The organism is Corynebacterium sp. HMSC05C01, assembly GCF_001807155.1.
Classification (GTDB): domain Bacteria; phylum Actinomycetota; class Actinomycetes; order Mycobacteriales; family Mycobacteriaceae; genus Corynebacterium; species Corynebacterium coyleae.
Genome location: NZ_KV787954.1, coordinates 235049 through 315826, shown reverse-complemented (window position 1 = coordinate 315826; position 80778 = coordinate 235049). Strand labels below are relative to the sequence as shown.

Here is an 80778-nt window from a genome sequence, read left to right as displayed (position 1 = left end):
TCGCGAGTTCGAGTCTCGTCATCCGCTCCAAGTACTTCGGAGTTCCCGAATACTTTGGAGGTAACTCCACGGTGGATTGGTCGAGTGGTTAGGCAACGGTCTGCAAAACCGTGTACACGGGTTCGATTCCCGTATCCACCTCCAAGCTGTCACCAGCCAAGCGCGATTAGCTCAGCGGTAGAGCACTACCTCGACACGGTAGGGGTCACTGGTTCGATCCCAGTATTGCGCACAGAGGGTCTCCCCCTCGTCAACTGAATACAAGATGCGGATGTAGCGCAGTTGGTAGCGCATCACCTTGCCAAGGTGAGGGTCGCGAGTTCGAGTCTCGTCATCCGCTCCAAAAAAGACTGTCTATCGTTTCGGTAGGCAGTCTTTCTTTTATCCCCTTTTCTATAGGCGCTGCAATTGCCAAGCCCCGAAACGTACCGCGCAAATGCTCCAGTGCACAAGAAGCAGAATCAACAGCGCAAAGGATAATTGGGACCACCCCTGGTACCAAGCGCCTAAGCACAGCGTTCCCACCGGGAATGTGGCACCCCACCACCCCGGACCGTAGGGCGAAATTGTCACTACCGCCTGGTAGAAGCAGTACATTGCGAACAAGGAACACGGCACTCCGATCACGAACATGACAATGCCGTAGAGGTGGGCGTCGAAAAGCACTGTAGATGCGGCCGTCGATTGCCCGACGACGCCTAGTGGGATCCAGGCTGTACCTGCGGCTGCGCCACTTGGGTGGTAACGGTGGCGCATGAATGACCAAAAGCAATAGGCAAACAGCGGAATTGCCGTTGTCAACGTGAGCCAGAAACACACCACACCGACATAGTGGTAGAGCGCTCCATGCTCATCGGATAGCTGCCCTCCAGACGTTGCGGCCACCATTGGCGTGACCAACGCAAGGCCCCAGGGAAACGCAGGTTTTCCATAGAGGCTCGGTCGCTTCCAAAACGCCCAAAGCTGCCACAAACACACTAGTGCGGAAAGCGGTGCACCGATCCACCAACTGGCCAACTGGAATCCATCGTTACCGGTCAGCGCGGTCCACGCTGAGCCGCAAGACAGTAGCCCCATCGTGTACATGCCCCACGCCGCCATATTTTGGTGGCGAGGAGGCTCATGTCGAGCGCCCACCGTAAAAACCGCAAGCAACACAGCGGCACACAGGGCGAACGCGATCTGGCAGAGACGAAAGCCATGCAAACCAGACAAGGTGGAGGCAATTGAAGTGCCCATCAAGGCACCAGCCCACGCCGGACCGTACTTTGGCAACTGCATGACAACCACGCTATGCCTGTTCCCAACCTATTAGCGAATCTGTGTGTGCAGCTCCCCCGATTGTTGCCTCTGCTGTTCTCGCTCACTGCAATGGTCATGAGACTTCAATAGGCATCGCTTCACCAAAATCCGGAGCGGCTATCCTACCGGCGTGCAGAAACTTTCTGGTGGCCTCCTCGCCGCGCTGGCTTTGTTTACCGCCTCTGGCCCCCTGGGCATCGACATGTACCTCCCGGGCATGCCAGAACTAGCTACGAGTTTGTCGACGACCCACTCATTTGCCCAGATGACCATTACCGGGTTCATGCTCGGTATGGCCCTTGGCAATCTCTTGTTTGGGGCGATTTCCGACGGGACTGGACGAAAGCCTGTCATTATTGTGGCTTCCGCCGTTGCCCTTGTTGCCTCGGTGGCTTGCGCGCTAGCCGATTCCATCGCATTTCTCATTTGCGCCCGCTTCTTCCAAGGCCTCGCAGGTGGATGCGCGATCGTTGTTGCTCGTGCTGTCGTCCCCGACATTGCTCACGGAAAACAAGCCGCGCGCGGGCTTTCAGCGCTCATGGCGATCTCCGGGTTTATGCCTGCAATCGCCCCGGTGCTTGGTGGCCTCATCATTCCCGCATTCACCTGGCGCGGCGTTTTTTGGACAATCGCTGCAGTCAATCTTGCGCAGCTCGTTGTCGCTTTGTGGCTCGTTCCCGAGACGCTGCCCTCCCACAAGCGGACAAGTGGCACCTTGCGCCAGATGTTTCCGCGGATGGGGCGCTGTCTACAACGTCCCGCGTTCACTGGATACATGGTGGCTGCAGGTTTGGGCTTTGGCACGCTCTTTTCCTACATCGCGGCTTCTCCCCTAGTCCTCCAATTACAGCTCGGTCTGAGCCCAACCACATTCTCTCTCGTCTTCGGGAGCATCGCGTTGCTCATTCCACTGAGCAACACGCTCAACATGCGGCTGCTCAAGCGGCACCAGCCGCGCACGCTCCTTACCGTCGCACTCGGAGTTGATCTCACAGTAGGTGCGATACTCCTCGCATTTTCCATTTTGGGTCCAAGCAACGCAATGATTCCTTTTATCGCAATCCTCTCCGCGATGGCGGGATTCATCATGGCGAATGCTTCCGCTCTCGCTATCGAGGAAGTGCGAGATATCGGCACCGGGGCCGGAACCGGTGTCATGGGGTTCTTCCAATTCATTATCGGGGGACTCGTTCCACCACTTGTTGCGCTCGGTCCAAACCCGGCCACTGCGATGGCGCTCGGCGTGCTCACCTGCGCTGGTTTGGCGCTTACGGGAGCACGTATCAGCTCACGCTTTCACCGAAGCTGATCAGCTTCAACCCACCACGTTCCAAAACCACGAGGCCAGAAACAAAACCTCTTTACAATTAACGACGATGCTTACCACCAACACCTCAGGCCAGCTTCCCGACTCAATCGACCCACAGGTATTGATTGGGCCGGTTCTTCCACCTGGGGAGTGCGAGACACGCTTGATTGGTATTGCTTCGCTCACCGGGGTTGCCGCAATCGAGGGAGCATCTGCCGGCTTGGGAAATGCGACCGATTTCGCATTGCTCAACGCCCTTCGCGTGTGGTCTGATGCAGTGCTCGTTGGCGCGGAAACGGTACGAAAGGAAGACTACTTCGGTGCGCGAGTCTCGCCAGAGCAACAACGAGAACGGAAGGAAAACGGGCAGTCTGCTGCGCCTCCAATTGTGGTGTTAAGCCGCAGCCTCGATTTTGATACCTCAACCCAGCTCTTCGCCAATAGTCTCGCAGCACCGATATTCGCCGTCCCCCAGGATATGCTCGATACCCCTGAGGTTGCTGCTCGCGCACATGACATCACCGAGGCTGGTGGCAGCATCCTCCCGCTCGTAGATGACTCCATGCGAACAGCAATTGAAGCGCTGCACATGCACGGTATGTCCCGCATCGTTTGCGAGGGAGGTCCACAGCTCAACACCCAGATGCTGAATGAAGACGCGGTAGACGTATTTCATTACACCATCAGCCCTCACGCAGTGCTGCAGCCTTCTGAAGTGAGGTTGTTCGGGCACAGTGACGACGATCGCAACATCCCCTTTGTTCTCGAGTCGGTTAAAGCAACAAGCGATTCCCTGCTGTTTTGCCGTTACCGAAGGGTGCGGGACCGAAAAGGCTAATCGAGCCGGTACGGTATCACCCGTGATGTTGCAAACTCGCCTCCATGATTTTTGGGTCGCCCCAGCGCCCGTCGCGACGCGTTCCCACGCGGAGGTACCAACCTCCACGCTTCGAGGTGCAGGTGCTTTGGCTTGGCCACTGGCAGTCATCTTGATCGTGCACAGGCTTTTTGTCCTCGCACGCACCGGATCGGTGACCGACGACTTCACTACGGTCTGGTCGGCGGCACGCCGCTTCGTCGACCGAGTACCTGTGTACAACGAGATTTACGAGCACGTTGACCCGCACTACCTCTATAACCCGGGTGCTACGCTGCTACTTTCTCCTCTTGGGATGCTTCCAAGTATGGAAAGCGCGAGGCCATTTTTCATCCTGTTCAACGCGCTTTGCATTATTGCTGCAGTCACATGGCTTACGCGGCTAGCGGGCTTCCGCATGTCTCACCCGGTGCTTCCAATCGCATTAGCCCTTGCATTTATGACGGAAGCCGTGACAAATACCTTGGTGTTTTCGAACATCAACGGCGTACTGCTTCTCGCCCTGACTGCGTTTATCGCGTTGTTTCTCGCTAGGCGTGATGTCGGTGCGGGTATCGTGCTCGGGCTGGCGGTCGTCGTCAAGCCAATGTTCGCTCCGCTTCTCGTACTGCCACTGATGAAAATGCGGTGGAAGGTCGTTGCTTGCGGTGTCGCCGTACCTGTATTCCTCAACGTCATTGCCTGGCCGCTGACTCCAGGTGCTCGCGACTACATCGACGTTGTTGTGCCGTATCTAGGCATCACACGCGACTATGCCAACTCTTCGCTCGCAGGTTTTACCGTCTATTTCGGTATGCCTGCCTGGGCGCACACCATCCTCTTTGTCGTCGCTGCATCTGCTGTTGCGGCGGCGATCATTGGTTTAGCCCGCTGGCGTTATAGCGACGAATGGCTTTGGCTGACCTTGAGCACCGGCGTCCTGCTCGCAGGCGTATGCCTACTGTCCTCACTCGGACAGGCGTACTACTCGATGATGCTCTTCCCCGCCCTGTTTACTGTGTTTCACCGCGCCAGCCCCCTGCACACTTGGCCAACGTGGCTGGGCGCCGTTTTATGTCTCGCGCCACTGAGTTGGGTTACGCCTGACGCGATACTGCTTGGACGGTGGCTGAACACTTTTCTTCCCACATTTGGATGGGCCGTGTTTATTGTCGCGGTGGCATCGTGGGTATGGTCTACTCAAATCACATCGGCGCCACAAAAGGAGAGGACGCGACAATGAGCGAATCCAAACCAAATTACAAGGACTTCACCGAAGCACAGTGGCGAGAAAAACTTAGCCCTGAAGAGTTTCGGGTCCTGCGGGAGGCCGGCACCGAGGCACCCGGTGTGGGCGAATACACCAACACCACCACTGAAGGTGTCTACCGCTGTAGAGCATGTGGTGAGCAACTGTTTCGGTCCTCAGAAAAGTTCGACGCACACTGCGGGTGGCCAGCATTCTTTTCCCCACTGGCGGGCGATCGGATTATTGAGCGCGAAGACCGCTCTCACGGAATGATCCGTACGGAAGTACTCTGCGCGAACTGTGGCTCTCATCTCGGCCACGTGTTTGCCGGCGAGGGTTTTGACACCCCCACCGACCTGCGTTACTGCATCAACTCCATTAGCCTGACGCTGAAAGAGGCCTAGGGCCTCATCCGGCCTACGGCAGGATGTTGATGATCTCCGCGATGTCGCTGACGCGACGTCCGGTCTGGAACGGAACCTCCTCGCGCACGTGCAGGCGGGCCTCGGTGTAGCGCATCGTCTTCATCAGGGCCTCAATGCGCTCGAGCGTTGGCGCCTCAAATGCCAGCATCCACTCGTAGTCGCCGAGCGTAAACGCCTCGACGGTGTTCGCGCGCACGTCCGCAAAGTCGCGGGCGGCTTGGCCGTGTTCAGAAAGAATTCGGCGACGCTTCTGGGGGTCCATGATGTACCAGTCATACGAGCGAACGAAGGGGTAGACCGTGATCCAGTCACCCGGTTCCTCCCCCATAATGAAACTCGGCAGGTGGGACTTGTTGAACTCTGCAGGACGGTGCAAACCGTTGCCAAGCCAGCTCACCTCAACGAGCTGACCGAACGCAGTCTCACGTCGGAAATCAGCCAGTGCCTTTTGTAGGTCGGAAAACTCTTCTGCGTGCCACCAGATCATGAAGTCTGCATCAGCACGAATGCCGGTGTTGTCGTAGATGCCACGAACAACAACGACGCCCTCTTCTTCAAGCTTGCGGAAGAAAGCCTGCGCTTCTTCGATGATACGAGTACGTTCCGTCCCAAGAGCACCGGGAATTGCACGGAACACTGCAAACTGCAGATAACGCTGCGTGGCGTTGAGTTTCGCAAAGTCAAGCTTGGCCATGATGACGCTCCTTCCCTGCCGATACGGCAGATCAAACTAAAGTCGTAATGAGTCTACGCTGTCGCACATTGCGTCTCGACGATATGTCGGCGCGCCTCCCCCACCACACGCAACGGGTCGATACCTTTATGCGTGTGATGAATCCGGACACCACCCCCCAGACCTCCACACATAGTGCGGATACGCTCGGGGAAGGCGCGAACGAGAACTGGCCGGCGGATTTTTCTAAGGCCGTCGAGTCAATGCATGCAGCCCAGCTGCGTCCTGAGATTTCCCTCGGGACTATCCGACCGCCGCAGCGACCTGCACCGTTTAGCCATGCTGTGGGGCTCGAAGTCGTTCACCCGAACGAGGACGGTGACAACATCCCGGTCGATTCAGAAGGCGATGCTTTCGGCCGACTAATCCTGCTGCACTCCCCTGCCGCCGAGGAGGCCTGGGAGGGCACCATGCGGCTGGTGGCCTATATCCAAGCGGACATGGATGATGCTGTGGCGTCAGACCCGTTGCTACCTGACGTCGCTTGGCAGTGGCTCAATGAATCGCTCGCGGAGACCAGTGCTGGGTTCACCAATCTTGGCGGCACGGTTACTTCGACCGCATCAGTACGCTTCGGTGAGATCGGTGGACCTCCCCGCGCATACCAGTTGGAGATGCGCGCCTCCTGGACTGCTGAGGGGATCGACTTGAAGAGCCACGTCGAGGCTTTTTCCAAGGTTTTGGCACATGTTGCCGGGCTTCCACCAGAGGGTGTGACACAGCTCAACGCACGCTAGGGCATACTTACGCAACATGACATCCCAGGTGCAGTACCACCTCGTAGAAACTCCCGAGCAATTCTCTCGCGCAGCGGCGGCATTGGCAGAAGGTCGAGGCGCTTACGCCATCGATACCGAGCGCGCAGCGTCATTTCGTTATGACGACCGAGCGTTTCTCGTGCAGATTTATCGACGAGATACCGATACGTACCTGTTCGCCCCGGAAGGCAACCGAGACGCGCTTCATGATGCCCTCGCTCCCGTCATCAACGGTGAGGACTGGATTATCCACGCTGCCGTCGATGATCTTAAGTCGCTCGCAATGCTCGGTCTCTACCCAGGCACAATCTTTGATACAGAACTCGCATCCCGCTTCGCAGGGTTTAATAGGCCAAATTTGGCGGCGATGGTGCAGCACTTCGTAGGAGTAGAACTTAAGAAAGGTCACGGCCACGAAGACTGGTCCACCACACCTCTGCCACCGACGTGGCAAGAATACGCAGCGCTAGATGTGGCACACCTCCACGATCTCGCAGAGGCTCTCGCCGAGCAATTGGACAACGAAGGCAAGCTTTCGTTCGCCGAGCAGGAGTTTGAGCGGATTGTCAACGAGCTCGGACCGGACAACGCACCCTTTAATGAGACATGGCGTGACATGAAGGGAGTGTCAGGGCTACGCTCCGCCAGGAGCCTGCAGCTCGCTAAAACGCTGTGGACCGCCCGCGACGAACATTGCCGAAAAGAAGACATCTCTCCCGGTCACATGCTCTCGAGCGAATCAATCGTCACCATCGCTCGTACTGTGCCATCTTCCCCATGGGAACTGCGAAACTGCCTGCGCTACCGCTCGCTCAACACAACGAAAGCCAAATTCTGGTTTAGTCTCGTCGAACAGGCGCTCGCTGAGAACCCCGAACAATGGCCAACCCCCGCGCAGCCTGCACCGACTGACCCTCCCGCAAAAATTGTGTGGGAACGCGACTACCCACGTTCCTGGCACGCATTGCAGTCGGCGCGAAAGTACGTCTCTGAAGTGGCGACGCAACAAAATATCCGTCCAGATATGCTGCTCTCTTCTGCAGTGCTGCGACAAGTTATGTGGACTGCCCCAGACTCCGACGCCGTATGGAGCACTGACGCTGCTGCTATGCAACTGAAGCGTGCTGGGGCACGCCCATGGCAGATCGCCCTTACGGCACCGCTGCTCGCACGGGCCCAAGCTGAAGCGAAAGCAGCAGGAATCCCGCAGGGCAAAACCCCGTCATCTGGGCGAGCTGCAGCACGTCGCCGTCGCAGGAAGCGCGCTCAATAGCGCCTTACTCGCTGTCAGCGAGTCGCTGTGCCCACTCTCTAATCTGCAGGGCGGCAGACTCCGCATCGAGTCCATACTCCTCGAGGATTTCGTCGCGGGACCCGTGCAGGGGGAACACATCCGGAAACGCGAGTTGGCGTAGCGGTGTGTCCACCTCTGCTGCCGAAAACGCCTCAGCGATAGCAGATCCGACGCCGCCTCGAATGATGCCGTCTTCATAGACCACAACCATGTCAGCTTCGACAGCCAGGTCACACAGCGCGGCGTTGACCGGAATGATCCAACGGGGATCGACAACAGTTACGCGGATACCGTCGTCGACAAGCGCATCTGCAATCTCGAGCGCGGCCTGACCAAATGCGCCGACGGCAACGAGTAGCACGTCGATTTCTGAATCGCTGCCATCACCTGTGGGTTCGGCGAGGATATCTATACCGCCGACGTTTCGCAGTGCCGGGATCGTCGGGCCGGCAGAGCCCTTCGGGAACCGTACGATCGTCGGGGCGTCGTCGACAAGAAGGGCCTCCCTGAACTCTTCGCGCAACGACTGAGTATCTCGAGGTGCGGCGATACGGACACCCGGAACAATCGATGCGATCGCCATATCCCAAACACCGTTATGGCTTGCGCCGTCGGAGCCAGTTACGCCCGCACGGTCCAGCACTAACGTAACCGGCTGGTGGAGCAAACCTGCATCCATAAGCAACTGGTCAAAAGCACGATTGAGGAAAGTCGAGTAAATCGCCACAACTGGGTGCAATCCACCGAGTGCCATACCAGCGGCAGACGTCACTGCGTGCTGTTCCGCAATCCCCACATCGAAGAACCTGTCTGGGAACTGCTCACCAAATGGCTGCAGACCGGTTGGCCCCGCCATTGCCGCAGTGATCGCAACGATGTCATCGCGTTCGTGGCCTGCGCGAAGCAGCTCTTCGGTGAAAGCGGCGGTCCAACCTGGCTTAGAGGTGGCCAGTGCTTTTCCTGTTACAGGGTCGATCACGCCGGTAGAGTGCATCTGGTCGGCTACGTCATTGACTGCCGGGGCGAAACCGTGGCCTTTCTCAGTGACAACATGCACGATCAACGGCCCCTCGTAGCGCTTGGCATACTTAAAGGCGTTGAGCAGTGCCTTGAGATCATGCCCCTCGACTGGACCGACATATTTCATACCAAGGTCCGGGAACATTTCGGTTGGAAGAACCTGATACTTCACGCCCTCCTTGAGCGCATGCAACGCATCAAAGGTCTTCTCTCCGACCCACCCCATAGATTTGAGGGTCTTTTTCCCAGACTCCATGACCTCGTCGTAGCCAGGCTGGATCCGAATAGCGGCAAGCTGGTCACGGAGCTTGGTCAGGTTATTGGCCAGCCCGCCAATCGTCGGAGAGTACGAACGGCCGTTGTCGTTAACCACGATGACGACGTTGCGGTTTCCAGCCGCGATGTTGTTGAGTGCTTCCCAACACATGCCACCTGTGAGCGCTCCGTCACCGACAACTGCGATGACGTGATCGTCCGAATTACCGGTGAGTTCCTTCGCTTTGGCAAGACCGTCCGCATAGGACAGCGAGGCGCTGGCGTGGGAAGATTCGGTCCAGTCGTGTTCTGATTCAGATCGCGACGTGTACCCAGAAAGACCGCCCTTCTTGCGCAAGGAATCGAACTGGTTCGCACGTCCAGTCAAAATCTTGTGCACATACGACTGATGCGACGTGTCAAAGATGATTGGGTCGTTCGGGGAATCGAAAACGTAATGCAGCGCCAGTGTCAGCTCAACAACGCCGAGGTTCGGTCCGAGGTGTCCTCCGGTTGCTGACACTTTCTGGATGAGCAGCTGCCGGATCTCGTCCGCGAGCGCGTTGAGCTGGCTCGGCGCGAGCTTCTGCACGTCTGCCGGTGTCTCAATATGCTCGAGCAGTCCCACTATCCTGTCGCTCTCCTTCAGGTTTTTCGCCGCGATGCGGTCCGCATCTGCGGTGTTCCCGTATGGTTTCCGCACGTTGCGTAGTGCGGAATCGGTTCTGGTCAGCTTACACTCCGAAATTGGTTGGCCCTATTCCTCCGCACCACTATTGTGGTCAGGCACAAGTGATGCCATGACCTCAAAATGGTGAGTATTGGGAAAAGCATCGATAAGAGCGATGTGCTCGACTCTAAATCCGTGCGCGCCAAAGCCTGCGAGGTCGCGCGCAAAGGTTGCTGGATCACAACCGATGTGAATGATGCGTTCTGGAGCCGCTTGCGCAATCTTGTCGACGACATCACGCCCTGCCCCTGACCGGGGAGGATCTAAGACAACAAGTCCCGGAGCCGGAAGCTCGCTGATTCCAACTTCCACCTTCGCATTGTGGCGATGCACATCAAACTCGTCTTCCACTGGCTGTGGGTTCGCCGTCGCCGAAGCGGAGTAATCAACGCTGTCGATCCTGCCGCCGCCGATTGCCTCATTGATCGCAGGCACAAATGCACCGACGCCTCCGTACAGATCCCATCCGTTACGGTGCGTGTAGTTGTCGCTTCCCCATTCTTTAATGAGGTCGCTATAGGTTTGCGCCGCGTTGAGGTGCGCTTGCCAAAATGCTGTAGGGGGAAAGGAAAACTCGTGACCGTCTACCACCTCGGTGACCAACCCTGGGCCTTCAAGCACCTTGTGAATACGCTCAACGCGTCGGCCACGCTGCGCCGACTGTGTTTCCACAACGTGACGTTTCCCGCGGAAATCCACGACCGCCACAATCTCACTGCCGGGCGTGTATCGAGCCGCGTCGTCGCCAATGATGCCGTCGAGCACTTGCGGCGCGACCTGACTACACACGACACCACCGACAACGTCTGTCGATTTCAGTGCACGCATTCCGGCTCGTCCTTGCGGGTCAACGCCCATGCGGACACGGGTGCGCCAACCAGTTCTGGGTTCAAGCTCCACAACCCGCAATTGCTTCTCGACGACATCCGCCTCGACAACACCACTCTTGCTCGCAAGCGCACCGAGTTGGCCAAGAAGAACGTCGCGTTTGAGCGATACCTGTACCGCCGGGTCAATGTGCGCGAAGTCGCAGCACCCCGCACCTGCTGCTGCCGCAGGACAAGCCGATCTGACCCGGTGAGGCGATGGATCCACTACTTTGACAAGCTCTGCACGTGCCCAGCGTTTTTTCACACGGGTCAGTCGCGCTTCAACCGTGTCGCCGGGAATTGCGCCCGCGATGAAAACGACGCGCCCGTCTGGGGCGTCGGCGATGCCTTCTCCCCCGTGCGCCATTGCCCTCACAGACAACGTCAGCACGAGGCCGGCAGTAATCTCGTCAGTCACAGCTACTCGGACTTACCGCGTCCGGCTTGGCGCTGAGCGCGCTGCGCCTCACGGAATTCGCGGAGCTGCTTTTGGCCTTCGACATTTTGAGCGATGATCTTCTGCAACGCGTCGCTCAGCACGTTCGGGTTACCCTCCGCGGGGGCTTCCTGAGCGCCCTGAGCCTGCTGAGCACGCGCCTCCACAGCCTCTTGCACCTGCTTTGCCAGCTGCTCAGGAAGCACAACGGGGAGAGAGTTTCCAGCAAGAATCGGGTCGTCGCCACGGTAAACAAACGAGCGCGCGACCGTTTCACGACCAAGTTGCGCAAGCTGGTCTTCCGAACCGGACGGAGCAGCAAGTGTCACGCGGTAGAGCCAGCGCGGCCCCTCCACACCGATGATTCGAATGACGCCGTTAGTGCCGGTTCCTACGATCTCTTGACCCCAGGGCCCCTGCTCAATTTCGACGGGCATACCCTCAGAACGCATACCTTCGATGATCTCGTCGGAAGATTCCTCCCACAAACCACCGGTTCGCGGAGCAGCAAACGCCACCGGGGTCAGGCGGCCGAAGCGGGTGACGATGTGAACCATCTTGGGGCCCTGCTCGCCCATCTCCACCTGGACCTGAGATTCCTTCGGCAGTGGAATCCGGATGGATCCGAGGTTCAGCGTGGCCTGGGAGAAGTCCGAAAAGTCAAAGTCATCAATGTTGACGTTATCGCCATCGAACGGACCCGTGGAGCCATTGATCGGGTCATAATCTGTAAGGACCTGCACGCCTTCTGCCACACGAAGCTCCGGCGCCTCTACCTGCGCATCTGCCGTAGCAGATGCCGACTGGGTATCAGCAACCGATTCGGGCGCCTCAGCCTCGGACGCTGCCGGTGCCGCGGTTGACTCCTCTACAACCTTCTGCGGTTCCGGGGTTGTTTCGGCTTTCTTCTTCCTCCTGAACGGCCAGATTGCCATTGCAGGTACCTCCTCTAAATTCTCAGTACGTTTTCGTCGCTAAAGACTGTAGCCCCCAGAGCGACACAGAGTTAGTTCGTGCCAGTCGATCCGTAGCCGCCAGCGCCTCGGACCGTCTCATCGAGCTCGTCTACTTCTTGAAAGCTTGCCAGTTCCACACGTTGCACGACGAGTTGTGCGATACGCATTCCACGTGTGATGACAATCGGCTCAGACCGGTCGGTGTTAATGAGACACACCTTGAGCTCGCCCCGGTACCCTGCATCGACGGTTCCGGGAGTATTTACAATGCTCAAGCCCTGCTTTGCTGCGAGCCCGGAACGCGGGTGAATCAATCCCACTGTGCCTACAGGAAGCGCAATCGCAATTCCTGTGCCAATAAGCGCTCGCTCACCTGGCTGGAGCGTCACATCCTCTGCGGAGTAAAGGTCAGCTCCGGCATCTTCCGGGTGAGCCCGGTGAGGCAAGGGCAAATCAGGGTCAAGTCGCTTGACTGCGATTGGGCCGATGGTGTCGTCGATACGCGCGATTGATTGTTGCTCTTCCACGCTGCCAACCATACGGCAGCTGGGTTCCTCCGATATCAATGCCTAAGGTATGAGGGGTGACTACGAACCCAGTGAATCCTTCCGACACTTCCGCTCCGGATGCAGCGAAAGTGCTGTATACCGAGCGCCAATGGGTGCCTTGGTACTGGTGGGCTGCAGTTGCAGGCCTGACGCTGCTCCTCGCAGGCGAGCTCGCACTGAACCGCAACATGTGGTGGTTTGTCGGCGGCTTTGTTGTCGCAGGCGCGTTGGCGGTCTGGTTTTTAGTATGGCTGTCGCGCTACACCCTAACCGTTGAGCAGGACCCTGACGGGACCCGCTGGTTGCTCGCCGGGGATGCGAACTTGCCCAGTACGGTCGTGGACCGCGCGACGGTTGTGCCGGCTTCCGCCCGCCAGAATGCTTTGGGTAGGCAACTCGATCCGGCAGCGTTCCTCATCACGCGGTCGTGGGTGCCCGAGCATGTTCTTCTCGTGCTCGATGACCCAGAGGATCCGACGCCGTATTGGCTCATTTCAGCAAAAGACCCGGAAGCCGTGCTTGATGCATTCGTTCCGGGCCTTAAGGACCGCTCCTAATCCCCGCGAGGAGCGGATAACGGCTTGCGCCGCCTGGTACTAATTACTCGCAGTCGAGGCAGATCTTGGAGCCGTCGTCCTCGACATAGGCGAGGCGCTTGTTCTTTTGCACCAAGAAGCAGGACGCACAGGTGAATTCGTCTTCCTGGCGTGGCTTGACCTCAACATTGAGTTCCTCACCCGAGAGGTCCTGCGTCGGGGGCTCGACAGGCTCAACGATTTCCCCATCATCGTCCATGCTGCTGCCTGCAACCTCTGCTGCCTTCAGGCCTTCGAGGGAGTCGGTTTCGATGTCGTCGTCCATGCGGCGGCGCGGCGCATCGTAATCGGTGGCCATGCTTGATGTTCCTCCAGCTCAACGTCGTGCTTGATCGCGCCTCTACACGCGACATTTGAGCGGAATACTAAAGCACGTCCATGCTTCTGTCATCTTTGCTGGTAGAAACTCATTTTTTCGACATCATCCGCACAAGGGTGCAAGTTTGTACACTGCGCACATGACCTCACCTCAACCACACAACGAGTCGCACGTGCCGCGCTCAGTTTCCCCTTCATCCCGGTTCGGCTTTGGAGTTGACGTTGGAGGCTCCTCCCTGAAGGCTGCGGTTGTCGACCTTCACAGTGGCGAATTTCACGGTGAAAGACTTGAGGTGCCTACGCCACAACCGGCGACCCCTGACGCTATTGCAGAGGCGATCGCGCAGTTAACGCGTCAAGCAGCATGGTCAGGCCCGGTTGGGATTGCGCTTCCGAGCGTGATTGTCCGCAACATTGCTCGCACTGCGGCGAATATTGACCCGACTTGGGTGGGCACGGATGTGGTTGAGCTCTTCTCTACCGTGCTGGGGCAGCACGATGTCACTGTGCTCAACGATGCCGACGCAGCCGGGCTTGCGGAGGTGTCTTTCGGATGCCCCGAAGCACAGCGCGGCTCTGCCTTGTTTCTGACGTTTGGCACGGGCATCGGCTCAGCGCTTCTAGCTAACGGTCAGCTCTTTGCCAATAGCGAGCTCGGGCATCTGCTTATCGACGACACGGAGGCCGAACACCTTGCGTCGTCCGCCGTGCGCACGAGGGAAGGCCTTTCTTACGACGATTGGGCCAAGCGCGTGGAAACTGTTCTTTGCGAATACGAACGACTCCTCAACCCGGATGTCATCATCGTTGGCGGCGGTGTTTCGGAAAACAGTGACCAGTGGGTTCCACTGCTGAACGTCAACACTCCAGTAGTTGTGGCCAAGTTACTGAATCGAGCAGGCATCGTGGGCGCTGCCAAGGCCGGTGCCGGTCATGTCGCTGGCTCACCTCATAGGTAAATCCTGTAGGGTGTTGACATTCTGCATATTCGGGCTACGCGCCCATACGTGCAGTAGGCACATAAAAATGGAACGTTCACCTGCTTGCTAGGATGGGCGTTCTGAAAATTTTATGTGCTTGCGTACCCTGGTTTTCCAGTGGTAGCAAACACTGCACCAACTGCACTTCACAACGATGAAGTGCACATCGCAGTGGTTGTGGGCCGAACCTCTTGCGAGGTCCCGGCCCCGAGATAGTCTGATGAGTCGAAAGGGCGTACGTGGTAGCCAGCGAAGCTTCAAGCAACAACACCGTTCATGGCGAGCCTGTGGATCCGTCAAACGGTGGCGAGAGCAACGGTTCCGGTACCGACTCGAAGCCTGCCAAGAAGACGGTGAAGAAAGCAGCCAAAAAAGCAGTGAAGAAAACCGCGAAAAAGACTGCTAAAAAGACTGCGAAGAAAACCGCGAAAAAGACAGCCAAGAAGACGGTAAAGAAGTCCGCGAAGAAAACTGTCCGTAAGTCTGCGGCGAAGCGCACCACAAAGGCTGCTCAAACCGCTGCAGCGAAGGCGGACGAAGCCGAGACCGAGGATCTCGAGGCAACAAGCGCGGACGACGAGTCCTTGGATCCGACCGATGCCGAGGATTACGACCCGGACATGGGCGACGATGAGGACGACGCGTTCGACGAAGATCTCGACGGTGCCATGGACGACGCCGACGAGACCGAAGACGAAGATGACGAGGAAGAAGAGGACGACGGTTCTTCTGTCTGGGACATTGAAGAATCCGCCGCTCTACGCCAAGCACGCAAGGATGCTCAGCTGACCGCATCCGCGGACTCTGTTCGTGCCTACCTCAAGCAAATCGGCAAGGTTGCACTTCTTGATGCAGAGCAAGAGGTCTCTCTTGCGAAGCGCATCGAGGCAGGACTCTACGCACAGCACCGTCTCGACGAGATGGCACGTGCTGCTGCAGAAGGCGACAAGGATGCAAAGCTCACGCCTGCGGTAAAGCGTGATCTCCGCGCGGTCGCTCGTGATGGCCGTAAGGCAAAGAACCATCTGCTCGAGGCGAACTTGCGTCTCGTCGTGTCGCTGGCCAAGCGTTACACCGGCCGCGGGATGGCATTCCTGGATCTGATTCAGGAAGGAAACCTTGGCCTCATCCGTGCCGTTGAGAAGTTCGACTATTCCAAGGGCTACAAGTTCTCCACCTATGCCACGTGGTGGATCCGCCAGGCAATTACGCGTGCTATGGCAGACCAGGCCCGCACCATTCGTATTCCGGTGCACATGGTCGAGGTCATCAACAAGCTTGGCCGCATTCAGCGTGAGCTGCTGCAGGACCTCGGTCGCGAGCCAACGCCGCTCGAACTGGCAAAGGAAATGGATATCACCGAGGAGAAGGTCCTCGAGATCCAGCAGTACGCTCGTGAGCCGATTTCGCTCGACCAGACAATTGGTGACGAGGGCGATAGCCAGCTCGGCGACTTCATCGAAGACTCCGAGGCAGTCGTTGCCGTGGATGCCGTGTCCTTCACGCTTCTACAGGATCAGCTGCAAGACGTTCTGCACACGCTCACCGAACGTGAGGCTGGCGTCGTTCGCCTGCGCTTCGGCTTGAGCGATGGCATGCCGCGCACCTTAGATGAGATTGGTCAGGTCTACGGCGTCACGCGTGAACGTATCCGCCAGATCGAGTCGAAGACGATGTCGAAGCTGCGTCACCCGTCGCGCTCCCAGGTGCTGCGCGACTACCTGGACTAAGGTTTCGCGTTACAAAGCTCAGCGCCCCGGCCGATACATCATCGGGCTGGGGCGCTGAGCTTGCGCTTGTACTCGGTGCTATTCGTTTACGGCGAGTATCACCGCGGTCTTTAGTTCGAGGACCCTTCCATTTCATTTATCTTTTCATTGAAGCCATCTTCGATGCACTTCTGGTATGCAGCGTTGTCAGATTGGTACTGCTCACAATCGCCGATGATGTCCTTGGCAAAGTACACACCCCAGAAGATCATCACCGTAGTTGCGATCATTGCGAAAGCGCCTAGGACCAGGCCGGTCACCGCCATGCCTTTGCGGGAGCCCGGGCCGGCGATGTTCTTCGACTTACGGATACCAACGATGCCGAGGATCACCGCGATGACACCAAGAATGATGGCACCGAACAACGTGAACATGGCAGGGATCGAGAGAATGCCGAAAATCAGGGCTGCCATTGCAACGCCATTAGGTTTCTGCTCCCCTACCGGCGCTGTGCCGTAGGGCGCGCCGTAAGCGGAGGGGCTCTGGGCCGTGTCATAGCCCGCTGGTGCCTCATAGCCGGCGTAGTTGTTCGCTGTGTCGTAGCCTTCCGGCTGCGGCTGGTTATAGGGCGAGACTCCCTCAGGGTGGCCGTTCGGGTCGTTCGGGTAACCGTTGGGGTTGTAGCGGTCAGTCATTCGTTTCTCCTCGTTTTACGTAATGTGCCCGCCCACTGTACCGACTTCGGTGTCACCAGTCACGAAGGTATGCGATGCGTTCTCGGAGCTGTTCCGCGCTACACAGTGCAGTCGGTGGGCCTCCGCAGGCCTTTCGTACCTCGGTGTGGATCGCACCGTGTGGGCGACCAGTTTTGCTGGCGACGATGGATACGCGCGCGTTGAGTTCGCTGCGTAGCTGAGGGAGTTCGTCAGCTGCAGTTGCACTTTGGGGAGTCTCCTCCACCGGCTGTGTTACCTTCTGCGGCTCCCCGAGGATCTCTGCTCGTTCACGAGCGCGTCGTGCCTCTGCCCGGCGCGCTTTTTCTTCAGCATCGCGTGCGTCGAGTTGGTCGGCCTGGCGTTTGGCCAGCAGGGTGCGTACTTGCTCGGCGTCGAGGAGGCCGGGCAGTCCGAGGAAGTCCTGTTCCTCTGCAGAGCCGGCGACTGTTGGAGTGCCGTAGGTGGATCCGTCGAAGATCAGCGAGTCGAGCTCCGCTGATGCTCCGATGGTTTCGTATCCGGAGGTTTTGTCGGGTTCGTTTTGGGTGCGGTTGGCCTGCTCGAGCAGTTCGTCGGACCAGCCGGATTCGCGGTGAGGTTTGCCTAGGACGTGGTCGCGTGAAACTTCCATTTCCTCAGCCAGGCGCAGCAGCACTGGGACGGAGGGCAGGAAGACGGAGGCCGATTCGCCGGGCATGCGGGAACGGACGAAGCGTCCGATGGCCTGGGCGAAGAACAATGGTGTGGATGCTGAGGTTGCGTAGACGCCGACGGATAGGCGTGGCACGTCGACGCCTTCGGACACCATGCGGACAGCGACCATCCATTCGTCGCGAGATGCTGAGAATTCGTCGATTCGATCGGAGGCGCCTGGTTCGTCGGAAAGAACGAGCGTGACTGGGGTGTTGGAGAGTTTTTCCAGGATCTTCGCGTATGCGCGGGCGGTGGTTTTGTTGGTGGCGATGACTAGTCCGCCGGCGTCCGGCATGTTTGCGCGGACTTTCATCAGGCGGGTGTGTGCAGCATTAAGGACGGCTGCGACCCAGTCACCTTTCGGGTCCAGTGCGGTCTTCCATGCACGTGCGGTTTGTTCGGCGTTCAGTGGTTCGCCGAGGCGAGCTGAGTACTCCTCCCCTGCTGAGTCCTTCCATTGTGCTTCGCCGGAGTATGCAAGGAACACCACGGGTCGGACGACGCCATCGGCAAGTGCGTGGGAATAGCCGTAGGTGTAGTCCGATTCTGAGACGAGGTGGCCGGCGCCGTCTTCGACGTAGCGCACGAAAGGGATCTGCGAGTCGTCGGAGCGAAACGGTGTACCGGTCAGAGCGAGTCGGTGTTCGACGTCGTTGTATGCCTCGTAGACACCATCACCCCAGCTCTTGGAGTCACCTGCGTGGTGGATCTCGTCGAGAATCACCAGCGTGCGTCGTGCTGAAGCGACAGCATGGTGTTTGAAGGGGTGCATACCTACTTGCGCATACGTGACGACGATGCCGTCGTAGGCGGCGTTGACTGCCGAAGAGTTGGTGAAGTTTGGGTCCAACGACATTCCGAACCGCTTGGCGGCGTCCGACCACTGGTGCTTGAGGTGCTCGGTTGGTACGACGACGATAATGCGCTGGACGGTGCGGTCAGCGAGCAGGGTCGAGGCAAGCGTGAGCGCGAAGGTGGTCTTACCTGCGCCGGGCGTTGCCACAGCCATGAAGTCGCGTGGCTTGGTACTCAGAAACGAATCGAGGGCCTCCTGCTGCCATTTGCGCAGCGAAGGCCCAGAAGACGCGGCTGTCACTTGCGGCGCAGCCCCTTATAGATCCGCTCGCAGTCCGGGCACACCGGAGAGCCGGGCTTTGCTTGTTTTTTCACCGGGAAGGTTTCGCCACACAGGGCGACGACCATTTTGCCGGAAATCGCAGAGTCGACAATTTGGTCTTTTTTGACGTAGTGGAAAAACTTCGGGGTTCCGTCGTCGGTTGTCGACGAGGTATCTTCCCGCAAATCCGGGCGTTCAAGTGTCTTCGTCGTCGTGTTCACGCGCTCTATCATGCCCCAAATTGAGCGAGAGGTTAAGCCGGAGGGCTAACCTCGACGCATATGAGCACCAATGAGAACGTTTCCCCCGATTCTGATCCGCGGGACCGAGCCCGTGACGGGTTGTTCTCTAGTTTGAGCCAGGACGATCAGACGGTTGACGCTCAAGCCGAGGATGTCGTCGACTCCTCTGTGCCTCACTCGCGTCGGCGTCGTCGCATGGCCCGCGCTTTGATCACAGACGCGGTGACGAGTCCTGAACAAAACCGGCAGTCTCGTGAGAAGCAGTACGCCATTTTGCAGGGGCTTCGCCTACCGTTCATCCTCGCCGCGATCTGGGCTGCGTGGATGAGCTGGTGGGTTTTGGCGGCGATATTGTTCGTCGTCTCGGTACCGCTGCCTTGGATTGCGGTGGTGTTGGGCAACGCACAGGGCGAGAAGCGGGATGCACGCTCAAAAAACGTGTACAAGCCTGCGGTAGTGCGTGAGGAGATTCGGTTGGAGAATTCTCGTCGTACGGCGCTCGAGAGTTCGTCGTCAAGCACGGCAAACGTGCCCGATATCATCGATCACGACGACGGTGGGGATGATGCAACAGGAGACAACGATGAGTGATTCAGTAACGGTAAGCCCGGAGACAGCGAAAACTCTTGCCCAAGCATTGGCAAAGGCCGGTTTTACGTCCGCAGGGATTGCTGAGCACCTTGGGCCAGCCGCGACGCAGGCGATGTTTCGCGGTGAGCCTGGAGTAGTGCGCCACGCGTGCCAGGATGGGTCCCGTTTGTCGCGGTTGATCCGGTTTTTTATCTTGCGCGAGCCATGCACCGCAGCGGAACTCAGTGATGTGCTGTCGCAAGAGCTTGTGCAGCTGCTTATCGACGACTGCGTGGTCGCCCCTGCAACCGACAATGCCGAACTTCACATCGCACTCGATGTGCGCCCGCATGCGATCGCAGATAAGGAGCGCTTTGTCTTTTCCGATCTCGACGCGTCGATGACCGACATCGTCCCAGGACACGATCATGTTCTCGGCGTTGGCGCCGCTTCCTTATCACTGCTTTCGGCTGCGCCTCAGACACCGGTGTCGTCTGTTTTGGATTTGGGAACGGGTTCGGGGGTGCAGGCACTTGCACAGGCCCACGTTGCTAAGAGAGTTGTCGCGACAGATGTTCACGGTCGAGCGCTGGACTTAGCTCGAGCGACGTTTGCTGCCAACGGTGTAGACAATGTGGAACTGAGGCAAGGAAGTTGGTTTGAACCTGTTGCGGGCGAACGGTTCGACCGCATTGTGGCCAACCCCCCATTTGTTGTCGGACTGCCCGAGGTGGGCCATGTCTACCGCGATTCAGGCTTGGATCTTGATGCGGCCTCCGAGCTCGTTGTCTCCGGCGCAGTGGAACATCTTGCCGAAGGTGGCCGTGCTTTCATCCTGGGTTCCTGGGTGCACAGCAAGGATGCGTCCTGGCAGTCTCGGGTGGCGTCGTGGTTGCCCAGCACAGGAGTGAACGCCTGGGTGCTGCAGCGCGATGTTGTGGATCCGGGGATGTACGTCTCCACGTGGCTTCGCGACGAATCCATCGACCCCCGCTCTACTGAAGGCATCGAACGCACCGAACGGTGGCTGGAGCACTTTGCGCAAAATAACGTCACTGGAATCGGGTTCGGGTGGATCGTCTTGGAAGATATCGGCGATGCCTCAACTGAGGTCACCGCTGAGGAACTATCCCAGCATTTCACTGACTGCTTAGCACCGGAGGTTGAAGAATACTTCCTGCGTAGCGATTGGCTGCGTGGAAAATCCTTCGCCGAAGTTCTTGATGCCCAATACATGCTGCGCCCAGGGGTCGCGCTTGAGGAGGTCAGTTTGGCCGACACCGAAACCGGTATCGGCTTCGCACCCGAGGTCATCCGTGTGACTCGCACGGACGGGCCACGGTTTACCCATACCGTGGATGCTGGGGTGCTCTCCGTTATTCGTGGGCTGCACCCGCAAGGCCTTGCGCTTCGCGACGTCACTGGGCTCTACGCTGCTGCCAACGGTATTAACGACGAGGCTGCACTACATGAACTTGAGCAATCCAGCTCGGCAGCCATAGTTGATCTTGTCCGTCATGGCGTTGTCCTACCCGCAGAAATCGCCGCTATCTGATCAGAAACAGAGGAATATCCTGTGAAAGCCGTCCTGACCCGCGTTTCCGAGGCTTCCGTCACCGTCGACGGCGACGTTGTCGGCGCTATCAATTGCGCTGAGACAGGCGGAATCCTCGCCCTTGTCGGCGTTGGCCGCGAAGACGACGAAGAAGCCTGGCAAAAGATGGCCCGCAAAATTGCAGAACTGCGCATTCTCGACGGGGAAAAGTCCGTTGAAGACGTCAATGCTCCGGTGCTTTTAGTCAGCCAGTTCACGCTTTTAGGCCGCACTGCCAAGGGTCGCCGCCCATCGTGGGGAGACGCTGCCCCTGGCGAAGTTGCGGAGCCAATCATCGCAAAGATCGCGTCGGCACTGCGTGAACGCGGAATTCATGTCGAAGAAGGGCGATTCGGCGCCAACATGCAAGTCCAGAGTGTCAACGAAGGGCCGTTCACCGTGTTGGTAGAAACGTAACGCTCAGTGAATATAAATGGTGCCCGCGGGAACACCTCTTCACCTCGGACCGTTGGTCTATCAGATTGCACCGATGCAACATGAAGTGTTTCACCCCAGTCCGAGGAGGCGTTGTCACATGACCCAGCCGGATCGTGCCACAGAAAAAGAAGAGAACGTCGACCGCGGTAGCCGACGTAATCAGACCAACGACAACCCATCCGCAGACCTTGTACGCGTTTATCTCAACGGCATCGGCAAAACCGCCCTACTCAACGCTGAAGAAGAGGTCGAGCTTGCCCAACAGATCGAAGTTGGCCTCTACGCTCAGCATCTTCTCGACGATCCGGAGGTGAAACTCACCCGGGCAAAAAAGCGCGACCTGACAATCCTCGCTAAGCAAGGCCGCAAGGCGCGCGCGCACCTCCTCGAGGCGAACCTGCGCCTGGTCGTATCGCTTGCGAAGCGCTACACCGGCCGCGGAATGCCACTGTTGGACCTCATCCAAGAAGGCAACCTCGGCCTTATTCGTGCGATGGAAAAGTTTGACTACGCCAAGGGCTTTAAGTTTTCCACCTACGCCACCTGGTGGATCCGCCAAGCAATCACGCGAGGTATGGCTGACCAGTCCCGCACAATCCGCCTCCCTGTGCACCTTGTCGAACAGGTCAACAAGCTCTCACGTATTCGTCGCGAAATGTATCAATCTCTCGGCCGTGAGCCGACGAACGAGGAACTGTCCGAAGAGTCCGGCATCGAAGAGTCCAAGATCGAAATGCTGCTGCGCCAATCCCGCGACCCCGTCAGCTTGGATATGCCGGTCGGTGCAGATGAAGAGGCGCCTTTGGGTGACTTCATCGAGGACGCGGAAGCCACCGACGCCGAAGACGCCGTCGTGACTACGCTGCGCCATGACGACATTCAAGACATCATTAACGGCCTTGAGCAGCGCGAACAGGATGTCATCCGCATGCGCTATGGACTGACTGACGGTGTGCCGCGCACCTTGGACCAGATTGGCCGACAGTACGGACTATCCCGGGAACGCGTACGTCAGATCGAACGCGAAGTCATGGCGAAGCTTCGTGTGGGCGAACGTGCAGACCGTCTTCGCGATTACGCAATGTAGCCATTAGGAAAAACAACAACTACGCCCAGTGATGGGACTTAGGTCACTATCGCTGGGCTACAGTATTTGTCGAACGTTCGTTATAGCAGCAACAGCTGCTGCCTCGTCGAGTGGAAGGAACCAACAACCGTGCGTGACCTCGTCGACACCACAGAAATGTACTTGCGAACGGTCTACGAGCTGGAAGAAGAGGGCATCACTCCCCTTCGCGCTCGCATCGCTGAACGGCTTGAGCAGTCTGGCCCCACCGTGTCGCAAACTGTGGCACGCATGGAGCGCGACGGACTTATCGTTGTTGAGCAAGACCGTTCCCTCTCCCTCACTGAGGAAGGGCGCGCACTCGCAACCGCGGTGATGCGCAAACACCGTCTCGCGGAACGTCTTCTGACCGACGTGCTGCGCCTTGATATTGAGAAAGTGCACGACGAGGCATGTCGCTGGGAACACGTCATGAGCGAAGAGGTCGAACGTCGCCTTGTCGCAGTGTTGGATAACCCCACCCACTCCCCATTTGGTAACCCGATCCCCGCACTGGAAGAGCTGGGAGCACCACAGGGGGTGCCCGAGACACGCGGAACTCGAGCGACCGATCTTCGAATCCAGGAACCGACCAGAGCGCGTGTTGTGCAGATTTCGGAAATTCTTCAGGTCCCGTTGACAGACGGTGTCTCCCTTGCAGGCATCGGTCACTTCGTCGGCCAAGAAGTGACGTTGACTCCATTTGAAGACGGCGCGCTGGAAGTCAAGACCGCCAACGGAGAAACTGTTGTACTTCCATCTGAGCTAGCACACGCGCTGCGCGTCGAACCGCTCAACTAACGCTTCGAGGAGAAACCCCATGAAACTTGTAGTCACAGGCGGCGCAGGATACGTCGGAAGTGTGTGCGCGCAAGCACTGCTTGAAGCAGGCCACGACGTCACCGTTATCGACGATTTCAGCACTGGAAACCGCTACGCTGTCCCTGAGCAGGCTGTGCTCGTTGAGGGAAACATTGTCGATGTTATCGACGACGTACTGGCTGACGGTGACGTCGATGGCGTACTGCATTTCGCTGCACGCTCGCTTGTCGGCGAGTCGATGGAGGATCCCGCCAAGTACTGGCATGGCAATGTCGGAGTATCACTCGCGTTGCTCGACGCAATGCGCAAGCACGACGTGAAATCCCTGGTGTTTTCCTCGACCGCTGCCACCTACGGTGAACCAGACACCGTGCCGATTACCGAAGATGCGCCAACACGTCCAACGAATCCCTATGGCGCCTCCAAGCTAGCGATTGACCACGCAATCACGTCCTACGCCAATGCGTACGGCCTCGGCGCAACGAGTCTGCGCTACTTCAACGTCGCCGGCGCACACAACGGTGTTGGTGAAAACCACATCACTGAAACCCACCTCATCCCCATTGTGTTGCAGGTTGCCATGGGCTACCGCGACAAGATCATGATGTACGGCGATGACTGGCCAACAAACGACGGTACTTGCGTGCGCGACTACATTCACATCCGCGACCTCGCCGACGCCCACATGCTCGCTTTGGAAAACAACACGCCTGGCCAACACAAGATCTATAACCTTGGTTCCGGTGCTGGCTATTCGGTGCGAGAAGTTGTGGAGATGTGTCGCGAAGTCACCGGCCATCCCATCCCAGCTGAGGTAGCTCCTCGCCGTGCAGGCGATCCGGCTGTGCTCATCGCGTCGTCCGAAAAGATCAAAAGTGAGCTTGGTTGGAACCCCACCCGCACAGATCTACGCCGAATCGTCGAGGACGCATGGGCGTTCACCCGCGAACTGGGAAGCCGTTCGCACTCGGCGCGTTAACCTCCGAATTCGAGCCACGTGTCTCTGCATGCTCGACTGCTCACTTCAAGAATCTCTTCTGCCTTGCCCGCCAGCATCACTTGCAGCAGCAGATTCGACAGCGCATGACCTGGAACTTCCTCGTCTGCGCACCGCAACGCAGTGCCCGCCCATGCGTACAAGCGTTGGGAAAGGGCAACCATCGCCCAAAGACACAACGCGTTGGCCCGAATGGCTCCGGTGAAGTTCCTCGCGATACACAACATCACCGCGGATGCCCCGAACGGGTATGCAAGCGCGTCGACGATTAAGCAGTCGCGCAACCGGCTTCTGCTCAGCATCGCGGCGATAAGTTCGACTTCGTCATCCGACTGAAACACATCGCTCAGTTCAACGTATCCATCCCCGTCAATGATCGAATCCGCTGGCGTTGAGACGAAGAGCTCGCAGGCCCGCTCGACGTCCCGGCGCGCAAGAGCAGGTGCCACTGAGACCAGATCCATTAGGTCAAGGCCTCGTCGATACGCAGCGGGCGCGACCTCGTCGCAACGCACAGCATCGCTGAGCAATAGCGGGTCGAAGTGCTCGAACGTATCCGCGCGATCGAGCTCCGGCAGCAAGCCGTTATCGATGTACGGCCGCATCGCCGGCGACGCGATCACCGAAGCGACCGTACCCGAAGCGAATGTGTCCTCCCACCCCCAGATCTGTGCGTTCTCCGTCTCGTTGGAGAACGCGAGGCGGTACGGGGTGCCATCAGCGACTTCCGAAACTAACCAGCACGCGTCGACCAGTGGCACAATCCCCTGATAACTGTCTCGCAACTCCTTAACGGCCTGTTTGACCATCTCCGAATCAGGGACTCGGCTAATGATCACGCCAAACGTCGCCACACGTTGCGTTATTGGCAGTTGCTCAAGCATGTTGCGAAGCTGCTCTGTGCTGCCCAAATCAGAGCATAAGTACGGCCCAACATCCAAGATGTCAGGTTCCCCCGGACGCGCTTGCAAGGTGATCAGCGAAACAGTTTCAGTTGGAAAGTAACCGAGAGTTCCAGGAAGTGATGCAATCAAGTGCGCGGGCGATTGCAATGTGTAGGTGTCGTGGTGCGCCGCGCCAGCACCATCCGATGAATGAGTTCCTTGTGGTTGAGTGTCTGTCATAAATATCAGACGCACTGAAGCAGTGTTCGGTTCCATCCAAAAACATAACGGGGAATGTTTTGCTCGCTTCCTTCGTTGTGGTGGGGGAATCAGCGATACCATTTCAGGAGATCTACAACCGTGACTTACGATCAGCAGATGTACGAGCTTGAGTACCCCTCGCCCACCGTGGACAGCACCTCCCAATCGGGCCCGGCGCTGATTATTGCCATGCACGGCTACGCCGACGCAGGTCACGCAGTTGAGTCTGCAGCCGACCATCTTAAGGCCGCGCTAGAGACCCATACGGTGGCGACGTTTAGCAACGACGAGCTCATCGACTACCGCTCACGACGCCCAACGGTGACACTCGCCCATGCTGAAATCGCAGACGTTGCAGACCTGCAACTCGATATGCGGGTCCTGCGCGACAGCAAGGGCAAGTCTTTCTTGCTCCTGTCCGGGCCTGAACCGGATCTTCGCTGGGAAGCGTTTAGCAATGCAGTCGCCGACCTCGTCGAGCGTTTCAATGTGGATAAAACGATCTGCCTCTACGCTGCCCCTATGGGCGCGCCACACACTCGCCCCCTTGTGGTATCAGCACACGGCAACGACACCGACCTCGTCGGCTCGATGTACACCTTCGACGGTATGGTGAGCGTTCCTGGCTCCGCCGCAATTCTCATTGAGCGCGAACTCCACAAGCGTGGGCGAAATGTCGCAGGCTACACAGCGCACGTCCCGCACTATGTCGCTGCTTCTCCGTACCCGCACGCAACTTTCCAGCTCTTGCAGTCGGTAGAGGATTCCACCACGTTGACCTTCCCGCTTGGTTCGTTGGAAGGCGACATGAAGCGGGTCTCCCAGCAACTTGCAGAACAAACGACGAACTCCGCTGAGATCACCCATGTGGTCCAAGCATTGGAGGAACACTATGACCAGGAGATGGAGGAATACCGTCGCCACCACCCGCAAGCCATGATGCCCGGTGAGGCACAGATGCCGTCTGGTGAGGAAATCAGCGAGGCTTTTGAGAACTACCTCACCGCCATAGAGGACCGTGACCGCAACCGTGGTCAACAGCGCAGCCTGCCTCACGATGAGAACACTGATCGGCGCTTGCGTGACTACTTCTTCATCGACCCCGACGCTGAAGAAGGTGACGGCGACAGTGACGACGACAGCGAAGGTGACACCGGCGCAACATCCTAAATGCTGATGGGATGTCGGGGCGGTCAGCTACGGTGGTGAGCGTGACGCTCACTGATATGCTCTCCGACATTGCCGAAGCACCTGAGTCCCTCTTCGAGGACGTGGTGTGGGACTCGTTTACCTCGTGGACCGAGTCCCGCGGTATCAGCCTCTACCCTGCTCAAGAGGAGGCTTCGCTAGCCTTGCTCGCCGGCGACAACGTTATCTTGGCCACCCCGACTGGTTCCGGGAAGTCCATGGTCGCCAACGCAGCGCATTTCATTGCCCTCGCCCGTGGACAACGATCGTTTTATACGGCGCCGATTAAGGCACTGGTAAGCGAGAAGTTCTTTGCGCTCTGCGAAATCTTCGGCGCTGAAAACGTCGGCATGATGACCGGTGACGCAACGGTGAACTCCAATGCGCCAATCATTGCAGCCACAGCGGAGATCGTCGCAAATATCGCACTGCGAGAAGGCGAGCATGCGCGAATCGACCAAGTCGTCATGGACGAGTTCCACTACTACTCCGAGCCGGAGCGCGGATGGGCCTGGCAGGTTCCGCTACTGGAGTTGCCAAAGGCTCAGTTTCTGCTGATGTCGGCGACACTAGGCGATACTGCGTGGCTCGAGGAGGACCTGACGAAACGCACCGGGCGCACCACCACTTATGTGGGCGGCGCTGAGCGTCCCGTTCCGCTGGATTTCCACTATGTGTTCACGCCGGTGCACGAGACGATTGAGGAGCTGCTCGCCGACGGCAAGGCACCGATCTACGTTGTGCATTTCTCTCAGCGCGAAGCCACTGAACGAGCGCAGGCGCTGACCAGCATGAAAATCATTACGGATGAGGAAAAGCAGCGGATCGCTGAAGAGATTGGCAATTTCCGCTTTACCACCACGTTTGGCAAGACGCTGTCCAAACTTGTGCGTCGTGGCATCGGAATCCACCACGCAGGCATGTTGCCGAAGTACCGTCGCCTTGTCGAACGGCTTTCCCAAACCGGCTTACTGAAAGTCATCTGCGGTACAGACACGCTCGGTGTGGGGATTAACGTGCCGATTCGTACAGTGCTCATCACTGGGTTGGCCAAATACGACGGAACTCGCCAGCGCATCTTGAAGTCGCGTGAATTCCACCAAATCGCAGGCCGCGCAGGTCGCGCAGGCTACGACACCGAAGGCACTGTAGTGGTGGAAGCGCCCGAACACGAGATAGAAAACGTAAAGCTGCGCCGCAAGGCGGGTGATGATCCTAAGAAACTCAAGAAGATACGGAAGAAATCTGCCCGCGACGGTGAAGTTTCCTGGTCTGAGAACACTTTTGAACGTCTGAAGGTCGCTGAACCCGAAGAGCTGACAAGCCAGTTCAAGGTGAGCAACTCGATGCTGCTCAACGTGGTGGCACGCCCTGGTGACGGCTACGAGCACATGCGCAAGTTACTGCGCGACAACCACGACAACCGTGCGAAACAGAACAGGGACATCCTCACCGCAGTGGAGCTATTCCGTGGGCTGATTAACGCTGGAGTGGTGGAACGTACTCCGGACTCTCCCGCGTTTCGCCCATACACGCTGACGCAGGAGCTCGACCGCGACTTTGCGCTAAATCAACCTCTCGCTCCGTTCGCACTGGCGTTTCTTACCCTGCTGGATCCGGAATCGGATACATACACCCTTGATGTCATCTCAGCATTTGAAGCGATCCTCGACGACCCGAGGCAACTCCTCCAAGCGCAAGAGAAAGCCGCTCGTGGAGAAGAAATTGCTGCGCTAAAGGCTGAAGGTGTTGACTACACCGAGCGCATGGCGATTATTGAGGATGTCACCTATCCGAAGCCATTGGCCGACGAGTTGGACGAAGCGTTCGATACCTTCACCCAGGGCAACCCGTGGGCGAAGGAGTTCGAGCCGTCGCCGAAGTCTGTGGTGCGGGACATGATCGAGCACGCAATGACGTTCTCCGATCTCATTTCCACATATGGGCTGGCGCGCTCCGAAGGTGTGGTGCTTCGCTACCTCACCGATGCTTGGCGCACGCTCTCCTACTCCATCCCCGATGCCTACATGAACGACGAGCTCGAGGACATCGTCGTATGGCTCGGCGAGATGATTCGTCAGGTGGACTCGTCGCTCATCGACGAATGGGCGCACATGACCGGAGAAGACGAACCTGTCAGCCAGGAAACCATCGACCGAGAGCTGGCGTTTGGTGTACAAGACCCATCCGCACTGACCGCCAACCGTCGTGCGTTCACAATCATGGTCCGCAACTACTTCTTCCGAATGGTCGAACTGTTCGCTTATGAGAAAGAAGATGAGTTGGCCGAGATGCTCGACTACCTAGAAACAGACGAGCGGGTGGATTGGCCGGGGGCGATGGACGACTACTTCGACGAGTACGACGATGTCGATCTTGGCCCAGACGCACGCGGTCCTGAATTCTTCCACATCGGTGATCAATCCGGCAGATCCTGGCAGGTCACCCAGATTATTAACGACCCCGAAGGCGACAACGCGTTCCAGATTCACGGTGTGGTGGATCTCGACGCATCCGATGAAGCGGGTGAGGTTCGGGTCTCCTCGTTGGAGGTTCGGGGGCAGTAGAAGTGCTCGCATGAAACGGAAAGTTCTAATTTGCCCCAAAACACATCCACCCCGGCTAGATTGTGTGGGGCAAACTTTGGTTCTAGCGTGACAAGGAGCACAACGTGACGCGCACAATTGTTGTCGGCGCCGGCATGACCGGTCTGTCAACCGCATGGCATCTGCAGGAATATGGCCATGAGGTGGAAGTTCTCGAACGCATCGATGTTGCGGCCGGTTCTTCCTGGGGCAACGCCGGCTGGTTGGCACCGGGCAAGACGATCCCGCTGTCCAACTCGAGCCTGTGGGCATACGGCCCGACCGCACTGTTTGATAAGCACGCTGCTTTGGATGTGCCGGTGCGTTTCGACCCGAAGCTGTGGCGCTTCTGCGCCAACTTCATGGCACACGCGACGGGACGCGCATGGGACAAGACCATGGCTCGCCTCACTAAGGCAGATATTGCTTCCCTCGCTGCTTTCGACGAGCTCGAAGCAGGTGGTGTGAAGGCCTCCACACATGAGGGTCCGTTCATCATCGGTTTCGAAAACGAGGGCAAAGCCGCCGGCTTCCTCAAGGAAGTCGAAGGCGCTCAGCGTCACGGCCAAGATATTCCTTTCGAGCAGATCACGCTTGACGACGCCCGCACTGACGCCCCGATGCTGACCGAGAAGGTCGGCGCAACCTACCGCATGGGCGGTCAGCGCTTCATCGAGCCGGGTCCGTACTGCCGGGCCATTGCAGATTCGATTATCGAGCGCGGTGGCAAGATCACGACGGGTGTTGAGGTCGTAGAGGTCACCTCCACCCGCAAGCCAGCCGTGAAGCTTTCCACCGGGGAGTGGCTGCAGGCCGACAACGTTGTTTTGGCAACCGGTGCGTGGCTTCCGTCCTTGGCTAAACAGCTTGGTGTGAACACGATGATTCAGGCTGGTCGCGGCTACTCCTTCTCGGTTGAGACAGCTGAGCCTGCTACCTGCCCGGTGTATCTGCCGGATCCAAAGATCGCCTGCACCCCGTACCAGGGTCGCTTCCGCATTGCAGGCACGATGGAGTTCCGCGGCCCGGATGAGCCGTTCCAGCCAGGCCGTATTGCCTCGATGATTCACTCGACGAAGCCGTTCTTCCGTGGCATCGACTGGGAAGATCGCCAGGACGAGTGGGTCGGTTCCCGCCCGGTCACTCCGGACGGTCTCCCACTGGTTGGCGCGACGAAGGTGCCAAACGTGTACACCAACGGTGGTCACGGCATGTGGGGCATCATCCTGGGCCCGCTGTCCGGCAAGATGCTGGCAAAGCAGATTGTGACCGGCGAGATCGACGAGACGATCAAGCCATTCGACCCGCTGCGCGGCCCGTTCGGTGGCCTGTAACGCACCAACGTTTCAAACCCCGTCACTGCACTATGCATGTGGCGGGGTTATTTTTATCCCCCGTTTTCCCCACCCGTCAACGCTGTGCGCTGCAGGTTTCCTCGCACGACTCGTGCGACGGCATCTAATTGCATTGAAAATCGCGGTTGTGCCTTATCTTAATCCCTGTCACATTGGTCAGTTTTGAGTGATAAGGAACACAAATGCCACAACTGAGCACCAACCAGATCGCGCCGTCGAATAGCGATGACCTCGAGGCAGTAATCGAGGCAGCTGTTGCTCGCGCCTACCACTGGATGGAAGCTACCGCCGAAGCAGACGCCGACGACGCCTCCACCCAGCAGCTCGCTGAGTTGCTTCGCGACGAAAACGGTGTCCGCTTCACCATGGACTTCGTTGACCGCGTCATGCGCCCGGAAAGCAACCGTGTCGCAGCACACGCACTGCGGGCGATCACGCGCGGTGTCGACGCCCGATTCCTCGGCCAGATCAACTCCCTGCTCGTCGGAATTGGTGCTTTCGTCGGCCCATTCCTGCCAAACGTAGTTGTTCCTGCGGCACGTGCCCGTCTCCGCCAGCTCGTTGGCCACCTGGTTCTCGATGCCGAAAGTGACGCACTGAACAAGCTTCTCGACAACGCACAGAAGCGTGGTGAGCAGCTCAACTTGAACCTGCTCGGTGAGGCCGTCCTCGGCGAGAAGGAAGCAACAGATCGTGCAGAACGCACCCTCAATTTGATCAAGAACCCACGCGTTACCTATGTGTCCGTCAAGGCATCGTCGATGGTGTCGCAGCTCAACCACTGGGATTACGACGAATGCGTTCGATTGGTCAAGGACCGCATCCGCCCGCTGTACCGCGCTGCGCGCGACCGTAGCCCTCAGGTGTTCATCAACATGGACATGGAGGAGTACCACGACCTGCATCTCACGCTGGACGTGTTCACGCAGCTGCTCAGCGAGGAGGAGTTCAAGGACTACCAGGGCGGCATTGTGCTTCAGGCGTACTTGCCGGACACGCTTGGTGCACTCGAGTACCTGGCCGACTTCGCCCAGAAGCGTGTGGCCGACGGTGGCTCCAAGATCAAGATCCGTCTGGTCAAGGGTGCGAACCTGTCCATGGAACGCCACCACGCTGAAGTCAAGGGTTGGGAGCAGGCTCCGTACCTGACCAAGGATGAGGTGGACGCAAACTACTACCGCCTGCTGGATTTCATCCTGCGCCCTGAGTTTGCAGATGCGGTTTCTATCGGTATCGCCTCGCACAACCTGTTCACGTCTGCGTTGGCATACGAGTTGGCACAGCGTCGCGGTGTCACCGCGATGATCGACTCTGAGATGCTGCAGGGCATGTCCCCTGCGCAGCAGGAAATCGTGCGCGAGGTGTACGGCGACCAGATCCTGTACACCCCGGTTGTCGACCGCGATGACTTCGACGTGGCGGTGAGCTACCTGGTGCGTCGTCTCGAGGAGAACGCTGCCCCGCAGAACTTCCTGCATGCCCTGTTCGCTCCGAAGACTGAGGACCGTGATCCGATTAAGGAGCAAGAGTACGTCTTCCGCTGGGCTGTCGGCAACCGTTGGGACGTGCACAATGGCCCGAACCGCACGCAAGACCGTAATACGGAAACTGAGCGCCACGTCGCACATGCTTCCGCAACGACCGGCCGCTTCTTCAACGAGCCGGATACGGATCCTGCCCTTGAGGCCAACCGTGCTTGGGCGATCAAGCACCTGAGCACTCCGCCATCGATCGACACCGGTGAGGAGATCACCGATCCTGCTGCTATCCGTGACAACATCGAGCGCGCTCTCGAGGCGCAGAAGAAGTGGGGTGCCCTGTCCGCCAACGAGCGTGCAGAGGTGCTGGAGGCGATTGGCGACGAGATCGCACGCCGCCGTGGCGAGTTCGTCTCCGTTGCGGCTCACGAGGCCGGCAAGACTGTCGACCAGTCTGACCCAGAGATCTCCGAGGCGATCGACTTCTGCGACTACTATGCAGATAGCGCCCGTCACCTCGACGACATTGAGGCAGAGTTCGAACCGAACAAGCTCACGGTGGTTGTTCCGCCGTGGAACTTCCCGGTCGCTATTCCGACCGGTGGTGTCATGGCGGCGTTGGCGGCAGGCTCCGCTGTGATCCTGAAGCCGGCACCGCAGGTAACGCAGTGTGCCAAGCTGATCGCGGATTGCATCCAGGCAGTCTTCGCAGAGAAGGGCATCGACCCGGATACGGTGCAGTACGTTCGCGCTGACGAAGGTGAGGCGGGCAAGGCACTGCTTACCGACGACGCCGTGGACGCCATCATCCTCACCGGCGCATCTGAGACAGCCCAGCTGTTTAAGTCGTGGAACCCGCAACTTAACGTCATGGCTGAGACCTCGGGCAAGAACGCCATCATCATCACGCCGTCCGCCGACCCGGATCTGGCGATCAACGACCTGTATCTGTCGGCATTCGGCCACTCCGGCCAGAAATGCTCCGCGGCGTCGCTGGCAATTCTCGTCGGCTCCGCGGCCGAGTCTGAGCGTATTCGTGGCCAGCTCCTTGACGCTGCTTCCACTCTCGTGGTCGGCCCAGGCACCGAGCTCTCCACCACGATGAACGGCTTGATTGAAGCTCCGGGCGAGAAGCTGCAGCGCGGTTTGACCAAGCTCGAACCGGGCGAGAAGTGGTTGCTCCGGCCGAAGAAGCTCGATGATGAAGGCAAGTTCTGGAGCCCCGGTATCCGCGACAACGTTAAGCCTGGCTCCTGGTACCACCAGAACGAGTGCTTCGGACCGGTCCTGGGCATCATGCACGCCAAGGACCTCGATGAGGCTATTGAGTGGCAGAACTCCACCGGCTACGGCTTGACTGCGGGTATTCACACCCTTGACGGCGACGAGATCAATACCTGGCTCGACCGTGTGGAAGCTGGCAACGTCTACGTCAATCGCGGTATCACCGGTGCAATCGTGCAGCGTCAGCCGTTCGGTGGCTGGAAGAAGTCCTCGGTCGGCCCAGGCGCGAAGGCTGGTGGCCCGAACTATGTGGCACAGATGGGCACGTGGCGTGACCGTGATGGTGTGGCTCCGTCGCCGGGCGTGAGCATCTCCGCCGATATCCAGGAGCTGCTGGAGGCGTTCCGCCCGAACGTCGATGCGGAGGACTACGGCTGGCTCTCCCGTGCTGCTGAGTACGACCAGCGCGCATGGGACCGCGAGTTCGGTCGTGGTCACGACCACTCTGGTCTTCGCTCGGAGGCGAACATCTTCCGTTACCGCAACACGCTCGAGCCGGTCGTGATCTACGTCGGTGAGAACTACCGCTTGCGCGATGTCTACCGCCAGCTGCTCGCAGCAGCGATCACCGGCTCCGAGATCCGCATTGTCGCACCTGCAGAGTTCGTCGCGGACCTTGAAGCTGCCTCCATCACTGTGGATGCGAATCGCGTTGAGGGCACTCCTTCTCGCATCCGCGTTATCGGCGATGCCCCGGCAGACATCTACGGCGACATCACCACCGCCGTTTTTGATAGCCCGGCGCTCATCGACGGTCGACGTGAGTTGCTCCCGTACCTACTGGAGCAGGCCATCTCCGCAACCCTGCACCGTTTCGGCGTCATCCACGACCCGGCCGGCATCAGGAACTAGTCCCCCACTAACCGACACAACCCTGGGAGAACCCGATGACTACGAAACCACCACCATCGGAAGCATCAACTCGTCCTAAAGCTGGCGTCATTCCTGACGAAGATGCCGGCTTGCAGAAAGGGCTGTCCACCCGTCAGATCAACATGATCGCAATTGGCTCGGCGATCGGTACCGGTCTGTTCCTTGGCGCAGGTTCGCGCCTTGAGGCCGCCGGACCGTCGCTAGCCCTGATGTACCTGCTCTGCGGTTTCATCGGATACCTCATCCTGCGGAGTCTGGGTGAGCTCATTGTCCACCGTCCAACCTCGGGTTCGTTCGTGTCCTACACTCGCGAATTCTTTGGCGAGAAGGCCGCATACGTCTCGGGCTGGTTGTACTGGTTCAACTGGGCAGCGACCGCCGTTGCTGACGCGACAGCGCTTGCGATCTACATCCGCTGGTTCGGCCAGTTCTACGGTTGGATTAACGACATTCCGCAGTGGGTCATCGCACTTGCGATCATCGCTCTTGTGACGGGGATGAATCTCGTCTCGGTGAAGTTCTTTGGCGAGATGGAGTTCTGGTTCTCCCTGATCAAGGTGGCGTTCCTGCTCACGTTCCTCGCGGTCGGCATCTTCATGGTCATCTTCGGCAATCCGAGTGGTGATCTGACTGGCCTGACGCTCATCTCCGATCACGGTGGCTGGTTCCCGAACGGCGTACTGCCGGCACTGATCGTGATCCAAGGCGTCGTGTTCGCTTACGCAGGTATCGAGCTGCTGGGCACGACCTCTGGTGAGGCAAAGAACCCCCGTAAGGACATCCCGAAGGCGATTAATGCTGTTGTCTTCCGCCTGCTGGTGTTCTACTTCGGCTCCGTGCTCCTGCTGTGCATGCTGCTGCCGTACACCCAGTACTCCGGTGACGAGTCACCGTTTGTGACTTTCTTCAACTCCATCGGCGTGCCGTACGCCGGTCCTATCACTCAGTTGGTGGTCATCACCGCTGCGTTGTCCTCCCTGAACGCCGGCCTCTACTCCACGGGCCGCATCATGTACTCGCTGTCCAAGGCCGGTTCCGCACCGCAGTGGGCAGGCAAGGTCACCAAGGGTGGTGTGCCTTACGGTGGCATTCTGATGACCACGGGCGTCGCCCTGTTCGGCGTTGTGCTCAACTACTTCGTGCCGGAGGCAGCGTTCGAGGTTGTGTTGAATATCGCGGCACTTGGCACGATGGCGTCCTGGGCGGCAATTTCCCTGTCGCACATGCGCTTTGTGCGGCTGGCCCGGCAGGGCAAGTACACCCGTCCGGATTACCGCGCACCATTCTCGCCGTTCACCGATATTGTCTCGCTGCTGTTCCTTGGGCTGGTTGTCGTGCTCATGGCCTTCGACTACCCAATTGGCACCTGGACACTGATTGTGTCGCTGCTGATGTGGCCGGCGCTTGCATTCGGCTGGTTCAAGGTCCGCGATCGCGTTGAATTCATCTCGCGTTCGCACGTGAACTACGAGCACGTCACTGGTGAACAAGCACCCGACATTGATCCCCCAATCGTTACCCATTAATCCCCTCTTACTTTGAAAGGAAGTTTCCGTATGACTCAACTTGTCGACGTCACCAACATGTGCCGCTGGATCGACCACCACGGTGTGGAGAAGATCATCGCCGGCATCCTCGAATACATCGAAAAGGACTTCGTCCGCTGGGAGGAATTTGACAAGATTCCGCGCGTGGCCAGCCACACCCCTATCGGTGTCATTGAACTGATGCCCACCTCCGACTCAATCGAATACGGATTCAAGTACGTCAACGGCCACCCGTCGAACCCGGCTCGTGGCTTCCAGACTGTGACCGCTTTCGGTTTCCTGGCTGACGTAGACAACGGCTACCCTACGTTTGAAGCCGAGATGACCTTGCTCACCGCACTTCGTACTGCTGCAACCTCCGCAATGGCGGCAAAGTACCTCGCGCGCAAGGACTCTGAAGTCATGGCGATGATTGGCTCCGGTTCCCAGTCAGAGTTCCAGGCGCTCGGGTTCCGTGCGGCATTGGGTATCGAGAAGGTCCGCATCTTCGACATCGACCCGGACGCGATGGAGAAGTTCCGCCGCAATATCGAGCCGCTCGGCATCGAGGTCTACATCGCCGACAGCGTTGAGGATGCGCTCGAAGGCGCAGACATCATTACGACCTGCACCGCCGACAAGGCGCAAAACACCATCCTGGACTACTCCTTGGTTCGCCCGGGTGTACACATCAACGGCGTGGGCGGCGACTGCCCCGGCAAGACGGAGCTTGATCCGCGCATTCTTGACGACGCCACCGTGTTCGTCGAGTTCCCTCCCCAGACCCGCATCGAGGGCGAGATCCAGAACAAGGGCGAGGATTTCGAGGTCGTCGAACTGTGGAAGGTCATCGCAGGCAAGGTCCCGGGCCGCTCTAGCGATGAGGAGATCACACTGTTCGACTCGGTCGGCTTCGCAATCGAGGACTTCTCCGCCCTGCGCTACCTGCGCGACTCGACTGCTGGCACCGACTTCCAGACCTATATTGAGTTGGTCGCCGATCCGGATGATCCGAAGGACCTGTTCTCCCTGACCACCAAGGTGCTCAGCCCCATGTAGCGCGCTCTGCTTAACGACGAAACGCCGCTGGCCCCGAACAGAAAGGTTCGGGGCCAGCGGCGTTTAATCGTCGATACGCGCTAGTGGCTTAGCGTGCGTCTTCGATAGTGATCGTCTGGGCAACAGCCTGGACAACACCGGCGATCTTGATGGACTCCCAGACCTGCTCCTTGGTCAGGCCTTCCTCGCGGACGGTGTTGGCGTGGGCGACGGCGCAGTGCTCGCAACCATTGATGGTGGAAACGGCGAGCGACCACAGCTCGAAGTCAGCCTTTTCTACCCCCGGCTTGGAGATGATGTTCATGCGAAGGCCGAACTTCACGTTGGCGTAGTCGTCACCAAGCCAGCCCTTAGCGCGGTACGCGACGTTGTTCATCGCCATGACGGTAGCGGCGCCGAAGGCTGCGTCAATCGCCTCCTCGGAGAGGTGCTCCTTGGCCTCGTCGGTGATCTCGGAGATGACAGTTGCGTTGCGGGTCGCAGCCGCGGAGGCGACGAGCGTGCCCCACAGCTGCTGCTCAGTCAGCTCGGTCGAGCGGGTCAGCGAGCCAAGGTTAAGCTTCTGATCCTTGGCGTACTCGGGAAGTGCGTTGCGCAGGTTATCGATAGACATACGTTGATCCTTTCAGTTGGTATGGGAGCGCCCCGCCACTCCAGCGTTAAGGAGCGCGGGGCGGCACGGAAACTAAAGTCCGGGTGCTACTTCAGGGACTCCTGGACCACAGCCATCTTGTCGATGTTCTTGGTCGGGTCGTTCTTCTGCCAATCGCAGGCGCAGACCTCTTCAGACTGCAGAGCGTCGAGGACACGCAGGACCTCGTCGACGTTACGGCCAACAGCGTCCGGGGTGACGGACACGAACTGGATGATGCCGTCCGGGTCGATGATGAAGGTTGCACGGTCTGCGACACCGTCAGCGTTCTCAACACCGAGGGCGCGGATCAGGTCGTGGCGGATGTCCGAGAACATCGGGAACGGGATGTCCAGCAGTTCCTCGTGGGTTGCACGCCAGTTGAAGTGCGAGAACTCGTTATCGATGGAGCCGCCGAGCACCTGGGTGTCGCGGTCCTCGAACTCCTCGTTGAGCTTGCCGAATGCGGCGATCTCGGTCGGGCAAACGAAGGTGAAGTCCTTCGGGTAGAAGAAGATGACCTTCCACTTGCCCTCGTACTTATCCAGGGAGACGCGCTCGAAGTAGTCGTCCGGGGAAGCAGCGTTAGCTTCCTTCAGGTTGCCACCCTTCAGTGCGAGAAGGTCGAACTCCGGAAAACGCTCTCCAACGGTCATGATCGGCATGATGATCCTCCAAAAGAATCTGGTCAAACGAATGTGTTTCGGACGTAAAACAGTATGACACAGTTCGCAGAAGGTTGCAACCAAAAACCTATTAGCCGGTGTAGGATTCATAAGTATGAGCAATCGAGAGTATAAACCGACACTCGCACAGATCCGTACCTTTGTCACGGTTGCAGAACAGAAACACTTTGTGAGCGCAGCAGCGAAACTTGGCATCTCCCAGCCTTCCCTGTCACAGGCTTTGGCGTCGCTTGAAAATGGTCTTGGCCTGCAACTTATCGAGCGTTCCACCCGGCGCGTGATCGTCACCCCCACCGGTGAAGCGCTGTTGCCATATGCGAAGGCAACCCTCGACGCTGCCGATGCTTTTCTTGCCCAGTCGCGCGGAGCGCTCGGCGAGCTCGCCGGCCCACTGAACATTGGCATCATCCCTACAATTGCGCCGTATCTCCTTCCGGGAGTGCTTATTGGGATCGAGGAAAACTACCCGGATTTGGAACCGCGCATCGTAGAAAACCAAACGGATCAACTGTTACAAATGTTGCGCGACGGGCAACTCGATCTGGCAGTGCTTGCCACTCCGACGCACGCACCAGGTTTGGAGCAATTGCCGCTTTACGACGAGCCGTTTGTGGCAGTGACCAATCCGGACGATCCACTTGCCGGCCGCACCGATTTGGGGCTGGACAGCCTGAAGGACCTCAACCTTTTACTACTGGATGACGGCCACTGTCTGCGGGATCAGATTGTGGAGCTGTGCAAGATCGCTGAGGCAACTCCCGGCGCGCGCAAGCATGCTGTGACACGCGCATCGTCACTGACCACGATCGTCCAGTTGGTCGTGGCAGGGCTGGGGTCAACGTTGATTCCGGCCTCCGCGGTAGGCACTGAGTGCTCTCGCCCCGGAGTCGCTTCCGCAACGTTTGCAAACGGTGTACAGGCGCAACGCACGGTGAGCTTGGTCTACCGCGCGTCCTCGCAGCGTGTTGCGGAGTTCGAGCAGTTAGGGCAACTCGTGAAGGCTTCGTATGAGCGAGCCCTGGAATCAGGTAAATCCCTGCTTCCGCGCTAAGCTCTGCCTCTGGCTATGACTGATCATTCTTCCTCCTCCCCCGCCCCGCCGAAGCCGCAGCTCTACGATGCGCTCGATGCTGTACCGATTGCGGATGTTCGACGGTTCCGTAGGCGACTCAAAAATGCGAGCGCGCCGGATGCGCTGCGGGCGATTGGGAAGGATATTGAGAGGGCACGGGGTGTCGTCGAGAAGCGCGATGCTCTGATCCCTGAAATTACTTACCCGGAAAACCTGCCGGTGTCTGCGCGCCGCGACGACATCATGGAACTGGTGCGCGACAACCAGGTCGTTGTTATCGCCGGCGAGACGGGATCGGGCAAGACCACCCAGATTCCAAAGATGCTGCTGGAGATGGGGCGTGGCCGGCGTGGACTGATTGGACACACGCAGCCGCGCAGACTCGCCGCTCGCACCGTTGCGGAGCGCATCGCCGACGAGCTCGGCCAGGACATCGGTGAATCTGTCGGCTACGCCATTCGTTTCGACGACAAAGTATCCCCGTCTACTGCGGTCAAGCTGATGACGGACGGCATCTTGCTCACAGAGATGCAGCGCGATCGCTTCCTCAACGCGTACGACACGATCATTATCGACGAGGCCCACGAGCGCTCACTCAACATCGACTTCCTGCTGGGCTACCTCAAGCGACTGCTGCCCAAGCGGCCGGACCTCAAGGTGATTGTCACATCTGCGACCATTGACCCGGAGGCATTTGCCAGCCACTTCGCCGACGCCGAGGGCAACCCAGCTCCGATTATCGAGGTCTCCGGGCGTACTTACCCAGTCGAAATCCGCTACCGACCACTGGTTGAGCAGATTCAGAAAAAAGACGGCTCCATCAAGGAGATTGACACCGACATGATCGACGGTGTCGTCGCCGCCTGCAAAGAACTTATGGGTGAGGGCAACGGCGACATTCTGTGTTTCTTCTCTTCAGAGCGCGACATCCGTGACTGCATGGAGGCGATTGAGAAGCAGCACTGGCGTGGCGTTGAGGTTGTTCCGCTGTTCGGTCGCCTCTCCAACGCGGAGCAGCACCGTGTGTTCTCCCCACACTCGGGTCGTCGCATTGTGTTGTCGACAAACATCGCCGAAACGTCTCTGACCGTGCCGGGCATCCACTATGTGGTGGACACTGGCCTGGCGCGTATCTCGAGGTATTCGACACGCACCAAGGTCCAACGTCTGCCTATCGAGGAAATCTCCCAGGCTTCCGCGAACCAGCGTTCGGGCCGATCAGGCCGTACCGCCGACGGCATTGCCATCCGCCTGTATTCGGAGGAGAACTTCGAAGCGCGCCCAGAGTTCACTGACCCGGAGATTCTGCGCACAAACTTGGCGTCAGTCATCTTGCAGATGATCTCGCTGCGGCTTGGGGATATCAATGAGTTCCCCTTCATCCAGGCGCCTGACCATAAGGCGGTCCGCGACGGACTTATGCTGCTGCACGAATTGGGGGCGATCTCGCAAAAAGAACGTGGTGGCGCACCGACCCTCACCAACGTTGGCCGCGATATTTCCCGCATTCCTGTGGACCCCAAGATGGCCCGCATGCTGGTGGAGGCCAATCGCCTCGGCGTGCTCGATGACGTCACTGTCATCGTCGCAGCCATGACCATCCAGGATGTTCGAGAACGCCCCTTGGAGTACCAGGCCCAGGCCGACCAAGCACACGCCCGCTTCAAGGACAAAGAGTCCGACTTCCTGTCATCGCTGAAACTGTGGGACTACATCGGCGATTCCCGCGACGAGCTGTCCGGCAACGCATTCCGTAAGCGTATGAAGCGCGAGTTCCTCCACTACATGCGCATCCGTGAGTGGCGCGATCTTGTCCGCCAATTGCGCGACGTGGAGCGACAGCTCGGCTGGTCTCCCGCCGATAGTATCGCGGGTGAGCGCGATGCAGCTGCAGTCCACCAGTCGCTCTTGACTGGTTTGCTCTCCAATATCGGCGCGCGTGACGGCAATTCCAAAGAGTTTCAGGGAGCGCGCGGGACACGGTTTATGGTCTTTCCCGGCTCGTCGCTGGCTAAGCGGCCTCCGGAGTTTCTCATGGCCGCTGAACTCGTCGAAACGTCACGGCTCTGGGCTCGTGACGTAGCCAAGATCGAACCTGTTTGGGTTGAGCGTGCCGCCGGCGACCTGCTCAAACACTCCTATTCGGAACCTGTGTGGTCGCGTAAGCGTTCCGCAGCGATGGTCCACGAAAAATCCATGCTTTACGGCGTGACCATCGTGCGTGATCGGCTTGTTCCCTACCACCGGGTGGATCCTGCCGCTGCGCGCACAATGTTCATCCGCCACGCGCTGCTGGAGGGCGATTGGAACCGTCACCATAAGTTCATCGACCACAATGAAGCGTTGCTTGCGGAAGCAGCCGAGGTCGAGGAAAAGGTTCGCCGCCGCGGCCTTGTCGTCGACGAAGATACGTTGTTCGACTTTTACGACGCTCGCCTGCCCGACAATGTCACCACCGCTCGCCACTTTGATTCGTGGTGGAAGAAACAGCGTGCGAAAGACAAGCATTATTTGGACTTCGATCCGAACGCATTGCTTGACGACGACAACGTTGACGCCTCTGCGACCGCCTTTCCCGAGGCCAAGCGCCAGGGCTCCGTGGAATACGCACTGCGCTACAAGTTCGAACCGGGCGACCCGTTTGATGGAGTGACTGTCGAGGTACCCGTGCCACTCCTGGCAAACCTTGACCCTGACGGCTTCGATTGGCTCGTCCCAGGCTTGCGCTCTGAACTCGCTGCCGAGATGATCCGCACCCTACCGAAGGCGTTACGTAAAACCGTCGTCCCCGCCCCCGACTTTGCGCAGCGTGCACTCGAGGTAATGCCCGAGGACGTCAACACGGACATCCCGTTTACTGAAGCGCTCGCCGATGCGCTTCGAAGCGTTGGTGGCCGCGGTATTAACGCCACGGATTTCAACCCCCAGGCGTTGCCACCGCACTTGCAGGTTACCTATGCGGCAATCGACCGCCGCGGCAAGATCGTCGACCACGACAAGGATCTCGCAGCGTTAAAACGCCGTCAGGCGGGCAAGATTAAGTCGTCTGTATCCAAAGCTGGACGCCAATCGGAGTCTGAGTCTGTAAAAAAGTGGACGTCGGACTCGCTCGGCGCTGTACCGGAGACTGTGACCACAACAATCGACGGTAACGAGGTTGATGCTTACCCAGCACTCGAAGCTACAAAAGACGGTGTCAAGGTCACGGTGCACCCGACGAAGGCTGCTGCCGACGCGTCGATGGTCACTGCGACACTGACGTTGCTGTTGCGCGAAATCAGCGTTAATGCGCAGCAGATGACCAAGGGCCTACCGCTGCGCCACAAGGTCGCTGTTGACCGCTATCCCCACGGCGGAGCAAATGGCCTGGTCGAGGATGCTCGTGTAGCAGTGATTCGTGATCTGATGATGTCGCACGGGGGCCCGGTGCGCACTCCGGAGGAGTTCGACGCCCTTCTCGCCGAGATTAAGCCACAGGTCTCGGGTGGTGTAAGGCGTGCTGTGGTCAACACTGCTCCAGCGCTTGCCGCGTACGCCGACATTTCGGTGGAGCTCGATCAGTGGGAGGGGCCTGCGATTGATGACATGCGTTCGCAGCTCGTCTTCTACCTCCCCCGTCACGCAATAACGGTTCATGGGGTGCAGCACTTGCAGCATTTGCCGCGCTATATCGATGCGATGCGGATCCGGCTGGAGGATATGCGTCTGGACCCGGACCGAGATGCTGACCGCCAGGAAGTTGTCGATGGGGTGAAACGCTACCTTGCTGATCATATGAAGCGACTTCCCGCACAACGGTCGAAGACGCGGGCCTACAAGGATATTCTTTGGCTCATTGAGGAGTTGCGGGTCAGTTTGTTCGCGCAGCGACTTGGCACTCCCCGACCGGTCAGCCAGCGCCGGATTGAGAAGAAAATTGATGCGCTGCGCTAGCGATATTCTTCGCGGTCGCGCCGACGCATAAGCCTGATTTCCGACTCGAAATCGTCGGCACTTTCAAACGACTTATACACAGATGCGAAGCGCAGGTATGCAACCTCGTCAAGCGCACGAAGTGGCTCGAGTACTGCCAAACCAATCTCGTGAGCAGGAACCTGCGAGCTGCCCTGCGCACGCACGATTTCTTCGACTTCTTGTGCGAGGCGCTTCAGTGCATCGTCGGAAACGTCCCGACCTTGACATGCACGCCGCACACCAACGATGAGCTTGTCGCGGTCGAACGGCTCACTTACTCCATTACGTTTGACGACGGTGAGTACCGCGTTTTCAACAGTGGTGAATCGACCACCGCATTCTGTACATTCACGGCGACGGCGAATTGCAGAGCCTGCTTCGACAAGTCTGGAGTCAGCGACTCTGGTCTGTTCGTTATGACAGAAGGGGCAATACATAGGGCTCAGAATACCCCTCTAGCGGACCACCTCAGAGTCTGCGATGAAAACCGGCTGGGACGACCCCGGCACCTGGCCTGCATCACTAAACACTCCACCAAACGCAGAGCCGGCTAAAAGCGCTCCAGTCAGCAACGCTGCTAAGACGAAACCTTCCTTGCCCTCGCGGTGAGATTCGAATGCCTCAGATACATATTCCCGACGTCCATGACCTAGGTTCTCTGTACGCTCACCCTTTCGATCAATAACGTCAAGCGTTCGAACACCGCTATAAACACCGCTACGATCTCGTCCTGGATTAAGGTCCCACACCTCGACCGGCTGCGCTAACCGAGGCGTCCGAGATACACCGCAATCGCTCCCATACCCACTGTTCACTGCTGGATTAATCGTTACCGACATTTCACTCTCCTTCAATCTCGTGCACCACTGTACGAATGCACTCGACATGTTCGAATATGTAATCGTTTGTATGTTCGATCCCGCTTACATGTTCGATTTATAGCAAAGCGAGCAAATACTGTCTAGCCCAAAGTGGAAAATATCGAACAAACTTGCCCTATCTGGTAGGTTCTATGCCTACAGACCTAGAAACAGAGACACGCGGAAAGAGGAAAAGCAGTGGCAAAGAAAAAATCTGACGCAGGCAATCTCGACATGAGCACACTTTCAGACAGGCAACGTCGAATCCTTCAGGTCATCCAAGACGCCGTTGTACTCCGCGGCTACCCGCCAAGCATCCGTGAGATCGGCGACGCTACCGGGCTGCAATCAACCTCATCCGTGGCATACCAGCTCAAGGAACTGGAGAAGAAGGGCTTCCTGCGCCGCGACCCCAATAAGCCGCGTGCCGTGGATCTGCGCCACCTGCAACAGACAACCAAACCGAAGCGCAAGACCCCCCAGCAGGACACACCCGAGGACGCCACTCCCGCGCGTTACGTTCCAGTTTTGGGACAGATAGCAGCTGGCGCGCCAATTCTGGCCGAAGAAAACGTCGACACGTATTACCCACTTCCTAGTGACCTACTCGGCGATGGCGACGTTTTCATGCTTCAGGTTGTTGGAGAGTCCATGCGCGATGCCGGCATCCTCAACGGCGACTGGGTTGTTGTACGTTCGCAGCCTGTTGCCGAGGAAGGCGAGTTCGTCGCTGCATTGCTTGACGGCGAGGCGACAGTCAAAGAGTTCCACCGCGATTCCACCGGTGTGTGGCTCCTTCCCCACAATGATGCGTTTGCCCCAATCAAGGGCGATAACGCAGAGATCATGGGGCGTGTTATTTCCGTTTTCCGCACCCTTTAGCGGGGATTTGCCCTCCTTTAGGGGCAAAACAAACACAATCGCAGACATCCGGGCATGAATGTCTGAAATACTGAGTACTCCGACCAAAACGTTTGAGGAGTGCGATGTACGCCGAGGAGCGCAAACGCCAGATTGCGTCACTTACTGCTGTGGAAGGCAGGGTGAGCGTCGCTGAACTCGCGGAGAAGTTCGATGTCACTGCCGAAACGATCCGCCGCGACCTCACCGCACTTCACGCCGATGGGATTGTGCACCGCGTACATGGTGGTGCTGTTGCAAACCAAGCGTTTCTCACCTCTGAACTCCCGCTCGATGCCCGGTCTCGTGCGGCATCTGATGCGAAAACCGCGATCGCGAAAGCTGCACTGGATTTTCTCCCCCGCCACGACAACGCCGCGATTTTTCTGGATTCTGGCTCTACAACCAGTTACTTTGCACAGTTGCTTTGCGAGGGCACCCGCGCTCAAGACTGCTCTATCGTGACAAATTCGCTGCCAATCGCCCTGGATCTTTCCTCCGCAGGCCTTGATGGCGTACAGCTTCTTGGAGGGTCAGTTCGTGCAATTACGCAAGCGGTAGTTGGTGCGACTGCACTTCGAACGTTGGCATTGCTCCGCGCCGATGTCGCATTCATTGGTACCAATGCTCTGACGATTGACCACGGCCTATCTACCGCCGATTCTCAGGAAGCAGCCGTGAAATCGGCCATGGTCACAAATGCCCAGAAGGTCGTGGTCTTGTGTGATTCATCGAAGATCGGCAACGATTACCTTGTCAGTTTCGCACCCCTCGATGCCATCGACATCGTCATTACCGATAGTGATGCACCTGAGACATTCCTCGAAGATCTCGAGCGCAATGATATTGAGGTCGTTCTTGCGCCGGTGACATCCAGCACACACTAATTCCGATTGTGTGGGATTCGTTGCAAAAACGGATACAATCGGACACACTGGTTGTGTGAGCAGCACAAAGAACACGGTGCGGGTAGTCACCCTCACCCCAAACCCCAGCATGGATGTGACCGTAAACGTCCCCGTGCTTAAACGCGGTGAGGTTGCGCGGATTTCCCAGACCCGAAAAGAGGCGGGTGGAAAAGGGGGCAATGTCGCGCACGCGTGTGCCAAAGCGGGCATTCGAACCATCGCGATTGCCCCCTGTGCCCCCTCCGATCCGTTTGCGGACGTCATCCGTGAACTGCCGGTGCAGTTTCACCCCGTTGCTATCGCGGCATCGGTGCGAACCAATACTGCGATCGTTGAAGATGACGCAACAACGACAAAGATCAACGAACCAGGAGCGAGGCTTTGCGACGACGAAAAGGCGGCCGTTGAATCAGCTATAGATTCAGTCGTCGCAGACGCTGAAGCCGTCGTTCTTGCAGGATCGCTTCCCCCTGGTGTCCCAACTGACTGGTACGCAGATCTTGTGGAGCGCATCCGTCGGGTTAATGCTGGCGCGCTGGTCGCAGTGGATACTTCCGATGCACCGCTGCAGGCAATTGGTGAGCGACTCGATACGAGCGCGCCGGACGTGTTGAAGCCAAACGCGTTTGAGCTCGCGCAGCTCACCGGTGGCGACGGCAGCGCATTGGAGCGCAGCGCTTCCGAGGGCGACTACGCCGCCATCGTTTCGGCAGCACAGAAACTGATTGACCACGGGGTCAACGAAGTACTGGTCACCTTAGGCGGCGCCGGTGCATGCTTAGTTACTCGCGCTGGTGCGTGGGCGGCGACCCCACCTCCAGTCACGGTGCTCTCAACCGTCGGCGCTGGTGATAGTTCGTTGGCTGGCTACCTGATGGCACGGATCGCCGGGGATGAACCAGCCGAGTGCCTCCGCCGTGCAGTGGCGTACGGCTCGGCTGCGGCGTCGCTGCCGGGCACTGGCATCCCCTCTCCTTCCGATGTCGACCTTGAACACACTCACGTGTTCCCCGTATAACTGCATGAAAGAAGACAACGTGAATCAACCTCTCATCACGCCAAAACTTGTCACGCTTGATGCTGACCTTGGCGTTTCTCCCTCCGATGTCATTGGCCAGCTCGCTGCACGTATCGCAGATTCTGGCCGTGCGACTGATGCTGCAGCGGTGGCTGAGGCAGCCATCGCGCGCGAGGCTAAGGCCGGCACCGGCGTGAACGGACGGGTCGCTATCCCGCACTGCCGTAGTGCCGCTGTCACCGAACCCACGCTTGCGTTTGCCCGGCTGTCCAACCCTGTTGACTTCAACGGCCCCGACGGTGACGCCGAGCTGGTGTTTCTCATTGCAGCACCTGAAGGCGGCGGCAAGGCACACTTAAAGATTCTCTCAAAGCTCGCCCGCGCACTTGTCCGCGGCGATTTCGTTGATAACCTCCGCTCCGCCGCGTCCGAGCAGGAGATCGTGGATCTTGTGCACGGCGTGGTCAATGCTGAACCGAAGAAGGCTGAACCGAAGAAGGCTGAGCCGAAGAAGAAGGCCGATGCGGTGGTGTCGTCGCAAAGCAATGCGCCAATTCGTATTGCAGCGGTCACATCGTGTGCGACCGGCATTGCACACACCTACATGGCAGCGGATGCACTGACGCAAGCAGCTAGCAAGCGCGACAATGTTGATCTTCGTGTCGAGCCGCAAGGCTCCTCCGGTGGGGATCCGCTCGACCAGGCGTTTATCGATTCCGCTGATGTGGTGATTTTCGCCCATGATGTCGCTGTTCGCGGAAAGAGTCGCTTCGCGGGTAAGCCCGTGGTCGACAGTCCAGTCAAGCGTGGTGTCAACGAACCTGACGCGATGATCGATGAGGCGATCGCCGCATCGAAGGACCCAAACGCACCTCGAGTAGCTGCAGCGTCGAAGGCAGATAGTGACGACACCGCGTCTGCCGCGACACAGAGCTGGCCCAAGCGCATCCAACAAGCGATCATGACCGGCGTTTCCTACATGGTGCCGTTCGTCGCCGCCGGTGGCCTGCTGTTGGCCCTCGGATTCCTCTTCGGCGGCGCGGACATGGCGAATGGCTGGCAGGCACTGGTCACCGAGCACTCCCCGACCAACCTGCCGAGCAATCAGATCACTGTGGACGGCGAACTCATTGCGTTCAGGCGCTCCGGCTGGTTGCTCTACCTCGGCGCAGTGCTCTTCGCCACTGGGCAGATGGCTATGCAATTCGTCGTGCCGGCACTGTCCGGCTACATCGGCTACGGACTCGCTGGGCGCCCGGGTATCGCACCTGGCTTCGTCGGCGGCGCAATCTCCGTGATGGTCGGCGCTGGCTTCATCGGTGGCCTGATCACCGGTTTGCTCGCAGGTGTGATCGCCCACTGGATTCAGACCTGGAAGGTTCCGCGCTGGCTGGGTTCGCTCATGCCGGTGGTGATCATCCCGCTGCTGACATCGCTGTTCATCGGCGTACTGATGTTCCTGCTGCTGGGCCGTCCGCTCGGCGCTGTCATGGAAGGACTCACCGCGTGGCTGGAGTCCATGTCCGGTTCGTCTGCCGTGCTGCTTGGCGTGATCATCGGTCTGATGATGTGCTTCGACCTGGGTGGTCCGGTGAACAAGGCTGCTTACCTGTTCGGCACCGCTGGCTTGTCTGCGGGTACCCAGGGTGCGTACGAAATCATGGCTGCGGTGATGATCTCGGGCATGGTGCCGCCGATCGCACTGTCTATCGCCACCTTCCTGCGTTCCTCGCTGTTTACCCCGGCTGAGCAGGAGAACGGAAAGTCTGCCTGGCTGCTGGGCCTGTCCTTCGTATCTGAAGGTGCGATCCCGTTCGCAGCTGCAGATCCGTTCCGTGTGATCCCTTCGATGATGCTTGGCGGTGCAACCGCAGGTGCGGTCTCGATGGCCCTTGGTGTGGGTGCGCAGGCACCGCACGGTGGCGTGTTTGTGATCTTCGCCTACCACCCGTGGTGGGGCATGCTCGTGGCGTTGGCTGCCGGTGTCGCGGTGGCAACGCTCGCTGTTGTGGCGCTCAAACAGTGGTGGCCTAACGAAGAGATCCGAAAGGCTGCGAAACGCGAGGAAGAACTCGTGTCGGCTTAAGCACAAGGGCGTACACTCAACTGCAAAACGCATTCTTGAAAAACCGCGTGAAAGGAAAGTTGCATTATGGCTTCGAAGACGGTCAAGGTCGGTTCCACGGTTGGTCTGCACGCTCGTCCGGCGACGGTGATTGCGGACGCTGCTGGTGAGTACGATGACGAGATCCTGCTTACCCTGGTCGGCGGCGACGAGGACGATGAGACTGATGCTGCGTCCTCGCTCATGATCATGGCGATGGGTGCAGAGCACGGCGATGAGGTCATCGTCACCTCTGATAACGCCGAGGCGGTTGAGAAGATCGCCGCACTGATCGCAAAGAATCTCGACGACGAGTAAAAGCTTCTTGCTTAGCGACGACTACGCCCGGGCAACCACTGTGGTTGCCCGGGCGTAGTCTTTTTGATGGGTGAGGTTAGCGGAACTGGCCTTCACCAATATGGTCGTAAGCCCACCGCATCAGCGGATAGATAACGATGATGCCGACGGAGCCGAGGGCGATGCCTTCCAGGGTCACCTGCCCGACCTCGAAGGTGAGGTTGCCGATGCCGACAATCAGCGCGACGGCAGCTGCGGTGAGGTTCGCCGGGTCAGTGAAGTCGACCTTGTTGTCCTGCCAGATTCGCACGCCAAGCATGCCGATCAGGCCGTAGAGCACCAAGCAAGCCCCACCAAGCACGCCGGCAGGAATGGTGAAGATGACGGCGCCGAACTTCGGGATGAACGCGAGGATGATCGCGAAGGTGGCAGCGACCCAGTACGCAGCGGTGGAATACACCTTGGTCGCAGCCATGACTCCGATGTTTTCTGCGTAAGTTGTGGTGCCGGAGCCGCCGAAGCCACCCGCCAAGGTGGTGGCGATGCCGTCGCCGATCAGTGCCCGACCCTGCATGTGGTCCAGGTTGCGGTGGGTCATCTCGGCGACCGCTTTGACGTGCCCGACGTTCTCAGCGATGAGCACAACAAGCACCGGCAGTGTCACTAGCACGGCAGAAAGGTGGAACTCCGGGGTGTGGAACTGCGGCAGGCCAACCCAGGCGGCGTCACCGATTGTGGCCAGCGCGTCCTCGCTCAAACCGCCAGTGAGCGCAGCGAAGAGCCACCCCACCAACACACCAATCAGGATGGACAGTCGGGAAAGCATCCCGCGAGTTGCAACCGTGACCACCACGATGGTCAGCAAAGTCACGCCTGCAACAGCAGGCTGGGTTTGTACGTTACTGACCGCAGTCGGTGCGAGGTTAAAGCCGATCAACGCCACAATCGCACCTGTGACTACAGGGGGCATTACGGCGTCAATGACGCGTTTGCCGGCTTTTTGCACGATCACGCCGACAAGGATGAGCGCCACACCCGTCAGCAGCACGCCACCGAGTTGCGATCCAATGCCATACTGCTGAGACGCGGTCAGCGGGGCGATGAAGGCAAAAGAAGAGCCGAGGTAGCTCGGCAACTGGTTCCGGGTGATCAGCAGGAAGATAATCGTGCCAAGTCCGGAAAACAGCAACGTGGTGTTTACTGGGAAGCCAGTGAGCGTGGGCACCAGCAGTGTTGCGCCAAACATAGCCACCACATGCTGCATGCCGATGCCGATGGTGCGCGACCACGACAGTCGTTCGTCGGGAGCGACAACCGCCCCGGGTTTCACATGGCGTCCGTCGCCATGCAGGGTCCAACCAATTGAGTTCGTCACGAGTCTTCATTATGGCCCTCGCGCGCTTTGCATAGCTAATCGCAGCCGCAGCAGTTCGAGCGGGTAAGTTGCTCCTCATGGACATCATCATTCGACGCACCCCCGAGGAAGTCGGCACATACGCCGCCGATTGCATCGAGCCGTTCGCACGACAAGGCGCCACCATCGGTCTTGCGACCGGATCCTCACCCAACCCAACCTATAAAGAGCTCATCCGCCGACACCGCGAAGAAGGCTTGAGCTTCGCCAACTGCAAGGCCTTCTTGCTGGACGAGTACTACGGCATCCCTCGTGACCACGAGCAGTCTTACTACTCGACGATCCGCCGCGAGTTCACCGGCTCTATCGACATTCCGGATTCGTCCGTTGCGTCTCCCGACGGCGAGGCCGCCAACCCCCAGGCAGCAGCTACCTCCTACGACCACGCCATCCGCCACGCGGGCGGTGTAGATATCCAAATTCTCGGCATTGGCGCAAACGGACACATTGCGTTCAACGAGCCGACGAGTTCGCTGCGCTCCCGTACCCGTCTCATCGACCTGCATCCACGCACGATCGAGGACAATGCACGCTTCTTCGATTCTGCCGACGAGGTCCCGCGCCAAGCCCTGACACAGGGCATCGGCACCATCCTTGAGGCACGCCACCTGGTGCTTATCGCCACTGGCCCGGCGAAGGCTAACGCGGTACAAGCACTCGTCGAGGGGCCTCTGTCCGCATCGTGCCCGGCATCGGCACTGCAGCTGCACAACGCCGCGAAGGTTGTCGTAGACGAAAGCGCCGCCGAGATGCTCACCGGGGCCGAAACCTACAAGGCGTTCGACCCTTACTGGCGCTAACACCGGGGTCAACGCCAACCCGAACCGCCAGGCTTAGGAGACGACGAACTCCGCATACTGGTCGGCGAGGACACGTGGCAGGCGGACGTCGATACGCGTGCCCTCTGCCTCGTACTCCTCGGAGCGCACTGTGCCCTCCTCGTGCACGCGGCTGACCACATCTCCGCGGGTGTAGGGCACGACCATGGTCACGTGCGCATCGATGGAGTTGAGGTGCTGTTCGATGCGCGCCTCCAACTCGTCAATGCCCTCGCCTGTCAGCGCAGAGACGAACACCGCCGTACGGCCCGTCTTTTCAAAGGCGTGGCGAAGTTCGGCAAGAACGATCGGGTCAGCGTCGTCGATCTTGTTCACCACAACGATCTCCGGCGGCATCTCCTCGCCCGAGTCGCGTGTGACCTCTGCAAGGACCGCATTGACTGCTTCGATCTGCTTCAGTGGGAACGGATCCGAACCGTCCACGACGTGCAGGACAAGGTCGGCGCCGCTGACCTCTTCGAGCGTGGACTTAAACGCCTCAACCAGCTGGGTAGGCAGGTGGCGCACAAACCCGACAGTGTCGGTCAGCACTACGTTGCGCCCGTCTGCCAACTTGGCCTTGCGCGTCGATGGGTCGAGAGTGGCAAACAGCGCGTCCTCCACCAGCACGCCCGCACCCGTCATCGCGTTGATCAACGAGGATTTACCCGCGTTGGTGTAGCCCGCGATCGCGATCTTCGGGATAGTGGAGCGCTGGCGCTGCGCGCGCTTGATCTCTCGGGCAGTCTCCATATCGCGCAGCTGGTGGCGCAGTTTGGCCATCTCGGTGCGCAGGCGGCGACGGTCGGCCTCGATACGCGTCTCACCAGGACCACGCAGGCCCACACCGCCGTTGGAGCCAGCACGACCGCCCGCCTGACGCGACAGGTTGCCACCCCAACCGCGGGTACGGCTGTAGAGGTACTCCATCTGCGCAAGGCTGACCTGTGCTTTACCCTCTTTGCTCTTCGCGTGCTGGGCGAAGATATCGAGAATCAGCATCGTACGGTCGATCACCTTGATCTTGAGGGCTTCCTCCAGCGCGATCATCTGCGACGGCGAAAGCTCACCATCAAAAATCACCGTGTCAACGCCGGTAGACAGCACAATCTCACGCAACTCCGCAACCTTGCCGGAGCCGATGTAAGTACCCGGATCAGGTTTGTCGCGCTTTTGATACAGCATGTCGACGACTTCAGCGCCGGCTGTTTCCGCCAGAGCGGAGAGCTCCCACATGCGGGCCTCAATCTCTGCAAGGGTGCCTTCGGTCCACGCGCCAACGAGCAAGACCTGTTCGATGCGGAGTTTGCGGTACTCCACCTCGGTGATGTCTTTTTGGTCCTGCGAGCGGATCTCGGTCGACCCGGTCACGGAACGAAACGCGTTGCGCTCCTCCAGGTCAAGCGCGCCTACCGTCGGCGCGGATTCGTCAGGGACGGTGTTGTGCCGAAAAGCCTCACGGAGAAGTTCGTCGTGGGCGCGTTGCTCGGGCGTGGTGTCGTCGTCACGCAAAAAGCGCTCACGGCTACCGCCGAAACGGTCAAGGTGGGGTTCAGTCATTACATCCTTTAATGGAGCTTGAAATGTCCTCTTCATATCTACCCCATTAAACGCAGATACGGCCGAGATTCTTCCCCGTGTGCGACTGCGACTATTATCGGGCGCCATGAGCACAGCAATCAGCAACGACCTCGCCGCAATCGGCTTGAACTTTGATAAGTGGCAGGACGCTGTGGAAGCCGCCATTGCCACCGACCGTCTCGCAGTCACCGGTGAAGTGCGCGGCGGCCAACTGATCCAATACGCCGACCCCTCAGGTGCGCAGCTCAACATTTTGGCAGTTGAGCCGTTTGCCACCTTCGCAGGTTTCGATTCCGTAACCCGCGCCTACGCCCACGTCACCCCAATCAACGACGTAGTTGCGCTCGCCGACGTCGTCGACCCGCGCGGCAACGCCATGGCATCGCTGACGGTGAATCTTGCACAGGGGCCATTGCTTGTCGACGAGCCCACCCTCCAATGGCAAGAACTCTCCGTGACCGCACTCGCGCTGTCGGTGGAGAACTACACCTCCACCGACGCATACCTCGCGCTGCACCCGGGAGCGGTGGTGGGCACGGTAACTTCCCCGGGCGCCGAAGCAGTCGCATCCGGTGCCGCCGCTACCCCGGACGCACGCGCCGAATTCTCCGGCCGCGTACTGGATGCGGAATACCGCACCTCCGAACTGACCGGCCAGCGCTTCATCCACGTCGCTGTCGATGCTGCGTTCCCGTTCGACGTGTGCCTGCCCGACGGCGACCTGCCGTCCCGCGACTCCGTCATCGCTGGCACCGCAGTGATGGCCGGCTCCATCCCCACTCCGACCGGCGGCGGCTGCGGCGGTTGCGGCGGATCCTGCGGTTGCGGCGGCCATTAATCCCGTAGGGCTTGAACCATGAGTTCACCAGACAAGGACCTCTCGCGAGCACTACTCGGCGCGCTCGTACTCGCCGCCTCAGTAGTGCTTGTCTTGACGCTGAAGTGGCCTGGTTTGCTCCTGTCTGTCCTGCTGATCGCTTGCGCCTTCTTCATCAGCCGACATCTGCAGCCAGACCCCGAGGTAGCTGCAATGCGATCGTCGCTGGAGTACGCGCGCGACGACATCCTTGAGATTCTCGACGCGTACGAAAAGCTCCAAAACGGCGCATCAGCCGCCGACATCGCAGACCGCACGCTGCACTACCCTGCCCTGGCAAACCCAGATAACTCTGTGCCCCAAATCAACGAGTTTCTGCTCCGAGCATCCTCTGCGCGACGCTTCATCGAGCGTGTCGACGGCTATCTCGAATCCCCCGGCACCGACAAAACCCAGTTAGAGCGCATTCTCATGGTTGCCGACGAGCGTGCCTTCGAGCTTCAGGAGGCCTGGGACGACGCACGCCGGGCCGCAAAGGAGATCGGCCCGGCGTAACGTGTGGAAGTTGCGGGTTTAGAACGGCAACTTGATCCCAAGCTGCGGCGCAAACGAGACAAGACCTGCAGCAATTAGACCGAGTGCCGCAAGCACACCGGCGATGATGCCGACGATCTTGCCGGTGTCGCTCGAGCCAGCGTCCTTATCGTTGTTACCCGGCTTGGTCTTGTCGTTCGGCTTTGATTCGGAAGCCTTGGTCGGGAAAGCGACGGTACCGTTACCGCCGTCCGCGCAAACATTCTGCGCCTCGTTGAATGCCTTTACATATTCGGGACCGAAGCTATTCCAGATTTTTCCGGCTTGCGTCTTTGCAAAAGCGCTCCGAGCGGCTGCTGCTTCTTTCGCGTTTAGCCCGTATTCGTCAATAATTACGCTGACCGGGTCTAATCCACCCATCGATTCCCGCGTCGCATCCACCTCATTGATGGACAAAAACCCATCCGAGTCAGCTTCTTCCTTGAAAAGCTGAGGGTATTCCCGCGTCATCCGAGATTGAAGGTACAGGGGATAAAGCCCAGCGCGCTTTTCGTCTTCGAAACGATCAACTTCTTCCAAAGCAAAACTGAAGAGTGTTTCGGTGGGTTTTCCACTATCAAGAGAAGCCTTGATTTCCTTCTGAACGTCCGGATTGTTCAAGAAAGAATCTGCCAACTTCTTAAATTCCGGGAAAGCTGCCACCAGCGTGGCATCCAGTGCCTTCGCCGCATCCACGGACGTGATGGAATTAGCAACCTCTTCAATACGCTTTTGCTCAGCATCGGTCATGCGTACCGGGCACGTGTTTTTAGTTTCGTCTTTCGCGCCGATCTCTGCCGCATCAGCTGCAGGGACGGTGATCAGGGATGCCGAGAGGCCGAGCGCGACGGCCGAGGCGATAACTTTGCGTTGCATGGGAAACTCCTGTCGGGTGGCTGGGGATACAACGACAGGTGCATTGTATGCAGGAACACACCCCGTGCGCAGGGTTTTGAAAGACTCCTCGTTAGAGCGCGCTGGCCAGTCCTCCGCGATACACGATGGTGGCCGGACCGGTCATGGTGGCTACGCCGTCGTTGAGCTCGACCTTGACTGCGCCACCGGGCACGTTGATGGTGACGGCACCGTTTTCAATTCCGGCGTCTGCAAGCACTGCCTGAGCTGCGGCAACCGTGCCGGTGCCGCAGGAGCGGGTCTCCCCGACGCCGCGCTCCCAGACGCGCATGTGCGCTTCGCCGTCGCGAAGTTCGGTAAGCACTTCGACGTTGACGCCTTCAGGGAAGAACTCCGGGTCGAAGGTCGGGGCGACAAAGTTCATCTCCGCAAGCCCTTCAGGTGTGAGACTCGGGATCACGCAGGCGAGGTGTGGGTTGCCCACGTCCACGCCGATGCCAGCGAACTGGTTGTCCCCCATCGATGCGGTGGATACACCGGTGACCTGAACCGCCCCCATGCCGACGGAGACGACGGCGTTGGCGTCATCAGCTTCAAGCACCCGGATGTGCTTGACACCGGCGCGGGTGTCCACGTCGAACTCGCGGGCATCTTCAAGCCCTTCGGCGACGAGCACATGGGAGAAGGCACGGATGCCGTTGCCACACATCTCGGCGATGGAGCCGTCGGCGTTTCGGTAGTCCATGAACCACATACCGTCGCGACGCACCACGCGCAGCAGGCCGTCGCCGCCGACGCCGGCGCGGCGGTCGCAGAGGAAGGCGACCTGCTCGGGGGTGATGTCGAGTTGGTCGTCGACATCGATCAGGACGACGAAATCGTTTTCGGTGGCATGTGCTTTCAGGAACTTCACGCCAGCGAGTCTAACGCGAGATCCACCACGTTCGAATCAGCGGCGTCGAGCCACTGCGTGCGCGGGTCGCGGTTAAACCAGGAGCGCTGCCGGCGCACGTAACGGCGAGTACCGGTGATGGTCTGCTCAAGCGCTTGTTCTTCGGTGAGTTCCCCGTCGAACATGGCGAGGACCTGCGCGTAGCCGATGGCTCGCCCGGCAGTGGAATTGCGGACGAGGCCGTCTGTGACCAGGGCGCGGGTTTCGTCGATAAGCCCTTGTTCGAACATCATGCGGGTGCGCAGCTCGATGCGGGGGTTGAGCCACTCGGCGTTCGTGCGCAGGCCAAGGATGCGCGTACCCCAACGTGGAGGTGCATTCTTCGGCGGTTGGGAAGCCTTGAACGGTTTGCCGGTCAATTCGATGACTTCGAGGGCGCGCACGGTGCGGCGCGGGTCTTTGTCCTCGATGATGCTGGCTGCTTCCGGATCAACCTCGGCGAGTTCGGCGTGCAGTGCGTCGACGCCGATCTCCTCCAGACGCGCTTCGTAGCGGGCGCGCACGGTGGGGTCGGTGGGCGGGAAGGACCAGGCGTCGATAAGCGATTGCACATACAGCATCGAACCGCCCACCAGCACCGGCACCTTGTCACGCGCCATGATCTCCTCAACCGTGGCCACGGCAAGCTTCTGGTATTCCGCGACGGAGGCGGTCTTGGTCACATCCCAGATATCCAGCAGGTGGTGCGTGATGCCTTCGCGCTCCTCCACCGGCAACTTCGCGGTGCCGATGTCCATACCCCGGTAGAGCTGCATCGAATCCACGTTGACCACTTCCCCGCCGAACTCGTGCGCAAGCGCAATGCCAAGCGCGGACTTGCCGCTGGCGGTAGGACCTACAACTGCAATGGGGTTCATACGCTCCACTCCGCTACATACCGACCGACACCCAGCGTGTCATCAGCATCGATCAACCGCGCATCCTTGCGCTCAAGTGATGCGAGTTCACGCCACATTTCCGGTTCGAGCACCTGCGTATCGACGAGCACCGCTTCACCACCGTCCAACCACCGCACAATGGCCTCGTGCGTCTCCGGCGCGCCGGGAACCAGCGCGAGTGGTGCCCGCGGAGTTAATCCCGCGGGCCCATCGACGACGACAACGGTGACGGCGGCGGGATCGGGCTCGTCGATACGCGACCGCACCCCACGAACCTCCGGGTCCCCCAGCGCAAACCTGGCGACCAGCTCACCTAAGTGGTTCCCACTACGCACCGTGATGTCAGGGGCTCCCCAGGCACGAAACGATCCGGTGTGCGCCGTATGCCACTGCTTGTCGAGCGAGCAGACGATATCGATCGCGCGGCCGTCTACGGTTTTCGCCAATCCGCGAGTGGCGGCCAGGAGGCGCTGCGAGGCGTCGTCGTGAGGCGAGAGCGCCAACGCAGGCGATCCAGGGATGATCCAAAGGTTTGCTCTCACCCGCCCAACCCTACCCAGAGACCCAAATCACCCCGCAGCGATGTGTGTGGCTGTACGATCGCATGCATTGCGCAAAGGCAGCCGCGACGCGCGGCACAGTGCGGCCCATGCCGCGGAAAGGACGACCACTATGACCGAGTCGAACCCCACCAACACCTCTGGCAAGATCCCCTCGCCTGCCGCCATGGCGAAGAAGGGTCCGAAGCCTCGGCCACGCCCGGCCGCGGCGCCTGCCGCCCCGTCAGTTACACCGGCGCCTGTTCCGGCCCGTACCCCGTCGGACCCGTCGAAGTTTGGCCGTGTTGATGCAGACGGCAACGTCTTCCTCACCCGCGGCGGCACTGAACGCCAGATCGCGTCCTGGCAGGCAGGTACGCCCGAGGAAGGCCTCGCACACTACGGGCAGCGTTACGACGACCTGGTTACCGAAGTCGAACTCATCGAGACTCGCCTGCGCGCTCACCCGGAAGACGCCGATGCGATCCGCAAATCCGCAGAGGCACTCAAGGCATCGCTTGACGACGCCGCAGTGATCGGCGACCTCGACGCCGTCGAAGCCCGCCTCGATGCTGCCATCGCCGCATCCGCCGATGCGCGTGAGCAGGCCAAGGAGCAGAAGGCGGAGCGACGTAAGGCAGCGATCGCCCGCAAGGAAGCCCTCGCCGCCGAGGCCGAAGACCTGGCGGAAAACTCCACCGAATGGAAGCGCGCCGGCGACCGCATCCGCGACATCCTCGAGGAGTGGCGTGGCATCCGCGGCATCGACCGCGCAACCGACGACGAACTGTGGAAGCGCTACTCCCGCGCCCGCGACAGCTTCAACCGTCGCCGTGGCGCCCACTTCGCCGAGTTGGACCGCAACCGCGCCCAAGCCAAGAAGATCAAGGAAGAACTCGTCGACCGCGCCGAAGCGCTCAAGGACTCCACGGATTGGGGCAACACCGCCCGCGCCTACCGCGACCTGATGACGGAATGGAAGGCCGCCGGTCGCGCCCCACGCGAGGTAGACGACAAGCTCTGGGAGCGGTTCCGCGCCGCCCAGGACCACTTCTTCGAAGCCCGCAACGCCGTCAACGCGGAACGCGACCGCGAATTCGAGGCCAACGCAGAAGCCAAGGATGCGCTCATCGCTGAATACGACGCGCAGATCGACCCCGCGAAGGGCCTCGGCGCCGCGAAGGCGAAACTGCGCGAACTGCAGGACAAGTGGGACGAGATTGGCTTCGTACCACGCGGTCGCATCCGCGAGTACGAGGACAAGATCGCCCGCATCGAGCAGCGCGTCTCCGAGGCCGAAGACTCCCGCTGGCGCAAAACCAACCCTGCCCAGCAGGACAAGGTCAACCAGTTCCAGGTCAAGGCCGACGACTTTGAGCGCCAAGCCCAAGAGGCTGAGGCCAAGGGCAACGCCGCAAAGGCAGCAACGCTGCGTGAGCAGGCGAAGCAGTGGCAGGAATTTGCCGACGTTGCCGCGAAGGCTGTGAACGAGGGCTAGTGCTCACACCACAGCAGTACGTCCCCCGGCCCAACTCATCGGAGGCAGTGGTCGGGGGTTACGCATTTTCCGCAACGCTCGCCATCCAAGACATCACCGGTCTTGCCACCTCTGGCGTGTCCGCATCGCACATTGCGAAGCGCCTCGAGCCGTCCGCCGAATCCGAAGCAATCCTCTTCGCGCTCACCTCCCAGCAGGCACCCCGCCCTGTGACGGATTTGGGCTACCGCGAACTTTTCGACGACGACCTCGACCACACCGACGCCTGGCTCTTCATCTCCCTGCCTTTGCTCGAAGACCGTCGCGTGATCGAAGCGAACTTCACCTTCGACGCCGAGATCGCGCCCCTGCCCGGCGAAGATGAACCGCCCGAACCGTGGGCCGCAGCGCTGTCGCTTCTCGACGACCTCTCCACCCGCCTCGAACGCCCCATCCGCCAACTCTGGGTCACGCACCTGCCCGACGCTTCGGCATCCCCCGCGTTGACCGAAGCCGGCTACACGGCGGCCTTCCGAGAAGACCAGGCCACGTTCGAGATCACCGCACTGGATGCCCTGCCTCGTACTGTGGCCGCCGAGTTCGCAGTCATCGAAGGCCCAGGGTTCTTCTCCAAACGCAAAGCAGGCGCCGACGAGGTAGAGCAGTTCTCCCGTCTGCTCACCGCGGCATCGCGCGACTACCCTCGCGGCGACCTGGTGATGGACACTATCAACTGGGACCTTGAGCGCATCCGCGACGCCGGCGCGAGGCTGCAAGACCGAGGCGGCTCGCAACTGACCGGACTGGCCTACGTCGACGGCGTCATCGTCGGACTCTGCGAAGTCGTGCGCTTCCACGCCGACGACCCGAAGGTCTGCGAACTCGGCCTTGTCTACGTCCTGCCAGAGCACCGCAGCCGTGGCATCGGCAAAGCCATGCTGCGTGCCTCCCTCGAGCGAGCACACGCAACCTGGGAAGACTTGGAGACGGTGTACTGCTCCTACCCCGCCGACTCCGCGCCAGCAGCCGCCATAATGAAAGGGGTCGGCGCGGAAGTGGTTTCCGCGACGACAGGGTGGCAAAAGGTCTAAATCTTGCGGTGGCGTTCGGCGGCACGGGCGCGGCGGTCGTCCACAAGCAACGGGTTCTCCTCGTGCGCGTTCGCCTGATGCGTCGCCGACTGCTGCAGCAACGCCACGTCGTCGCGCTGCTGCACCTTCGCGCGCTCGTCGGCCACCTTCACCTGTGCCTCAGAGCGAGACAGGATCAGCGGGAACAGCGTGAACACCGCAACGAACACAGCCAACATGGCCAGGTAGTAGCCGATGTCGCGTGAGGTTTCCGGAGCACTTTGGTTGCGCAACCAAATGCCGAGGATGGAAAACACGGCAGAGACCGTTGTGACCATCCAGGCAGGCAGGGTGACGGCGAATCGTCGTAAAGCAACTGCGAGCGATGTCAAAACCCCAACACCGATGAAGGAAAACCACACAAACAAGTACTCCGCCACCGAAGTGCGCGCATCGCGCGACGCCTGGGTCAGCCCCAAAACCTGCCAACCGGCCACCCCACCTGCAAACGGCAACACCAACGCCACGAGGTACACCACCGCACACGCGGCGAGCACCCACCGTTTCGCCCCCATCGTGATCTGCGAAGCGGCGGACTTCTCCGCGCGAGCCAACGTCTGCGAATCCTGCTGCGTCATAGCAGCCACTGTAGCCCCTAGCAGCCGCAGGACGAATCGCCGGTGGGCTGCTTGGGCGGTTGACCGATCGTCGGTAAGCCAAGCCCCACGCCGACAGGTGCAGTCGTCGGCACCTGGCCCGCCGCCGAATTGTCGCCGGCCTTCGTACGACGGTGATCACGCACCCCAGAATCTGCGATAAGGAAGTGCGGCTTGGACTCAGTGATGGTGACAGTGACGTAATCGCCCGGGCGGATCTCGCCATCAATGTCACCCTCAACCGCGAAGTGCACCAGGCGGCCATCGCGAGCGCGACCCGACATGCGGTGCGTGCGATCATTCTTGCGTCCACCACCCGCTTGCACGAGCAACTCCTGCTCCGTGCCAATCAGCTTCTCGTTCTCCTCAGCACTAATACGATCCTGCAAGGCAAGCAGGCGCTCGAAACGATTCTGCACCACAGCCTTCGGGATCTGCTGCTCCATCTCCGCAGCCGGCGTGCCCGGACGCGGCGAATACTGGAACGTAAACGCAGAGGTAAAACGAGCCTTCTCCACCACATCGAGCGTCGCCTGGAAATCCTCCTCAGTCTCACCCGGGAACCCGACAATGATGTCAGTGGTGATGGAAGCGTGCGGAAGCTTCTCACGCACCTCCTCCAAAATCCCAAGGAACTTCCTCGACCGGTAGGAACGGCGCATGTCCTTGAGCACCTTGTCGGAGCCCGACTGCAACGGCATATGCAGCTGCGGGCACACGTTCGGAGTCTCCACCATCGCGTCAATCACATCCGAGGTGAACTCCGCCGGGTGCGGCGACGTAAAACGCACACGCTCCAAGCCCTCGATGTCGCCACAGGCACGCAAGAGCTTGGAGAACGCAGAACGGTCGCGCTCCATGTCCTCGTCGACAAAGTTCACGCCATACGCATTCACATTCTGACCAAGCAGCGTCACCTCGGACACACCCTGATCGACGAGCGCCTGCACCTCGGCCAAAATATCGCCCGGGCGGCGATCCTGCTCCTTACCACGCAACGACGGCACGATGCAGAACGTGCACGTGTTATTGCAGCCCACCGACACAGACACCCAACCGGCGTAGGCAGACTCGCGCTTCGCCGGCAGGACAGACGGAAACACCTCGAGCGACTCAACAATCTCAACCTGGGCTTCGTCCTCCACCCGTGCGCGATCGAGCAACGCCGGCAATGCGGAGATGTTGTGCGTGCCAAAGACGGCGTCGACCCACGGTGCCTTCTCAATCACCGTGTCGCGATCCTTCTGCGCCAAACACCCGCCGACCGCAATCTGCATGCCCGGATGATTCGCCTTCGTGTTCTTCAACTGTCCGAGCGAGCCATACAGGCGCTGATCCGCGTTTTCACGCACCGCACAGGTATTGAAGACCACCAGGTCGGGCTCAGTCCCCTCGTCTGCCGCCACGTACCCCGCATCCTCAAGCAGGCCCGAGAGACGCTCAGAATCGTGCACGTTCATCTGGCAGCCGAACGTCCGCACCTCATAGGTGCGCGAAGTGGTGTTTTCAGAGGTATTTGCCGTAGTCACGGCGAGACAGTCTAACCAGGCAAAGCGCCCAAACCTAACCGCAAATGACAAACACTTTCCCAGTTTTGGTCACCCGCATCACAGTTTTGGCCTACTGTGCCTTGTATGACACAGGAGATTGCCGAACCCATGATTCGCATGGTGGGTGTGGAGAAGTACTTCGACGACTTCCACGCACTACAAAACATCAACCTTGAAGTCCCCCGCGGACAAGTAGTCGTAGTGCTGGGACCGTCCGGATCGGGAAAGTCCACCCTGTGTCGGACGATCAACCGCCTCGAAACCATCGAGGAAGGCACGATCGAAATTGACGGCCGTACCCTCCCCGCCGAAGGGAAGGAACTGGCCCACCTCCGTTCAGACGTAGGCATGGTGTTCCAACAGTTCAACCTGTTTCCGCACCTGACCATTCTGGACAACGTCACCCTGGGCCCCATCAAGGTCCGCAAGGTGAAAAAGACCGACGCCACCGCACGCGCTCGCGAACTGCTCGACCGCGTGGGCATCGGCAACCAGGCAGAAAAATATCCGGCACAGCTCTCCGGCGGCCAGCAGCAGCGCGTCGCAATCGCACGCGCCCTTGCGATGGAGCCGAAAGTCATGCTTTTCGACGAACCCACCTCCGCCCTCGACCCCGAAATGGTCGGCGAGGTCCTCGACGTCATGACAGAACTGGCCGAAAGCGGCATGACCATGGTCGTGGTCACCCACGAAATGGGCTTCGCCCGCAAAGTTGCCGACCGCATCTTGTTCATGGCCGATGGCGAAATCGTCGAAGACACCGACCCCGAGTCGTTCTTCACCAACCCGCAGTCCAGCCGTGCACGAGACTTCCTCGGCAAAATCCTGCCTCATTAACCCACCCACGTTTCTTACAAGGAGAATCACCATGAAGCGCACCGCACGTTTCGCATCGACCACTGCCGCAGCCCTGCTCGCGGCCACCACACTCGTCGCCTGCGGCGGCGACTCCGCCGGCGACGCCGAAGGCCTCCTCGCGCAGATCGAGGCCGGCAACGTCACCCTCGGCACCAAGTACGACCAGCCAGGCCTCGGCCTGCGCGAAGCCGACGGCTCCATGACCGGCCTCGACGTCGACGTCGCCACCTACGTGGTCAACCACATTGCCGACGAAAACGGCTGGGAGCATCCAGAAATCACCTGGCGCGAAACCCCCTCGGCACAGCGCGAAACCGTGCTGCAAAACGGTGAAGTCGCAGCAATCGCCGCGACCTACTCCATCAATAAGTCACGCTCCGAAGCAGTCGACTTCGGAGGCCCCTACCTGCTGACCCACCAGGCCCTGCTCGTCCGTTCCGACGACGCCGAGATCACCGGCCTCGAAGCCCTCGACGGCCGCATCCTCTGCTCCGTCACCGGCTCCACCCCGGCACAGAAGGTCAAGGACACCCTGCCGGGCGTCCAGCTCCAGGAATACGACACCTACTCCTCCTGCGTCGAAGCCCTGCGCAACGGCAACGTCGACGCCCTCACCACCGACGCAACCATCCTCGGCGGCTACTCCGCACAGTCCCCGGGCGACTTCAAGGTCGTCGAGCTGAAGAAGGACGGCGAGCAGTTCACCAACGAGCACTACGGCGTCGGCCTGAAGAAGGAAGACCCGGGCGCACTCGAGGCCGTCAACAAGGCACTCAACGCCCTTTACGAGGACGGATCCTTTGACAAGTTCGTCAACGACAACCTCGACGGCGGCCAAGGTGTTGAAAAGGACAAGGTCGGCGACCTGTCCTTCGTCGAGTAGCACCTGCCGTGTGGCTGGGTGAACCCCACCCGGCCACCGAGCCCCAACCCTTCTTCATCTCCTTCACGTATTGGAAGTTCCCACCATGGATGCAATGTGGGCTGATCTCGCGCCCAAACTGTGGCCAGCATTCTGGACCACAATCAAGCTGACCTTCTACTCCGCCATCGGATCAATGATCCTGGGCACCCTACTCACTGCTATGCGGGTCTCCCCCGTTGCCATCCTGCGGAACCTGTCGGCGTTTTACATCAACACCGTGCGCAACACCCCGCTGACACTTGTGATCCTGTTCTGCTCGTTCGGCCTCTACCAAAACCTTGGCCTTGAGCTCGCGAGCCGCGAATCCAGCACCTACCTTGCAGACCAAAACTTCCGCCTCGCGATCCTCGGCTTCGTTTTGTACACCTCGTGCTTCGTCGCCGAATCGCTCCGAAGCGGCATCAACACCGTTCACTTCGGACAAGCCGAAGCCGCACGCTCCCTCGGACTGAGCTTCGGGCAGATCTTCTCGTTGATTATCTTCCCCCAAGCTCTGCGTGCAGCAATCGTTCCGCTGGGCAACACGCTGATCGCTTTGACGAAGAACACCACGATCGCATCGGTCATCGGCGTCGCGGAAGCATCGCTGCTGATGAAATCCACCATCGAATTCCACGCAAACCAGCTCTTCGCCATCTTCGGCATCTTCGCCCTCGGCTTCATCGTGCTCACACTGCCAACAGGGCTCGTCATCGGCTGGCTGTCTAACCGTCTGGCGGTGAAACGCTAATGCCATCCTCACTCCGCGCAACCGTGCTTTACGACGCCCCCGGGCCCAAAGCCGTACGCCGCAACTACATTTACACCGCAATCACCATCGCTGTCCTACTTCTCGTCGGCTGGTGGGTACTGAGCAAACTAGCCACACACGGCCAACTCGATGCTGAGCGCTGGACCCCCTTCACCCAGGGAAACACCTGGACCACCTACATCATCCCCGGCCTCGTCGGCACGATTAAAGCAGCCGTCCTATCAGTGCTGCTCGCAATTGTCTTCGGTGTCATCTTCGGACTTGGCCGCCTTGCCCCGAACAAACTCGTGCGTGGCTTCTGCGCTGTGGTTGTCGAGTTCTTCCGCGCCATTCCAGTGCTGCTGCTCATGATCTTCCTGTACCAGGTCTTCGCGGTATACAAGATCGTTCCACCAGCGTCGCTCGCGTTTTGGGCCGTCGTTGTGGCACTGACGCTCTACAACGGCTCCGTTATCGCCGAGATCCTCCGCGCCGGCATCAAATCGCTACCCCGCGGCCAAACCGAAGCCGCTCAGGCGCTTGGCTTAAGCCACTGGCAGACGATGGGCAAGATTTTGCTGCCCCAGTCCGTTGCTGCCATGCTCCCGGCACTGATTTCCCAGATGGTCATTGCGCTGAAGGATTCCGCCCTGGGCTACCAAATTGGCTACGTCGAGGTTGTCCGCTCCGGCACGCAGGTCGCCTCTGCAAACCGGAACTACTTGGCGTCGCTCATCGTGGTGGCCATCATCATGATCCTGATCAACTACGCGCTGACAATGCTCGCAACCCGCGTCGAGCGCCAACTACGCGCCGGCCGAGCGCGCCGCAACCCCTTTGCCAAGGTGCCCACCGCTGGCAAGGAAGTGGGCCTGGACACCAAGGACACCGTCAACCTCGACTGGCAAGCCCCCGGCTACCAGCAGATCGACAACCCCGTGGAGAAACACTAAGCCCGCGTCACGGGTGGGTTGCACACTCGGCGATGCGTTCGTCGAGCGCTTCCCTCCCCAGGCGCATCGCTAGCCCCTGGTTAAACCCACGGCGGGCGAGCGCCCCAACGATGCGGCGCAGGAACTTGTCATACTCGGCCCGGTCCTCGGGTGCGCGTTTCACCTTGCGTGCCGCCTTTTCGGCAACTCCGCGAGCAATGCGCTCCTCGTCGTCGTCTGTGATCTGCTCGAGCGCAGCCGCACGGTCCGCACTACCCACCCCTTTGTCACGCAGCTCCATATCGAGCGCACGAGCAGACTTTCCGCGACGCGCAGCGCGCTGACGCACCCACTCAGAAGCAAATGCTGCGTCGTTGAGCAGGCCTGAGCTGGCGAGGTCGTCGAGAACTTCGTCGACAAGCATGGGCTCAAACTCAGCCTTGATCAGCCGACCACGCAGCTCCTCACGCGAGCGCGCCCGCTGATCCAGCAGCCCTAATGCGCGTTTGCGTACCGGCGCCTTCGCCTCCTCATGTGCGTGGTCGATGAAACCCGACCCCGGCTCGTACGCCTCGAGAGCAGCTTTGAGGCGCGCAATCTTTTCGGGGTCCGCCATATGCTACTTCTCGTCCGCCTTGGCGTCGTCTTCGTCGTCAAAATCGATGTTGGGCACCATGTCCACCGGATCATCCGACAAGGCATCGTCGTCAACATTGGCATACTTGCCCACACCAAGCGCGCGGAAGATTTTGTCTTCGATTTCGTCGGCCAGGTCCGGGTTGTCTTTGAGGAACAGGCGCGCCTTTTCCTTACCCTGCCCCAACTGGTCGCCCTCGTAGGTGAACCACGAGCCGGACTTCTTCACAATGCCGTTTTCCACGCCCATGTCGATGATGGAGGACTCCCGCGAGATGCCCTCGCCGTACATGATGTCGAACTCGGCGATCTTGAACGGCGGGGAAACCTTGTTCTTCACAACCTTCATCCTGGTGCGGTTACCGATGGAATCCTGGCCGTCCTTCAGGGTTTGAATACGGCGGACATCGCAACGCACCGACGCGTAGAACTTCAAGGCCTTACCGCCAGTGGTCGTCTCCGGGGAGCCGAACATCACGCCAATCTTTTCACGCAGCTGGTTAATGAAGATCGCGGTAGTCCCGGAGTTGTACAGCGCACCGGTCATCTTGCGCAGTGCCTGCGACATCAAACGTGCCTGGAGGCCGACATGGGAGTCACCCATCTCGCCCTCGATTTCAGCCTTCGGGGTCAGCGCTGCAACAGAGTCGATCACGATCATGTCGATAGCACCAGAACGCACCAGCATGTCCGCGATCTCAAGCGCCTGCTCGCCCGTATCCGGCTGGGAGACCAGCAAATTGTCGGTGTCCACGCCGAGCTTGCGGGCGTAGTCAGGGTCGAGGGCGTGCTCGGCATCGATGAACGCCGCGATGCCGCCTGCGCGCTGCGCCTCCGCAATCGCATGCAGGGCAACGGTGGTCTTACCGGACGACTCCGGGCCGTAGATCTCCACGACCCTGCCGCGTGGCCAGCCGCCGATACCAAGGGCAACGTCGATAGCAGTGTTGCCGGAAGAGATGGACTGAATCGGTGGGCGATTCTCGTCGCCCAGGCGCATGACGGCGCCCTTGCCAAAGTCCTTCTCAATCATCGCAAGCGCAGCGTCGAGCGCGTTCTGGCGCGAGTTCGCGGCGGAAGCGGCAGTCTTCTTCTTCGTTGCCATGTGGTGTTTTCCTCCAAATTGTCGGTGGTGCGACGGTTGCCGCATCCACACTGTGTGTTAGTCCGTGCCTATTAGACGCACGCGCCTACCCTTCGGTTCCCTCCAAAACAAGGAAAGTTCCTCGGGGGCGAATACAGGAGCCACTTTAGAATGCGGCTACGACACCGAACACTGTACACGCAAACGTGTTCGAACGGGAATTCAAAACCCGGGCCTGTCAATGCCAAGTCGGCGCTCTTCCGGAATGTCAAACGCTTCACAGAGTCCGCGCCACGCCTCGCGGGGATCGACACCACTTTCGATCATGTCCGCCGCGGTGCGCTCGTAGCCCGGTATCACCTGCGTATCGATAATCCACTTGGCTCGACCCGCGCCAAATTCGTCCTCGACCAGTTGATGAAACTCCGTCAAACGCATGACTCAACACGCTACCCGAACACGCGTTATTGAACGGCGTTCAGGTACACTGCCGCGCATGAGTAAATCTTCCACCGCGCAGGACATTGCGCTCATCGCCGTCTTCGCGGCCATCATCATCGCTCTCGGCTTCGTCTCCATCCCCGTCGGCGCCGCAGGCGTGCCTATCGTGCTGCAAAACGCAGCCATCATCCTCGCCGGCCTCGTCCTCGGCTGGCGCCGCGGCCTGTTCACCGCAGGTATCTTCCTCCTGGTCGGCCTCGCACTACCCGTGCTTGCAGGCGGCCGCACCGTCATCTCCGCACTCGGCGGCACGACCGTGGGCTACCTTGTGGGCTACCTCGTCTCCGCTACCGTCGCGGGCCTGATCGCCTACCGTGCGCCATTCCGCCGCAACACCGCGGCTACGATCGGCGTCCTCATCGTCGCCGGCTACGTTGCCCTGTTCTTCCAGTACCTCTGCGGCGTATTCGGCCTCATGGCCCGCGCTGAGATGTCCTTCGGCGCAGCATGGGCCGCACAGGTGCCATTCCTGCTGCCTGACGCCGGCAAGGTCGCTCTCATGATCGCCATCGCAATCGCGGTGCACCAGGCGTTTCCTGACCTGCGCGGTAGTCGTCGATAAGCACGATGCCCGTCATCGAATTCAAAGGCGCAGCCGTCACCTACGACGGCAACACCGTCCTTCAGCCACTCACCACGCGCCTGAGTGAGCAACGCATCGGCATCATCGGCTCCAACGGTTCCGGCAAATCCACCACCGTGCGCCTCATCAACGGACTCATCGAACCCACTTCAGGGCAAGTGCTTTACGACGACCTCTCCCCCACCACCCAAGGCCGCGACGTCCGCAAACGCGTCGGATTCGTCTTCTCCGACGCCGAATCCCAAATCGTCATGCCACGCGTCTCCGACGACGTCGCCTTCTCTCTTCGCCGCTTCAAACTCCCCCGCGACGAAGTGCGATCGCGTGTCGACGACGCTCTCGCCCGCTTCGAACTCACCGACCTCGCCGAAAACTCACCGCACACCCTGTCGGGCGGCGAAAAACAGATGCTCGCACTTGCATCCGTGATGGTGATCGAACCAGATACCATCATCGCCGACGAACCCACGACACTGCTTGACCTGCGCAACCGCAAACGAATCGTGCGCGAACTTAACGCACTCGAGCAGCAACTCATCGTGGTCACACACGACCTGGACATGCTGCGCGACTTCGAACGCGTCCTCGTCATCGACGACGGCACACTCGTCTACGACAGCAACCCCGCCGACGCCATCGCGTTCTACACCGACCTCATGGATAACAAACCATGATCCGCGAACTCCCCCTCGGTGTCTACATCCCCGGCGACACACTGCTCCACCGCATGCAGCCAGCGCTGAAGTTCGTGCTGCTGGTGGTCTTCATCATCGGGGTCACTGTCCTGCCCACCCGGCCCTGGCACGCAGCCGCCGCACTCGGGTTTGTGCTGGTGCTCTACTTGTGGGCACGCATTCCCATGAGGATCGCGTGGCGCCAACTCGTGCCACTCCTGCCTTTCCTGATCTTTTTAGGCGCGTTCATGGTGTGGCAAAACGGCATTGAATCGGCGGCCACACTTCTTACCGGGCTGCTTGCCACCATCGCGGCGGCGAACCTGCTCACACTGACCACCCCGGTCCAGGAACTCCTTGACGCCCTCGACCGAGCACTCGCACCGTTGGGACGCACAGGCGAACTCATCTCGCTCACCATTGCACTCACCATTCGCCTGATTCCGCTGACACTCGCGACCGCGAACGAAGTCCTCGACGCCCGCAAAGCCCGCGGGGCTGGCTTCTCCCTCCTAGCGTTCGGCACTCCCCTGGTCATCCGCTCCGTGCGGCGGGCGAAGATGATCGGTGAAGCGCTGATGGCGCGCGGCGCCGTGGACTAACCCCACGCAGCGAAAAGGCCCGAAGCGATGTGCCTCGGGCCTTCGACGTTGTGATTTACTCGCCGCGCAGTTCGCGCATGCGCTGCGCAACCGCATCATCGCTGACGTTAGCGTCGGTAGCGGACTGCCCCGGCTCAATCGCCTGTTTCTTGCCAGCGGTGAGCTCGCCTGCCATCTCCGCACGCAGCTGCTCCAAGCGGCCGTGACCAGCCATCTGGATACCGGCCTGCTCAACCTCAGCCATACGACCCTGAATGGAGTTCTGCGCCAACTCGGCGGCACCAAGCGCGTTAGCGTAACGACGCTCAATCTTCTCACGAACCTGATCCAAGTTCGGACCGGACGCAGTAATCGAGTTCATCGACTGCATCGTCTCCGAAACCTTCTCCTGCATCTTCGCCTGCTCCAGCTGCGACAGGAGCTTCGAGCGCTCAGCAACCTGCTGCTGCAAGTGTGCCGCGTTACCCTCCACAGCCTGCTTCGCCTGAGCTGCCTGCTGCAGCGCCTGGTCGTGGAGCTGCTTAGTATCCTCCACACCCTGCTCAGCGGTGACCAGCTGTGCCGCAAACGCCTCCGCGGCGTTTTCGTACTCCTGCGCCTTCTGCGCGTTGCCCTCGCCGCGAGCCTTATCAGCAAGCTTGAGCGCCTGGCGGGCATTCGCCTGCAGCTTCTCAACATCCTCGAGGCGACGGTTGAGCTGCATCTCCAACTGACGCTGGTTACCAATCACCGCGGCAGCCTGCTGCGACAGTGCCTGGTGCTGGCGCTGCGCCTCGTTGATGGCCTGCTCAATCTGGATCTTCGGGTCAGCGTTCTCTTCGATCTTGTTGTCGAAGAGAGCCATCAGGTAGTTCCAGAACTTGGAAAAGGGGTTCGCCATGGCTAATCACCGCGACCTTTCATCTTCATTAGTTAGTGCGTCAAACTCCACCCACAATAGTCGGGTGAGCTCCGTTACGCTTCCGCAGCCGCCGGAGAGGTAACCGCGAGTTCCTCGTTGAAGGAATGCAGCGACATATTCGCCACCGCTTCCAGCAACACCTCAGACACCGTGGTGTCCAGTGCCTCGCACAGCGCTGCAAGCAGTTCAGAGGACACTTCCTTGCGACCGCGCTCCAACTCCGAGATGTAGCCGGAAGACACGCGAGCCTCCTTCGCCAACGTGCGAAGAGTTACGCCCTTATCAGCGCGAAAAGCGCGCAGCGACATACCGAGGGCTTCGCGGAACAGCGGCTCACGCGCTGGGGCGGATGCAATCGGCAGTTCTACCGGGGCTTCGTAAAGCAGAGTCGTAGTTGTCATCAGCTGCTCCAACGATCGGTGGTCTAGTTTTGTTCCCGAACGCCAGTCAGCGCACCAACCAGGGCCGCTTCGACCGCGCGTCGGCGAATCTCGTTCCGCGACCCTGCGAGGACTCGGACAGGGGTCGCATGTCCATCGACAAGCGCATACCGGCCCGCTTCCGAATCGAGCAGTTCCGCAGCTTGCGACGACGCCGTCCACTGCGGCCCAGCCAGCCCAATCCACACCGTGCCAGCCGGCATACCGTCTTGCGCACCGGGCCCTGCGACGCCAGTAAGCGCAACCGCCCAATCCGTCCCGCACACCCTACGAGCACCGCGCGCCATCTCCCGGGCCACCGCAGCAGAGACCACGCCCTCTTGCTCGATCAACTCTGCCGGAACGTGGGCCAACTCGGTTTTGAGCTCCGCCGAGTACGTCACCAAACCGCCGACGAGTACGTCGGAAGCACCCGGCACGTCCGCAAGGGTCGCAGCAGCAAGCCCGGCAGTCAGCGACTCGCAAAAAGCGATGGTTTGGTTCCGGGAACGTAGTTCGTCGATAAGCAATTGCGCCGTCGTCATTTGTTCGCCTTTCCTGCATCAACCAAATACTGCACACCCGTAACCACGGTGACCGCCACCGCGAGCAACATCACCACAAACACCGGCGTATCCGCCCATGCGGGCAACGGACACAAGTACAGGCCAACCGCCAGCGACTGCAGGACAGTCTTCACCTTGCCGCCCTTCGACGCCGGCACCACCAGACCGCGACGCAACATCCACATACGCCACACCGTGATCCCCAGCTCACGAGCCACGATCACCACAGTGACCCACACCGGCAACGGCCCCGCAATATTCAACGTAACCAGCGCAGTAATCATCAACGCCTTGTCCGCGATCGGATCAGCAATCTTGCCGAAATCCGTAATCAGCCCCCGCGCACGAGCAATATCCCCGTCAAGCTTATCTGTGATCATCAACGCCACAAACAGGCCAAACGCCCACCACCAGCGCTCCGAAAGCACCAGCCACGCGAACACAGGAATGAACAGAATCCGCAGAGACGTCAACACATTCGGCAGATTCCAATTCGACGGCTTATCCGTTTGCATCACGCGATCCACCATACCCATCTCACGCGTTCCACCTAGACTGCCCTCCATGAAGTATTTCGCAGCAACCTACACCTACGGCGAGCAAACGCTTGTCGACGACACCCGCCCCGCCCACCGCGAATTCATCTCCTCGCAACTCGCACTCGGACGCATCGTGGGATCCGGCCCGTTTATCGGCGTCAATCAAGCCCTGATCATCCTGCAACTGCCCGACACTGCCACTGAAGCTGATGCGGCGGCCGTGCTGGATCAAGACCCATACACGACCGCCGGCGCACTCGCAGCGCGCGAGATCCGGGAGTGGAACCCGGTGATGAATATCTTCGGCTAAGCCTTCCTACCGCCACGCGCGACATCGAGGTGGGCGGTCTCGCGCGATCCCGTCGCGGTGTGATCGCCCTTGCCAGATGTCGCCGGGTCGTCGATCCACTCAACATGGTGTCCGTGACGGTCGACCTTGCGGCGGTTGCCGTGGTCGTCGAAATCAATGTGGTACTGGTTTTCGTTCGGATCACGGACACCTGCCTTCACGTCGGCGCGGTCCTTGATCACAGATGCAACCGCGGTGATCGCGAGCACGCCGACGATGATCAGCAGCGAGGCGACAGTGCCGACCTCCGGCACGTCGAGACCCTCGCCGCCATTGATGAACGACAGGTTGTTCTCGTGCAGCGCGTGCAACAGCAGCTTCACACCAATGAAGCCGAGCACCACCGCGAGGCCGTACGGCAGGTATACCAGGCGGTCGAGCAGGCCGTTGAGCAGAAAGTAGAGCTGGCGCAGGCCCAGCAGCGCGAACGCGTTGGCGGTGAACACGAGGAAGGATTCCTGGGTGATGCCGTAGATCGCCGGGATGGAGTCGAAGGCGAACATCACGTCGATGAACCCGATGGACAGCAGCGCCACAAACAGCGGGGTAACCGCGCGCTTGCCAGCCTGGGTAGCGGAAACGAGACGGTCTCCGTGGTACGAGCTGGTCACCGGAATAACCTTGCGTAGCGTCTTGACCACCATCATGTCGTTCGGATCCGGATCCTCTTGGTCCGTCACCTCGTCGTACACCATCTTGATCGCGGTGTAGATCAGGAAGGCGGCGAAGATGTAGAACACGTCCGACCAGGCCTCGATGATCACGGCACCCAACAGAATGAATACGAGACGGCAGATCAGCGCGATCACGATGCCGATCAGCAACACCTTTTGCTGATACGCGCGTGGGATCTTGAACGCACCCATGATCAGCGCGAACACGAAAAGGTTATCCACCGACAGCGACAGCTCAGTGATGTAGCCGGTGAAGAACTGCATGCCGTGTTCGCCGTCCCACAGCCACCACACGATCCCGCCGAAAATGCAGGCCATGGTCATGTAGAACAGGGCCCAGCCGCCCGATTCCTTCATCGTCGGCTCGTGCGGGGTACGCACGTGCGAGACGAAGTCAAAGATGAAAAATCCCAGGATCACCGCAGAGGTGATCAGCCATATACTTAACGGCACATGCATGCGTTTAATCCTCCGGTAGCAGAAACGACCGGAGGTCTCCCCCACCCAAGTGGGCTGTTCGGACCGGGGCCATCACTTTTCGACGACACCGTGTTGACGATCCAGAACACTTCCGGGGTACTCCCCTCCAAGTGGGTAACACAATACACACACTTTTTTGGTGTCGCGAATGTGGATAACCACCCCAGTTTGTTGATGTGTCAACGCGGTTATCCACAAGGGCCCTGCCGGGCATTGCGCAACTGGTTTAACGTGCGAGGCATGAGCCCATTTGAAACCTTCCTCGCAGACCTGCCCACGGTGGATAGCCTGCAAGGCTTCAACCGTGCAGCCGCACTTGCCAGCCGCTGCCGGCCAGCAACCGTGACCGCCTGGGGCCGCATCCACGACGTCTACTTCGGCGCCACAAAGTGGACCAAGCAGCAGCGCCGAGCCCTTGAGGCGGCCCGCGCTGGCGCGTTCGACTTGGACCGGCTGTCGTACATCGAGAACCGGCTGACTGCAATCGACGATGAGGGCGAACGTTGGCGCGTGCGCCACAAGCTCCTCGCCGTCCACGGCAGCTTCGCCACACTGCGCCAGGCTGCAAAAGACCTCATCCCACCAACGGCGCCGAGGATGCCGAAGGCACAGGTCACGTTCTCCTGCTCCACCCTTGGGATGCGGACGATGAGGGTCACCGCCTCCGAGCGAGACATCGCGGATCTCGAGCACGCCCTGCGCCAGCACGTGGACAGCTCACGGCCCGCGGCACCGCAGATGCTTGACGCCTTTCTCTCACTGCTTCGCGACGGCACCTCCATCCCACACGCCGCTCCCCGCCCTATAGTGCTCGCACCGCTACCTGAGCACATCCAGATCCTCTCCGGCGACGGCGAGGATGTGACCCTCGTACTTACCGACGGCACCACCATGACCGGAGCCGAGTACCTCAATCTCACCTTCGGCGAAATCGCCCTGTTCCACCCGCAAGCCGGGGCGGTGAACCTCTACCGGACACAGCGCTTCGCCAACAAAAAACAGCGCGACCTCGCACGCCTGCTCATGCCTCGTTGTCCCTTCCCCTCTTGCCGTCATGGAGCTGACTCGTGCGAGATTCACCACATCACGGCCTGGAAGCACGGCGGAGAAACCAACATAGATAACCTCGCACCCCTGTGCAGCTACCACAACCGGGTCAACGACGACGACCCTTGGCACACCAGTCGAGGGCGCATCGAAATCATCAACGGCACCCCGACGTGGGTCTCGCCAAGTGGTGTGCCGGTTCCCGTGACCGAAGCGGGGGCAATGCAGCAACTCTTCGGCTAGCGGCTACTTAACGACGAAAACCCGCACACGGCGGGTTATTCGACATGCCCTCAGACAGGCTAGAAGGCTCCCCCAGTGGGGTTGTACGTGGCGGTGACGGTGCGGGTGTCGCCGTCGGTGCCGCCAGTGTCACTGCCAGAGTCAGGGCCGTCGGTGGTGGTGTCGTCGTCAAGCATGACGTCCTTGGGTGCCTCAGCCGGATCGGCGCCCTTGATCATCCAGATGATCGTCTCCAACTCCTCCGGCTTGACCAACACCTCGCGAGCCTTCGACCCCTCAGACGGGCCGACCACACCGCGAGATTCCATCAGGTCCATCAGGCGGCCAGCCTTGGCGAAACCGATACGCAACTTGCGCTGCAGCATCGACGTCGAACCCAGCTGGGAGGTCACCACCAGCTCGACGGCCTCGAGGAGGTCGTCCATGTCCTTACCGATGTCGTCGTCAATGACCTTGGCTTCCGCCTGCTTATCCTCCGTGACGCCCTCAACGTAGTCGGGTTCGTCCTGTTGGGACTTCGCAGCGTCGACAACCGCCTGGATCTCCTCGTCCGAAACGAACGCGCCCTGCATACGCTGCGGCTTGCCGGCACCCTGCGGGATGAACAAACCATCACCCATACCGATGAGCCTCTCGGCACCGCCCTGGTCGAGGATCACGCGAGAGTCCGTCAACGACGAGGTCGCAAACGCAAGACGCGACGGCACGTTCGTCTTAATCAGACCAGTCACCACATCCACGGACGGACGCTGGGTCGCAAGCACCAAGTGGATACCGGCCGCACGCGCCTTCTGCGTGATACGAACGATCGAGTCCTCGATTTCCTTCGGCGCCGTCATCATCAGGTCTGCCAACTCGTCGACAACACACACGATGAACGGGTACGGACGCATCTCACGCTCCGACCCCGGAGGGGCCGTCAGCTCACCAGAGCGCACCTTGCGGTTGAAGTCCTTGATATGGCGCACGCGCGCGGACTTCATGTCCATATAGCGCTGCTCCATCTCCTCCACCAACCACTGCAAGGCTGCGGCCGCCTTCTTCGGCTGAGTGATAATCGGCGTGATCAGGTGCGGGATGCCCTCGTACGGGGTCAGTTCCACCATCTTCGGGTCCACCAGGATGAGGCGGACCTCCTCAGGGGTGGCGCGCGTGAGCAACGAGATGAGCATGGAGTTCACGAACGCTGACTTACCGGAACCCGTCGAACCCGCAACCAGCAGGTGCGGCATCTTCTGTACCGACGACGCGATGAAGTCGCCTTCGATGTCCTTGCCCAGACCGATGAGCATCGGATCGTCCTGCGACGCCACGTTCGGTGCGTCGAGCACGTCGCGCAGGCGTACCATTTCGCGGTCAGCGTTGGGTACCTCGATGCCGACGGCGGATTTGCCGGGGATCGGGGTGAGCAGGCGGACGTTGTCGGTGGCCACCGCATAGGCGAGGTTGGACTGCAGGTTGGTGATCTTGGAGACCTTCACACCTGGGCCAAGTTCGACCTCGTAACGGGTCACTGTCGGGCCGCGGGAGAAGCCGGTGACTTGTGCGTTGACGTTGAATTCTTCGAAGACATCGGTGATGGCTTCGATCATGCGGTCGTTGGCTTCGGTGCGCGTCTTCGGCGGGTTGCCGGGGATGAGCAGGTCGGTTGAGGGCAGGGTGTAGTCGCCCTGCGGGATCTTGCGTACCTGCTTCGGTGCCGGTGGTTGGGTTTCGGACTTTGGGGTGGTTGCAGGGATTTTGGAGGCGTCGATGCCGGAGCGTGCGGCGATGGCTTTCGCCATCTGCTCGCGCGAGGTCTCGACGGCATCGGGAGCCCCTGCTTGACGACGATCCGACGTCTCTTCCGGGCGCTCCAACACCTTCGTCTCGTTGGGGTTGTTGTCGGCGCGGGTCGTCTGCGCTGGTGCCGGCGCTGGCGTCGGTGCGGGGCGACGCTTCGGACGAGGAACGACCGTGGTCGCCTCCGGTTCTGGTTCTGGTTCGGAGGTGTCGTCGGTGTCGTTGAGGTCGTCGGCGAAGTCGAACAGGTCGTCGTCTTCGTCCTCGTTGGTGGGGTAACTCTCCATCGGCGTGCGCGGGCGGCGCGGACGAGGCATCAGACGTGGCGCTGGACGCGACGCGCGTGGGCGTGGGCGGTCGCGGCCTTCTGCAATGTCATCGAGGTCTGCGTCGACGTGCGAGTACGGGTCGTCGTCCTCATCGTCTTCTGCGTTGAGCATGCCGGCAACGAGGCCCTTGACGTAGTCGTAGGCCTCGCGCACCGTAATACCTGTCGCTTTGAGCGCGCCGTACAGCACGATCAAGCCCAGCAGCGGCACGGCAACGAACGAGGAAAACCCGGCAGCGAGCAAACCACCGGTGAAGGCACCGATCGCGCCGCCAGCGATTCGGCGGTCTTCCCATGCCGAAGGGTTGCCGGCAAACACGTGGATGAGGCCAAGCATCGCCACTGCGATGATGCTGAAGCCCAGAGCGGCGCGTGCGCGAACCTCGTCGCTCGCGCGCACGTTAAGCATGAGCGCAATAGCGACGCCGACGAGCACGACCGGCAGGATCAGCGCACCCGCACCGATCAACCAATGGGTGCCGGTGGAGATCAAGTCCCCGACCGGGCCTGCAACATCGAACCACACCGAGCCACCAATAACCGCGGCCAGGCCGATGAGCACAAGGCCCCAAGCGTCGGCGTGATGCTCGAAGGTGCTGGTGCGGGGCGTGGGGTCGTCGTCACGCTGCTCGAGCTCGTCGTGGTCGTCGTACTGGTCGCGTCGCGGGCGACGGCGTGAGGTACTCAGATTCTCTTCTTCCTGCTCATGGTGGCGCGGCTCGCGCCGGAGAAACGAACCGACGCCGCGGGCTGCGGCGCCGAGGGAACTACCGACCACTTTGTACGCAGAGCCGACGCGCTCATCGGCAGTGTCGGCGGCCACGGTGGAAGAGGTCGGCGGGTGTGTCATCGACACCGGCCCGCCGTAGCGGGTGCCGTCCGCCGAGCGGCGTGAAGAAGACCGCGAGTTACGCGGTGCGGTGTTTTTGACAGACATGGGTGTAACTCTAACGCCTTAAGTCACATTTTCCCCATACGCCACACCAGAGGCGCGGTGTCAAGCGTTAAATCTTGACATCCAGACCATCGAGCGCTTCCAATGCGCCGGTCAGTTCAATCTCCGCAGCGTTGCGACCCGATACCCACAACAGCAATTCGCCGGGTGCCCCGCTGACGCGCACGACGTCGTCGCCACGCTGTGCCACCCCTGCCTTATCCCCGAGAGTCACCGGCGGCAGGTCCGGCGGTGTCAGAATCACGGGCGCTTGAGCCTTGCGCAACGTCATCGCGCCGAAGCGCTTCGCCAGCGCCAAAAGCTGCGCGTTCACCGTGCGAGAAAAGTCGCGCGGGCGCACCTCTCCCCCACCCCGGCGCACATCCTCGTGGTGAATAAAGTGCTCGGCAGTGTTCATTGCAGCATCGAACGGCTTGATCCACACCGGCGGGCCGGCCGCCCACTCGTTCACCACCTCGGTGTATGGGCGGGCCTTCACCTTTGAGGTTTCCTTCTCCATCATACCCGACAGTGCGTCCACGAACATGCCCGGCAACGCCAAGGGCTTCGACTCGCGGATCAGCAGGTGTGCGGCCAAGTCGAAGGTGTTCCACCCTTCGTTCAAGGTGGGCGCATCAGGGCCTACCTCAAGGAACAACTCGGCCAGACGTGAGCGTTCTCGTTGTGCAAAAGACATGCCAACGAGCATAGCCACGAGCTTTTAGAGCAGCTGCGCGCTCCGGAACACGCTAAAGAGATTCTGCTCGATATTGATGAAAACTCGGAGTACAGGTGCGAACATCGCCCACGTCTTGTCAGTGGTCACGACCCGACCCGACGCGCCGTAACCCAAATCGGTGACCGTCTGACCTTCGACGTAGCACCCCTGCATGCCACCTTTGTAGTGTGCGCACAGGATCTGGTCGCCGTCGAAACGACCCAGCACGCGAATCGCATCGTTATTAGCCGAGTAGTAGTCCTGATCACCAGGGCGCACAACGTCGTGGCTCATCCAGTATCCGGTGTAGCCCGGATCGTACGGAACCGGTGTCCCCTCCGGCAGCGGATGTGCTCGCTCGTCGGCAAGTGCAGGCGTGGCTGCGAGAAGGGTCGCGGTGGCGGTGAGTGCTACGAGTGACTTTTTCATACCTCTGAAATAGCAAAATCGGGGCCCGGCGTTACGGCCAGACCCCGATTTGGGGGGTTAACGCAGCGAACTAGCGGGACTCGCGAGTAGCGGCGATTTCTTCCTCAGTCGCGATGTGGTTGTCGGACGACATCGGCACAACGGTCGGCAGGATCACAGGCTGACGCTTGTAGTTCTGCTCGATCGCGCGCGAGACCTTGCGGCGGATCTGCTGCACCATGCGGAACGGATCGTTCTCGCCTTCCGCAGCGAGGTCACCCATGACGGCTTCAACACCTTCGACGACCTTCTTGTTGAAGTCGCGGTCATCGTCGGAGTAGCCGGTCGTCGATACGCGAGGTGCTTCAAGGAGACGACCCGTGGCGTCGTCGATAACACAGGTAATCGACACGACACCGCCGGATGCCAGCGACGTACGATCGGCGAGCACGTCCGGGTCGACGTCACCCATGGTCACGCCGTCAACGTAGAGCTGGCCCACCTGGTACTGGCCGGCAACCTTGATGTTGCCCTTGTGCATATCGACGACAACACCATTCTGGGCAAGCGCCGTGTTATTCGGCTTCACACCAGTAGAGATCGCGAGCTCCTTGTTCGCGCGCATGTGACGCCATTCGCCGTGCACCGGCATGGCGTTGCGCGGGCGTGCTGCGTTGTACAGCGCAAGCAGCTCGCCAGCGTAGCCGTGGCCGGACGCGTGAACGTGCGCCTCAGCGTTGGTGATCACGTTCGCACCGATCTGGGCGAGGTTGTTAATCACCGCAAACACGGCCTCCTCGTTGCCCGGAATGAGCGAGGACGACAGGATGATCGTGTCGCCGTCATGGATGGTGATCTGACGGTGCTCGCGGCGAGACATGCGCGACAGTGCCGCCATCGGCTCACCCTGCGTACCCGTAGTGATCAGTACCGTCTTATGCGGGGCCATCTTCGCGGCTTCTTCGATCGGAATGATCGTGCCCTTCGGAGCCTTGAGCAGGTTCATCTTCTCCGCAATCTCCATGTTGCGGAGCATGGATCGGCCGTTGAAGGCAACCTTGCGGTTGTTGGCCACAGCGGCGTTGACCGCCATCTGCACACGTGCAACGTTGGAGGCGAACGAGG

General features: G+C 59.8%; 76 protein-coding genes and 3 tRNA genes (1 of these 79 running past the window's edge). 45 read left to right on the top strand and 34 right to left on the bottom strand.

The annotated features are described in order from the left end of the window. The first annotated feature begins 70 nt into the window (after positions 1–70). From HMPREF3145_RS06295 to HMPREF3145_RS06285, 3 genes are all read left to right on the top strand, one after another. Positions 71–144 (top strand) — tRNA-Cys (locus HMPREF3145_RS06295). A 16-nt stretch (positions 145–160) separates the two neighbouring features. Then, positions 161–232: transfer RNA gene (locus HMPREF3145_RS06290), tRNA-Val, on the top strand. 35 nt (positions 233–267) lie between these two features. After that, positions 268–343 (top strand) — tRNA-Gly (locus HMPREF3145_RS06285). A gap of 50 nt (positions 344–393) precedes the next feature. Here the strand turns inward: HMPREF3145_RS06285 and HMPREF3145_RS06280 are convergent. Further along, complete coding sequence (locus HMPREF3145_RS06280; protein WP_070422369.1) at positions 394–1281, bottom strand: SLAC1 family transporter; 888 nt, start codon at positions 1279–1281, stop codon at positions 394–396. A gap of 151 nt (positions 1282–1432) precedes the next feature. On the opposite strand from HMPREF3145_RS06280, the gene HMPREF3145_RS06275 reads away from it, so the two are divergent. The 4 genes from HMPREF3145_RS06275 (at position 1433) to msrB (ending at position 5120) form a co-directional block, all read left to right on the top strand. Next, entirely contained in the window at positions 1433–2611 is a 1179-nt protein-coding gene (locus HMPREF3145_RS06275; RefSeq protein ID WP_070422368.1) for a multidrug effflux MFS transporter, read from the top strand. A gap of 67 nt (positions 2612–2678) precedes the next feature. Next, on the top strand, positions 2679–3449 hold the full coding sequence (locus HMPREF3145_RS06270; RefSeq protein WP_070422367.1) for a pyrimidine reductase family protein: 771 nt from the start codon (positions 2679–2681) through the stop codon (positions 3447–3449). A 25-nt stretch (positions 3450–3474) separates the two neighbouring features. Continuing rightward, complete coding sequence (locus tag HMPREF3145_RS06265; protein ID WP_070422366.1) at positions 3475–4710, top strand: glycosyltransferase family 87 protein; 1236 nt, start codon at positions 3475–3477, stop codon at positions 4708–4710. Next, on the top strand, positions 4707–5120 hold the full coding sequence (msrB, locus tag HMPREF3145_RS06260; protein WP_070422365.1) for a peptide-methionine (R)-S-oxide reductase MsrB: 414 nt from the start codon (positions 4707–4709) through the stop codon (positions 5118–5120). Before HMPREF3145_RS06265 ends, msrB begins: the two co-directional genes overlap by 4 nt. Positions 5121–5133: 13 nt before the next feature. Here the strand turns inward: msrB and hemQ are convergent, their stop codons facing one another. After that, entirely contained in the window at positions 5134–5838 is a 705-nt protein-coding gene (hemQ, locus tag HMPREF3145_RS06255) for a hydrogen peroxide-dependent heme synthase (protein WP_180950015.1), read from the bottom strand. A 134-nt stretch (positions 5839–5972) separates the two neighbouring features. Here hemQ and HMPREF3145_RS06250 point away from each other — a divergent pair, with 134 nt between their 5' ends. Both HMPREF3145_RS06250 and HMPREF3145_RS06245 read left to right on the top strand, forming a co-directional pair. Beyond that, a complete protein-coding gene (locus HMPREF3145_RS06250; RefSeq protein ID WP_371325696.1) occupies positions 5973–6611 on the top strand; it encodes a DUF3000 domain-containing protein in 639 nt (212 codons plus the stop codon). Positions 6612–6627: 16 nt separating this feature from the next. After that, on the top strand, positions 6628–7905 hold the full coding sequence (locus HMPREF3145_RS06245) for an HRDC domain-containing protein (RefSeq protein ID WP_070422363.1): 1278 nt from the start codon (positions 6628–6630) through the stop codon (positions 7903–7905). A gap of 4 nt (positions 7906–7909) precedes the next feature. On the opposite strand, the gene dxs is transcribed toward HMPREF3145_RS06245, so the two are convergent. From dxs to dut, 4 genes are all read right to left on the bottom strand, one after another. Continuing rightward, on the bottom strand, positions 7910–9829 hold the full coding sequence (gene dxs, locus HMPREF3145_RS06240; protein ID WP_070422362.1) for a 1-deoxy-D-xylulose-5-phosphate synthase: 1920 nt from the start codon (positions 9827–9829) through the stop codon (positions 7910–7912). A gap of 129 nt (positions 9830–9958) precedes the next feature. After that, a complete protein-coding gene (locus HMPREF3145_RS06235; RefSeq protein WP_083279414.1) occupies positions 9959–11218 on the bottom strand; it encodes a class I SAM-dependent RNA methyltransferase in 1260 nt (419 codons plus the stop codon). A gap of 2 nt (positions 11219–11220) precedes the next feature. Next, positions 11221–12171, bottom strand: a complete 951-nt coding sequence (locus HMPREF3145_RS11480) for a DUF3710 domain-containing protein (RefSeq protein WP_083279413.1) — start codon at positions 12169–12171, stop codon at positions 11221–11223. Positions 12172–12242: 71 nt separating this feature from the next. Continuing rightward, the gene (gene dut / locus HMPREF3145_RS06225; protein WP_224212648.1) at positions 12243–12719 is read right to left on the bottom strand and encodes a dUTP diphosphatase; all 477 of its coding nucleotides are present in this window, start codon (positions 12717–12719) and stop codon (positions 12243–12245) included. 56 nt (positions 12720–12775) lie between these two features. On the opposite strand from dut, the gene HMPREF3145_RS06220 reads away from it, so the two are divergent. Then, entirely contained in the window at positions 12776–13297 is a 522-nt protein-coding gene (locus HMPREF3145_RS06220) for a DUF3093 domain-containing protein (protein WP_070422360.1), read from the top strand. 43 nt (positions 13298–13340) lie between these two features. Here HMPREF3145_RS06220 and HMPREF3145_RS06215 read toward each other — a convergent pair whose 3' ends face one another. Then, positions 13341–13634: a DUF4193 domain-containing protein gene (locus HMPREF3145_RS06215; protein WP_070422359.1), complete on the bottom strand. Its 294-nt coding sequence runs from the start codon at positions 13632–13634 to the stop codon at positions 13341–13343. Between the two features lie 160 nt (positions 13635–13794). Here HMPREF3145_RS06215 and ppgK point away from each other — a divergent pair, with 160 nt between their 5' ends. Further along, on the top strand, positions 13795–14613 hold the full coding sequence (gene ppgK / locus HMPREF3145_RS06210) for a polyphosphate--glucose phosphotransferase (RefSeq protein ID WP_070422358.1): 819 nt from the start codon (positions 13795–13797) through the stop codon (positions 14611–14613). 308 nt (positions 14614–14921) lie between these two features. Beyond that, positions 14922–16364, top strand: coding sequence for an RNA polymerase sigma factor (locus HMPREF3145_RS06205; protein WP_070422357.1), 1443 nt, complete (start codon positions 14922–14924; stop codon positions 16362–16364). A 110-nt stretch (positions 16365–16474) separates the two neighbouring features. Here HMPREF3145_RS06205 and HMPREF3145_RS06200 read toward each other — a convergent pair whose 3' ends face one another. From HMPREF3145_RS06200 to HMPREF3145_RS06190, 3 genes are read right to left on the bottom strand one after another with little or no spacing between them, the layout of a single operon-like run. Next, on the bottom strand, positions 16475–17038 hold the full coding sequence (locus HMPREF3145_RS06200; protein WP_070422356.1) for a DUF4190 domain-containing protein: 564 nt from the start codon (positions 17036–17038) through the stop codon (positions 16475–16477). A gap of 52 nt (positions 17039–17090) precedes the next feature. Beyond that, positions 17091–18848, bottom strand: coding sequence for a DEAD/DEAH box helicase (locus HMPREF3145_RS06195; RefSeq protein WP_070422355.1), 1758 nt, complete (start codon positions 18846–18848; stop codon positions 17091–17093). Beyond that, positions 18845–19102 (bottom strand): DUF3039 domain-containing protein, encoded by a 258-nt coding sequence (locus HMPREF3145_RS06190; RefSeq protein ID WP_070422354.1) that lies wholly within the window; start codon positions 19100–19102, stop codon positions 18845–18847. The genes HMPREF3145_RS06195 and HMPREF3145_RS06190 overlap by 4 nt, the downstream gene beginning before the upstream one ends. 48 nt (positions 19103–19150) lie before the next feature. Here HMPREF3145_RS06190 and HMPREF3145_RS06185 point away from each other — a divergent pair, with 48 nt between their 5' ends. The 6 genes from HMPREF3145_RS06185 to galE all read left to right on the top strand — a co-directional run bounded on the left by HMPREF3145_RS06185 (position 19151) and on the right by galE (position 24619). Continuing rightward, positions 19151–19702, top strand: coding sequence for a DUF3099 domain-containing protein (locus HMPREF3145_RS06185; RefSeq protein ID WP_083279411.1), 552 nt, complete (start codon positions 19151–19153; stop codon positions 19700–19702). After that, a complete protein-coding gene (locus tag HMPREF3145_RS06180; protein WP_070422353.1) occupies positions 19695–21236 on the top strand; it encodes a DUF7782 domain-containing protein in 1542 nt (513 codons plus the stop codon). The genes HMPREF3145_RS06185 and HMPREF3145_RS06180 overlap by 8 nt, the downstream gene beginning before the upstream one ends. Positions 21237–21257: 21 nt before the next feature. Then, positions 21258–21692, top strand: a complete 435-nt coding sequence (gene dtd / locus HMPREF3145_RS06175; protein ID WP_070422352.1) for a D-aminoacyl-tRNA deacylase — start codon at positions 21258–21260, stop codon at positions 21690–21692. Positions 21693–21810: 118 nt separating this feature from the next. Further along, positions 21811–22800 (top strand): sigma-70 family RNA polymerase sigma factor, encoded by a 990-nt coding sequence (locus HMPREF3145_RS06170; RefSeq protein ID WP_070422351.1) that lies wholly within the window; start codon positions 21811–21813, stop codon positions 22798–22800. A gap of 129 nt (positions 22801–22929) precedes the next feature. Then, on the top strand, positions 22930–23619 hold the full coding sequence (locus HMPREF3145_RS06165) for a metal-dependent transcriptional regulator (protein WP_070422350.1): 690 nt from the start codon (positions 22930–22932) through the stop codon (positions 23617–23619). Between the two features lie 19 nt (positions 23620–23638). Further along, entirely contained in the window at positions 23639–24619 is a 981-nt protein-coding gene (galE, locus tag HMPREF3145_RS06160; protein WP_070422349.1) for a UDP-glucose 4-epimerase GalE, read from the top strand. Here galE and HMPREF3145_RS06155 read toward each other — a convergent pair. Beyond that, the gene (locus tag HMPREF3145_RS06155; RefSeq protein ID WP_168161885.1) at positions 24616–25761 is read right to left on the bottom strand and encodes a DUF4192 domain-containing protein; all 1146 of its coding nucleotides are present in this window, start codon (positions 25759–25761) and stop codon (positions 24616–24618) included. The genes galE and HMPREF3145_RS06155 overlap by 4 nt on opposite strands. A 138-nt stretch (positions 25762–25899) precedes the next feature. Between HMPREF3145_RS06155 and HMPREF3145_RS06150 the strand changes: the two genes are divergently transcribed. The 6 genes from HMPREF3145_RS06150 to HMPREF3145_RS06125 all read left to right on the top strand — a co-directional run bounded on the left by HMPREF3145_RS06150 (position 25900) and on the right by HMPREF3145_RS06125 (position 37130). Then, positions 25900–26952, top strand: a complete 1053-nt coding sequence (locus HMPREF3145_RS06150) for a PAC2 family protein (RefSeq protein ID WP_070422405.1) — start codon at positions 25900–25902, stop codon at positions 26950–26952. A gap of 56 nt (positions 26953–27008) precedes the next feature. After that, positions 27009–29537, top strand: coding sequence for a DEAD/DEAH box helicase (locus tag HMPREF3145_RS06145; protein WP_070422404.1), 2529 nt, complete (start codon positions 27009–27011; stop codon positions 29535–29537). A 104-nt stretch (positions 29538–29641) separates the two neighbouring features. Further along, complete coding sequence (locus tag HMPREF3145_RS06140; RefSeq protein WP_083279408.1) at positions 29642–30889, top strand: NAD(P)/FAD-dependent oxidoreductase; 1248 nt, start codon at positions 29642–29644, stop codon at positions 30887–30889. A 203-nt stretch (positions 30890–31092) separates the two neighbouring features. Continuing rightward, positions 31093–34524 (top strand): bifunctional proline dehydrogenase/L-glutamate gamma-semialdehyde dehydrogenase, encoded by a 3432-nt coding sequence (locus HMPREF3145_RS06135; RefSeq protein ID WP_070422347.1) that lies wholly within the window; start codon positions 31093–31095, stop codon positions 34522–34524. A 35-nt stretch (positions 34525–34559) separates the two neighbouring features. Continuing rightward, a complete protein-coding gene (locus tag HMPREF3145_RS06130; RefSeq protein WP_083279407.1) occupies positions 34560–36071 on the top strand; it encodes an amino acid permease in 1512 nt (503 codons plus the stop codon). 30 nt (positions 36072–36101) lie between these two features. Beyond that, entirely contained in the window at positions 36102–37130 is a 1029-nt protein-coding gene (locus HMPREF3145_RS06125; protein ID WP_070422346.1) for an ornithine cyclodeaminase, read from the top strand. An 88-nt stretch (positions 37131–37218) separates the two neighbouring features. Here the strand turns inward: HMPREF3145_RS06125 and HMPREF3145_RS06120 are convergent, their stop codons facing one another. Both HMPREF3145_RS06120 and HMPREF3145_RS06115 read right to left on the bottom strand, forming a co-directional pair. Then, complete coding sequence (locus HMPREF3145_RS06120) at positions 37219–37743, bottom strand: alkylhydroperoxidase, AhpD family (RefSeq protein ID WP_070422345.1); 525 nt, start codon at positions 37741–37743, stop codon at positions 37219–37221. 86 nt (positions 37744–37829) lie between these two features. Continuing rightward, positions 37830–38426, bottom strand: a complete 597-nt coding sequence (locus HMPREF3145_RS06115; RefSeq protein ID WP_070422344.1) for a peroxiredoxin — start codon at positions 38424–38426, stop codon at positions 37830–37832. Positions 38427–38541: 115 nt separating this feature from the next. On the opposite strand from HMPREF3145_RS06115, the gene HMPREF3145_RS06110 reads away from it, so the two are divergent. Both HMPREF3145_RS06110 and hrpA read left to right on the top strand, forming a co-directional pair. After that, positions 38542–39498, top strand: coding sequence for a hydrogen peroxide-inducible genes activator (locus tag HMPREF3145_RS06110; protein WP_070422343.1), 957 nt, complete (start codon positions 38542–38544; stop codon positions 39496–39498). 15 nt (positions 39499–39513) lie between these two features. Then, positions 39514–43452 carry an ATP-dependent RNA helicase HrpA gene (gene hrpA / locus HMPREF3145_RS06105; RefSeq protein ID WP_070422342.1) on the top strand — a complete coding sequence of 1313 codons (3939 nt, stop codon included), beginning with the start codon at positions 39514–39516 and terminating at the stop codon, positions 43450–43452. Here the strand turns inward: hrpA and nrdR are convergent. Continuing rightward, complete coding sequence (nrdR, locus tag HMPREF3145_RS06100; RefSeq protein WP_070422341.1) at positions 43449–43910, bottom strand: transcriptional regulator NrdR; 462 nt, start codon at positions 43908–43910, stop codon at positions 43449–43451. The genes hrpA and nrdR overlap by 4 nt on opposite strands. Positions 43911–44567: 657 nt before the next feature. On the opposite strand from nrdR, the gene lexA reads away from it, so the two are divergent. The 5 genes from lexA (at position 44568) to HMPREF3145_RS06075 (ending at position 49581) form a co-directional block, all read left to right on the top strand. Then, positions 44568–45215 carry a transcriptional repressor LexA gene (gene lexA, locus HMPREF3145_RS06095; protein ID WP_070422402.1) on the top strand — a complete coding sequence of 216 codons (648 nt, stop codon included), beginning with the start codon at positions 44568–44570 and terminating at the stop codon, positions 45213–45215. A gap of 104 nt (positions 45216–45319) precedes the next feature. Then, a complete protein-coding gene (locus HMPREF3145_RS06090; RefSeq protein WP_070422340.1) occupies positions 45320–46120 on the top strand; it encodes a DeoR/GlpR family DNA-binding transcription regulator in 801 nt (266 codons plus the stop codon). Positions 46121–46175: 55 nt separating this feature from the next. Further along, a complete protein-coding gene (locus tag HMPREF3145_RS06085) occupies positions 46176–47159 on the top strand; it encodes a 1-phosphofructokinase family hexose kinase (protein ID WP_256365575.1) in 984 nt (327 codons plus the stop codon). A gap of 4 nt (positions 47160–47163) precedes the next feature. Beyond that, complete coding sequence (locus HMPREF3145_RS06080) at positions 47164–49245, top strand: PTS fructose transporter subunit IIABC (protein WP_070422338.1); 2082 nt, start codon at positions 47164–47166, stop codon at positions 49243–49245. Positions 49246–49311: 66 nt separating this feature from the next. Beyond that, positions 49312–49581: an HPr family phosphocarrier protein gene (locus tag HMPREF3145_RS06075; RefSeq protein WP_070422337.1), complete on the top strand. Its 270-nt coding sequence runs from the start codon at positions 49312–49314 to the stop codon at positions 49579–49581. Positions 49582–49657: 76 nt separating this feature from the next. Here the strand turns inward: HMPREF3145_RS06075 and HMPREF3145_RS06070 are convergent, their stop codons facing one another. Beyond that, positions 49658–50935 carry a uracil-xanthine permease family protein gene (locus tag HMPREF3145_RS06070; protein ID WP_070422336.1) on the bottom strand — a complete coding sequence of 426 codons (1278 nt, stop codon included), beginning with the start codon at positions 50933–50935 and terminating at the stop codon, positions 49658–49660. Positions 50936–51012: 77 nt separating this feature from the next. Here HMPREF3145_RS06070 and nagB point away from each other — a divergent pair, with 77 nt between their 5' ends. Beyond that, positions 51013–51774, top strand: coding sequence for a glucosamine-6-phosphate deaminase (gene nagB / locus HMPREF3145_RS06065; RefSeq protein WP_070422335.1), 762 nt, complete (start codon positions 51013–51015; stop codon positions 51772–51774). A gap of 33 nt (positions 51775–51807) precedes the next feature. On the opposite strand, the gene hflX is transcribed toward nagB, so the two are convergent. Beyond that, entirely contained in the window at positions 51808–53352 is a 1545-nt protein-coding gene (hflX, locus tag HMPREF3145_RS06060) for a GTPase HflX (RefSeq protein ID WP_083279406.1), read from the bottom strand. Positions 53353–53458: 106 nt separating this feature from the next. Here hflX and HMPREF3145_RS06055 point away from each other — a divergent pair, with 106 nt between their 5' ends. Together HMPREF3145_RS06055 and HMPREF3145_RS06050 are read left to right on the top strand one after the other, a co-directional pair. Further along, the gene (locus tag HMPREF3145_RS06055) at positions 53459–54211 is read left to right on the top strand and encodes a hypothetical protein (protein ID WP_210384156.1); all 753 of its coding nucleotides are present in this window, start codon (positions 53459–53461) and stop codon (positions 54209–54211) included. Positions 54212–54229: 18 nt separating this feature from the next. Beyond that, positions 54230–54745 (top strand): hypothetical protein, encoded by a 516-nt coding sequence (locus HMPREF3145_RS06050; RefSeq protein WP_070422334.1) that lies wholly within the window; start codon positions 54230–54232, stop codon positions 54743–54745. Between the two features lie 18 nt (positions 54746–54763). Here HMPREF3145_RS06050 and HMPREF3145_RS06045 read toward each other — a convergent pair whose 3' ends face one another. From HMPREF3145_RS06045 to HMPREF3145_RS06030, 4 genes are all read right to left on the bottom strand, one after another. Next, on the bottom strand, positions 54764–55639 hold the full coding sequence (locus HMPREF3145_RS06045) for a hypothetical protein (RefSeq protein WP_070422333.1): 876 nt from the start codon (positions 55637–55639) through the stop codon (positions 54764–54766). Between the two features lie 91 nt (positions 55640–55730). Continuing rightward, complete coding sequence (gene dapF / locus HMPREF3145_RS06040; protein ID WP_070422332.1) at positions 55731–56531, bottom strand: diaminopimelate epimerase; 801 nt, start codon at positions 56529–56531, stop codon at positions 55731–55733. Beyond that, the gene (gene miaA / locus HMPREF3145_RS06035) at positions 56528–57427 is read right to left on the bottom strand and encodes a tRNA (adenosine(37)-N6)-dimethylallyltransferase MiaA (RefSeq protein WP_070422331.1); all 900 of its coding nucleotides are present in this window, start codon (positions 57425–57427) and stop codon (positions 56528–56530) included. Before miaA ends, dapF begins: the two co-directional genes overlap by 4 nt. Next, positions 57424–57990, bottom strand: a complete 567-nt coding sequence (locus tag HMPREF3145_RS06030) for a hypothetical protein (RefSeq protein WP_070422330.1) — start codon at positions 57988–57990, stop codon at positions 57424–57426. Before HMPREF3145_RS06030 ends, miaA begins: the two co-directional genes overlap by 4 nt. Positions 57991–58120: 130 nt before the next feature. Here HMPREF3145_RS06030 and HMPREF3145_RS06025 point away from each other — a divergent pair, with 130 nt between their 5' ends. Both HMPREF3145_RS06025 and HMPREF3145_RS06020 read left to right on the top strand, forming a co-directional pair. Continuing rightward, entirely contained in the window at positions 58121–59485 is a 1365-nt protein-coding gene (locus HMPREF3145_RS06025; protein ID WP_070422329.1) for a DUF349 domain-containing protein, read from the top strand. After that, positions 59485–60555: a GNAT family N-acetyltransferase gene (locus tag HMPREF3145_RS06020; protein WP_070422328.1), complete on the top strand. Its 1071-nt coding sequence runs from the start codon at positions 59485–59487 to the stop codon at positions 60553–60555. Before HMPREF3145_RS06025 ends, HMPREF3145_RS06020 begins: the two co-directional genes overlap by 1 nt. Here the strand turns inward: HMPREF3145_RS06020 and HMPREF3145_RS06015 are convergent. Then, positions 60552–61172, bottom strand: a complete 621-nt coding sequence (locus HMPREF3145_RS06015) for an Rv2732c family membrane protein (RefSeq protein WP_070422327.1) — start codon at positions 61170–61172, stop codon at positions 60552–60554. The genes HMPREF3145_RS06020 and HMPREF3145_RS06015 overlap by 4 nt on opposite strands. A 17-nt stretch (positions 61173–61189) precedes the next feature. Further along, positions 61190–62719 (bottom strand): tRNA (N6-isopentenyl adenosine(37)-C2)-methylthiotransferase MiaB, encoded by a 1530-nt coding sequence (gene miaB, locus HMPREF3145_RS06010; RefSeq protein WP_070422326.1) that lies wholly within the window; start codon positions 62717–62719, stop codon positions 61190–61192. Positions 62720–62848: 129 nt separating this feature from the next. Here miaB and gluA point away from each other — a divergent pair, with 129 nt between their 5' ends. The 4 genes from gluA to HMPREF3145_RS05990 all read left to right on the top strand — a co-directional run bounded on the left by gluA (position 62849) and on the right by HMPREF3145_RS05990 (position 66206). Then, on the top strand, positions 62849–63577 hold the full coding sequence (gene gluA, locus HMPREF3145_RS06005) for a glutamate ABC transporter ATP-binding protein GluA (RefSeq protein WP_070483829.1): 729 nt from the start codon (positions 62849–62851) through the stop codon (positions 63575–63577). A gap of 31 nt (positions 63578–63608) precedes the next feature. Then, positions 63609–64481, top strand: coding sequence for a glutamate ABC transporter substrate-binding protein (locus HMPREF3145_RS06000; protein WP_070422324.1), 873 nt, complete (start codon positions 63609–63611; stop codon positions 64479–64481). A gap of 85 nt (positions 64482–64566) precedes the next feature. Beyond that, positions 64567–65253, top strand: coding sequence for an amino acid ABC transporter permease (locus HMPREF3145_RS05995; RefSeq protein ID WP_070422323.1), 687 nt, complete (start codon positions 64567–64569; stop codon positions 65251–65253). Continuing rightward, positions 65253–66206, top strand: coding sequence for an amino acid ABC transporter permease (locus HMPREF3145_RS05990; protein ID WP_070422322.1), 954 nt, complete (start codon positions 65253–65255; stop codon positions 66204–66206). The genes HMPREF3145_RS05995 and HMPREF3145_RS05990 overlap by 1 nt, the downstream gene beginning before the upstream one ends. Before the next feature lie 7 nt (positions 66207–66213). Here HMPREF3145_RS05990 and recX read toward each other — a convergent pair whose 3' ends face one another. The 3 genes from recX to HMPREF3145_RS05975 all read right to left on the bottom strand — a co-directional run bounded on the left by recX (position 66214) and on the right by HMPREF3145_RS05975 (position 68343). Further along, complete coding sequence (gene recX, locus HMPREF3145_RS05985) at positions 66214–66801, bottom strand: recombination regulator RecX (protein WP_070422321.1); 588 nt, start codon at positions 66799–66801, stop codon at positions 66214–66216. 3 nt (positions 66802–66804) lie between these two features. Beyond that, positions 66805–67926: a recombinase RecA gene (recA, locus tag HMPREF3145_RS05980; RefSeq protein WP_070422320.1), complete on the bottom strand. Its 1122-nt coding sequence runs from the start codon at positions 67924–67926 to the stop codon at positions 66805–66807. A 201-nt stretch (positions 67927–68127) separates the two neighbouring features. Then, positions 68128–68343 carry a DUF3046 domain-containing protein gene (locus HMPREF3145_RS05975; RefSeq protein WP_070422319.1) on the bottom strand — a complete coding sequence of 72 codons (216 nt, stop codon included), beginning with the start codon at positions 68341–68343 and terminating at the stop codon, positions 68128–68130. A gap of 58 nt (positions 68344–68401) precedes the next feature. Between HMPREF3145_RS05975 and HMPREF3145_RS05970 the strand changes: the two genes are divergently transcribed. Genes HMPREF3145_RS05970 through HMPREF3145_RS05960 form a run of 3 tightly spaced genes read left to right on the top strand, consistent with a single transcriptional unit; the run spans position 68402 to position 70265 of the window. Next, positions 68402–68968, top strand: a complete 567-nt coding sequence (locus tag HMPREF3145_RS05970) for a biotin transporter BioY (protein WP_070422318.1) — start codon at positions 68402–68404, stop codon at positions 68966–68968. Between the two features lie 5 nt (positions 68969–68973). Next, positions 68974–69663, top strand: coding sequence for an energy-coupling factor ABC transporter ATP-binding protein (locus HMPREF3145_RS05965; protein WP_070422317.1), 690 nt, complete (start codon positions 68974–68976; stop codon positions 69661–69663). Then, entirely contained in the window at positions 69660–70265 is a 606-nt protein-coding gene (locus HMPREF3145_RS05960) for an energy-coupling factor transporter transmembrane component T family protein (protein ID WP_070422316.1), read from the top strand. Before HMPREF3145_RS05965 ends, HMPREF3145_RS05960 begins: the two co-directional genes overlap by 4 nt. 55 nt (positions 70266–70320) lie before the next feature. On the opposite strand, the gene HMPREF3145_RS05955 is transcribed toward HMPREF3145_RS05960, so the two are convergent. The 4 genes from HMPREF3145_RS05955 to pgsA all read right to left on the bottom strand — a co-directional run bounded on the left by HMPREF3145_RS05955 (position 70321) and on the right by pgsA (position 72666). After that, complete coding sequence (locus tag HMPREF3145_RS05955) at positions 70321–71145, bottom strand: PspA/IM30 family protein (protein WP_070422315.1); 825 nt, start codon at positions 71143–71145, stop codon at positions 70321–70323. A 74-nt stretch (positions 71146–71219) separates the two neighbouring features. After that, a complete protein-coding gene (locus HMPREF3145_RS05950; RefSeq protein ID WP_070422314.1) occupies positions 71220–71567 on the bottom strand; it encodes a helix-turn-helix domain-containing protein in 348 nt (115 codons plus the stop codon). A 23-nt stretch (positions 71568–71590) separates the two neighbouring features. Beyond that, entirely contained in the window at positions 71591–72130 is a 540-nt protein-coding gene (locus tag HMPREF3145_RS05945; protein WP_070422313.1) for a CinA family protein, read from the bottom strand. Then, positions 72127–72666 (bottom strand): CDP-diacylglycerol--glycerol-3-phosphate 3-phosphatidyltransferase, encoded by a 540-nt coding sequence (gene pgsA, locus HMPREF3145_RS05940; protein WP_083279421.1) that lies wholly within the window; start codon positions 72664–72666, stop codon positions 72127–72129. Before pgsA ends, HMPREF3145_RS05945 begins: the two co-directional genes overlap by 4 nt. 49 nt (positions 72667–72715) lie before the next feature. Between pgsA and HMPREF3145_RS05935 the strand changes: the two genes are divergently transcribed. Further along, positions 72716–73000, top strand: coding sequence for a YciI family protein (locus HMPREF3145_RS05935; protein WP_070422311.1), 285 nt, complete (start codon positions 72716–72718; stop codon positions 72998–73000). Here the strand turns inward: HMPREF3145_RS05935 and HMPREF3145_RS05930 are convergent. Beyond that, the gene (locus tag HMPREF3145_RS05930) at positions 72997–74172 is read right to left on the bottom strand and encodes a TerC family protein (RefSeq protein WP_070422310.1); all 1176 of its coding nucleotides are present in this window, start codon (positions 74170–74172) and stop codon (positions 72997–72999) included. The genes HMPREF3145_RS05935 and HMPREF3145_RS05930 overlap by 4 nt on opposite strands. A 261-nt stretch (positions 74173–74433) precedes the next feature. Between HMPREF3145_RS05930 and HMPREF3145_RS05925 the strand changes: the two genes are divergently transcribed. Further along, complete coding sequence (locus HMPREF3145_RS05925) at positions 74434–75483, top strand: HNH endonuclease signature motif containing protein (RefSeq protein WP_070422309.1); 1050 nt, start codon at positions 74434–74436, stop codon at positions 75481–75483. Between the two features lie 59 nt (positions 75484–75542). Here HMPREF3145_RS05925 and HMPREF3145_RS05920 read toward each other — a convergent pair whose 3' ends face one another. The 4 genes from HMPREF3145_RS05920 to HMPREF3145_RS05905 form a co-directional block, all read right to left on the bottom strand. Further along, on the bottom strand, positions 75543–78530 hold the full coding sequence (locus HMPREF3145_RS05920; RefSeq protein ID WP_070422308.1) for an FtsK/SpoIIIE family DNA translocase: 2988 nt from the start codon (positions 78528–78530) through the stop codon (positions 75543–75545). Positions 78531–78597: 67 nt separating this feature from the next. Further along, a complete protein-coding gene (locus tag HMPREF3145_RS05915; RefSeq protein WP_083279420.1) occupies positions 78598–79224 on the bottom strand; it encodes a TIGR03085 family metal-binding protein in 627 nt (208 codons plus the stop codon). 24 nt (positions 79225–79248) lie between these two features. Further along, a complete protein-coding gene (locus HMPREF3145_RS05910; protein ID WP_070422306.1) occupies positions 79249–79674 on the bottom strand; it encodes a hypothetical protein in 426 nt (141 codons plus the stop codon). A gap of 70 nt (positions 79675–79744) precedes the next feature. After that, positions 79745–80778, bottom strand: partial view of a ribonuclease J gene (locus HMPREF3145_RS05905; RefSeq protein WP_070422305.1) — the final stretch only. The gene runs 1045 nt beyond the window's last position; only the last 1034 of its 2079 coding nucleotides appear in the window; its start codon lies beyond the right edge, outside the window; it ends in the stop codon at positions 79745–79747.

Coding starts and splice junctions, on each gene's coding strand:
- HMPREF3145_RS06280 (WP_070422369.1), bottom strand. CDS start 1,281: ATGCAGTTGCCAAAGTACGGTCCGGCGTGGGCTGGTGCCTTGATGGGC.
- HMPREF3145_RS06270 (WP_070422367.1), top strand. CDS start 2,679: ATGCTTACCACCAACACCTCAGGCCAGCTTCCCGACTCAATCGACCCA.
- HMPREF3145_RS06265 (WP_070422366.1), top strand. CDS start 3,475: ATGTTGCAAACTCGCCTCCATGATTTTTGGGTCGCCCCAGCGCCCGTC.
- msrB (WP_070422365.1), top strand. CDS start 4,707: ATGAGCGAATCCAAACCAAATTACAAGGACTTCACCGAAGCACAGTGG.
- HMPREF3145_RS06250 (WP_371325696.1), top strand. CDS start 5,973: ATGAATCCGGACACCACCCCCCAGACCTCCACACATAGTGCGGATACG.
- HMPREF3145_RS06245 (WP_070422363.1), top strand. CDS start 6,628: ATGACATCCCAGGTGCAGTACCACCTCGTAGAAACTCCCGAGCAATTC.
- HMPREF3145_RS11480 (WP_083279413.1), bottom strand. CDS start 12,171: ATGGCAATCTGGCCGTTCAGGAGGAAGAAGAAAGCCGAAACAACCCCG.
- HMPREF3145_RS06215 (WP_070422359.1), bottom strand. CDS start 13,634: ATGGCCACCGATTACGATGCGCCGCGCCGCCGCATGGACGACGACATC.
- ppgK (WP_070422358.1), top strand. CDS start 13,795: ATGACCTCACCTCAACCACACAACGAGTCGCACGTGCCGCGCTCAGTT.
- HMPREF3145_RS06200 (WP_070422356.1), bottom strand. CDS start 17,038: ATGACTGACCGCTACAACCCCAACGGTTACCCGAACGACCCGAACGGC.
- HMPREF3145_RS06190 (WP_070422354.1), bottom strand. CDS start 19,102: ATGATAGAGCGCGTGAACACGACGACGAAGACACTTGAACGCCCGGAT.
- HMPREF3145_RS06185 (WP_083279411.1), top strand. CDS start 19,151: ATGAGCACCAATGAGAACGTTTCCCCCGATTCTGATCCGCGGGACCGA.
- HMPREF3145_RS06180 (WP_070422353.1), top strand. CDS start 19,695: ATGAGTGATTCAGTAACGGTAAGCCCGGAGACAGCGAAAACTCTTGCC.
- HMPREF3145_RS06170 (WP_070422351.1), top strand. CDS start 21,811: ATGACCCAGCCGGATCGTGCCACAGAAAAAGAAGAGAACGTCGACCGC.
- galE (WP_070422349.1), top strand. CDS start 23,639: ATGAAACTTGTAGTCACAGGCGGCGCAGGATACGTCGGAAGTGTGTGC.
- HMPREF3145_RS06155 (WP_168161885.1), bottom strand. CDS start 25,761: ATGACAGACACTCAACCACAAGGAACTCATTCATCGGATGGTGCTGGC.
- HMPREF3145_RS06150 (WP_070422405.1), top strand. CDS start 25,900: ATGTACGAGCTTGAGTACCCCTCGCCCACCGTGGACAGCACCTCCCAA.
- HMPREF3145_RS06145 (WP_070422404.1), top strand. CDS start 27,009: ATGCTCTCCGACATTGCCGAAGCACCTGAGTCCCTCTTCGAGGACGTG.
- HMPREF3145_RS06135 (WP_070422347.1), top strand. CDS start 31,093: ATGCCACAACTGAGCACCAACCAGATCGCGCCGTCGAATAGCGATGAC.
- HMPREF3145_RS06130 (WP_083279407.1), top strand. CDS start 34,560: ATGACTACGAAACCACCACCATCGGAAGCATCAACTCGTCCTAAAGCT.
- HMPREF3145_RS06125 (WP_070422346.1), top strand. CDS start 36,102: ATGACTCAACTTGTCGACGTCACCAACATGTGCCGCTGGATCGACCAC.
- HMPREF3145_RS06120 (WP_070422345.1), bottom strand. CDS start 37,743: ATGTCTATCGATAACCTGCGCAACGCACTTCCCGAGTACGCCAAGGAT.
- HMPREF3145_RS06115 (WP_070422344.1), bottom strand. CDS start 38,426: ATGCCGATCATGACCGTTGGAGAGCGTTTTCCGGAGTTCGACCTTCTC.
- HMPREF3145_RS06110 (WP_070422343.1), top strand. CDS start 38,542: ATGAGCAATCGAGAGTATAAACCGACACTCGCACAGATCCGTACCTTT.
- hrpA (WP_070422342.1), top strand. CDS start 39,514: ATGACTGATCATTCTTCCTCCTCCCCCGCCCCGCCGAAGCCGCAGCTC.
- nrdR (WP_070422341.1), bottom strand. CDS start 43,910: ATGTATTGCCCCTTCTGTCATAACGAACAGACCAGAGTCGCTGACTCC.
- lexA (WP_070422402.1), top strand. CDS start 44,568: ATGAGCACACTTTCAGACAGGCAACGTCGAATCCTTCAGGTCATCCAA.
- HMPREF3145_RS06090 (WP_070422340.1), top strand. CDS start 45,320: ATGTACGCCGAGGAGCGCAAACGCCAGATTGCGTCACTTACTGCTGTG.
- HMPREF3145_RS06080 (WP_070422338.1), top strand. CDS start 47,164: ATGAAAGAAGACAACGTGAATCAACCTCTCATCACGCCAAAACTTGTC.
- HMPREF3145_RS06075 (WP_070422337.1), top strand. CDS start 49,312: ATGGCTTCGAAGACGGTCAAGGTCGGTTCCACGGTTGGTCTGCACGCT.
- nagB (WP_070422335.1), top strand. CDS start 51,013: ATGGACATCATCATTCGACGCACCCCCGAGGAAGTCGGCACATACGCC.
- hflX (WP_083279406.1), bottom strand. CDS start 53,352: ATGACTGAACCCCACCTTGACCGTTTCGGCGGTAGCCGTGAGCGCTTT.
- HMPREF3145_RS06055 (WP_210384156.1), top strand. CDS start 53,459: ATGAGCACAGCAATCAGCAACGACCTCGCCGCAATCGGCTTGAACTTT.
- HMPREF3145_RS06050 (WP_070422334.1), top strand. CDS start 54,230: ATGAGTTCACCAGACAAGGACCTCTCGCGAGCACTACTCGGCGCGCTC.
- HMPREF3145_RS06045 (WP_070422333.1), bottom strand. CDS start 55,639: ATGCAACGCAAAGTTATCGCCTCGGCCGTCGCGCTCGGCCTCTCGGCA.
- miaA (WP_070422331.1), bottom strand. CDS start 57,427: ATGAACCCCATTGCAGTTGTAGGTCCTACCGCCAGCGGCAAGTCCGCG.
- HMPREF3145_RS06025 (WP_070422329.1), top strand. CDS start 58,121: ATGACCGAGTCGAACCCCACCAACACCTCTGGCAAGATCCCCTCGCCT.
- HMPREF3145_RS06015 (WP_070422327.1), bottom strand. CDS start 61,172: ATGACGCAGCAGGATTCGCAGACGTTGGCTCGCGCGGAGAAGTCCGCC.
- gluA (WP_070483829.1), top strand. CDS start 62,849: ATGATTCGCATGGTGGGTGTGGAGAAGTACTTCGACGACTTCCACGCA.
- HMPREF3145_RS06000 (WP_070422324.1), top strand. CDS start 63,609: ATGAAGCGCACCGCACGTTTCGCATCGACCACTGCCGCAGCCCTGCTC.
- HMPREF3145_RS05995 (WP_070422323.1), top strand. CDS start 64,567: ATGGATGCAATGTGGGCTGATCTCGCGCCCAAACTGTGGCCAGCATTC.
- HMPREF3145_RS05990 (WP_070422322.1), top strand. CDS start 65,253: ATGCCATCCTCACTCCGCGCAACCGTGCTTTACGACGCCCCCGGGCCC.
- recX (WP_070422321.1), bottom strand. CDS start 66,801: ATGGCGGACCCCGAAAAGATTGCGCGCCTCAAAGCTGCTCTCGAGGCG.
- recA (WP_070422320.1), bottom strand. CDS start 67,926: ATGGCAACGAAGAAGAAGACTGCCGCTTCCGCCGCGAACTCGCGCCAG.
- HMPREF3145_RS05975 (WP_070422319.1), bottom strand. CDS start 68,343: ATGCGTTTGACGGAGTTTCATCAACTGGTCGAGGACGAATTTGGCGCG.
- HMPREF3145_RS05970 (WP_070422318.1), top strand. CDS start 68,402: ATGAGTAAATCTTCCACCGCGCAGGACATTGCGCTCATCGCCGTCTTC.
- HMPREF3145_RS05965 (WP_070422317.1), top strand. CDS start 68,974: ATGCCCGTCATCGAATTCAAAGGCGCAGCCGTCACCTACGACGGCAAC.
- HMPREF3145_RS05960 (WP_070422316.1), top strand. CDS start 69,660: ATGATCCGCGAACTCCCCCTCGGTGTCTACATCCCCGGCGACACACTG.
- HMPREF3145_RS05955 (WP_070422315.1), bottom strand. CDS start 71,145: ATGGCGAACCCCTTTTCCAAGTTCTGGAACTACCTGATGGCTCTCTTC.
- HMPREF3145_RS05950 (WP_070422314.1), bottom strand. CDS start 71,567: ATGACAACTACGACTCTGCTTTACGAAGCCCCGGTAGAACTGCCGATT.
- HMPREF3145_RS05945 (WP_070422313.1), bottom strand. CDS start 72,130: ATGACGACGGCGCAATTGCTTATCGACGAACTACGTTCCCGGAACCAA.
- pgsA (WP_083279421.1), bottom strand. CDS start 72,666: ATGCAAACGGATAAGCCGTCGAATTGGAATCTGCCGAATGTGTTGACG.
- HMPREF3145_RS05935 (WP_070422311.1), top strand. CDS start 72,716: ATGAAGTATTTCGCAGCAACCTACACCTACGGCGAGCAAACGCTTGTC.
- HMPREF3145_RS05930 (WP_070422310.1), bottom strand. CDS start 74,172: ATGCATGTGCCGTTAAGTATATGGCTGATCACCTCTGCGGTGATCCTG.
- HMPREF3145_RS05925 (WP_070422309.1), top strand. CDS start 74,434: ATGAGCCCATTTGAAACCTTCCTCGCAGACCTGCCCACGGTGGATAGC.
- HMPREF3145_RS05920 (WP_070422308.1), bottom strand. CDS start 78,530: ATGTCTGTCAAAAACACCGCACCGCGTAACTCGCGGTCTTCTTCACGC.
- HMPREF3145_RS05915 (WP_083279420.1), bottom strand. CDS start 79,224: ATGTCTTTTGCACAACGAGAACGCTCACGTCTGGCCGAGTTGTTCCTT.
- HMPREF3145_RS05910 (WP_070422306.1), bottom strand. CDS start 79,674: ATGAAAAAGTCACTCGTAGCACTCACCGCCACCGCGACCCTTCTCGCA.